The sequence below is a fragment of the Flavobacterium sp. LC2016-01 genome (assembly GCF_009711135.1).
Classification (GTDB): Bacteria; Bacteroidota; Bacteroidia; order Flavobacteriales; family Flavobacteriaceae; genus Flavobacterium.
The window spans coordinates 115,344-230,686 of record NZ_WMIC01000007.1 but is presented as its reverse complement, the minus strand read 5'-3'; the positions used below and the strand labels follow the sequence as shown (position 1 = coordinate 230,686).

105 protein-coding genes, 2 tRNA genes and 1 pseudogene (2 of these 108 cut by a window edge) are annotated in these 115,343 nt (G+C 33.7%); 66 read left to right on the top strand and 42 right to left on the bottom strand.

The features are described from left to right. Positions 1-1,188 carry the 5' portion of a patatin-like phospholipase family protein gene (locus tag GKZ88_RS15935; RefSeq protein ID WP_155103345.1) on the bottom strand. It extends 1,092 nt beyond the left edge of the window, so only the first 1,188 of its 2,280 coding nucleotides appear in the window; the start codon lies at positions 1,186-1,188; its stop codon lies off the left edge, out of view. Between the two features lie 6 nt (positions 1,189-1,194). Then, a complete protein-coding gene (gene uvrC, locus GKZ88_RS15930) occupies positions 1,195-2,991 on the bottom strand; it encodes an excinuclease ABC subunit UvrC (RefSeq protein ID WP_155103344.1) in 1,797 nt (598 codons plus the stop codon). A 137-nt stretch (positions 2,992-3,128) separates the two neighbouring features. Here uvrC and GKZ88_RS15925 point away from each other — a divergent pair, with 137 nt between their 5' ends. From GKZ88_RS15925 to GKZ88_RS15915, 3 genes and pseudogenes are all read left to right on the top strand, one after another. After that, positions 3,129-4,109 carry a succinylglutamate desuccinylase/aspartoacylase family protein gene (locus GKZ88_RS15925; RefSeq protein WP_155103343.1) on the top strand — a complete coding sequence of 327 codons (981 nt, stop codon included), beginning with the start codon at positions 3,129-3,131 and terminating at the stop codon, positions 4,107-4,109. After that, positions 4,096-4,668, top strand: a complete 573-nt coding sequence (locus GKZ88_RS15920) for a 5-formyltetrahydrofolate cyclo-ligase (protein WP_155103342.1) — start codon at positions 4,096-4,098, stop codon at positions 4,666-4,668. The genes GKZ88_RS15925 and GKZ88_RS15920 overlap by 14 nt, the downstream gene beginning before the upstream one ends. Before the next feature lie 555 nt (positions 4,669-5,223). Further along, positions 5,224-6,615 (top strand): annotated as a pseudogene (locus GKZ88_RS15915) (VWA domain-containing protein); the annotation flags it as partial. 84 nt (positions 6,616-6,699) lie between these two features. Here GKZ88_RS15915 and GKZ88_RS15910 read toward each other — a convergent pair. The 8 genes from GKZ88_RS15910 to GKZ88_RS15875 form a co-directional block, all read right to left on the bottom strand. After that, complete coding sequence (locus GKZ88_RS15910; protein ID WP_155103340.1) at positions 6,700-7,446, bottom strand: tetratricopeptide repeat protein; 747 nt, start codon at positions 7,444-7,446, stop codon at positions 6,700-6,702. Positions 7,447-7,537: 91 nt separating this feature from the next. Further along, on the bottom strand, positions 7,538-9,286 hold the full coding sequence (locus GKZ88_RS15905) for a BatD family protein (RefSeq protein ID WP_155103339.1): 1,749 nt from the start codon (positions 9,284-9,286) through the stop codon (positions 7,538-7,540). 109 nt (positions 9,287-9,395) lie between these two features. Further along, positions 9,396-10,163, bottom strand: coding sequence for a tetratricopeptide repeat protein (locus GKZ88_RS15900; RefSeq protein WP_155103338.1), 768 nt, complete (start codon positions 10,161-10,163; stop codon positions 9,396-9,398). A gap of 42 nt (positions 10,164-10,205) precedes the next feature. Beyond that, complete coding sequence (locus tag GKZ88_RS15895; RefSeq protein WP_155103337.1) at positions 10,206-11,240, bottom strand: VWA domain-containing protein; 1,035 nt, start codon at positions 11,238-11,240, stop codon at positions 10,206-10,208. A gap of 127 nt (positions 11,241-11,367) precedes the next feature. Further along, positions 11,368-12,369 carry a VWA domain-containing protein gene (locus GKZ88_RS15890; protein ID WP_155103336.1) on the bottom strand — a complete coding sequence of 334 codons (1,002 nt, stop codon included), beginning with the start codon at positions 12,367-12,369 and terminating at the stop codon, positions 11,368-11,370. Next, positions 12,369-14,000 (bottom strand): hypothetical protein, encoded by a 1,632-nt coding sequence (locus GKZ88_RS15885; protein WP_155103335.1) that lies wholly within the window; start codon positions 13,998-14,000, stop codon positions 12,369-12,371. Before GKZ88_RS15885 ends, GKZ88_RS15890 begins: the two co-directional genes overlap by 1 nt. Before the next feature lie 148 nt (positions 14,001-14,148). After that, complete coding sequence (locus GKZ88_RS15880; RefSeq protein WP_155103334.1) at positions 14,149-15,012, bottom strand: DUF58 domain-containing protein; 864 nt, start codon at positions 15,010-15,012, stop codon at positions 14,149-14,151. 143 nt (positions 15,013-15,155) lie between these two features. Further along, positions 15,156-16,160 carry a MoxR family ATPase gene (locus tag GKZ88_RS15875; RefSeq protein ID WP_017497457.1) on the bottom strand — a complete coding sequence of 335 codons (1,005 nt, stop codon included), beginning with the start codon at positions 16,158-16,160 and terminating at the stop codon, positions 15,156-15,158. Between the two features lie 224 nt (positions 16,161-16,384). On the opposite strand from GKZ88_RS15875, the gene GKZ88_RS15870 reads away from it, so the two are divergent. The 3 genes from GKZ88_RS15870 to GKZ88_RS15860 all read left to right on the top strand — a co-directional run bounded on the left by GKZ88_RS15870 (position 16,385) and on the right by GKZ88_RS15860 (position 19,399). Further along, complete coding sequence (locus GKZ88_RS15870) at positions 16,385-17,260, top strand: aldo/keto reductase (RefSeq protein WP_155103333.1); 876 nt, start codon at positions 16,385-16,387, stop codon at positions 17,258-17,260. A gap of 141 nt (positions 17,261-17,401) precedes the next feature. After that, the gene (locus tag GKZ88_RS15865) at positions 17,402-18,154 is read left to right on the top strand and encodes an SDR family NAD(P)-dependent oxidoreductase (RefSeq protein ID WP_155103332.1); all 753 of its coding nucleotides are present in this window, start codon (positions 17,402-17,404) and stop codon (positions 18,152-18,154) included. 99 nt (positions 18,155-18,253) lie between these two features. Then, positions 18,254-19,399, top strand: a complete 1,146-nt coding sequence (locus GKZ88_RS15860; RefSeq protein ID WP_155103331.1) for an ATP-binding protein — start codon at positions 18,254-18,256, stop codon at positions 19,397-19,399. 53 nt (positions 19,400-19,452) lie between these two features. On the opposite strand, the gene GKZ88_RS15855 is transcribed toward GKZ88_RS15860, so the two are convergent. Further along, positions 19,453-20,196 carry a DUF3298 and DUF4163 domain-containing protein gene (locus GKZ88_RS15855; RefSeq protein ID WP_155103330.1) on the bottom strand — a complete coding sequence of 248 codons (744 nt, stop codon included), beginning with the start codon at positions 20,194-20,196 and terminating at the stop codon, positions 19,453-19,455. Positions 20,197-20,396: 200 nt separating this feature from the next. Here GKZ88_RS15855 and GKZ88_RS15850 point away from each other — a divergent pair, with 200 nt between their 5' ends. Next, positions 20,397-21,539, top strand: a complete 1,143-nt coding sequence (locus GKZ88_RS15850; RefSeq protein WP_155103329.1) for a cystathionine gamma-synthase — start codon at positions 20,397-20,399, stop codon at positions 21,537-21,539. A gap of 86 nt (positions 21,540-21,625) precedes the next feature. On the opposite strand, the gene GKZ88_RS15845 is transcribed toward GKZ88_RS15850, so the two are convergent. Beyond that, the gene (locus GKZ88_RS15845; protein WP_155103328.1) at positions 21,626-22,417 is read right to left on the bottom strand and encodes a glutamate dehydrogenase; all 792 of its coding nucleotides are present in this window, start codon (positions 22,415-22,417) and stop codon (positions 21,626-21,628) included. Positions 22,418-22,743: 326 nt separating this feature from the next. Between GKZ88_RS15845 and gdhA the strand changes: the two genes are divergently transcribed. The 12 genes from gdhA to GKZ88_RS15785 all read left to right on the top strand — a co-directional run bounded on the left by gdhA (position 22,744) and on the right by GKZ88_RS15785 (position 42,608). Continuing rightward, positions 22,744-24,087: an NADP-specific glutamate dehydrogenase gene (gene gdhA / locus GKZ88_RS15840; RefSeq protein ID WP_155103327.1), complete on the top strand. Its 1,344-nt coding sequence runs from the start codon at positions 22,744-22,746 to the stop codon at positions 24,085-24,087. Positions 24,088-24,218: 131 nt separating this feature from the next. Next, positions 24,219-26,501 carry a T9SS type A sorting domain-containing protein gene (locus tag GKZ88_RS15835; protein ID WP_155103326.1) on the top strand — a complete coding sequence of 761 codons (2,283 nt, stop codon included), beginning with the start codon at positions 24,219-24,221 and terminating at the stop codon, positions 26,499-26,501. Between the two features lie 21 nt (positions 26,502-26,522). Further along, complete coding sequence (locus GKZ88_RS15830) at positions 26,523-27,068, top strand: hypothetical protein (RefSeq protein WP_155103325.1); 546 nt, start codon at positions 26,523-26,525, stop codon at positions 27,066-27,068. 93 nt (positions 27,069-27,161) lie between these two features. Next, complete coding sequence (gene recO / locus GKZ88_RS15825; protein WP_347343885.1) at positions 27,162-27,875, top strand: DNA repair protein RecO; 714 nt, start codon at positions 27,162-27,164, stop codon at positions 27,873-27,875. Positions 27,876-28,005: 130 nt separating this feature from the next. Beyond that, positions 28,006-31,446, top strand: a complete 3,441-nt coding sequence (ileS, locus tag GKZ88_RS15820) for an isoleucine--tRNA ligase (protein WP_155103324.1) — start codon at positions 28,006-28,008, stop codon at positions 31,444-31,446. An 11-nt stretch (positions 31,447-31,457) separates the two neighbouring features. Beyond that, complete coding sequence (locus GKZ88_RS15815; protein WP_026983623.1) at positions 31,458-31,838, top strand: TraR/DksA C4-type zinc finger protein; 381 nt, start codon at positions 31,458-31,460, stop codon at positions 31,836-31,838. A gap of 223 nt (positions 31,839-32,061) precedes the next feature. Next, the gene (locus GKZ88_RS15810; protein ID WP_155103323.1) at positions 32,062-32,661 is read left to right on the top strand and encodes a lipoprotein signal peptidase; all 600 of its coding nucleotides are present in this window, start codon (positions 32,062-32,064) and stop codon (positions 32,659-32,661) included. 141 nt (positions 32,662-32,802) lie between these two features. Then, a complete protein-coding gene (locus GKZ88_RS15805; RefSeq protein ID WP_155103322.1) occupies positions 32,803-35,961 on the top strand; it encodes a UvrD-helicase domain-containing protein in 3,159 nt (1,052 codons plus the stop codon). Between the two features lie 80 nt (positions 35,962-36,041). Next, positions 36,042-37,235: a glycine C-acetyltransferase gene (kbl, locus tag GKZ88_RS15800; protein ID WP_155103321.1), complete on the top strand. Its 1,194-nt coding sequence runs from the start codon at positions 36,042-36,044 to the stop codon at positions 37,233-37,235. A gap of 113 nt (positions 37,236-37,348) precedes the next feature. Further along, complete coding sequence (locus GKZ88_RS15795; RefSeq protein ID WP_155103320.1) at positions 37,349-38,812, top strand: OmpA family protein; 1,464 nt, start codon at positions 37,349-37,351, stop codon at positions 38,810-38,812. Between the two features lie 63 nt (positions 38,813-38,875). Further along, a complete protein-coding gene (locus GKZ88_RS15790) occupies positions 38,876-41,641 on the top strand; it encodes a PD-(D/E)XK nuclease family protein (RefSeq protein WP_155103319.1) in 2,766 nt (921 codons plus the stop codon). A gap of 292 nt (positions 41,642-41,933) precedes the next feature. After that, positions 41,934-42,608: an ATP-binding cassette domain-containing protein gene (locus GKZ88_RS15785; RefSeq protein WP_155103318.1), complete on the top strand. Its 675-nt coding sequence runs from the start codon at positions 41,934-41,936 to the stop codon at positions 42,606-42,608. A gap of 670 nt (positions 42,609-43,278) precedes the next feature. Here the strand turns inward: GKZ88_RS15785 and GKZ88_RS15780 are convergent. The 3 genes from GKZ88_RS15780 to GKZ88_RS15770 form a co-directional block, all read right to left on the bottom strand. Then, positions 43,279-44,055 carry an alpha/beta hydrolase gene (locus GKZ88_RS15780; protein WP_155103317.1) on the bottom strand — a complete coding sequence of 259 codons (777 nt, stop codon included), beginning with the start codon at positions 44,053-44,055 and terminating at the stop codon, positions 43,279-43,281. Between the two features lie 169 nt (positions 44,056-44,224). Beyond that, positions 44,225-45,139, bottom strand: coding sequence for an alpha/beta fold hydrolase (locus tag GKZ88_RS15775; RefSeq protein ID WP_155103316.1), 915 nt, complete (start codon positions 45,137-45,139; stop codon positions 44,225-44,227). After that, on the bottom strand, positions 45,132-46,424 hold the full coding sequence (locus GKZ88_RS15770) for an aminopeptidase P family protein (RefSeq protein WP_155103315.1): 1,293 nt from the start codon (positions 46,422-46,424) through the stop codon (positions 45,132-45,134). Before GKZ88_RS15770 ends, GKZ88_RS15775 begins: the two co-directional genes overlap by 8 nt. Positions 46,425-46,705: 281 nt before the next feature. On the opposite strand from GKZ88_RS15770, the gene GKZ88_RS15765 reads away from it, so the two are divergent. From GKZ88_RS15765 to GKZ88_RS15720, 10 genes are all read left to right on the top strand, one after another. Continuing rightward, on the top strand, positions 46,706-47,878 hold the full coding sequence (locus GKZ88_RS15765; protein WP_155103314.1) for a DUF5018 domain-containing protein: 1,173 nt from the start codon (positions 46,706-46,708) through the stop codon (positions 47,876-47,878). A gap of 456 nt (positions 47,879-48,334) precedes the next feature. Beyond that, positions 48,335-48,886 (top strand): hypothetical protein, encoded by a 552-nt coding sequence (locus GKZ88_RS15760; protein WP_155103313.1) that lies wholly within the window; start codon positions 48,335-48,337, stop codon positions 48,884-48,886. Positions 48,887-49,037: 151 nt separating this feature from the next. Next, positions 49,038-49,310: a hypothetical protein gene (locus tag GKZ88_RS15755; RefSeq protein WP_196216485.1), complete on the top strand. Its 273-nt coding sequence runs from the start codon at positions 49,038-49,040 to the stop codon at positions 49,308-49,310. A gap of 46 nt (positions 49,311-49,356) precedes the next feature. Beyond that, positions 49,357-49,794, top strand: coding sequence for a GNAT family N-acetyltransferase (locus GKZ88_RS15750; protein WP_155103311.1), 438 nt, complete (start codon positions 49,357-49,359; stop codon positions 49,792-49,794). 175 nt (positions 49,795-49,969) lie between these two features. Next, positions 49,970-50,419 carry a GNAT family N-acetyltransferase gene (locus GKZ88_RS15745; RefSeq protein WP_155103310.1) on the top strand — a complete coding sequence of 150 codons (450 nt, stop codon included), beginning with the start codon at positions 49,970-49,972 and terminating at the stop codon, positions 50,417-50,419. A gap of 15 nt (positions 50,420-50,434) precedes the next feature. Continuing rightward, complete coding sequence (locus GKZ88_RS15740) at positions 50,435-51,175, top strand: LytTR family DNA-binding domain-containing protein (protein WP_347343884.1); 741 nt, start codon at positions 50,435-50,437, stop codon at positions 51,173-51,175. 101 nt (positions 51,176-51,276) lie between these two features. Continuing rightward, positions 51,277-51,834, top strand: coding sequence for a hypothetical protein (locus tag GKZ88_RS15735; RefSeq protein WP_155103309.1), 558 nt, complete (start codon positions 51,277-51,279; stop codon positions 51,832-51,834). 233 nt (positions 51,835-52,067) lie between these two features. Further along, a complete protein-coding gene (locus GKZ88_RS15730; RefSeq protein WP_155103308.1) occupies positions 52,068-52,439 on the top strand; it encodes a hypothetical protein in 372 nt (123 codons plus the stop codon). A gap of 316 nt (positions 52,440-52,755) precedes the next feature. Further along, the gene (locus tag GKZ88_RS15725) at positions 52,756-53,325 is read left to right on the top strand and encodes a Crp/Fnr family transcriptional regulator (RefSeq protein ID WP_068842082.1); all 570 of its coding nucleotides are present in this window, start codon (positions 52,756-52,758) and stop codon (positions 53,323-53,325) included. 79 nt (positions 53,326-53,404) lie between these two features. Next, on the top strand, positions 53,405-54,142 hold the full coding sequence (locus GKZ88_RS15720; protein ID WP_155103307.1) for an SDR family oxidoreductase: 738 nt from the start codon (positions 53,405-53,407) through the stop codon (positions 54,140-54,142). 88 nt (positions 54,143-54,230) lie between these two features. On the opposite strand, the gene GKZ88_RS15715 is transcribed toward GKZ88_RS15720, so the two are convergent. Further along, the gene (locus GKZ88_RS15715) at positions 54,231-55,592 is read right to left on the bottom strand and encodes a hydroxymethylglutaryl-CoA synthase (RefSeq protein ID WP_155103306.1); all 1,362 of its coding nucleotides are present in this window, start codon (positions 55,590-55,592) and stop codon (positions 54,231-54,233) included. A gap of 335 nt (positions 55,593-55,927) precedes the next feature. On the opposite strand from GKZ88_RS15715, the gene GKZ88_RS15710 reads away from it, so the two are divergent. The 3 genes from GKZ88_RS15710 (at position 55,928) to GKZ88_RS15700 (ending at position 59,446) form a co-directional block, all read left to right on the top strand. Beyond that, entirely contained in the window at positions 55,928-56,593 is a 666-nt protein-coding gene (locus GKZ88_RS15710) for a succinate dehydrogenase cytochrome b subunit (protein ID WP_155103305.1), read from the top strand. Positions 56,594-56,604: 11 nt separating this feature from the next. Next, positions 56,605-58,605 carry a fumarate reductase/succinate dehydrogenase flavoprotein subunit gene (locus GKZ88_RS15705; protein ID WP_155103304.1) on the top strand — a complete coding sequence of 667 codons (2,001 nt, stop codon included), beginning with the start codon at positions 56,605-56,607 and terminating at the stop codon, positions 58,603-58,605. A gap of 94 nt (positions 58,606-58,699) precedes the next feature. Next, the gene (locus GKZ88_RS15700; protein ID WP_133526171.1) at positions 58,700-59,446 is read left to right on the top strand and encodes a succinate dehydrogenase/fumarate reductase iron-sulfur subunit; all 747 of its coding nucleotides are present in this window, start codon (positions 58,700-58,702) and stop codon (positions 59,444-59,446) included. 57 nt (positions 59,447-59,503) lie between these two features. On the opposite strand, the gene GKZ88_RS22535 is transcribed toward GKZ88_RS15700, so the two are convergent. From GKZ88_RS22535 to GKZ88_RS22520, 4 genes are all read right to left on the bottom strand, one after another. Beyond that, entirely contained in the window at positions 59,504-59,764 is a 261-nt protein-coding gene (locus GKZ88_RS22535) for a PA14 domain-containing protein (RefSeq protein ID WP_347343888.1), read from the bottom strand. Positions 59,765-59,784: 20 nt separating this feature from the next. Continuing rightward, positions 59,785-59,949 (bottom strand): hypothetical protein, encoded by a 165-nt coding sequence (locus GKZ88_RS22530; protein WP_230392532.1) that lies wholly within the window; start codon positions 59,947-59,949, stop codon positions 59,785-59,787. A gap of 152 nt (positions 59,950-60,101) precedes the next feature. Further along, complete coding sequence (locus GKZ88_RS22525) at positions 60,102-60,179, bottom strand: hypothetical protein (RefSeq protein WP_347343887.1); 78 nt, start codon at positions 60,177-60,179, stop codon at positions 60,102-60,104. Between the two features lie 54 nt (positions 60,180-60,233). After that, positions 60,234-60,533 carry a glycoside hydrolase family 20 zincin-like fold domain-containing protein gene (locus GKZ88_RS22520; protein ID WP_230392531.1) on the bottom strand — a complete coding sequence of 100 codons (300 nt, stop codon included), beginning with the start codon at positions 60,531-60,533 and terminating at the stop codon, positions 60,234-60,236. On the opposite strand from GKZ88_RS22520, the gene GKZ88_RS15690 reads away from it, so the two are divergent. Together GKZ88_RS15690 and GKZ88_RS15685 are read left to right on the top strand one after the other, a co-directional pair. Then, positions 60,511-61,377: a DeoR/GlpR family DNA-binding transcription regulator gene (locus GKZ88_RS15690; protein WP_230392530.1), complete on the top strand. Its 867-nt coding sequence runs from the start codon at positions 60,511-60,513 to the stop codon at positions 61,375-61,377. The genes GKZ88_RS22520 and GKZ88_RS15690 overlap by 23 nt on opposite strands. Positions 61,378-61,421: 44 nt before the next feature. Beyond that, complete coding sequence (locus GKZ88_RS15685; RefSeq protein ID WP_155103302.1) at positions 61,422-62,189, top strand: nitrilase family protein; 768 nt, start codon at positions 61,422-61,424, stop codon at positions 62,187-62,189. Here GKZ88_RS15685 and GKZ88_RS15680 read toward each other — a convergent pair. Further along, positions 62,186-63,874 carry an Ig-like domain-containing protein gene (locus GKZ88_RS15680; RefSeq protein WP_155103301.1) on the bottom strand — a complete coding sequence of 563 codons (1,689 nt, stop codon included), beginning with the start codon at positions 63,872-63,874 and terminating at the stop codon, positions 62,186-62,188. The two genes, GKZ88_RS15685 and GKZ88_RS15680, sit on opposite strands and share 4 nt — an antisense overlap. A 252-nt stretch (positions 63,875-64,126) precedes the next feature. Between GKZ88_RS15680 and GKZ88_RS15675 the strand changes: the two genes are divergently transcribed. The 5 genes from GKZ88_RS15675 to GKZ88_RS15655 all read left to right on the top strand — a co-directional run bounded on the left by GKZ88_RS15675 (position 64,127) and on the right by GKZ88_RS15655 (position 68,413). Next, positions 64,127-65,032 (top strand): hypothetical protein, encoded by a 906-nt coding sequence (locus tag GKZ88_RS15675; protein WP_230392529.1) that lies wholly within the window; start codon positions 64,127-64,129, stop codon positions 65,030-65,032. Continuing rightward, positions 64,992-67,349, top strand: a complete 2,358-nt coding sequence (locus tag GKZ88_RS15670; RefSeq protein ID WP_155103299.1) for a hypothetical protein — start codon at positions 64,992-64,994, stop codon at positions 67,347-67,349. The genes GKZ88_RS15675 and GKZ88_RS15670 overlap by 41 nt, the downstream gene beginning before the upstream one ends. Positions 67,350-67,359: 10 nt before the next feature. Further along, positions 67,360-67,764, top strand: coding sequence for a methylmalonyl-CoA epimerase (gene mce / locus GKZ88_RS15665; RefSeq protein ID WP_155103298.1), 405 nt, complete (start codon positions 67,360-67,362; stop codon positions 67,762-67,764). A gap of 146 nt (positions 67,765-67,910) precedes the next feature. Continuing rightward, a tRNA-Ile gene (locus tag GKZ88_RS15660) sits at positions 67,911-67,984 on the top strand. Positions 67,985-68,161: 177 nt separating this feature from the next. After that, positions 68,162-68,413 carry a hypothetical protein gene (locus GKZ88_RS15655; RefSeq protein ID WP_155103297.1) on the top strand — a complete coding sequence of 84 codons (252 nt, stop codon included), beginning with the start codon at positions 68,162-68,164 and terminating at the stop codon, positions 68,411-68,413. Positions 68,414-68,447: 34 nt separating this feature from the next. Here the strand turns inward: GKZ88_RS15655 and GKZ88_RS15650 are convergent, their stop codons facing one another. Next, positions 68,448-69,038, bottom strand: coding sequence for a riboflavin synthase (locus GKZ88_RS15650; RefSeq protein ID WP_155103296.1), 591 nt, complete (start codon positions 69,036-69,038; stop codon positions 68,448-68,450). A gap of 57 nt (positions 69,039-69,095) precedes the next feature. Here GKZ88_RS15650 and pdxA point away from each other — a divergent pair, with 57 nt between their 5' ends. The 13 genes from pdxA to GKZ88_RS15585 all read left to right on the top strand — a co-directional run bounded on the left by pdxA (position 69,096) and on the right by GKZ88_RS15585 (position 77,894). Beyond that, positions 69,096-70,145, top strand: a complete 1,050-nt coding sequence (gene pdxA, locus GKZ88_RS15645; protein WP_155103295.1) for a 4-hydroxythreonine-4-phosphate dehydrogenase PdxA — start codon at positions 69,096-69,098, stop codon at positions 70,143-70,145. 105 nt (positions 70,146-70,250) lie between these two features. Beyond that, positions 70,251-70,802 carry a DUF177 domain-containing protein gene (locus GKZ88_RS15640; RefSeq protein ID WP_155103294.1) on the top strand — a complete coding sequence of 184 codons (552 nt, stop codon included), beginning with the start codon at positions 70,251-70,253 and terminating at the stop codon, positions 70,800-70,802. 9 nt (positions 70,803-70,811) lie between these two features. Beyond that, complete coding sequence (gene rpmF, locus GKZ88_RS15635) at positions 70,812-71,006, top strand: 50S ribosomal protein L32 (protein WP_008465217.1); 195 nt, start codon at positions 70,812-70,814, stop codon at positions 71,004-71,006. 173 nt (positions 71,007-71,179) lie between these two features. Then, positions 71,180-72,178: a beta-ketoacyl-ACP synthase III gene (locus GKZ88_RS15630; RefSeq protein ID WP_155103293.1), complete on the top strand. Its 999-nt coding sequence runs from the start codon at positions 71,180-71,182 to the stop codon at positions 72,176-72,178. Positions 72,179-72,201: 23 nt separating this feature from the next. Beyond that, entirely contained in the window at positions 72,202-72,690 is a 489-nt protein-coding gene (accB, locus tag GKZ88_RS15625) for an acetyl-CoA carboxylase biotin carboxyl carrier protein (protein WP_155103292.1), read from the top strand. 99 nt (positions 72,691-72,789) lie between these two features. Further along, a complete protein-coding gene (gene accC, locus GKZ88_RS15620; protein WP_155103291.1) occupies positions 72,790-74,136 on the top strand; it encodes an acetyl-CoA carboxylase biotin carboxylase subunit in 1,347 nt (448 codons plus the stop codon). 293 nt (positions 74,137-74,429) lie between these two features. Then, positions 74,430-74,726 (top strand): hypothetical protein, encoded by a 297-nt coding sequence (locus tag GKZ88_RS15615; protein WP_155103290.1) that lies wholly within the window; start codon positions 74,430-74,432, stop codon positions 74,724-74,726. A gap of 74 nt (positions 74,727-74,800) precedes the next feature. Further along, the gene (locus tag GKZ88_RS15610; protein ID WP_155103289.1) at positions 74,801-75,103 is read left to right on the top strand and encodes a hypothetical protein; all 303 of its coding nucleotides are present in this window, start codon (positions 74,801-74,803) and stop codon (positions 75,101-75,103) included. Between the two features lie 51 nt (positions 75,104-75,154). Beyond that, on the top strand, positions 75,155-75,451 hold the full coding sequence (locus GKZ88_RS15605) for a hypothetical protein (protein ID WP_155103288.1): 297 nt from the start codon (positions 75,155-75,157) through the stop codon (positions 75,449-75,451). A gap of 24 nt (positions 75,452-75,475) precedes the next feature. Beyond that, positions 75,476-75,766: a hypothetical protein gene (locus GKZ88_RS15600; protein WP_155103287.1), complete on the top strand. Its 291-nt coding sequence runs from the start codon at positions 75,476-75,478 to the stop codon at positions 75,764-75,766. A gap of 19 nt (positions 75,767-75,785) precedes the next feature. Further along, entirely contained in the window at positions 75,786-76,082 is a 297-nt protein-coding gene (locus tag GKZ88_RS15595) for a hypothetical protein (protein WP_155103285.1), read from the top strand. A gap of 17 nt (positions 76,083-76,099) precedes the next feature. Further along, on the top strand, positions 76,100-76,396 hold the full coding sequence (locus GKZ88_RS15590; RefSeq protein WP_155103283.1) for a hypothetical protein: 297 nt from the start codon (positions 76,100-76,102) through the stop codon (positions 76,394-76,396). A 148-nt stretch (positions 76,397-76,544) separates the two neighbouring features. Continuing rightward, entirely contained in the window at positions 76,545-77,894 is a 1,350-nt protein-coding gene (locus tag GKZ88_RS15585) for a sigma-54 dependent transcriptional regulator (RefSeq protein WP_155103281.1), read from the top strand. Here the strand turns inward: GKZ88_RS15585 and GKZ88_RS15580 are convergent. Then, the gene (locus GKZ88_RS15580) at positions 77,891-80,326 is read right to left on the bottom strand and encodes an ATP-binding protein (protein WP_155103280.1); all 2,436 of its coding nucleotides are present in this window, start codon (positions 80,324-80,326) and stop codon (positions 77,891-77,893) included. The two genes, GKZ88_RS15585 and GKZ88_RS15580, sit on opposite strands and share 4 nt — an antisense overlap. A gap of 172 nt (positions 80,327-80,498) precedes the next feature. Beyond that, positions 80,499-82,400: a S9 family peptidase gene (locus GKZ88_RS15575; RefSeq protein ID WP_155103278.1), complete on the bottom strand. Its 1,902-nt coding sequence runs from the start codon at positions 82,398-82,400 to the stop codon at positions 80,499-80,501. A gap of 296 nt (positions 82,401-82,696) precedes the next feature. Between GKZ88_RS15575 and GKZ88_RS15570 the strand changes: the two genes are divergently transcribed. The 3 genes from GKZ88_RS15570 to GKZ88_RS15560 are packed head-to-tail and all read left to right on the top strand — an operon-like array spanning position 82,697 to position 85,531. Then, complete coding sequence (locus GKZ88_RS15570; protein WP_155103276.1) at positions 82,697-83,809, top strand: FAD-dependent oxidoreductase; 1,113 nt, start codon at positions 82,697-82,699, stop codon at positions 83,807-83,809. After that, positions 83,809-84,585 carry a monofunctional biosynthetic peptidoglycan transglycosylase gene (mtgA, locus tag GKZ88_RS15565; protein ID WP_155103274.1) on the top strand — a complete coding sequence of 259 codons (777 nt, stop codon included), beginning with the start codon at positions 83,809-83,811 and terminating at the stop codon, positions 84,583-84,585. The genes GKZ88_RS15570 and mtgA overlap by 1 nt, the downstream gene beginning before the upstream one ends. Further along, positions 84,572-85,531 (top strand): lipid A deacylase LpxR family protein, encoded by a 960-nt coding sequence (locus tag GKZ88_RS15560; protein WP_196216484.1) that lies wholly within the window; start codon positions 84,572-84,574, stop codon positions 85,529-85,531. Before mtgA ends, GKZ88_RS15560 begins: the two co-directional genes overlap by 14 nt. 919 nt (positions 85,532-86,450) lie before the next feature. On the opposite strand, the gene GKZ88_RS15555 is transcribed toward GKZ88_RS15560, so the two are convergent. Continuing rightward, on the bottom strand, positions 86,451-86,846 hold the full coding sequence (locus tag GKZ88_RS15555) for a hypothetical protein (protein WP_155103272.1): 396 nt from the start codon (positions 86,844-86,846) through the stop codon (positions 86,451-86,453). Between the two features lie 157 nt (positions 86,847-87,003). On the opposite strand from GKZ88_RS15555, the gene GKZ88_RS22370 reads away from it, so the two are divergent. After that, a complete protein-coding gene (locus tag GKZ88_RS22370; RefSeq protein ID WP_196216483.1) occupies positions 87,004-87,180 on the top strand; it encodes a hypothetical protein in 177 nt (58 codons plus the stop codon). A gap of 60 nt (positions 87,181-87,240) precedes the next feature. Here GKZ88_RS22370 and GKZ88_RS15550 read toward each other — a convergent pair. Continuing rightward, a tRNA-Ala gene (locus GKZ88_RS15550) sits at positions 87,241-87,314 on the bottom strand. A gap of 106 nt (positions 87,315-87,420) precedes the next feature. Between GKZ88_RS15550 and GKZ88_RS15545 the strand changes: the two genes are divergently transcribed. The 4 genes from GKZ88_RS15545 (at position 87,421) to GKZ88_RS15535 (ending at position 89,858) form a co-directional block, all read left to right on the top strand. After that, entirely contained in the window at positions 87,421-88,185 is a 765-nt protein-coding gene (locus tag GKZ88_RS15545) for an enoyl-CoA hydratase/isomerase family protein (RefSeq protein ID WP_155103270.1), read from the top strand. Between the two features lie 177 nt (positions 88,186-88,362). Beyond that, entirely contained in the window at positions 88,363-88,539 is a 177-nt protein-coding gene (locus GKZ88_RS22365) for a hypothetical protein (RefSeq protein ID WP_196216482.1), read from the top strand. Positions 88,540-88,572: 33 nt separating this feature from the next. Next, on the top strand, positions 88,573-89,025 hold the full coding sequence (locus tag GKZ88_RS15540; RefSeq protein ID WP_035653234.1) for a 6-carboxytetrahydropterin synthase: 453 nt from the start codon (positions 88,573-88,575) through the stop codon (positions 89,023-89,025). A gap of 89 nt (positions 89,026-89,114) precedes the next feature. Continuing rightward, positions 89,115-89,858, top strand: coding sequence for a UDP-2,3-diacylglucosamine diphosphatase (locus tag GKZ88_RS15535; protein ID WP_155103268.1), 744 nt, complete (start codon positions 89,115-89,117; stop codon positions 89,856-89,858). A 36-nt stretch (positions 89,859-89,894) separates the two neighbouring features. Here the strand turns inward: GKZ88_RS15535 and GKZ88_RS15530 are convergent, their stop codons facing one another. From GKZ88_RS15530 to GKZ88_RS15490, 9 genes are all read right to left on the bottom strand, one after another. Further along, on the bottom strand, positions 89,895-91,106 hold the full coding sequence (locus GKZ88_RS15530) for a cytochrome c3 family protein (RefSeq protein WP_155103266.1): 1,212 nt from the start codon (positions 91,104-91,106) through the stop codon (positions 89,895-89,897). Positions 91,107-91,189: 83 nt separating this feature from the next. Continuing rightward, positions 91,190-91,546, bottom strand: a complete 357-nt coding sequence (locus GKZ88_RS15525; RefSeq protein WP_155103265.1) for a hypothetical protein — start codon at positions 91,544-91,546, stop codon at positions 91,190-91,192. 166 nt (positions 91,547-91,712) lie between these two features. Continuing rightward, complete coding sequence (locus GKZ88_RS15520) at positions 91,713-92,627, bottom strand: alpha/beta hydrolase (protein WP_155103264.1); 915 nt, start codon at positions 92,625-92,627, stop codon at positions 91,713-91,715. Beyond that, positions 92,627-93,907 (bottom strand): MFS transporter, encoded by a 1,281-nt coding sequence (locus GKZ88_RS15515; RefSeq protein WP_155103263.1) that lies wholly within the window; start codon positions 93,905-93,907, stop codon positions 92,627-92,629. The genes GKZ88_RS15520 and GKZ88_RS15515 overlap by 1 nt, the downstream gene beginning before the upstream one ends. Next, the gene (gene recJ, locus GKZ88_RS15510) at positions 93,897-95,597 is read right to left on the bottom strand and encodes a single-stranded-DNA-specific exonuclease RecJ (RefSeq protein ID WP_155103262.1); all 1,701 of its coding nucleotides are present in this window, start codon (positions 95,595-95,597) and stop codon (positions 93,897-93,899) included. The genes GKZ88_RS15515 and recJ overlap by 11 nt, the downstream gene beginning before the upstream one ends. Before the next feature lie 172 nt (positions 95,598-95,769). Further along, on the bottom strand, positions 95,770-96,114 hold the full coding sequence (locus GKZ88_RS15505; RefSeq protein ID WP_155103261.1) for a HopJ type III effector protein: 345 nt from the start codon (positions 96,112-96,114) through the stop codon (positions 95,770-95,772). Between the two features lie 74 nt (positions 96,115-96,188). Further along, positions 96,189-96,908 (bottom strand): 16S rRNA (cytidine(1402)-2'-O)-methyltransferase, encoded by a 720-nt coding sequence (gene rsmI / locus GKZ88_RS15500; protein WP_155103260.1) that lies wholly within the window; start codon positions 96,906-96,908, stop codon positions 96,189-96,191. Between the two features lie 9 nt (positions 96,909-96,917). Beyond that, entirely contained in the window at positions 96,918-98,072 is a 1,155-nt protein-coding gene (locus GKZ88_RS15495) for a hypothetical protein (RefSeq protein WP_155103259.1), read from the bottom strand. Between the two features lie 53 nt (positions 98,073-98,125). Continuing rightward, entirely contained in the window at positions 98,126-99,145 is a 1,020-nt protein-coding gene (locus GKZ88_RS15490; RefSeq protein WP_155103258.1) for a hypothetical protein, read from the bottom strand. Between the two features lie 238 nt (positions 99,146-99,383). Here GKZ88_RS15490 and GKZ88_RS15485 point away from each other — a divergent pair, with 238 nt between their 5' ends. After that, a complete protein-coding gene (locus tag GKZ88_RS15485; RefSeq protein ID WP_155103404.1) occupies positions 99,384-99,974 on the top strand; it encodes a thymidine kinase in 591 nt (196 codons plus the stop codon). A 31-nt stretch (positions 99,975-100,005) separates the two neighbouring features. Then, positions 100,006-100,443, top strand: a complete 438-nt coding sequence (locus GKZ88_RS15480) for a hypothetical protein (RefSeq protein WP_155103257.1) — start codon at positions 100,006-100,008, stop codon at positions 100,441-100,443. Positions 100,444-100,736: 293 nt separating this feature from the next. On the opposite strand, the gene rpoN is transcribed toward GKZ88_RS15480, so the two are convergent. From rpoN to GKZ88_RS15460, 4 genes are all read right to left on the bottom strand, one after another. After that, positions 100,737-102,197 (bottom strand): RNA polymerase factor sigma-54, encoded by a 1,461-nt coding sequence (rpoN, locus tag GKZ88_RS15475; RefSeq protein WP_155103256.1) that lies wholly within the window; start codon positions 102,195-102,197, stop codon positions 100,737-100,739. A gap of 130 nt (positions 102,198-102,327) precedes the next feature. Then, a complete protein-coding gene (gene asnS, locus GKZ88_RS15470) occupies positions 102,328-103,773 on the bottom strand; it encodes an asparagine--tRNA ligase (RefSeq protein ID WP_155103255.1) in 1,446 nt (481 codons plus the stop codon). 307 nt (positions 103,774-104,080) lie between these two features. Then, positions 104,081-104,617, bottom strand: a complete 537-nt coding sequence (locus tag GKZ88_RS15465) for an STM3941 family protein (protein ID WP_155103254.1) — start codon at positions 104,615-104,617, stop codon at positions 104,081-104,083. A 33-nt stretch (positions 104,618-104,650) separates the two neighbouring features. Beyond that, positions 104,651-107,014, bottom strand: coding sequence for an MMPL family transporter (locus tag GKZ88_RS15460; protein WP_155103253.1), 2,364 nt, complete (start codon positions 107,012-107,014; stop codon positions 104,651-104,653). A gap of 182 nt (positions 107,015-107,196) precedes the next feature. Between GKZ88_RS15460 and GKZ88_RS15455 the strand changes: the two genes are divergently transcribed. From GKZ88_RS15455 to GKZ88_RS15440, 4 genes are all read left to right on the top strand, one after another. Next, complete coding sequence (locus GKZ88_RS15455; protein ID WP_133526223.1) at positions 107,197-107,526, top strand: multidrug efflux SMR transporter; 330 nt, start codon at positions 107,197-107,199, stop codon at positions 107,524-107,526. Positions 107,527-107,640: 114 nt separating this feature from the next. Next, positions 107,641-108,402: a histidine kinase gene (locus tag GKZ88_RS15450; protein WP_155103252.1), complete on the top strand. Its 762-nt coding sequence runs from the start codon at positions 107,641-107,643 to the stop codon at positions 108,400-108,402. Then, a complete protein-coding gene (locus tag GKZ88_RS15445; RefSeq protein ID WP_155103251.1) occupies positions 108,365-109,084 on the top strand; it encodes a response regulator transcription factor in 720 nt (239 codons plus the stop codon). The genes GKZ88_RS15450 and GKZ88_RS15445 overlap by 38 nt, the downstream gene beginning before the upstream one ends. A gap of 112 nt (positions 109,085-109,196) precedes the next feature. Next, complete coding sequence (locus GKZ88_RS15440; protein WP_155103250.1) at positions 109,197-111,467, top strand: cation:proton antiporter; 2,271 nt, start codon at positions 109,197-109,199, stop codon at positions 111,465-111,467. A gap of 215 nt (positions 111,468-111,682) precedes the next feature. Here the strand turns inward: GKZ88_RS15440 and GKZ88_RS15435 are convergent, their stop codons facing one another. The 3 genes from GKZ88_RS15435 to pyrH form a co-directional block, all read right to left on the bottom strand. Continuing rightward, positions 111,683-114,175 carry a DUF5686 family protein gene (locus tag GKZ88_RS15435; protein ID WP_155103249.1) on the bottom strand — a complete coding sequence of 831 codons (2,493 nt, stop codon included), beginning with the start codon at positions 114,173-114,175 and terminating at the stop codon, positions 111,683-111,685. Positions 114,176-114,294: 119 nt separating this feature from the next. Then, positions 114,295-114,858 (bottom strand): ribosome recycling factor, encoded by a 564-nt coding sequence (gene frr / locus GKZ88_RS15430; protein WP_155103248.1) that lies wholly within the window; start codon positions 114,856-114,858, stop codon positions 114,295-114,297. 172 nt (positions 114,859-115,030) lie between these two features. Continuing rightward, positions 115,031-115,343, bottom strand: partial view of a UMP kinase gene (gene pyrH / locus GKZ88_RS15425; RefSeq protein ID WP_035681787.1) — the end only. Its footprint extends 395 nt past the window's final position; the window shows 313 of its 708 coding nt (coding positions 396-708); its start codon lies off the right edge, out of view — the gene reads right to left on this strand; it ends in the stop codon at positions 115,031-115,033.

Below are 115,343 nucleotides of genomic sequence, written 5' to 3'. Positions count from 1 at the left end.
GGCATTTAAATTGTTGATTCCGGTTTTTAAATCATGATAGGTAATCGTGCTTTCTGGTTTGAAGCGAAGTTTACCGTTGATGTATTCTTTTGTGTAATTGTCTAATTGGTCGACATTTATTTTTTGTATTTCTAAAGTATCAGAGCTTAGTTTTAGTTTCGGTTTTTTATAAAAAGTTTCTTCGGTTACTAATGATTTGATTTTTTCGTAAACAGCAAAAGTAGCTTCTTCGCCTTTTCTGACTATTTCTTCGCCTTTGTCAAATGAAATTACGCCAAAATCACGAATATCTGGTTTGATGTAGATATCGGTGTCTTTTATTTTGCTTTTCATTTTTTCAATCGACTGAAGATTAGTGATCTGAACTAATATTCTTGTAGCGTTTTTCAACTTTTTACGATTCATCAAATCATCCTGAACGTCAACTCCAATAATAATATCAGCGCCAAGATTTCGAACTTCTTTTATCGGATAATTGTTTACAACGCCGCCGTCAACAATCAAATTGCCATCAATTTCAACAGGAGTAAATAACGACGGAAAAGCGGCACTTCCCATCATCGCCTGAACGAGATTGCCTTTGTTGAGTAAAACTTCTTCACCGGTTTCAATGTTTGTTCCAATACATAAAAACGGAGTTGGAAGCTGATTGAAATCACGAACATGACGCACGTTTCTGGTCAAACTGCTCAAAAGATTGTAATTGTACATTCCTTTTGAAAGCGCTTCCGGAATTCCAATTTTGAAATTACTGAAAGGTAAAGTAATGGCATACAATTCATCATTTCTTTTGCCATAGAAATTTTTAGAGGATCGAGGAATATAATCGTTTATTAATTCGTCAAAATTTGTTTTTTTGAAAATAGAATCAATTTGCGATGCATTATAACCAGATGCATAAAGTCCGCCAATTACGGCTCCCATACTGGTGCCGCCAATATAATCGATTTTGATTCCAGCTTCTTCTAAAACTTTCAAAACTCCAATATGAGCGAATCCTTTTGCTCCGCCACCGCTTAAAACCAAACCAATTTTTGGTCTCTTTACGGTGTCTTGTTTCTGTTCCTGCGAAAATGATTTTCCGGGAAAAAATAAAATTATGAAAAGTACGACTGCTGCGCCCCAAATGGAATTTGAGAAAAATCCTTTTGACTGACATTGTGTAATGAAAAGCTCGTTTGGGCGCATAAAGATTTATGGGTTTGTTTTGTAAAAGTCGACAATTTTTTTGGCTTTTGATACTCCTATAACGTCAGATATTTCTTTTTCCGATGCTAATTTTAATCTTTTAACACTTTTAAAATGCTGAATTAAAGCAAGCATTGTTTTTTCGCCAATGCCTGGAATACTTTCGACCGATGAATTGAGTGCTGCTTTGCTTCGTTTGTCACGATGAAATGTGATTCCAAATCGGTGTGCTTCATTACGCAATTGCTGAATGACTTTTAAAGTTTCCGATTTTTTGTCAAGATATAGTGGAATCGAATCACCTGGATAAAAAAGCTCTTCTAGACGTTTTGCAATTCCAATAATGGCAATTTTTCCACGAAGCCCTAATTCGTCAATACTTTTTAATGCAGCAGATAATTGTCCTTTTCCACCGTCAATAATAATTAATTGCGGCAACGGTTCATTTTCGTCTAATAATCTTTTGTAACGGCGGTATACAATTTCGGTCATCGAAGCAAAATCGTCTGGGCCTTCAACAGTTTTTACATTAAAATGGCGGTAATCTTTTTTGCTTGCTTTTCCATCTTTAAAAACTACACAAGCGGCAACCGGATTTGTTCCCTGAATATTTGAGTTATCAAAACATTCAATATGTCGAGGTTCAACAGGCAGTCGCAAATCTTTTTGCATTTGCGCCATAATTCTGTTAACATGACGATCTGGATCTACAATCTGTAATTGTTTCAATTGTTCGATTCGGTAGAATTTTGCATTTCGAATCGACAAATCCAGAATCTGTTTTTTATCGCCAAGCTGAGGAACAGTTGTTTTGATGTTTTCGCCCAAATCAATTTCAAACGGAACAATAATTTCTTTTGATAATAATTGAAAACGTTCACGAAGTTCCACAATGGCCAATTCTAGTAATTCTTCATCCGTTTCGTCCAGTTTTTTCTTCATTTCCAAAGTATGTGAACGAATAATAGAACCGTGAGAGATCTGTAAAAAGTTGACATAAGCGGCAGTTTCGTCAGATACAATCGAAAAAACATCAATATTGGTAATCTTCGGATTTACAATCGTTGAACGCGATTGATAATTTTCAAGAACTTCTATTTTTTCTTTGATTTTTTGGGCTTCTTCAAATTGTAAATCTTCGGCATATTTTATCATCAACCGCTTGAAATCTTTCATACTTTCCTTAAAATTCCCTTTCAGAATTTCGCGGATTGCATCGACTTGTCTTTGATATTCTTCCAACGGTTCCAAACCTTCGCAAGGACCTTTGCAATTGCCGATATGATATTCCAGGCAAACTTTAAATTTTCCTGAATCAATATTAGATTTACTTAAATCAAAATTACAGGTTCGGAGCGGATACAATTCCTTAATTAATTCCAAAATTGTATGAACCGTTTTGAAACTGGTGTATGGTCCAAAATATTCAGAACCGTCTTTGACCATTCTTCGCGTTGAAAATATTCTCGAAAAAGGTTCTTTTTTAATACAAATCCACGGATAACTTTTGTCATCACGAAGCAGTACATTGTAGCGAGGCTGCAACGTTTTGATTAAATTGTTTTCTAATAAAAGTGCATCAGTTTCAGTAGGAACAACGATGTGTTTTATGGTGACAATTTTCTTGACCAAAACATTCGTTTTAGCCGTATCATGAATTTTATTGAAGTAGGAGGAAACTCTTTTTTTTAAGTTTTTGGCTTTTCCAACATATAAAATCTTCCCGTCTTTATCATAATACTGATACACACCAGGATTATCTGGCAAGGTTAGAATTTGAAGGTCTAAGGACGATTTTTGCATTCTTTTTTGTTTCTGAAGAGAGTAGATGAGCATTTCCAAAAAGCATTCCGATTTCTCGAAAAAACTGCTGCATCGATTTAGTTTCAAATTTACAAAATCAAAAGAATAATTTCTATATTTAGCTTTTATAATTCTACATGAAAAATAGTAAGCCTTTGGTTATCTTCGATGAGACAATTTTGCCTGGAGAAAGCAGAACAATTAATGTCGAAATCGCAAGATTGCATACCACTACAAAATTGAATATTCCGGTAATTGTACGCCGTTCAAAGATTGAAGGTCCTGTTGTTTTATTTTCGGCAGGAATTCATGGCGATGAAATAAATGGTGTTGAAATTGTTCGGCAGCTTATCAGCAAAAAAATAAATAAACCAGCACGTGGTACTATTATTTGTATTCCAATTATTAATATGTATGGTTTTGTAAATAAGTCGCGCGAGTTTCCTGACGGCCGTGATTTAAACCGAGTTTTTCCGGGAAGCAAAAAAGGTTCTCTGGCAAGCCGATTCGCCTATCATATTGTAGAAGAAATTTTGCCGATTTTGGATTATGCAGTAGATTTTCATGCCGGCGGTGCAAGCCGATTCAACGCACCGCAAATTAGAATAACAGAAAATAATCCCGAATTGAAAGTTTTGGCCGATGTTTTTAATGCGCCTTTTACTTTGTATTCAAAAAATATTGGCGGTTCGTTTAGAAACACAGCTGAAAAAGCAAAAGTAAAAATGCTTCTTTTTGAAGGCGGAAAATCTTTGGATATCAATAATGATATTGCGAATGAAGGTGTTCTTGGTGTAAAAAGAGTGTTGAATTATCTTGGAATGCTTGACTCAAAACAACTTGTTGAAGTGGCGCCAATTCCTTCTATTTACATTAAATATTCTTTTTGGCTCAGAGCTAAATGTTCTGGCTTGCTGCATGATTTTAATTTTGTTGGAAAATTTGTGACCAAAGGAACTATCTTGGCAATTATCACTGATCCCTTTGGCAAATTTGAGCAAAAAGTAAAAGCGCCTTACGACGGATTTGTAATTAATGCGAATCATTCGCCAATTGTTTATGAAGGTGATGCAATTTATCATTTATCTAAAAATTCCCCTTTAAATGTCGACGAATAAAAAAGAACTGAGACTGCATTATAAAAGCCTGAGAAAAGCACTTTCGGCAGAAGATATTGAAGAGAAAAGTCTGGCTGTTGCCAATAATTTAATTCAGCTGCCAATTTGGGATAAAACGTATTTTCATGTTTTTCTTCCGATAGTTGAACATAAAGAAGTCGATACAGAGTTTGTACTGCATTTGCTTTCTGGAAAAGATAAAGAAATCGTGATTTCAAAAAGTGATTTTGAAACAAGAGTTATGACTCATTTTTTGCTGACGGATAATACCAAAATCAAAAAAAACGAATACAATATTCCGGAACCTGTAAACGGACTTCAAGTTCAGAGTTCAAATATTGATGTTGTTTTTGTACCGCTTTTAGCATTTGATATTCACGGAAACCGTGTTGGTTATGGAAAAGGATTTTACGATAAATTCTTATCTGAATGCCGTCCAGAAACCATAAAGATTGGACTTTCTTTTTTTGAAGCCGAAAATCAGATTGATGATGTTTTTGAATCGGATATAAAATTGGATTATTGCGTGACGCCTCAGAAAGTTTACGATTTTCAATAAATTTTTACGTAACGTTTGTCGATATGCTGGACGTAGACGCACTGCTGTGCGCCCCTACGATTTCTCTCATAAATTATAATTAATGCCACAGATTAAAGGATTTAATAGATTAATCTTTTGAAATCCTTTAATCTGTGGCAAAGAAAACATCCCCATTCTGTGCGTTGTACGTCTCTACAACAATCTTCAAGGAAAAATAAAAAATATTTTTACGCCAAATGCCTTTTAAAATCAAGGTTTCAGATTTTATTTTCACGTAAGAAAAATATTTGTAAAGTTTTTGGCATCGAATTTGAATGCTCGGAAATTGCAAATAATCGCCTCTAGTACATCCGGAATGCTAGTCCTTATTTGAAACAAAATCTATTTACTAATTTTTTAAAAATTCACTTTATGAGAAATCTTAATTTCTTGATGATGGCATTCCTTGTACTTACTATTTTTGGCTGTAAGAAAGCTGATTACGCTGCTGAAGAGAATGCAGATTCGACCGCAATCGCCGTAACAACAACTGATTTGGCTGAAGAAGAAAATTACATTCCTGACCCTAATACAGAAAGTTATGCAGGACTGGAAGAAAACCCATTTGAATCGCCGCTTAAAGAACCACTTTCTACTTTTTCTATAGATGTTGATAATGCATCATACACAAATATTCGACGATTTATAAACGAAGGACAAAAAGTTCCTAAAGATGCCGTTCGTGTTGAAGAAATGATTAATTTTTTCAAATACAAATATCCACAGCCAGACGGTCAGCATCCTTTTGCAATTAATACAGAATACAGCGATTGCCCGTGGAATAAAAACAGCCGATTATTAAAAATTGGTTTGCAGGGAAAAGACGTGCCCATGGCAAATTTGCCGGCGACTAATCTAGTTTTTTTAGTTGACGTTTCCGGTTCTATGGATGAACCGAATAAACTGCCATTATTGAAAGAATCGATGAAGATTTTGGTAAAGGAACTTCGCAGTACCGACCGAGTTTCTATTGTAGTTTATGCAGGTTCGGCTGGTGTAGTTTTAGAACCAACTTCTGGCGAAAACAAAGAGGATATCATGGATGCTTTTGATGATTTGCATGCAGGAGGAAGTACAGCAGGAGGAGAGGGAATCGAATTGGCTTATAAATTGGCACAGGAAAATTTTATCAAAGGAGGAAACAACAGAGTTGTAATAGCTACAGATGGTGATTTTAATGTTGGCGCTTCAACTGATGATGATATGCTGAAATTGATTGAAGAGAAAAGAGAATCTGGCGTTTTCTTAACTGTTTTAGGTTTTGGAATGGGCAATTATAAAGACAGCAAAATGGAAATTCTTGCCGATAAAGGAAATGGGAATTACGCTTATATCGATAACGTTCAGGAAGCGAATCGTTTTTTAGGAAAAGAATTTAAAGGTTCTATGTTTGCTATTGCAAAAGATGTGAAAATTCAAATTGAGTTTAATCCAAAACATGTTCAGGCGTATCGATTGATTGGTTATGAAAATCGAAAACTAAAAGCCGAAGATTTTAAAAATGATAAAATTGATGCTGGAGAATTAGGCAGCGGACATTCGGTTACAGCTTTATATGAAATTATTCCGGCGGGTGTAGAAAGCGATTATGTTCCGTCTGATTTGAAATATACTAAAACACAGAAAATAGATGGAAATTACAGTGATGAACTGGCAACTGTGAAATTTAGATATAAAAAACCTGATGGCGACACTAGTATTGAAATAATAAATACAATAGCAGATAGAAAAATAAATCTGGAAAACAGTTCTCCTGATTTCAAGTTTACAACTGCAGTTTCCTGGTTCGGATTAAAACTTCGTGAATCAAAATACATCGCGAACAGTTCAAGTTCTGATATTAAAAAACTAGCAAAATCTGGATTGCAAAATGATGAAGATGGCTATAGATCCGAATTTGTAAGATTGGTTGAAGCAGTAAATTAATTTCAAATTCCAAAATAAAAAAAATCCAAATTCCAATTTTTTAATATTGGGATTTGGATTTTTTTATTTGATTTTTTTTAAATTTTATTTGACTTCTTTGATAGTTGAACCATCAATCCAGCCTTCGGTTCCATCAGTTAATTCGATTTTTTTCCATTGGCCTAAAACTTCGGTTACATACACTTTTGAACCTTCGTGTAATAAGAAGATTGCAGCACCTCCTTTTTGAGGTTCGCTTCGAACTTCACTCAGTTCTGCAAAAACAATTGCGGGACGATCATTATCAAAATGATTTTTTTCGGACATTCCAGCCGAAACACTTAATGCCAGCGCCACTAACAGAACAAACATTCCTATGAAATAAATTCTTTTTGAAAGTGTAAGCTGTGAAAAATAATAGCCAATAAAACTCAGCAAGAAAAGAAATCCTATTCCAACAGCGATTTTTGCCCAAGTATTATAATCAAAAATGCCGGTAAAGTTTTGAATGAGCTTTGCAAAACCTACTTTCGGAACTTCTTTAATTTCGTCGATGGTCAGTTTTTTTGCAAATTTTAAATTGTTCAGCGTTTCCGGATCATGAGGTTTTAAAACTAAAGCTTTCTCATAATTATATATCGCTGGAGCCACTTTGTTTAGCTTATAATAACTGTTAGCCAAATTAAAATATAACTCAGCCGATTCTTGTTTGTTTTCTTTTATAACACCTTCATAAGCCAGAACAGCTTCCTGATAATTGCCTCTTTGGTACATCGCATTTCCTTTTTCAAAGCTGCTTTGAGCAAAGAAAACTTGAGTAATTAATAAAAAGAGATATACTATATTTTTCATTTTCTAGATTTGTAATACGATTTTCAACTTTGCGTACTTAAAACTGCGCAATCTAAATTAAATTTCTTAGCGCACTTTGCGGTTAAAAAAATTAAACAATCTGTTTTTCTAATTCTGAAATAATCAAAACAGCTTTATCAAAATCCTGCTGAATCGAAGCGCTTGATGCCGGAGCATATCGTGCAAATTCGCAGTTTTCAGTCAAATTAATAAAACTCTGAACTGATTCTGGATTTGCCTTTCTTGATAATAACAATTCACGAATATTGTCTTTGCTCATTTCTGAGGTTTCAATATGCAGCTTTGCTTTCAAGAAATTATGCATCGCTTTTTCCAGAGCAATATAAAATGGTTCTTTATTATTAAGCTGTTTTTTAGCTTCAGACAAATATTTCTTAGCCAGCTTATTGTTCATTTTAATTCGGTTTCCAGCAACATCACCGTCAATTGCTTCTTTTTTCTTTTTAGCAATAATGATAATTGGCAAAATAATAAAAGGAGCAAATAGCAATGCATAATATAAATCGGAACCATAGAAATCATGTTTTTCAATTGAAACTAATGTAGTTCTTGATTTAATATACTTAAACTGATCTGTTTTTGAAATTACATTTTTAGCGGCACTTGCTGTACTGTTTGCTTCAGCCTGCATTGGTCCGTCTAAAACGTCAATCGCAATTTCTTGAGAAGTAATCGTTTTGTATGAACCTGCACTTAAGTCAAAATAAGAAAACTGCATTGGTTTAATTATGTATTTTCCTTTGTACTGCGGTACAATAGTGTACTTGTCAGATATTCTTCCTGACATACCTGCCAGTGATGTTGTGATTTTTTCGTCATGAACCGGATCATACATTTCCAGTGCATTTGGTACAACTGGTTTAGGCAAAGTAAACAATTTCATGTTTCCAGTTCCAGAAGCACTCACAGTTAAATCAAGACCTTCTCCGCTTTTTACACTTGTTTTTGAAGGCGTAACTATAAAATTAAACTTACCAACTGCACCGCTGAAATCTTCTGGTTTTCCAGTTTCAGGAAGAGGTCTCACATTTATTGTTTTGGCTCCAGCCGAAACTACTTTGTTGTCATCTACAAGTATCTGCTGGCCAAACATATCACGGCGGTTTGTAGGCAATTGTACACCAATGTCTAATGAAAGCGGTTCAATTGTTAGTTTACCTGATTTCTGAGGATAAAGAATCGTCTTCTTCAAGATTACAAAATAACATCTCTGACCTTGAAAACTTCCTTCTTCAATTGCCAATTGTTTGATATCAATATTCTGATTCCAGAAATCATTGTATTTTGGTTTTGCTAATTCTTTAAAACCGGTAACGCCAATATTATTGAAATACAATTTATAAACAACTGTAATTGGTTCGTTTAGATACGGATTTGTTTTTGAAATTTCGGCAACAAGATTTAGTGTTTCACTGCCTTGGCCTTGTGGTCTGTCATTTGGATCTCTTTCTTGCGCAACTGCATTTGTAACCACAATTTTAACAGGCGAGGTTTTGTAAACCTGACCGTTAAATTCAATTGCGGCTTGGCGTATCGTTACATTTCCTTTTCGATCTGGCTGTAAAATATAAGAGTATATTTTTTGAAAAGAACTCCTACCATTAATCCACGACTGACTAATTTGCTGACTTGGTCCTGCTACAATTTTAAATCCTTCAAAATTAGGCTGTTCAAAGTTATCTCCATCAACATTCATGATGAAGTCAATTCGAAGTCTTTCATTAAGTCCAAGCGAGTTTTTACTGACTCTGGCTTCGAACTGAACCTGAGCCAAAAGTCCTTGAAAAGTGAATAGAAATAAAATTAAAAATCTTTTCATTAAATTGTTTAATCGTTTTTGCTGTTTAACGTTTATTTGTTTAACTGTTTAATCGTTTAACTGTCTATTCGATAAACAAATAAACGGTTAAACGATTAACCCAAAAATCCTACCAGTCTTTTTCTGCTTTTTTAGGACTTCCTTTTACTTTTTGGGCGTTTACTTTATCCTGAATTTTCTTTTCTTCGTTGTTTACGGCATCTAGTAAATTCTGAACTCGTTCTTTAGATATTCCTCCAGGCTGTGGTTTTGGCTGTCCGTTGTTGTCTGATTTATCATCTTTCTTCGGATCATTTTTGCCATCTTTTTTATCCTTGTCTTTATCGCCTTTGTCGTCTTTTTTATCTTTATCCTTGTCCTTGTTTTTATCTTTGTCCTTGTTTTTATCTTTATTTTTATCCTTGTCTTTGTCCTTATCCTTATTCTTGTCTTTGTTGTCGTTTTTAGGCGGATTTTCTTTTAGCTTTTGTTTGGCCAAAGCATAATTATAACGCGTTTCGTCGTCTGTTGGATCATTTCGAAGTGCTTCTTTATACGCTTCAACAGCCTGCGTGTAATTTTTCTCTTTCATGAAAACATTCCCTAAGTTATGATAGGCAGTATGTTTTTCAGGACGTGTTTTGGCATTTTTTATCGCTTTCGCGTAAGCATATTTAGCTTCCGAAATTTGGTTTTGTTTGTATATTGTATTTCCTAAGTTGTAAGAAGCAGCAGCTTTTTTTGGAAATTTTGACTGCGAAATTCTATAATTCGCTTCGGCATCAACAAATTTATTCTGTTTATATTCTTCGTTCCCGTCTGGCAATGTTTTGTCTTTTTCTTGAGCAGCAACTGCTAAAGAAAACGTTAGTAAAATATAAAGAAGTAAATTTTTCATTCTAAATTTTTATTTTTTTGTTCTGAGATTTTAGCAGAACAATTATTTCTTTTCGTTAAATAAATTCAACTCTTTTATCCAATTTGTCTTTCTTTCCAATAAGAAAATATCCAAGAATAATAACAGAAACGCAAAGCCAATGAACCATTGAAACTGCGATTGAAATTCGGCCATTTGTGTAGCTTCGAATTCGGTTTTCTGAATATTGTTCAAAGCGTTTTTTATGTAATCTAAAACTTCTTTAGTATTGCCGCCGTAAACATAACCGCCTTTTGTTGCTTTTGCAATCGTTTTTAAACCTTCTTGATTTAATTTGGTGATCACAATTGCTCCGTTTTGATCTTTTTGATGACTTCTTACAATGCCGTTTTCTTTTAACGGAATTGTGCCTCCTTTTTCAGTTCCAACACCAATTGTAATGATTTTCATTCCCAATTTATTGGCTTCTTCCGCAGCTGCAGTTGCTCCTTCAGAATGATCTTCTCCATCAGAAATCAATATCAGCAGTTTGCTTGTTTTGCTTTTTTCATCAAAATAAGTGGAGGATAATCGAATTGCTTCATCAAGCGAAGTTCCTTGAGATGAAACCATATCTGGGCTCATACTTTGCAGAAACATTTTGGCAACGCTGTAATCTGTTGTGATTGGCAAAACCGGAAAAGCGCTTCCTGCGTATGCCACAATCCCAATTCGGTCGCTTCCTAACTGATTGATAATTTGCGAAACAATCTGTTTGCTTTTCTCTAAACGGCTCGGTGCCACATCTTCAGCAAGCATACTTTTAGAAACGTCAACAGCAAAAACAATATCAATACCTTCACGTTTTACGGTTTCCATTTTAGTACCAATCTTCGGATTTACCAATCCGATAATTAAACAGGCAAGTGCTAAAAGTATAATCGATAATTTTAATACTGGTTTGAAAACAGAACTTTCAGGGCTCAGCTTTTTGACCATTTCTACATCACCAAATTCGCGCTGTTTTTTTCGTTTCCAATATACATTGAAAAGAAAAACACACACCAAAATTGGCAGTAAGAATAAAAGGTATAAATATTTTTTTTCGTCTAATTCCATAAATATTTTAAATTCCAATAAAGAAATTACAAATTCCAAATCTATTTTAAATTCTCAATTTCAAAGGTTTAAATTCCAATTTTGGTATTTGGAATTTTTAAAATTGGAATTTTTAATTTTTTCAAAATTAAATGAAGCTTCTATAAACTGTATTTCTTAAACCAACTTCCAACAGCAATAAAAGAACTGCGAGCGAAACAAAAAATCTATATTTTTCATCATAATCGTAGAACTTTAATTCTTGTATTTCAGTTGTTTCTAATTTGTTGATTGCGTTATAAATTTGTGCAAGTCTGTCGTTGCTTGTTGCTCTAAAATAAGTTCCGTCAGTTTTGCGGGCAATATTTTTCATTAACTGCTCATCGATCTCCACTTTTTGCATTTTGTATAAAAATCCGCCGTTTGGACCATAAGCATAAGGAGATTCGGCCATTCCGTTACTTCCTAAACCAATCGTGTACACTTTAATTCCGTATTGTTTTGCAATATCAGCAGCAGTTTCGGGCTCGATAAATCCGGCATTATTAACCCCATCTGTCAATAAGATAATAACGCGACTTTTTGCTTTACTGTCTTTTAAACGGTTCACTGCGGTTGCAAGTCCCATTCCAATTCCGGTTCCGTCCTGCAATGCATTGTCGTATCTGATTTCTTTAATTGCTTCTAAAATAATGGCTTTATCACTTGTAACAGGTGTTTTGGTATAAGCTTCCGAAGCATATAAAACCAATCCGATTCTGTCATTTGGTCTTTCTTCCACAAAATCTGCAGCAACTCTCTTTAAAGCTTCCATACGGTTTGGCTTTAAATCTTTTGCCAGCATACTTCCAGAAACGTCAATTGCCATGACAATATCAATTCCTTTAGTTGTTTTCGTCTGATTACTTACATCAACTGTTCTTGGTCTTGCCAGAGCGATAATCAAAGAACATAAGGCAAGAATTCTGAAAACATATAAACAAGGTTTTAGTTTTACCAGCAATGATTCGCTGTTTTTAAAACCCGTCGTCGAACTCATTTTTAAAGTAGCCGACTGCTGGTTTTTTTTCCAGAAATACCAAGCAATCACAACCGGAATCAAAAGAAACAGCCAAAAGAATTCTGGATTTAAAAAAGTGATCTTTCCCATTAGTTGCTAGCTTTTTTAAGTTCAACAGAATTTAAAATTCGGTCAGTAATTGTATTTCCGTAGCTGTCGCCTTCTTCGTGCGAAATAATAATCTGCTGCAATCCTTGTTCTTGTTTGAACAGAAGAATTTCATAATATACTTTTGTACTGCTTTTAGTAAGAGGATTTATGATCGTCATGGTACCGTATCCTTTTAAGCCTTGTACACCTTCGTTTGTCTGATAATCTTCTTGTTTTACAATAATATTTTGTCCGCCTTGAGCTTCAATAATTTTTAATGAACCTTCTAAGGTTTTTGCCAAATCTATTTCTGTTGGAGTTTTAAATTTACTCGTTGAAACCGCAATGTAAAAATTGTCCGTCATGCCTCCATAAACAAAAAGCTGCATTTCCTTAATCAAAGCCATAGCATCTTTCGGAAGAACTTTTAGCGGATCCATTCGTTTTAAAACTTGTGGAGTTTCAACTAAAACACCTGGATTTCCATACTCGCTTTTTACCCATTCGCCTTCCAGAAGACGTTTGGTTGGGTTCATTAAAACGGTATCTTTAACGTTAGTGAAACCTTTAACAGCAATTAAAACGGCAGTTGTTACGATCAATAAAGCAAAAACAGATCCTACCGCAATAGTAATTCGTTTGTTTCTTTGTTTTTTTAATTGAAGCTTTATCTGCTTTTGTCTTTGCGCTTCATTCAGTAATTCATCTTCTTCAGAAGGAATTTCGGTTGGAATTGCATTATCCAGCGTTAAAATTACTTTTTGAATTTTATTTCTATCTTCAGTAATTTCAAAATCTAAAGGCTTAGATTTTGCAAATTTTACTAAATCGGCCTGACGTAAAACGCGTTCCAAATTTTCAACCGTTTCTGGCGTCAAAGTCATTTTCTTTTTAGTCGAAGCTGTTCTGATGGCTTGAATTAATTCAGAAGTTGTGCTTTCCATTGCTGGAATATGAATGGCTTCTTCAATATAATTTCGTGCAATATCGGTCAGTTCGCTATAGTATTCTTTGATTTCTCCTTTTTGAACAAGTTCTTTCTGTTCTAGATTATTTAAAAGGCTTGTCGCTTTTTCGATTGGAGTTTTGTAAACTTCTTCTTCGATTTTCTTTTGTTGACGTTTTTTTACGTACCAATACACAAAAGCACCGATTCCAAGAATAATCAGTAATGCCAAAACATATTTCCACCATGCGCCAAGGCCTTCATCTGGAGTACTGATATCTTTAATATCATACATTTTTTGCTGTAACGTATCTACTTTTACGCTGGCAACTTCAACTTTAAGAGAATCAGAGAAAAAAGGTTTTTTGTCGATTAAAATTTTGACTGAAGGAATTGTATATTTTCCAGAATCAAATTGGGTTAAACCGTATTTTTTGATGAGCTCGTAATTGCCGTCTTTCTTTACGGTATCAACAGGATACGACTGAATTACTTCAAGTGGCCCAAATTTTTTGTCTTTAGGAAAAACAACTTTCGATTTTGAACTTACAACGGTCTTAAGAGTCAGCTTAAACTCAGCTCCAATTTTATTTTTTGTGGTATCAATGCTTGTTTCAACTTGTTTTTGCTGCGCAAAACCTGCCGAAGTAAGTAAAAATAAAAATATGTAAAATTTTAATTTCATTTGATTTTTGATTTCAGATTTTAGTCTAAAACGATTGCTTTAATGGCACGTGGATGACGCTGATTTAAGCGGATTCTATTTTTATAATTGAAAAACGATATTTTAAAATCTAATATTTTAACCATCTTATCCCGAAGTTTCGGGATAATTATCTCGACTTGAAATAGCCCAATAATTTAGTTACATAATTTTCGTCGACTCTGCTGTTCACTACGCCAGCACCCGATTTACTGAACGTTTCTTTGAAATAATTTACTCTTTCCTGATAGTGTTTTTCGTAATTCATTCGAACCGTCTTTGATCCTGTGTCAACCAGAATTGTTTTTCCTGTTTCGGCATCCAACATATTTACCATTCCTAAATTTGGAATTTTTTCTTCGCGAATGTCATACACACGAACTCCAGTAAGATCATGTTTTTTTGAAGCAATTTTTAATGTCTGCTCATAATTTTCAGACATAAAATCTGAAATCATAAAAACGATGGCTTTCTTTTTCTGAGTTCCGGATAAAAATTTCAAAGCTTCTGAAATATCCGTTTTATGGCTTTTTGGTTCAAATTCGATTAGTTCACGAATGATTCTCAAAACATGCGAGCGCCCTTTTTTTGGCGGAATATACAATTCGACATTGTCAGAAAATAAGATTAAACCAATCTTATCATTGTTTTGTGTAGCCGAAAAAGCCATCGTTGCCGCAATTTCGGTTACGATGTCTTTTTTAAATTGACTTTTAGAACCAAAACCTTCTGAACCCGAAATATCAACCATTAAAACCATGGTTAATTCGCGTTCTTCTTCAAAAACTTTTACGTGGGCTTCATTGTAGCGTGCGGTTACATTCCAATCGATGTTACGAATATCATCGCCATATTGGTATTGACGCACCTCGCTAAAAGTCATCCCGCGCCCTTTAAATGAAGAATGGTACTCTCCCGAAAAGATATGATTGCTCAGTCTTTTGGTTTTGATTTCTATTTTCCGTACTTTTTTTAAAAGCTCTTTTGTATCCATTTTTTATTAGTGTTCAGTGATCAGTTAGAAAGTGTTCAGTGAAGTTCAAAATCTAAAAGGTCTTTCTGTCTTTTGTTAGTGTTCAAGAATCAAAGTATCAGTTTGCTGACTGAATACTAAAATCTGAACACTGAGCACTTTTTTTAAGGTACTTCAATCTCGTTTACGATTTTGTTGATAATGTCTACAGAAGTAATGTTTTCGGCTTCAGCCTCATATGTGATTCCAACTCTGTGACGTAAAACATCATGTACAACAGCACGAACATCTTCTGGAATTACATATCCGCGGCGTTTGATAAAAGCGTAACATTTAGCAGCATTTGCTAAATTGATACTTCCACGCGGCGATGCACCAAAACTGATAAGAGGTTTTAAGTCGGCTAATTTGTACTTCTCTGGATAACGAGTAGCAAAGATGATATCTAAGATATATTTTTCGATTTTTTCGTCCATGTAAACTTCACGAACAGCTTCTTGCGCACGCAAAATTTGTTCTACAGAAACTACAGGGTTTACTTTTTCGTAACTTCCTTTTAAGTTTTGGCGAATTACAAAACGTTCTTCGTCAATTTTTGGATAATCAATTACGGTTTTAAGCATGAAACGGTCCACTTGCGCTTCAGGAAGCTGGTAAGTTCCTTCTTGCTCAACAGGGTTTTGAGTTGCCAATACTAAAAACGGACGATCCAATTTAAAAGTCGTGTCGCCAATAGTTACTTGTTTTTCCTGCATCGCCTCTAAAAGTGCTGACTGAACTTTTGCAGGAGCACGGTTGATCTCATCGGCAAGTACGAAGTTGGCAAAAATTGGCCCTTTTTTAATAGAAAATTCGTTTGCCTTGATGTTGTAAATCATCGTTCCGATAACATCGGCAGGTAATAAATCTGGAGTAAACTGGATACGGCTGAAAGAACCTTGAACTGCTTGAGACAAAGTATTAATTGCTAAAGTCTTTGCCAAACCAGGAACACCTTCTAATAAAATGTGCCCTTGTCCTAAAAGACCAATTAATAAACGTTCGACCATGTGTTTCTGGCCCACAATAACTTTGTTCATTTCCATTGTAAGAAGGTCTATAAAAGCACTTTCTCTTTCAATTTTTTCATTTATCGCTCTAATGTCTAAAGTCGTTGTATTTTCTTCCATATAAATATTTTTAAAAGCCTTTTTGAACCTTTGATTTTTACGCCTTGTTTTTGAGAGTGCAAATTGAATATTTTTTGAGAAGTAAGATGTTAAAGAATGGTTAAAACTTCGACCAAAGACCTAATTTTAAGGACGAATTGTGAATCTATTTTTATATTTTTAAGAACTTTGATGGATATGCTTTTAAAAAGCATATTTATTACCAAAAATAACGCAATATAACCATGAGCAAAACAACATTATCGCCTATTATTTCAGGCACTATGAATTGGGGAATCTGGGACAAAAACCTTTCAACTAAAGAAATGGAAAATTTGATACAAATTAGTATCGAAAACAAAATTACCACTTTTGATCACGCCGATATTTATGGCGACTATACTACCGAAACTGATTTTGGAAAAGCCTTCAAAGCAAGTAAAATTTCCCGAGAAAAATTACAATTAATTTCGAAGTGCGGTATTCAGATGATTGCCGAAAAGCGACCGGAAAACAAAATCAAACATTATGATTATTCTAAAGATTATATCATTTGGTCTGTAGAAGAATCGCTAAAAAAACTCAAAACAGATTACATTGATGTTTTTTTACTGCACAGGCCAAGTCCGTTGATGCAGACCGATGAAATCGCAGAAGCAGTTGAAAAATTAAAAGCGGAAGGAAAAATTATTGATTTTGGACTTTCTAATTTTACGAATTCTCAAACGGAATTAATTCGTCAAAAAACAGAAGTAAGCTACAATCAGGTGCAATTTTCGGCAACGCATTTTGAACCCATGATTGACGGAAGTTTGGATTATATGCAGACACACGGAATTCGTCCGTTGTCATGGAATCCGCTTGGAACTGTTTTTAGAGAAGATACCAAAAAAACACGCCGATTGAAAAAACTGTTTTCAGTACTGTTGGAAAAATACCATTTAGGTGCAGATACACTTTTGTTGGCCTGGATTTTAAAACATCCGGCAGGCGTTATTCCAATTGCAGGAACTGTTAACGTTGCCAGAATTCAGTCTCTAATGAAAGCAGTTGAGTTAAAAATGGATAAAGAAGACTGGTTTGCTATCTGGACAGAAAGTATGGGCGACGATGTGCCTTAATTTTTAGTGTTCAGTTTACAGTTTTTAGTGTTCAGCTAAAATGCGATTAAAAAATAGTTGCCACAGATTAAAGGATTTTCACAGATTGGAAAAAATCATTTTTAATCCTTTAATCTGTGGCAAAAAAAATAAAAAACAAGAATGAAAAAAACAGCCCTAATTACTGGAGCAACAAGCGGAATTGGAAAAGCAACCGCACAAATATTGGCAAAAAACAATTATAAAGTAATTCTTTGCGGAAGACGAAAAGATCGTTTAGAAGAATTAGAAAAAGAACTTTCGGCTTTTACAGAAGTACATTCTTTATCATTTGATGTTCGTGATAAAGATGCCGTTTTTGCAGCAGTCGGTTCATTGCCTTCGGATTTTTCTATTATTGATGTTTTGATTAATAATGCAGGAAATGCGCACGGTTTAGATCCAATTCAAAATGGAAATGTTGACGATTGGGATGCGATGATTGATATCAATGTGAAAGGACTTTTGTATGTTTCAAAAGCGATAATTCCGCAGATGATTGAGAGAAAATCAGGTCATATTATTAATATTGGATCAATTGCAGGAAAAGAAGTGTATCCAAACGGAAATGTATATTGCGCGTCGAAACATGCGGTTGATGCCATCAATAATGGTATGCGAATGGATTTAAATCCGTACGGAATTAGAGTAGGAGCTATTCATCCGGGAATGGTTGAAACAGAATTCAGTGAAGTGCGTTTTAAAGGCGATGCTGATAGAGCTTCAAATGTATATAAAGGTTTAGATGCACTTCAAGCGGAAGATATTGCAGATATAATTCATTTTGTGGTTTCAAGAAAATATCACGTCAATATTGCTGATTTAATTGTTTTCCCGACGGCGCAGGCCTCAGCAACAATTGTTAAAAAGGACTAACTTAGATTTTTAGACTAACTTAGACTTCTTAGAATGAATGTCTAAGAAGTCTAACGTCTAAGAAGTCTAATAATCTAAAATCTAAGAAGTCTAAAACAGATGATTAATAAACGCCTTTTGATAAAGAATTTACTCGCTCATAATGACGAAAGCAGTTTTTATGATAAAAAAAGGCAGTTGAATTTGCATTCTCGTGAAGGCAAAGGGAAATTTCTGAAACACATTTGCGCGCTTTCAAATTCAAATCCAACCAATAATTCTTATATCGTCGTTGGAGTAGAAGATCAAGACAACGAAATTGTCGGTGATGATTTTTTTGATGACAGCCGAATTCAGAATCTCGTAAATGCGTTTCTTGAAAATCCTCCAAAAATTCAATACGAAAATGTGCCATTTCCTAATCTTCCAAAAGATAAAGTCATAGGATTGGTTACGATTAAGCCCAAAAACAAAATCTCCTATTTCAAAAAAGGAATTCACACCATACTTGCCAATAGTATTTTTGTGAGACGAGGCAGTAATTCAATTCCTTTAGAGAATCACGAGGAAGTTGAGAAAAATTATCAAAATACAGAAACGGTAATTGGAATCGAAAACAGTTCCCGAAATAGTATTCAATATACTTTAGACGGTGTTTTTGATTTTATGAATTTCAGACATAAAGATATGTCGCCAAAGTATCATGTTTTTAAGGAATTATTCGTGATCTGCTGGGCAGGAGTTCCTAAAAAATCTCGGGACAAAACTTTTCTTTCACGTGTTGATATTGAGTTGATCAACGAACAGATCAAGCTTTTTTATTCGGCTCAGGATGTTGTTACGATAGTGTATGACGATGATAGTTTTACAATTACCGAATATGTTCCGCTGGGTTTAAATGACAAAACAAGCTATTATCCTTTAGAAGAACAGAAGATTCATTTTTTTGACAACGGCTATTATAAAATTGATCGAAAAATGCTTTTTCAGCCGCCAGAATTCAATCGAAAAATGCTATATCATATTTATAATTCAAATATTGCATTACTTCAAAAACTGCAAAAAGGATTCGTTTTGTCTGAGCGGGAATTGGTTGATCTGGAAAATCTTCCTTCTACTTTTATGATCTGTTATTTGAATGGCTTTGACGAAGCGAAACAAAAATTAATCGATTCAAAATTGTTATTAAAACCTTTTTCTCAAGTGTATTTGTCTTTTAAAGAAGCTTTAAGAATTCTTCGTAAAATGAAATACGATGTCCAATAATTTTTAGGTTAAAAAAACTTAGAACCTTAGAATATCAGCATCTTAGAACCTTCTTATTGGAATTTTAAATATTTATTGACTTCTTCATAAGGAAATAGAATCTCTTTCGGACCATCAGCATAAGATGCAGCTTCATATGAATTATAATATAAAAGAAGACCTTCTTCTGTATAAAAAATATTCTGAGGCAATTGGAATTTGTCGTCTTCAAACATTAATCCTGTTGCGTTGATATTTGCTTTGGCAGGAATTTTATACTTTGCTCTGAACTTTTTTTCGGCGAAAGCCTGAAACTCTTTTTGGTTGTTAAATAATTGATCTATAAAAATTGTTTTTCCAGTTTTAGGATCAAATAATAAAGATCGGAAACCTTGATATCCGTGAGCACCGCCCGTAAAAGTATAATGGTCGATTTTGATGTTTAAAATGGTTTCGGAATGAAATTCGATATTTCCAACAATCTTTCCTTCCCAGCCAAAAGTTTCAGTTGGAAATTTTTTGTGCATTTCTTCATAGGAAGCAATAAACGATTTTGCCAAAGTATTGTAATCGTTAACTTTTGTAGGGTCTTCTCCAAAGTATACAATTTCTTTTACGACAGAAAAGATTTTTTTATTGATGCTGTCAGCAGCAACTTTTTTGTTTTTTGCTAAAGGAATGTCAATTGTAATTTTTGGACAATCACTTTTGCAGGGAAGCGAGGATTTTTCTTCAAATGTTTCATTTTCAAATGAAAGCTCTTTGTTACAACTTGTGAATATCAAAAACAAAAAGACTAAAAAAGTATAATGTTTCATATATGTAAAAGTTATTTGTTAGCAGATATAAAAGGTAACACTTTTTTTGAAATGAAATTTTGCTTTTGCAAAAGTCTGACAGGCAGTAATTTTACATCAAAAAATGTTAATTATATACAAAGGTAAGAACTTGTATCAGGATTAGAATAAATTAAACGGTAAATTTGTACGGTATTTAAGCATTTAAAATTTGTAACTATATGAAATTCAATACTAAAGTAATACATGGAGGTCAACACCATGATCCAAGTACAGGAGCGGTAATGCCTCCGGTTTATCAAACTTCAACTTTTGTTCAGACAAGTCCGGGAAAACCTTTGGCAGATTATGAATACAGCAGAGCGTCTAACCCAACTCGTACTGCTTTGGAAAATGCATTGGCAAGTATTGAAAATGGTACACGCGGACTGGCTTTTTCATCTGGTTTAGCAGCAACAGATTGTATTTTAAGATCATTTAAAGCTGGAGATGAAATCATTGCAATGGATGATTTATACGGCGGAACTTATAGAATGTTTTCTAGAATTTATAAAGATTCAGGCATTAAATTCCATTTTGTTGATATGACAGATTTGGAGAAATTAAAATCGTTGATCAATGAAAATACAAAGTTGGTTTGGGTTGAAACACCTACAAATCCTTTAATGAAATTAGCAGATATTGAAGAAGTGGCTAAAATTACAAAAGCTAATAATATTTTATTTGCGGTTGATAATACTTTTGCAACTCCATATTTGCAAAAACCGCTTGATTTAGGAGCAGACATCGTAATGCACTCGGCAACAAAATATTTAGGAGGACATTCTGATGTAATTGCCGGCGCTTTAATTGTAAAAGATGAAGCTTTAGGTGATCAATTGCATTTTCAGCAATTTGCAACAGGTGCTACTTTGGGGCCAATGGACAGCTTTTTAGTTTTAAGAGGAATCAAAACACTTTCTTTAAGAGTTCAGAGACATTGTGAAAATGGAGAAAAAGTAGTAGAGTTTTTGAGCAATCATCCAAAAATTAATACGGTTTATTATCCAGGATTAAAAAATCATCCGTTTCATGAAATAGCAAAGAAACAAATGAAGGCTTTTGGCGGCATGGTTTCGTTTACTTTTAAATCGGGTAAAAAAGAAGATTCTATTGACTTTTTGGAGAAACTGAAAGTATTTACACTTGCAGAATCTTTAGGCGGTGTTGAATCATTAGCTAATCACCCAGCTTTAATGACGCATGCCTCAATTCCTGCAGATAAAAGAGCTGAGGTTGGTATAACTGATGACTTAGTGCGATTAAGTGTTGGTATCGAAGATGCAGAAGATTTAATAGCCGATTTAGAACAGGCATTGGCATAAAAATTAGATTCCAAATTAAAAATCCCAAATTCCAACTATTAACATTGGAGTTTGGGATTTTTTATATTTTGGAATTTAAAATATTTTTAGAATTCTAAGTAGTAGATATAACCAAAGTTAAACCATACCTGCCAGTCGTTTGCTTTGTTTTCTTTATAAATATCTTTATTCGGATTCAAACCATCGATCCAGTCACTGCTGTACATTTGAAAACGAGTTTCAAACATTAAATCGCTCATTGTTGTTAATTTATAATGCACACCAACTCCTCCTGTTGCTGATACTACAACTCCTGATTCTGTAGAAAATCCGTGAGCTCTTCCGTCAGATGGAGTTAAATATTTTCCAATAGTAACATTTGGAAGGGTCAGGTCACCTAAACGTGATCCAACTTTAGCAGAATAATAATTTACTTGAAATCCAGCACTTAAATACGGGCTAAAGCTACCAACTGTATTTTCGAAGTCATGAATTTTGATAAAAGAAAATTCTAACTGAGATCCTAATCCTAAAGTTGTTGTACTTGCATGCATGTTTTTAAGCATGGTAACAGCCAGAGAAGGCGGGTTTTTTTCGACCCATTGTCCATAATGTTTTAGCTGTGTATGGCTAAATGACAGTTCAGACCTAACTTTAAAATGTTCAGTGAAAAAACTTTCGTGGTTATTGGCGGCTGAAAAGTTGATGAAGTGCATGACTCCAATTCCAAATCCGCTGTTTCCAACATTGGTGTCAAGATTTTTTCGTTGTCCAAAATCTGACTGCAGTGTTACTGGTCCTGCGAATATTCCTATTTCTTGAGCTAAATCTGATTGTGCGTTCGCTACGGTACTGATTCCAAGAATGGCAAATAGTGTGATAATTACGGGTTTGAGCATAGTTTGGGGGCTTTCAAATCTAGGCAAATATATAAAAAAGGTTGTGCAAACAAAACATTAAATACTTCTATTAAAAAATTAGTAACAAAAGACTTAATTTTCTAACTTTAAGCGAGGTGATTTGATGTAATTCCGGACGTGTAAAATTGTATTTTTCTTTTTGTTTAGAAATTACACAATTCTTCTCTAAAAACGAAAAAAAATAACAATTCATAATTGTTTTGCCTTATCTTTGCGTGTTGTTACGAAAACGTTTTCTTATGGCGTATTTTCGTGTTATAACTAGATTTAAGCTAAAAACTATTATTTGAATAATTGATTTAAAAATGGAACAAAAAATAAATGAATTTATGGCTCTGGTTGAGTCAAAAAATCCAAATGAGCCAGAATTTCTTCAAGCCGTTAGAGAATTTGCAGAAACTGTTATTCCGTTTATTTCGGAAAGAAAAAAATATGATGGAAAAAATTTACTTTTAAGAATAGCTGAACCGGAAAGGTCTATAATTTTTAGAGTTCCGTGGGTAGATGATAAAGGTGAAATTATTGTAAACAGAGGATTTAGAATCCAGATGAATTCAGCAATTGGACCTTATAAAGGAGGAATTCGTTTTCATCATACAGTAAATTTATCAGTTTTAAAATTCTTGGCTTTCGAGCAAGTTTTTAAAAACAGCTTAACAACTCTTCCAATGGGAGGAGGAAAAGGAGGTTCTGATTTTGATCCTGAAGGAAAATCAGATGGTGAAATTATGCGTTTCTGCCAATCATTTATGACAGAATTATGTCGTCATATTGGTCCAGATCTTGACGTTCCTGCAGGAGATATTGGTGTTGGAGCAAGAGAAATTGGTTATTTGTTTGGTCAATATAAAAGAATCAGAAATGAATTTACTGGAGTTTTAACTGGAAAAGGTTTAGCTTACGGAGGTTCATTAATCAGACCAGAAGCTACTGGTTATGGAGTTGTATATTTTACTGATCAAATGCTTCGTACTATGGGGCATGATATTAAAGGTAAAAAAGTTGCGATTTCAGGATTTGGAAATGTGGCTTGGGGAGTGGCGCTGAAAATAAATGAACTTGGAGGAAAAGTAGTTACTATTTCTGGTCCTGATGGTTATATTTATGATGAAGATGGAATTTCCGGAGAAAAAATCGACCATATGGTTGAAATGAGAGCAACTGGAGATAACAGAGCTGAAAGATATTTGGAAAAATATCCAAATGCGATTTTCCATAAAGGAAAAAGCCCTTGGGAAGTAAAAGTTGATATTGCGATTCCATGTGCAACCCAAAATGAGTTGACAGGTGAAGATGCTAAAAAATTGATTGATAACGGAGTTTTATGTGTTACTGAAGCGGCTAATATGCCTTCTACTTTAGATGCAATTAAACTTTTCTTAGATAATAAAGTACTTTTTGCTCCTGGAAAAGCAGCTAATGCTGGTGGAGTTGCAGCTTCTGGATTAGAAATGACACAAAACTCTATTCGTCTAAACTGGACAAGTGAAGAGGTAGATTTAAGATTGAAAGATATCATGGTTGGAATTCACAACCAATGTAAAAAATACGGTGCCGAAGAAGATGGTTATGTAAACTACGTAAAAGGAGCAAACATTGCCGGATTTGTTAAAGTTGCCGATGCTATGCTGGCTCAAGGTGTAGTATAATTTTAGTTATAGTTTTTTTTAAATGCCTTCATTTGTCTCCGGACAATTGAAGGCATTTTTTTATTTATAAAAAGAACAAAAAACAAATACTTTCGTTTGTAGTATATTTGTCTATCTGAATGCATAAAATAATGAAGAAAAATTTTCTGTATGTTTTGTTTTTACTCCTGTTTCAATTTGCTTTTTCGCAGAATAAATTGTCATGGCAGGGTTATTTTTCATTTAATGAAATAAAAGATATCTCAGAATCTTCAACAGCAGTTTATGCCGCTTCAGAAAATGCTTTGTTTGTTAAAAACGCTGTGGCAAATACAAGCAAAACGATTACAACTGTTGACGGACTTTCAGGTCAGACAATTTCGGCAGTTTATTATAGTGAAGCTTTCAAAAAAACAATCGTAGGCTATGAAAATGGTTTGATGATTGTAATTAATGAAACTGACGGCAGTATGCTGAAAGTGGTAGATATTATCAACAAGCAATTAGCTCCAAATATTAAAAAAATCAATCATTTTATGGAACATAACGGATTGGTTTATGTTTCCTGTGATTTCGGAATTGTACAGTTTAACTTGACAACGCAGCAATTTGGTGATACCTATTTTATTGGTGATAATGGTGCCGAAATCAGTGTAAAACAAACGACATTTTTTAACGGATTTATTTACGCCGCAACGTCAAGTGGTATAAGACGCGCCGATATTACAAATCCAAACCTAAATGATTTTAAGCAGTGGTCTGTTGTAAATACTGGAGATTGGTCAAGTGTTGAAGGTGTTGATACAGAGCTTATAGCGATTAATTCTACCGGTTATATTCATCGATTTAATTCAAGTAATTTTGTTGGTTTTTCGCAGTTGCCTCAGGCTTCGGTTGATATGAAGGCAAAAAATCATAATCTATATATAACAATACGCAATACGGTGTATGTTTATAATAATCAAATGGTTTTGATTCGCCAGATTAGTAATTCACAAGTTTTAGATAATACTTTAAATTTTACTTGCGCGACGGCTGTAGGTGATGCAATTTTCATTGGAACAAAAGAAAAAGGCTTATTCTCTTCTTCACTTTCAAGCAATGGCGCTTTTACAAATAATACACCAGCTGGGCCGGCGCGAAATAATATTTTCTCAATGGATGTTACTGCAAATGTTCTTTGGGCGGTTTATGGAGACTATGACACTTATTACAATCCGTACGATCTAGATAGTTATGGAGTCAGTAAATACAATACTTCTGGCTGGCTGAATATTCCATATTCTTCTGTTTTGAATGCAAAATCAATTACGAGAGTTATTGTTAATCCGAAAAATGAGAAACAAGTTTATGCAAGTTCTTTTTTCTCTGGATTACTCCGAATCGAAAATGATGTTCCGAATCTTTTGTACAACGAAAAAAACAGCGGTTTAGAATCAATTACTACCGAAGGACCAAATTATATTGATGTTCGTGTGAATGCGACAGCTTTTGATAAAAATGGAAATCTCTGGGTTACCAATAGTCGAATTAAAAACGGTTTGAAGGTTTTGAAATCGAATAATCAATGGGGAAGTTATGCAATGACCTCGATTTTAGATGATGCCCAAGCCAGCAGTTATGCCAGTATTTTAATTGACAGAAATAGTGTAAAATGGATTGCAACAAATCGTGACGGTGTAATTGGTTTTAATGAAACAACGAATACATTCAAAAAAATGACTTTTGGTGCTGATGCCGGAAATCTGCCAATTGCCGATGTAAGAGCGCTGGTAATTGATACTAAAAATCAGCTTTGGATAGGAACAACAAAAGGATTGCGTGTTTTGTCAAACGTTGGAAATTTTCAAAATGAAAGCCAGTTAAAGGCAAATCCAATTATTATTACAGAAGATAATTTGGCTCAAGAACTGCTTTATGAACAATTTATAACTTCAATTGCGATAGACGGCGCAAATAATAAATGGATCGGTACAAGTGATTCTGGGGTTTTTATGGTTTCGCCAAACGGACAGGAAACGAAATATCATTTTACAATCAGCAATTCGCCATTGCCGAGCAATGCTATAAATGAGATTAAAATAAATAGTGCAACCGGCGAAGTTTTTATTGCAACGAATAAAGGATTGATTTCTTTTAAAGGCATTGCTACAGATGCAAATGAAGATTTAAATAGTGTCTACGTATATCCAAACCCAGTTCGCCCAACTTATAGCGGAACCGTAAAAGTGGCCGGATTATTAGATAAAGCCAATGTTAAAATTACAGATATTGAAGGAAATCTAGTTTACGAAACAACATCTGAAGGCGGAACAATTGAATGGGATACAACTGCTTTTGGAAAGTATAAAGTTTCTTCTGGAGTTTACATGATTTTTATTTCTGCACAAGATGGTGGTGAGACGAAAGTGAAAAAAGTGATGATCATTCGTTAAGTCTGAAAGTTAATTTTAAAGATGAGCAGAAGAAATAAAAACGGAAAGCAAAAACGAAAAAAGAACGAAAGTGTCATTTTAATTCTACGGTTATTAATGATCCCTATTACTTTTGTTTGTTTTATCTTTTCAGCGAGACAGTACAATAATTTTACGATTATTAATTTTAGCTATTTGCTCAGTATTTGTGTTCTTTCAGGGCTTTTGTTTGGAGGCTTAATGTTGAAGTATGAAAAACGAATGGGTGGAAAAAATTTTGAAATAGGAGGCTATTTTTTAAGATGTATCTTGGTTTATGGATTGATTTGTAGCTCAGCTTTTTTTGTTCTAAATGAATCTTTATCTAATAATAAAGAATATAAGCAAGAATCTTTAATTTTTGAAAAGCATGAAGCCTATAAGCGTTCTCCTAATTATATTGTTGTAGAGATTGAAGGTGCTGAGAGAGATATTAATATTCACGATTATAGTTACGCGGAAATCGCTATGGCAAAAGCTGCTGAAATAAAATTAAAAAAAGGTTTTTTTGGATTTATTTTAATAAAAGAAGTTAAATTAAAATATTAGAAATGAAGCTATATTTCAATGAATTTATTGAAATATAGTTTCAAAGTTAAAATCTAAGAAGTCTAACAATCTAATATCTAAGAAGTCTAAAAAGTGCTTATAAAAACAAAAGCCATAGTAATCTCCTCCTTAAAATTTCAGGAAAAAAGTTTGATTGTAAAATGCTTTACACTTTCAAACGGACTGAAATCGTATTTCGTGCGCGATGCTTTTTCGAGTCGGAAAACGAGCCAGAAGATTGCTTATTTTCAGCCTTTATCGATTTTAGAAATCGAAGCTGTGCATAAGAATAAAGGAACTTTGGAAAATTTCAAAGAATTAAAAACGGCTGTTCCTTTTCAGACCATCCATACGGATATTTTTAAAAGTACAATGGTAATGTTTTTGTCTGAAGTGCTTCATTATTCGATTCAGGAAGAAGAAAAAAACGAATCGCTTTTTTTGTTTTTAGAAACCGCTCTGACTTGGTTGGATCATCACGATGAAATTTCGAATTTTCATTTGATTTTGCTTTTAGAAATAACAAAATATTTGGGTTTTTATCCTGATATTTCAGAAATCGATTTGCCTTTTTTTGAAGTAAACGATGGCGTTTTTACTCATTTTCAAAAAGGAAATGTGCTGACGGAACATGAAACAACCTTGTTTAAAAAATTAATCGATTTAAAATTTGATAACGATCAAAAAGTTTTTCATGTTTTAGAAAGACAAATGCTGCTCAAAATCTTAATTGATTATTACAGTTTTCATTTGGACGGATTCAAAAAACCTAAATCTTTAGAGATTTTAAAAGAAGTTTTCTCTTAAATCGATTAAAACGGCAATTTTTGCTGCGGAATCTACCTAAAATTTCCCGAAAGCGGTCTTTTTTCCCTTATCTTTTATCTAAATTCCTCAAAATTCATTACTTTCGCACCTCGTTTAAGAAAAGGATAAAATGAGCACAAAATTTACTGAATACAAAGGACTTGACTTACCAACGGTAGCATCAGAAGTTCTTGATTTTTGGAAGAAAGAAAATATATTTGAAAAGAGTGTAACGACTCGCGAAGGTGCAGAACCTTACGTGTTTTTTGAAGGTCCGCCTTCAGCAAACGGATTACCAGGAATTCACCACGTGATGGCGCGTGCGATTAAAGATATTTTTTGCAGATATAAAACTCAAAAAGGTTTTCAGGTAAAAAGAAAAGCCGGCTGGGATACGCACGGATTGCCTGTGGAATTGGGTACTGAAAAAGAATTAGGCATTACAAAAGAAGATATTGGTAAGACAATTTCGATCGAAGAATATAACGAAGCGTGTAAAAAAACCGTTATGCGTTATACGGACGTATGGAATGATTTGACCGAAAAAATGGGGTATTGGGTTGATATGGAAGATCCATATGTGACGTATAAACCAAAATACATGGAATCGGTTTGGTGGCTTTTGAAACAAATCTACGATAAAGGTTTGTTGTACAAAGGATACACGATTCAGCCGTATTCTCCAAAAGCAGGAACAGGATTGTCTTCTCACGAAGTAAATCAGCCAGGAGCTTATAGAGATGTTACAGATACTACGATTGTAGCACAGTTTAAAAGTGTAGCAAAACAGGAGGAAGGCGCAAACGAAGTTGAAAGAGCTTTTAATCTAGATAAAGCTTCTTTCGGATATAATAATGAATTTTATTTCCTTGCATGGACAACAACGCCTTGGACATTGCCATCGAATACGGCTTTGACAGTTGGGCCAAAAATCGATTATGTTTTAGTTAAAACTTTCAATCAATATACTTTTGAACCTGTAAATGTAATTTTAGCTAAAAACCTAGTTGGAAAACAATTCTCAAAAGGATATTTCTTAAGTGAAGATGATGCTGATTTTGACAATGTTAAAAATGGCGATAAAAAACTTCCATATAAAATTTTAGCAGAAACAAAAGGTACTAATTTAGTTGGTATTCGATACGAACAATTATTGCCATATGTATTACCCTATCAAAATGCTGAAAATGCATTTAGAGTAATTGCTGGTGATTTTGTCACGACAGAAGACGGAACAGGAATTGTGCATACGGCGCCAACTTTTGGTGCAGATGATGCTAAAGTAGCAAAAGAAGCAATACCAGAAGTGCCGCCAATGTTGGTTTTAGACGAAAATGGTACAGCAGTGCCATTGGTTGATTTACAAGGGAAATTCACTTCTCATGTAGGTGATTTGGCTGGTAAATATGTAAAGAACGAATATTACGATGCAGGACAAGCGCCAGAGAAATCGGTAGATGTTGAAATCGCAATTCGTTTAAAAGAAGAAAATAAAGCCTTTAAGGTTGAAAAATACGTACATAGTTATCCACATAGTTGGAGAACTGATGAGCCGTTATTATATTATCCACTAGACTCTTGGTTCATTAAAGTAACCGATGTAAAAGATAGAATGTTCGACCTGAACGAAACTATCAATTGGAAGCCTAAGTCTACTGGTGAAGGACGTTTTGGAAACTGGCTGAAAAATGCCAACGACTGGAACTTATCTCGTTCTAGATATTGGGGAATTCCGTTGCCAATTTGGAGAACTGAAGACAAAAAAGAAGAAGTTCTTATTGGTTCTGTTGAAGAATTATACAATGCGATTGAAAAATCTATCGAAGCTGGTTTTCAAAAAGAGAACCCGTTTAAAGGTTTTGAAATCGGAAATATGTCTGAATCCAATTATGATATAATTGATTTGCACAAAAATGTAGTTGATCAGATTACGTTGGTTTCGGCTTCAGGCCAACCAATGAAACGCGAAAGCGATTTGATTGACGTTTGGTTCGATTCTGGAGCAATGCCGTATGCACAATGGCATTATCCTTTTGAAAACAAAGATAAAATTGACGAAAACAAAGATTTTCCTGCGAATTTTATCGCTGAAGGTGTCGATCAGACTCGTGGATGGTTTTATACTTTGCACGCCATCGGAACTTTGGTTTTTGATAAAGTAGCGTATAAAAACGTAGTTTCAAATGGTTTGGTTTTGGATAAAAACGGACAAAAAATGTCGAAACGTTTAGGAAACGCGACAGATCCTTTTGAAACAATTGCAGAATACGGTCCTGATGCCACACGTTGGTACATGATTTCGAACGCAAATCCTTGGGATAACTTAAAATTTGACATTGAAGGAATAGCTGAGGTGCGTCGTAAATTCTTCGGAACTTTATACAACACTTACTCTTTCTTTTCGTTATATGCTAACATCGATGGGTTTAAATACGCTGAAGCGGAAATTCCGTTAAACGAAAGACCGGAAATCGATCAATGGATTATCTCTGAATTGCATACGTTAGTCAAATTTGTTGATGAATGTTATGAAGATTATGAGCCTACAAAAGCAACAAGAGCTATTTCTGATTTCGTTCAGGAAAACTTAAGTAACTGGTACGTGCGTTTATGTCGTCGTCGCTTCTGGAAAGGCGAATATGCTCACGATAAAATCGCAGCTTACCAAACGCTTTATACTTGTTTATTAACGATAAGCAAATTAAGCGCTCCAGTCGCTCCTTTTTTCATGGATAAATTGTACCGAGATTTGACAGCTTCGACAGGAACTGAGAATTTTGCCAGTGTTCACTTGGCTGAATTTCCAAAATTTGTCGAAAACTTTGTTAATAAAACGTTAGAGAGCAAAATGCAGAAGGCGCAAACTATCTCATCGTTGGTTTTATCACTTCGTAAAAAGGAAATGATTAAAGTACGTCAACCTTTGCAAAAGGTAATGATTCCGGTGCTTGACGAGAATCAGAGAGCTGAAATTGAAGCGATTTCTGAGCTTGTAAAAGCCGAAGTAAATGTGAAAGAAATCGTACTTTTAGATGATGATTCAGGTATTTTGGTAAAACAAATTAAGCCTAATTTTAAAGCTCTTGGACCGCGTTTCGGAAAAGATATGGGTCTGATTTCCAAAGAAATACAAGGTTTTTCAGCGGATCAGATTAACCAGTTAGACAAGCAGGGAACGCTGGATATTGTTATTTCTGGAAATAATGTAACTTTATCACTAGAAGACGTCGAAATAACATCGCAGGATATCGAAGGATGGCTGGTTGCAAACTCTAACGGAATTACAGTTGCACTTGACATCACAATCTCGGAAGAATTGAAAAACGAAGGTATTGCGAGAGAATTGGTAAACAGAATTCAGAATATCCGTAAAGATTCAGGATTTGAAGTTACTGATAAAATTAAAGTACAAATTAAAAGAAACGGTCTTTTAGAAGAGGCGGTTTCAAAAAATGAAGACTATATAAAGTCTGAGACATTAACAGATGATTTGGTTTTTGTAGACGTTTTAGAAAACGGCACAGAAATTGAGTTTGATGATATTAAAACAATGATATTAATTTCAAAATAATTATAAATACCATGATAGATGAAATTACAAGATACTCTGATGCTGATTTAGCAGAGTTCAAAGAAATTATCCAAAATAAAATACAAAAAGCACAAGCCGATCTGGATTTAATAAAAAGTGCTTACATGAATGATTTGAATAACGGAACAGACGATACTTCTCCAACATTTAAAGCTTTTGAAGAAGGAAGCGAAACAATGTCTAAAGAAGCGAACTCTCAGTTGGCTATCAGACAAGAAAAGTTTATTCGCGATCTAAAAAACGCGCTATTCCGTGTTGAAAATAAAACATACGGTATCTGTAAAGTAACAGGTAAGTTAATCAGCAAAGAAAGGCTTAAAATCGTTCCTCATGCTACAATGAGTATCGAAGCTAAAAACTTGCAGCGATAATAACAATATCATTTAAAAAAAAAGCGCTCCATTTTGGGGCGCTTTTTTGTTTAATGCGAGTTCCAAAGTTTCAATTTCGGTAAATTACATTACGAAAAAGTATTTCCCGACACATACAAAAAGCGAATCAGTTTGATTTCGATTTATTACGAAACAATTAACGTTACTTAAAAAGTGCTTTTTTGATTTAATTAGTTATTTTTGCGCATCAAAATTTTACAAAATGTCATTACGAAAAGCGTATTTCCTTATATTTTTAGTTTTAATTGTAGATCAGCTGTCAAAAATTTATGTAAAAACAAACTTTATGCTTGGAGAGGAGTTTCCTGTTTTTAGTTGGTTTAATATTCATTTTATTGAAAATGAGGGAATGGCTTGGGGAACTAAGATTCCTGGAGAATATGGGAAATTAATTTTGACTGTTTTTAGAATCTTCGCAGTATTTGGAATAGGATATTGGCTTGCAGATGCTATTAAAAAACGTCATTCTACTTATTTGGTAGTGGCAATTGCTTTGATTTTTGCCGGTGCAGCCGGTAATATTATTGATTCTGTTTTTTACGGAGTTATTTTTGATGGCAGCGAGCATAACATTGCAACACTTTTTTCTCCTAATCCTTACGGAAGCTGGTTTCATGGTTTAGTAGTAGATATGTTTTATTTCCCTATCTGGGAAGGAAATCTGCCAACGTGGCTTCCAATTTTTGGAGGCAAACATTTTGCTTTTTTCAATGCGATTTTCAATGTTGCCGATATTGCAATTTCTACTGGTGTTGGTATTTTGTTGGTTTTTAATAAAAGAGCTTTCCCAAAACACGCATAGAGTATTTTAAAATTCAAAAAATAAATTCCAAATTCCAATATTTGAAAGCATTTATTGCACACAGATATTGGAATTTGGAATTTTTCATTATTGGGATTTAAATATTTATTGTGTTATTTTTACAATACAAAAAATCAAACTATGCAAAGTCCGTCTTTCTCCATTTATGATGCTTCTGCCGGCTCAGGAAAGACGTACACATTGGTTAAAGAATACCTGAAAATTATTCTTTCTTCACCTAAAAATGATGCATACCGAAATATTTTGGCAATAACCTTCACCAACAAAGCGGTTCATGAAATGAAAAGCCGTATTGTTGGGAGTCTTTCTGAATTTGCAAAAGAAGAACCTTCCGCGAAAGCAGTTGATTTAATGGAAGATCTGTCTCGAGATACGGGACTTTCGATTATTAAAATCAAGACTAAATCTCAAAATATTATAAAGCATTTAATTCATAATTACGCGGCTTTTGATATTTCGACAATTGATAAGTTTACTCATAAAGTAATCAGGGCTTTTGCGCACGATCTAAATCTTCCGATGACTTTTGAAGTTACCTTGGATACCGAAAATTTATTGATCGAGGCGGTCGATGCGATAATTGCACAGGCGGGCCAGGATGAGACTTTGACCAATTTGCTGATTGATTTTACGATGGAAAAAACCGACGATGATAAAAGTTGGGATGTTTCTCGTGAAATTTTAGAGACAGGAAGACTGGTTCTGAATGAAAATAATCGAAATGAGATTTTGCATTTTCATGATAAATCAATCGAAGAGTTTATTGAGATTAAGAAAAAAATGCTTGTGCTCTGCAAGGATTTGGAAACTGAAAATGAAGCGTGGGCATCTGAAATGCTTTCGTTGATCGATAAAAATGGAATCGATTTAAAATCATTTTCACGAGGCACTTTTCCAAATCATTTAGAAAGTATTCGTGATGGAAAATTCAATCCGAGAAATAAAACCTTCCATGAGTTTGATGATATTGCAATTAATAAAACAGCTAAAGACAGAGCTCTAATTGAAAATATTATTCCAGAACTGCTTCAGATTTTAGATAAGATTTATAAAAATTTTGAAAAAAGAGATTTTTATAAAGCCTTCTTGAAAAACATAACACCGCTTTCTTTATTGAATACGGTAAGTAATGAATTGGCAAAAATTCAGTCAGAACAAAACATTCTGTCTATTTCAGAATTTAATGCTATTATTCATAGAGAAATTCAAAATCAACCGGCGCCTTTTATATATGAGCGTTTAGGGGAGCGTTACCGACATTTTTTTATTGATGAATTTCAGGATACTTCTGAAATGCAATGGCAAAACCTTATTCCTTTAATCGATAATTCACTTTCAGGTTTAGATGATTTAGGGAATAAAGGAACTTTAATGATTGTGGGTGATCCAAAACAATCAATTTATCGTTGGCGCGGAGGAAAAGCGGAGCAGTTTATAGAGCTCAGCAAAGATGTGAATCCGTTTAATAATCCAGATAAGCAAATAAGGCATTTAAATACCAATTATAGAAGTTATAGCGAAGTTATTAATTTTAACAATTCTTTTTTTAAGCTAATTTCTTCGGAGTTTTCAAATGAAGATTATAAAGATTTATACGAAAATCATAGTTTTCAAAATGCAAATTCGAAAAAAGGCGGTTACGTAAATATTTCATTTCTTCCAATTGTTGAAAAAAATGATTTTGCTGATGAAGAGGATGTCGTCGAAAAATCAGATTTGTATGTTTTAGCTACTTTAAATACTATTTTGAAAGTTCTTAAAGATGGTTTTCATTATAAAGATATTGTAATTTTGACCCGAAAAAGAGGTCAGGGGATTGCAATTGCAAATTATTTAACAGAGCAAGGTATTCCGCTTTTGTCTTCAGAGACTTTGATGATACAAAATGCGACAGAAGTCAGACTGATTATTCATCTTCTGAAATATTTAAATAACAGCGCCGATTTAGAGTCCAAAGCTAATTTTCTTCATTTTTTGGCTGAAAACATAAATTCCCAAATGCCAATTCATGATTTTATTGCCGAAGGAATGTCAAGAAAAATAGAAACTGATTTTGAGAAATGGCTTTTGTCTTTTGATGTTTCATTGTCTTTTGAAGATGTTAGAAAAAAATCATTGTATGAAGCTGTAGAAATTATTATTGCCAAATTTATTCTTCCTTCTGAAGGTAATGCGTATGTACAGTTTTTCTTGGATATTGTTCTCGAAAGAGATGTAAGAAATCAAGCTGGTATAGCTGACTTTTTGAATTACTGGGATAAAAATGCAGATAAGTTCAGTATTCCGTCGCCAGAAGGAAATAATGCAGTCCGAGTAATGACGATTCATAAATCTAAAGGCTTGGAATTTCCGGTTGTAATTATGCCTTTTGCAGAAGAAGATTATAGTCGGAAACCAAAAGATAAATTGTGGTTAGACACAACGGATTCCGATTTAGATATTCCAAAAGCTTTAATTGATAACAGCAGTGCCGTTGAAGGTTTTGGCGAAAATGCTTCGGCAGTCTTTAATCTGAAAAAGCAAGAAGAACTTTTAGATAATATTAATGTTTTGTATGTGGCTTTAACCCGTGCAGAAGAACAATTGTATGTTATTTCTCAATCTTTAAAAGAGAGAAAAGACGGTGAGTTTCCGAGTAACATGGCTTCTTTTTTTATCAAATATTTGATTCATCTAGGGGTTTATGATTCAGAAAAATTAGAATATGAATTTGGAAACCGAGTTAAATTGTCTCGTTCAATTGAGGTCGTTGATTCTGTAAAAGAAATTCCGGTTGTCAAAGAAGTGCTGAATCCCAAAAGTATAAAAATAGCCCAAAAAGAAGCATTGATGTGGGGAACACATCAGCAGGAAGCAATTTCTTATGGGAATGTTGTTCATGAAATTTTGGCATTCGTCAAAGATAAATCAGATGTTGACCTGGCTGTTGTAAAAGCTATTGAAGATGGTTTGATTAAGTTTGATCAAGCTGAACAGGTTTTGAAAACACTTCGAGACATTGTGAATCATTCAGAAATCAGTATTTGTTTTGAAGGGAAAAACAGGATATTGAATGAGCAGACCATAGTTCAAAAAGAAGGAAAAATACTTAAACCAGATAGAATTGTCTTGACAGAAGATAAAAAAGCTTATTTGCTGGATTATAAAACAGGTGCTATAAATTCAAAATACAAACAGCAAATTCAAGAATATCAAGATGCGATTGAAGATTTAGGGTACAAAGTGTTAAAAAAGGCTTTGGTGTACATAGGAACCGAAATCGATGTAGTAAATTTGTGAAAAAATTAATCAGTTGTTAAAGAAAAATGGTCTTATTTTATATGTAAGCTGTTAATTTTTAACGTTTTAAACATAAGGAAATGTACGGTAAAATTAAAGAACACCTGCAAAACGAATTGCAGGCTATTGAAGAAAATGGAATTTTTAAAAAGGAGCGCATTATAACTTCAGCGCAAGGTGCTGAAATTAAAATTTCAACAGGAGAAACTGTTTTGAATTTTTGTGCAAACAACTATTTGGGGCTTTCATCGCATCCAGAAGTGGTTCAGGCGGCAAAAGATGCAATGGATACTCATGGTTTTGGAATGTCTTCTGTTCGTTTTATTTGCGGAACACAAGATATTCATAAGACTTTGGAAAAAAAGATTGCTGATTTTTATGGAACGGAAGATACCATATTATACGCTGCAGCTTTTGATGCTAATGGTGGTGTTTTTGAGCCTTTGCTAGGAGAAAACGATGCAATTATTTCAGATAGTTTAAATCATGCTTCTATTATAGATGGAGTTCGTTTGTGTAAAGCCGCTCGATACCGTTATGAAAACAGCAATATGGAAGATTTGGAACAGCAGTTAATTAAAGCAAATGAAGCTGGATCTCGTTTTAAATTAATTGTTACAGATGGTGTTTTCTCGATGGATGGTTTAGTTGCTCCACTGGATAAAATTTGTGATTTGGCTGATAAATATGACGCAATGGTGATGGTTGATGAATGTCATGCTGCAGGATTTATTGGCGCAACAGGAAAAGGAACTCTTGAAGCTAAAGGGGTAATGGGACGCGTTGATATTATAACGGGTACTTTAGGGAAAGCTTTGGGCGGCGCAATGGGAGGTTATACTACAGCAAAAAAAGAAATTATAGAAATACTGCGTCAGCGTTCACGACCTTATTTGTTCTCTAATTCATTAGCGCCTGCAATTGTTGGTGCTTCGATTAAGGTTTTTGAATTGTTAGAAAAAGATACTTCTTTAAGAGATAAATTAGAATGGAATACTAATTATTTTAAAGAAGGTATGAAAAAGGCTGGCTTTGATATTATTGATGGTGATTCTGCAATTGTGCCAGTTATGCTTTATGATGCAAAATTATCACAAATTATGGCGAATGAGTTATTAAAAGAAGGTATTTACGTAATCGGATTCTTTTTTCCTGTGGTTCCAAAAGATAAAGCAAGAATACGTGTGCAACTTTCTGCGGCTCATACTAAAGAACATTTGGATAAAGCGATCGAGGCCTTTACATTAACAGGAAAAATGTTAAAAGTTATATAATTACCACATTATGTAAATTTTTGTAGGTTTTTTTTAACATTTCATTTTGTATTTAAAAATTTTGGTGTTACTTTTGTCTGTAATTAACTAAATTGTAATTAAAAAAATTAAGTATGAAACATCTTAACAAACTTTTAGTTGCTGTGATGATGGTGATGGGTTTAAGTTCTCACGCACAAGACAGTAACAATCCATGGGCTATCTCATTTGGAGTTAATGCCGTTGATACCAGAACAAGTTCTGGTGCCGGAAGTGGTTTTTTTGATCAACACTTCTCGCAGCCATTCGCTGTTAAAGACAACTGGAACATTTTGCCTTCTTTATCTTACATTGGTGTGTCTAGATATGTAGGTAGTGGTTTCTCTGTAGGTTTACAAGGGTCTGTAAACAAAATCGATAAATTTGTAATTTTTAATAGTCCAACTGTAAAAGGTGACTCAAGAGGAAATGCTGTAGTGAATCCTGGTGATTTGATGTACTATGGAATTGATGCTACTATCAAATACAGCTTCCAAGAATTAATCAAATCTAAAGTGGTTGATCCTTCGTTATCTGTTGGTGGTGGTTATACTTTCTTCGGTGATAGTAGCTACGGAACTGTTAACCCAGGTGCTGGTGTTACTTTCTGGTTTACTGATGCTATTGGTCTTGAATTAGCTACAAAATACAAATGGGCTGTTAGTGGAGATAGAGTAGATGCTTCTGGAACTCCAGATGCTGTTTCTCACTTCCAACATACAGCTGGTCTTATTTTCAAATTCGGAGGTAAAGATACAGACGGAGACGGAATCTATGATAAAGATGATGCTTGTCCAGAAGTTGCTGGTTTAAAACAATTCAACGGATGTCCTGATACTGACGGTGACGGAATCGTTGATGCTTCTGATGCTTGTCCAGATGTATTTGGTTTAGCTGCATTAAACGGATGTCCTGATACAGACGGAGACGGAATTGCTGATAAAGATGATGCTTGTCCAGATGTTGCTGGTTTAGCTGCTTTAAAAGGTTGTCCTGATACTGACGGAGACGGAATCGCTGATAAAGATGATAAATGTCCTACAGTTGCTGGTCCAAAAGAAAACGGTGGTTGTCCTTTCTTAGACGCTGATAAAGATGGTGTTGCTGATAAAGATGACGATTGTCCTACAGTATTCGGTCCTGCTAGTAACAGAGGTTGTCCAGAAGTTACTTCTGAAGCTTTAGAAGATCTTAAAGTTCAAGCAAGAGCAGTTTACTTCAATTCAGGTAAAGCTACTTTCAAAACAGGAGACAAAGAAACTCCAGCTAGATTAGATGCAATTAAAGAAATCCTTAAAAACTATCCAAACGCGAAATTCTCTATTGAAGGACACACAGATAGTACAGGTTCTGCTAAAATCAACCAAAAACTTTCTGAAGATAGAGCAAAAGCTGTATTGGATGCTTTAGTTGAAAGAGGTGTTAATCCAGAAAACTTAGAGTCTAAAGGATTTGGATCTTCTCAACCAGTTGCAAGCAACAAAACTGCTGCAGGTAAAGCACAAAACAGAAGAACTGAAATCAGACACATTGGTTCTAAATACCAAGGTAAACTATAATTTACTTTGTAAATAATACTAAAAAGCCATTCTTAATTGAATGGCTTTTTTTATTTTTATAAAATGATAAATAATTCTTTTTTAGATAAAATTGCAGCGGTCATTATTCAGAATTATGGAACAAAGCTTGCTGATACAACCATTATCCTTCCTAATAAAAGAGCGAAAGTATTTTTAATAGAAGCGTTAAAAAGAGAAACTCAAAAAACAATTCTTTCTCCAGAGATAATTAGTATTGAAGACTTTGTGCAAGATGTTGCTTCAATTCGTTCAGCAGATTCAATTGAGCTTTTGTTTGAGTTTTACGAAGTTTATTTATCTGTCACTGAAAAACAGCATCAGCAGTCATTTGAATTATTTGCCAATTGGGGAAAAACACTTTTACAGGATTTTAATGAAATTGACAGATATCTTTTAGATCCGCTCCATGTTCTTTCTTATTTGAAAGATATTGAGGATATAAAAAGATGGGGTATTGAAGTAGAAAATAAAACGAAACTTTTAGAAAAGTATATTGATTTCTGGAAACTTCTGCCGTTATATTATGATGCATTATACAATCATTTGCTGAATAAAGGAATTGGCTACCAAGGCTTAATTTATCGCGAAGCTGTAAATAATCTAAATCATTTTTCGAATACCGTTTCAAGCCGATCTTTTATTTTTGCAGGTTTTAATGCTTTAAATGCTGCCGAAGAAAAAATAGTACAGCATTTACTGGCTTTGGATCAGGCTAAAATTTATTGGGATTCAGATCGGACTTTTTTAAACGACCCTTATCATGATGCAGGTCTGTTTGTGAGACGATTTAAAGAAAGTTGGAAGCATTATAAAACACATCCATTTGATTGGATTGTAGATGATTTTTCACAATCAAAAAACATTCAAGTTATTGGTTCGCCAAAAACAATTGGCCAGGCAAAAATAGCAGGAAGTATTATTGAAAGAATAATTGCCGAAAATCCTGTTGGATCTTTAGATAAAGTGGCTGTCGTTTTGGGTGAGGAAAACTTGCTTATCCCTGTTCTATACTCATTGCCTTCTTCTGTTGGTGCATTGAATATTACAATGGGATATTCTGGGAAAAACAATCCGTCCCAAATATTGATTGCCAAACTATTTAAAATGCATACAAATGCGCTTTCTCGAAAAGGTGAAAGTTATGTGTTTTATTATAAAGATGTGTTGGATATTTTAACACATCCGCTGGTTGCTCCTTATGCAAATGCAAGCCACTTGGTCAAAATTATCAAAGAGAATAATTATACATTTATTTCGCAAAGCAGAATTGTTGAATTAAATACGAATACTTCGCCTTTATTTGATTTGCTATTTAAGAAATGGGAAAATGATTCCTTAGCTGTTCTTGAAATTATTTCGTCACTTTTGCTTTTGATCAAAGAAAATTTTGATAAAAATAATGAGGAAGAGAAAATTGCAAAATCCTTCGTTTATGCAGTTTTTAAAGTAATAAATAAATTAATTAATTATTACACAAGTCATCATCATATTGACAATATCGATACACTTCACGCAATTTATAAACAGATTATTGATGTTGCTGAAGTTTCATTTGAAGGTGAGCCATTACGGGGACTTCAAATAATGGGGGTTTTGGAAAGCCGTGTTCTGGATTTTGACACTGTAATTATAACGTCAATGAATGAAGGGAAATTTCCGGCCGGAAAATCACAAAATTCATTTATTCCTTACGACGTAAAGCGTGAATTAGGCTTGCCGACTTTTAAAGAAAAAGACGCTATTTATACCTATCATTTTTATCATTTATTGCAGAGGGCAAAAAATATTTATCTTATTTATAATACCGAAAATGATGGACTGGACGCTGGCGAAAGAAGCAGGTTTATCACACAATTAGAAGTAGAAAAACAGCCAAAGCATAATCTAACTTTTGATATTTATAATCCAGTTTTGCCTGCTACTGCCAATAAGCCAATGGTAATTCCGAAATCGGAGGCGGTTATGGAGCGTTTAAAAGAAATTGCTCTTGCAGGCTTTTCGCCTTCGGCACTGACAAGTTATATTCGGAACCCGATTGATTTTTATTTTCAAAAAATCCTTCGAATCAGAGAAGTAGAAGAAGTCGAGGAAAATATTGCATTAAATACTTTAGGAACAATTATTCATGAAACTTTAAAAGGACTTTATGATCCTTTTATTGGCAGATTTATCTCAGAAGAAGATATTTCGAATTGTTTTAAACTTCTTGATGATGAAGTTTTAAAACAATTTAAGGTGGTTTACAAGGAAGGTGAAATTAAAAAAGGCCGAAATCTTTTGGCTTTTGAAGTTGCAAAACGAAATGTTTTTAATTTTCTTAAAATGGAATTAGAAGCAATTAAGAATGGTGACGCTATTAAAATCATCGCTTTAGAGCAAACATACCAACGCGAGTTGCTGCATGCGGATTTGCCATTTCCTGTTCTTATAAAAGGAAATGTTGACCGTATTGAACAGCGAAACGGAAAAATAAGAATTATTGATTATAAGACCGGAAAAGTTGAAAAAGCAAATGTGGTACTAAAAACTTGGAACGGATTAACCAGAGAGCTTAAAAACGATAAAATAATTCAGGTTCTGGCTTATGCGTTTATGTTTGAAAAAGAAGCAGGAAGTTTGCCTATTGAAGTTGGAATTATTTCTTTTAAGAATTTAAAATCCGGATTTCTTCCTTTTACATTTAAAGAAGAAAAAGAGTTAGATATGGTGGTTTCTAAAGAAATTTTGGAATCGTATCTGCAGGAAGTTGTTTTGCTTTTAAATGAAATTTTTGATACCGCAATTCCTTTTGAAGAAAAAATAAATTAACAATGAGGAAGTTCTTGAACATATTCGAGTTTTATAAAACCACATTGCCTTTTAATCTGCTGCTTTGTGCGATTGCTGTTTTTTTAGGCGGTTTTGATTATTTCTTTATTTTTTTTCTCAGTTTTGGTTTTTTGGCCAGTATTAGTTACAAGGAATTTTACCGTAAAAATGATTATTTGTTTTATATAAACAATGGAGTTTCTAAAATACAGCTTCTGGTTTTTAGTTATTTAATGACATTTTGCACGGCAGTTTTGTTTGGTTTCATAATCTTTTTAAAGAATAAATTATTTTGAAAAAACATACTTTAGAAATCAGCGGTATTCAAAAAAGATTTGGTGAAAAGACCATTCTTTCGGATGTTTTTTTGAAATGTGAAACATCAGAAATTATTGGATTGTTAGGGCGGAATGGCTCTGGCAAATCGACTTTGTTGAAAATCGTTGCAGGACTCGAATCAGTTTCGGATCGAAGTGTTCGGATAAATTCAGTTTCTTTAAATACTAAAAATGTATTGTTGAACGAAGTCAGTTATTTAGATCAAGATCGGTTTATCCCAAATCATTTGTCTGTAAAAAAGGCGATTTCCTTGTCAATCGATAAATCAGAAAGAGCTGGTTTTTGCGATGATGCGTTTATTAAAAATCTTATAAAGAAAAAGATCAAACATTTATCAAGCGGCGAATTGCGTTATCTTGAAATAAAAATGGTGCTCAGTAATCCTTCTTTATTTGTTTTACTTGATGAACCTTACAATGGGCTTTCTCCTCTGATGATTGAAATTATTAACGAAATGCTCAAAGCAAGCTTAAACAAAAAAGGGATTATTATTACGGACCACAACTATCATAATGTAATAAAAATCGCAAATAGACTGGTTATGATAAAAGATGGAAAGACACATCAAATAAAAGAAAAAAACGAACTTATCGAAAAGGGTTATCTTACAAGTTCGGTTTTTTTATAATGATGTTTAGCTGAATATTTTTTAACAAACCCTTTCTTTTCAGGCTATTGCACAGTAGGGTTGTTTGTTTTTCCGTTTTCAAAACGAAATCTTCTAAACTTCATCAATATTGCATTTAAGACAAAACGTACTTTTTCTACAGTCTATATTTCTGCAATTTTTTTGGAAAAGCAATGAAAAAACCTTCCTTAACGTAGTTTTCCAGCAAATGTTATATTTAGAAATGAATTTTATGGAACAAAATGTTAGGTTTTTAAATGAATCTCTTTTTTCTGTTGTTTTTTATTGCGCATTTTCTTTTTATAAAAGCCAATAAGTATACTATAAATAAAAGTGATTCAAATGGTTACAGGGTGTCTTTTTTTTAACAAGTGTTTATCGAACAATTATGTTAATTGAAATATCTTTGACGCTACTTATAGAGAGATGTAGATATTCATACGATCTAAACAAAGTTGAGAAGAAGAGAACAGAATCTCTAACGTGTCTGAGGATGTGGATGATGGAAATATTAAACAAGCAAATTTTTAAATTAAGAAGAGTGATATTGTCTGGATTTTAAAAAGACATTATTGCCAAATTATAATTTTTTGCCCCCACAAAAGGAAGAAAAGGCTGTTTTCGATGTTTATTCGAAATGGCCTTTTCTGATTTAAAAAATCTTTATTTCTTAATTGAAAAAATCGGCTAAAACTGTTTTTAGCTCTTCTTTGTTTTCAATGTGGCTCATGTGTCCATCTTCAAAAGAAACCAATTCTACGGTTGTATCTTCAATTTGATATAGACTGTCTTCATAATTTAAAACGGGGTCTTTTTTTCCAAGTATCAATAAAACCGGAAAGCGATTTTCTTGTAAAAGCCATTCTCTGTCTTTTCGTATTTTCATGCCTTCCAGCGATGCGATAATTCCCTGTAAAGGTGTTTTTAAAGCTTGTTCTTTTACCTTTTCAATTTTTTCTGCTAAACGAATTCTGTTGTTTTCACTGAATAAATTTGCAATAGCCAAACTTACAAAGCCAACATAATTTTGTTTTACGGCTTTTATGGCGCGGGTTCGGTTTAATTTTTTCTCGGCGCTGTCTTCTTTTGAAGTTGAATTCAATAAAACTAATTTTTGAATTTTCTTTGGATATAATTCGGCGAAAGCCAAAGCAACATAACCACCCATAGAATGTCCTAAAACAGTCGCTTTTTCAATTTTTAAATGTTCCAAAATTTCGTTTACAGCATTGGCATTTTCTTCCATTTCGTGAACGTATCCCAAAGAATCAGATTCACCGTGACCTAATAAATCGATTGTAATTACACGGTATTTTTCTGCGAAAAAGTCAACATACTCTTTCCACATTTTTTTGTTTTCCAAAAAGCCGTGAAGCAATACAATTGCATTTCCTTTTCCTGAATCTGTAAATGATATTTTGGTGTTTTTATATAAAATCGTTTTCAAAATGAACTTTTTTTGTCGTGAAGTACAAAGTTAAGAAAGCTACAGTAAAATACAGAGATGTCTTAATTTAATTGGGAAATCTTTAAAACAGCAATAAATTTATTTATGACAAGTTGCTGTTTGTGAATTAATAAAAAATGGCTTTCAATTTAGAAAGCCATTTTTGTATTTATGATTTTAAAAAAGAATTTATATCGCCAAAATACTTTTCCCGAGCATCCAGCCATCCATAATGTTTAGAATGATCCAGAAGAATTAATTTCGAATTTGGAAAGGTTTTTTGTGCCAATTCTCCAATTTCATTACTGATAATATCTTCTTTTCCTTGAATAATTAAAACAGGATTTTTAAAGCTTTTCAATTTGGCTTTGCAGTCAAAATTCATTTGTTGCATATCCGACCATAATAAACCGTTTATTGTCGAATTCCCCTGAGTCAGCCTTTCAGCAATAATTGGAACATATTTTTGATCGTAAACATAAGCCGGAGCCATTGCACGTCCGCGCGCTAAGCGAGCAACATGTGACGTATCGCCTTTTTCGATTTTATCATTCCAGTAATCCATCGAATCTTTTTCGACTTTGCTTAAATTACGTTCAATCAAATTCGGGCTTTTCAATAAAGTCAAATCAACACCTCCAGAAGATGATAAAACCAATTTATTGATACTGTTTGGGTAAACTGTTGCGTAGTACGAACCAAGCATGCCACCAAAAGAATGCCCAAGAATATTCCATTTTTTGATTTTAAGATGTTTTCGCAATGATTCAATATCATCGGCCATTATCTTCATCGAAATAGTCTTAGCGTCTAATTTTGAAAGTTTCGATTTTCCAGTTCCTCTTTGGTCGTAAATAATCGTTTGTTGTGTTTCGGCTAAAACTTTCGCCATGTCTTCAAAACCATTACTGTTCATTCCCGGACCGCCATTTATAATTAAAAGTGGTTCACCTTTTCCGAATGTTTTGTAATAGGTTTTGCTTCCATCAGTATTCACGGCATAACCTGTGGTTTGGGCAAAAGTAATTCCTGCAACCAATAAAAAAGCAAATAGAAAAATCTTTTTCATCATGAAATTATTCATTCATCAAAGTTTCGATTTCATCTACTTCAACAGGAATGTTGCGCATCAAGTTAAAAGGAGCTCCTTTTTCCTGAACGACAACATTATCTTCCAAACGAATTCCGAATTTCTCATTCGGAATATAAATTCCTGGTTCAACTGTAAACACCATATTTGCTTTCATTGGTTCGTGAAGCAATCCGTAATCGTGTGTGTCAAGTCCCATGTGGTGCGAAGTCCCGTGCATGAAATATTTTTTGTAAGCTGGCCATTCTGGATTTTCGTTCTGAACATCTGCTTTGTCTAATAAACCTAAACCAAGTAATTCTGAAGTCATGATTTTACCCACTTCAATATGATATTGTTTCCAAAGCGTTCCTGGAGTCAACATGGTTGTAGCTTCATTTTTAACCTTCAAAACTGCATTGTAAACTGCTTTTTGACGCTCTGAAAAACGTCCTGAAACTGGAATTGTTCTTGTCATGTCGCTAGAATAATTTGCATATTCAGCTGCAACATCTAGTAAAATCAAATCCCCTTCTTTACATTGCTGATTGTTTTCGATATAATGCAAAACATTCGCATTATTTCCAGAAGCAATAATTGGCGTATATGCAAAACCTTTAGAACGGTTACGGATGAATTCGTGAGCTAATTCTGCTTCAATTTCATATTCGGTAACATTTGGTTTTACAAATGATAATAATCTGCGGAAACCTTTCTCCGTAATATCACAAGCATGCTGAATCAAATCGATTTCTTCGCTTTCTTTTACAGAACGAATGCGCTGTAAAATTGGGTTGCTTTTTGCAACATTGTGCGCTGGGTAACGTTCTTTCCACCATTTTACAAAACGAGCTTCGCGGGTTTCAGTTTCAACTGTTGCGCGGTAATGTTCGTTAGTATTGATGTACATCGTATCAGCATACGTCATCATTTCGTTCAAAACTTTATGAAAATCCTGCAGCCAATAAACTGTTCTAATTCCCGAAACCTGAAAAGCACGTTCCTTGCTTAGTTTTTCACCTTCCCAAACTGCGATGTGATCGTTAGTTTCTTTCAAGAAAAGAATCTCTCTTTGGCTTTCATAAGGCGCATCTGGAAACAAAAGCAAAACACTTTCTTCCTGATCTACACCACTCAGATAAAAAATGTCTCTATGTTGTGCAAACGGCAAAGTACTGTCGGCACTAATTGGGTAAATGTCATTTGAGTTGAAAACGGCAACCGAATTAGGTTTCATTTCTGCCGTGAATTTTCTGCGGTTTTTTACAAAAAGAGCGCTGTTTATTTGATGATATTTCATAATAACTTAGTTTTTGAACTTCGAATTTCAAAATTACGTTTTTTCAACAAATTGCGTGAAATTGATTTCTTAAAGTTTTATTATTTGTTTTGGTTCTAGTTATTAGTCACAGATTAATGTGATTAATTTTTTTAAAACAATAGCTGACCTCGGCAATTGTCATGCAATTATTTCTATTAAAGTAAAAATTAATGGGTGAATTTTATAGAGAAATGTGGTTTCCCGTAAAAAAAGCATTTTATAAAAAGTAATATTTGCAAAATATAAGACAACCTCAAATTATGAAAACAAAAATCTACCAATTTACCGTATTATTTTTTTCTCTTTTAATGTTCTCGTGCGTTTCTGAAGAGAAACTAAGTGCAGAAAATACAATTCAATCTTTTAGTATTACCAAAGAAGGCACCAAGAAAGAATTTACTATTGCTGAAAGCTCCATTACCGGCAAAGTTGAAAGTACTTTTGAGTTAACTGATATAAGTGTCGCAATTTTAATTCCGAAAGGAGCAAAAATAAGCCCAGATCCAACAACAATTAAAATGATTAACGGGCCATTGGCTTTTGTGGTTACAGCCGAAAATGGTGATATTAAAAATTATGCTGTAGATATATCGAGAGAACCAAGTACAGATAATTTTATTTTAGAATTAAATGTTAAGACTCCTAATATATCAATAAGTGGTGATATTAATAAAGAAACAGGATTGGTAACAAAGAGAATACCTGAAAGTAACGATCTTAAAAATTTAAATGTAGAAGTAAAATTTTCAAAGCATGCTACTATAACACCTGATCCTAAAACCATAAAAGATTATTCTTCGCCAGTAAATTTTACAGTTAAATCTGAATCTGGAGTAGAGAAAGTTTATCAGGTAAAGTTGCAGTATATGGATGTTGTTAAATCAAGATCATGTTCTGAAGCAAATTCATGGAAATGGTTTGGCGGTGATAATAGAACTAACGCTCCGGATATAGTAGCTTACGACAGAAATGTAGGAACCGGACAAGTAGTAATAGTCGATAAAAATTTAGTTCTTTCTACTTTTAGTATTCATCTTCGTGAAGGATTTGCATATGACCAGGACAAACAAAAATACAATAAGCCAGTAACGGTGAAATTAATTATTAAAGATGCAAATCTTACTGTTTTAGCTACTACCACTACAGAGGTTTCAGCAAATTTCAGCGGAGGTTTTATTCCGTTTGATTTGCAAAAACTTAATCTTTATTTGGAAGCTAATAAAACCTATAGTTTTTATTGGTATTTAGTTGATGGCGAAAAGTTGGGCATTATGGCAAGTAGTTCAGCTAACGATAAGACGGGAAGCGGATTCTGTTTTAATAGCGGTTATTCAGGAGAATCCAGAATTAGCAAAAAAAATAATCTTGATGATGCAAGTGTTTGGATTAAACATGAATGGCATTTTAATATTGAATTAGAAGGTAAAGAATAATTATAAAAATCAACATAAAAAACCGGAGCATCTAATGCTTCGGTTTTTTTGTAAAGAGCAAGAGAATCTGTCATTTTTAGGTTTTGGGTTCTCTTTTTAGGTTCTATCATGAAGTGTTTAGGTTGTTTCATAAAATTTTAATGAGAGAACCTAAACACTTCATGAAAAAAACTAAACGGATTAAAAATTATTTGGGCGTGTTCGCCGTGGCGAATCGAGCTTTCGGCTATATCTTTTATTCCGCCCCGATAGCTATCGGGACAAATAAAAGGATACTGCCTCAATCCCTCACGCGAAAATCGGTTTCATAAGAACTTTATTGTTTATATAAAAAACAAGTTTTTTCAATTGTAGGAATTTGTATATTGTCCATCACATTTAAGATCTGTGTCTGAAATGATAAACACTAAGAATAATTTTAAGATATCTTCATAAATAAATCATACAAAGAATTACATGGCAACAATTTTTGAAAAATTAAAACTGAAAGAGCAATTTGATTACGTGTTCGAAATGGATAAAGATGTTTTTTTTGAATCTTTTAGGGAAATGGTAGATAAGGGTTCTTCCAGTGATCTTTTTTCGAGACAGTTTGACAAATTTATTGACGGTGATAATGATTATATTGGATCTGTTTATAAAGATAATTTCAGAATAAGAAAGCGTTATGAGTTTCTTAATAACAACAGTTCAATCGCGATTGGAAAGATTAATATCGAAGATAATGTCGTTTCAGTAAGTACAAAAGTTACCGCTTTTAACGATGGTAATGTTTTTGGACCAATAGTATTGGTGGTATTGTATGTTGGGTTTTTGATTGCGTGGCATTCTCATTTTGCAGATTCATTTTTGACTTTCTTTAGAAATGTTACAATTGTTTTTGTTCTAATGATTGCAATTGTGTTTCATTTCATGAAAAAAGCGGTGGTGAGTTTGAGAAGCGATCTCGAAGCAGATTTCGATTTTATTCAGATAAAAAATAAAAAGAAGGCTGATAAAGTTCATTGATAAATGCAAAGTTTTGTAATTTCTTCTTGCATTTAAATGTTAAATTTGATTTCATAGAATCAGGACGAAATGGAGCGCTAAACGAAATATCATGATGTTAAAGACACTTATTAAGAAAAGACATTTGGTAAATATTAGAATAATATTTCTTGTGTTTACCATTGTAGTGCTTTTGCTTTTCATCAATAATCAGTATGAAAATTCATATTCTCAATTTATATTATATAAGGCCAATCGCTATGGAGAGTTTAAACCATTGATTAATTATAAAGATTATGATAAAGTAAGATTGGAGAAACTATTTACGGAATATGGCGTCGAGTACAAAAAAGAAAAAGGTTTTTTTTTAATCAAAAATAAAGATTTAAACTTTAATGATTTAATGTATACGATATCAGATCAGTATTTTCGTGAGGAAAAATAAGTCCGATAACGCAAATTTGCAATTCATGCACGCATAGATAAGTTTTATGAACTCAAACGTCAGAATTAGAAAAGTCCAAAAACCAGACTTAGACTTCGTCTACAAATCAATCTGCGAACTCGAAAATGAAGTTTTAGATTTCGAAGTTTTCAAAGCAATTTTCAATGAAAATATTTCAAACCCAAAAAATCTTTATCTCATTGCCGAAAACGAAAAGGAAGGTGTAGGTTTTATTAGTTTTCATACCCAAAATCTATTGCATCACTGCGGATTGGTTGGTGAAATTCAGGAGTTTTTTATTCATGAAAACTACCGTGGTCAGGGCGTTGGAAGGTTATTAATAAATGAGATTTTAAGTTTTGGTCATCAGAATAATTTAAAAAGTATTGAAGTAACCACAAATAAAAAGCGAGTAGAGAATGTAGCGATTTATGAGAATCTTGGTTTTACGTTGAGTCATAATAAGTTTACGATTTATTATTAATCATCAAGTATGTCCGCATGATTTGTCATTTCGACGAAGGAGAAATCTTCGCGAGAAGCTCGACAAAGATTGGATTATTGTTGCAGAGTTACTTGCGAAGATTTCTCCTTCGTCGAAATGACAAGATTCTTAAGAAACCTTGTTGGTTTAATTTTAAATATATTTTTTCAAACCAATGATAATTCAAAAAGCCAATATAACCGACAACGAAATCCTAACAACAATAACCAAAAAGTCAAAAGCCTATTGGGGATATTCGGCAGAACAAATTCAAAAATGGGATAAAAACTTAACCATCTCGCAAGATTATATCAGAGAAAATACCGTTTTTAAATTGGTCGATAATGATTTGATTATAGGCTATTATTCGTATATTTTTGAAAATGAAAAAGAGGTAAAGCTTGATAATTTATTTATCTTGCCAGAACATATCGGCAAAGGATTTGGAAAGCATTTGCTTCTCGATTTCTTAAGCCGAATGAAAGAAGAAAAAACAGAAAGAATAATTCTCGACTCAGAACCAAATGCGGAGGAGTTTTACGCCAAAATGGGATTTGTAAAAATTGGAGAATTTGAAACTTCCATAAAAAACCGTTTCATGCCCATTATGGAAATGAAACTTTAAAATCGAACTAAAAAAGTGAAACAGCTCAATATTTCCATAAAACAAAATCTAATTATTGGTTTGCTGATTGGTTTATGGCTTTTCATTTTTGCTTTCATTATAAAACCTTTTGACGACGGAACAATAAGTTTTAGAGCGTGGTTTTTAATTAGTTCAGGCTTTAGTGTAGTGGCTTTTTTGTGTTACGTTGTTTTGACTTTCATTCAAAAAACCGTTTACTTAAGAATATCAAAATGGAATCTTGTTTTAGAAATTGGAAGTATTGTCTTTTTTTATTTTATCTATTTAATTGGGATTTACACTTATTATAAAAGTCCAATTTTGAATGGCGGATATGATTTTTCAGAATTCTTTTCGGTAATATTTATAAAGGTTGCTTTGATTTTGACTCCCGTAATTATTCTGGCAAGAAGATATTTGATAAAATTAATTCCCATAAAAGAGGATGTTTTACTCTTTAAGGGAGAAAATAAATTAGATGTTCTAAAAATCAAAAAAGCGGATTTAGTCTGTATTTCGAATGCACAAAATTATGTTGAGATTTTTTATCTTGAAAATGATAAACTTCGGTCGAAACTTATTCGATCTTCTCTCAAAAAAGTGCAGGACGATTTCGATTTTTTGGTTCAAATTCATCGTTCGCATTTAATAAATCCAATACATTTTAAATCCTGGAGAAATGCAAATACTATTATTTTGACTCAAATTGAACTTCCAGTTTCTAAAAATTATAAAGAGACTTTATTAGCATTATAATTTCGTACCTAAAACCATATATTTCGTACCTAAGCCAGTAAAATAGGCATTTAAGCTGGTTTTTCATTTTAGTTTTGCTTCATCAATTTTAAAAATAAATTATGAAAACAAAACAGCTTTGCCTTCTCGGATTATTATTTTTCCTGATCAGTTATTTATTCTTTGCTAAAGTTTTTCCCAATTTTCAAAAACCAATAGATTTCGCGCATTGGTTTAATTTAATCGGTGCTTGTTTTTTATTGTCATTTAACGACGTATTTCCAAAAAACACTTGGAGTTTTGTCGCTTCAATTGCAACAGCTTTGGGTGTTATTGCTCACATTGGCCTCTGCACAATTGACTTTGTAATGTCAAGTTTTGGAACCGATGAAATTGCAAAAGAGGCATTAAGCATTCAGATTGGTAAAACGCCAGCGATTTTTTATCCTTTTATAGTTGTTGGTCCTTCTTTGCTTTTTATTGGGTTGAGCTTGCATGCTTTGCGTTTTATTAAAACGAATTTTGTAATTGTTTTAATGATTATTCTGAGTTCAGCATCCATCGGGTTTTCGTTTTTTATTTTGAAAGATGGAATTTATATGCTTTTAAGCTGTGCTGTTTTTGTTTTTGGTTTGGGGTATTTGCTACATAAAAAAGGGATTGAAAAGCCATTGACTTGATAAAGAATCTTTTGACAAAGGTTTTTGCGCAATCTTGTCATTCTGAGGAACGAAGAATCACACAAGAAATTCCACATGCTAGATCGCCAATCTTTGTCGAGCTCCTAATGTGATTCTTCGTTCCTCAGAATGACAAACTGTGTGTGATAAAAAAACCGAAGCAATTTGCTTCGGTTTTCTATTTGGAATTTGTATTTTCGTTTAAATAATCTGACACTCAAAAATAAAATCAATTGAATAAATATCTAAAATACTTCATTTCACTCTTTCTGGTTTTTGCCATGATTGCAAATGATGGTATTTTGGATTCTCAATCAAAATCAGCAGAATATTATCAGGTTTCGCAAGTTGCTTTTGGTAGAAAATTAGATTTTAAGAACGCTCGTTTATACCTCTTCAATCAATTGAAATCGGGAATTAAAACTCCGTTTTTAATTCCGGTTACTTATATTCAGTTAAAAGCCGTTTTTAGTTTTCAAATTCATGTTGTATTAAAATGGCAAACACTTCTTCATCAACAAATTAATTCATTTGTAAACCAAGCTGTTTTTGCAAATGAAATAATTACTTCAAATAATTCATATAAAAGTTTATACACTGCTTAAGGAATTTTATTTCTAAGCTTTATGTCTTTTTTAGGCATAAGATGATACAATAATGTCTAATCATTTATCATTTTCAAAATGTATAAACAAAATAATAATCGTTTAGAAAAGTCTAATCGACCACTTCTTCATTGGATAAAAAGAAAATTTATAATCATAATTACTGCCTTTATGTTGGGAATGGCAAACGGAATGAATGCCGAAGATCGGTCAATTAATGGAAGTTTTGTGCAAACAGAACAACAGGATAAGAAGGATTGATTTTTTTTTGCCAAATGACAAATCGAGTAAAAATAACTTTAAGTAACTTGCAGTTATGAAAGAGTTTATAGATTATATCTTGCAGTATGGCGATTTGAACCAACAGCAAATTGACTTAATTGCCAAAAAAGCGGTTGTGCTGGAACTTCCAAAAGATGAATATTTTTCGGAAGCGGGAAAAATTGCGCAACAAGTTGGTTTTGTATTGGATGGTATTGTTCGAGTTTGTTATTACAACAACAAAGGCGATGAAATTACCAAATATTTTATTGATGAAAACAATATGGTAGTTGATTTGGAAAGCTTCAATAATGACATTTGTTCCCATTGTTATGTACAGGCGGTGACTGATTGTAAACTTATCGTTTTTTCTAAAAAAGACTGGAAGGAACTTTTGGATATCATTATTCCGTGGAATACTATTGTAAATAAAATTATTTCAAGAGCCTTAATACAGAAAGTCGAAAGAAGAAGTCCTTTGGTTACAGAAGATGCTGCGACACGCTATTTGATGTTTTTGAAAATTTATCCCAATGCTATTAATCGTATTCCGCTTTCTTATGTTGCTTCCTATTTGGGTATGACACAATCTTCGTTGAGCAGAATTAGAAAAAACATCCGATGAAAATTGCTTTTTGCCAAATGGCAAATGATTTCATTTCTAAACCAATCACCTTTGTATGGTTAATTTTAAATAGTAAAAAATGAAGTCAGTATTGATAACAGGAGCCAACAGAAGTATTGGTTTGGAAATAGTAAAACAGCTTTCGAAAAAAGGATTATTTGTCTATTTAGGAAGTCGCGACCTAGAAAAAGGTAAGGCTGTGGTAAAAGAATTAAAGGAAAATGGTTTTGAGAATATTCAGGCTATCGAAATTGATGTTACAAATTCCGATTCGATTTTAGCAGCAAAGAATATTGTTGAAATCGAGCAGGGGAAATTGGATATTTTAATTAACAATGCCGGGATTAGTGGAGTGTTTCCTCAAAAGACTTCAGATGCATCAATAAAAGATATTCAAAATGTTTTTGATACCAATTTCTTTGGTGTAATTAGTGTTACACAGGTGTTTTTAGAATTGCTTAAAAAGTCGGAAAGTCCAAGAATCAGCAATATTACTTCTGGCCTTGGATCTTTAACGTTGCACAGTGATCCAAGCTGGAAATATTACGATTACAAGGCGACTAGTTATGTAACTTCGAAAGCTGCCTTAAATACTTACACAATTATATTGGCTTACGAGTTGAAAGATTTACCATTTAAGGTAAATGTAATTGATCCGGGTTATACTGCAACTGATTTTAATCATCATAATGGTCCTGGAACCGTTGAAAGTGCTGCGTCTTTTATCATTAAACACACTTTAACAGATGACAATGCGCCTACAGGAAAATTTTTCAGTAATGATATTGAAGATGAAACGGAAGAAAGTCCTTGGTAAGAAGTAATTTTGGATAAAGCCGATTTTCAAATTGATTTATGGCAATAAAATGCAAAACCCGAAACAATTTAGTTTCGGGTTTTGTTATTTAATCAATCCATTTATAATATCTCGCTCCAATCAAAACTGGAATCTCTTTTTCAATTCGGTCTAAAACCCATTCGTTTTTTGGAATTCTTACGCTTTGTTTTTGTTCTTTTTTATGAAGACTTTCGTAAGTGTTGAAATCAATTTCTACGCTTGCAGCTAAATTTTCAAAAAGCTTCACATTTTCTAAAGCCGATTTCCATTCTGGCTGAATTGTTCCTTCAAAAACCTTTGATTTCGATCCGCTTCCGTAAGCTAAGAAACCAAATTTAGTTCCGGCAACTTCTTTGTTCGTATCATAAAAATGAGCTAAAGTCGATAATAATCCCATGAAAATAGAACCTGTGTATAGGTTTCCAATTAATGAAGAAGCCAATTCTGCAGGCTGTAATTTCTCAGTTACAAAACTTCTGTAATCATCAGATTTTGCTACTTCTTTAATTTTTGTCTGATAATCTGCAGGTGCAATATCATCGGCAATAATTTTCTCGGCACTGTCTAAAGCATAAATTTCAGATAACATTCTTCTTCCCTGGAAAGAATAAGGTAAATGCATTACAATGCTGTGCCAAGTATTGTATAAAGTTTCAGTTGTATTTTTTAATTTCTTGAATGAAAAGTATGCATTTCGCGTACGATCCATATAACATTGGTTGGAATACTGCCCGTCAAAAACCGGCTGGTCTTTATGGATTTCGATTTCAGCTTCTAAATTATCAAACCACGGATCGTTATTTTCATTTTTCGTAATCGCTTCTTTAGAAATAGTTCTGTAAGGTTTAAAGAAATCAAAAACGCCTTTTGTGCTTGTTGTCCAATTGTCATCAAACGCGATAATTTTTGGATCTGCAGTTACTAACATGGCAACAGCTCCGGCACCTTGTGTATATTCTCCACCCGAATTTAAATCGTATTTTGCAAAATCAGTGGCAACCACAATTGCTTTTTTAGTCGGATTCAATTTTACAAAATCAAGACAGTTTTGCAGCGCGTCAACACCGCCAATACAGGCAAAAGTAAAATCGACAACATCACATTCTGCCAAAGAATCTTCGCCAAATTTTTGCTCCATTAAATTAATTAGATAAGAAGCAATTGGTTTTGAACTGTCGATGCCGCTTTCGGTACCAACATAGATTCGGCTTATTTCGTTTAAGTTGATTTTATTGTCAATGATAAGTTTGGTTAAAGCATTTGCTCCAAAAACAACAGCATCCTGATGAACGTCTGGAAAAGTCATTTTAAGCAATCCAAGACCTTTTTCTAATTTTTCGGGTTCAATATTTCTGGCAACGGCCAAAGTTTTTATGGGTAAATGTATGTTTGCTACATCAAAAGAGATAGCATCAATTCCTGTTTTCATTCTTATTTTTTTGAGCCGCTAAAGGTAAAACTATGTAATGGAATGACAATTTTTTGCTTAGATAAAATTAAGTACAGCCGGCACTTTTGAAGAAAACAAATCAAAACTTTGAATAAAATAACAATATGATAAATTTTTAGTAATCTGAATACGTATTAAAATTAGGAGAAAGTGACTGTAAAGCAATTTTTTAGGTTTGTTATACTAAATTTATACGTAAAAATACGTATGCGTAGTCTATTTTAAAATGATTATAAATAACAACGAAATGGTTGTAGTTCTTTTGTATTTGAGTTATTTTTGTGTAATTTTTTAAAACAAACTACTTAACACTTATGGCACAATCTGCACAGTTGAATGCTTCCATCTTAAAGAAAGTGGCTATGGCTCTTTCGGGAATATTCTTAATCACGTTTTTAGCGCTGCATGTTTCCTTAAATTTTATTTCTATTTTGAGTGAAAACGTTTTCAACGAAGTTTCTCATTTTATGGGTTACAATCCGTTGATACAATATGTAATGCAACCAGTTCTGGCATTCGGAGTAATTTTGCATTTCGTAATGGGATTTGTACTTACAGCTCAAAACAGCGCTGCAAGACCAATTGCTTATGCGAAATATAATGGAGCGGCAAATGCTTCATGGAGTTCTAGAAATATGATTATTTCTGGATTAGTTATTTTGGCATTCTTAGGATTGCATTTTTATGATTTCTGGTTTCCAGAACTTAGCTATAAATATTTAGCAGGTACAGCGCCAGATGCTACAAGGTATTATGGAGAGTTAGTTCATAAATTCCACGATCCAATTCGTACAGGATTGTATTGCGTTTCTTTTGTGCTTTTAGGTTTCCACTTATGGCACGGGTTTGCATCTTCTCTTCAATCAATGGGAATGCACAACAAATACTCAAGATTTTTAAGTAAAGTAGGTCATGGTTTTGCCGTTGTGGTACCAGCTGCTTTCATAATTATCGCATTATTTCATCATTTCAATAATTAATATCAATTATAATGGCATTAGATTCAAAAATTCCAAATGGTCCTATAGCGGATAAATGGACAAATTATAAAGATCATATTAATTTAGTAAACCCTGCTAATAAACGTAATTTAGATATTATCGTTGTTGGTACAGGTTTAGCTGGAGGTTCTGCGGCAGCTACTTTGGCTGAGTTAGGATATAACGTAAAAGCATTTTGCTTTCAAGATTCACCTCGTCGTGCGCATTCAATCGCGGCACAAGGAGGTATCAACGCAGCAAAAAATTATAAAGGTGACGGTGACTCCGTTTACAGATTGTTCTACGATACTGTAAAAGGTGGTGACTACCGTGCACGTGAGGCAAACGTTCACCGTTTGGCTGAAGTTTCTGCAAATATTATTGACCAATGTGTGGCTCAAGGTGTGCCATTGGCTCGTGAATATGGCGGACTTTTAGATAACCGTTCTTTTGGAGGAACTTTGGTTTCTCGTACATTCTACGCACAAGGACAAACTGGACAACAATTATTGTTAGGAGCTTATTCTGCAATGAACCGTCAGATTGGCCGTGGAAAAATCAAAATGTACAACCGTCACGAAATGCTTGACATTGTTATCGTGAATGGAAAAGCGAGAGGTATTATCGCTCGTAACTTAATCACTGGAGAAATAGAAAGACATTCTGCTCACGCGGTAGTAATTGGTTCTGGAGGATACGGAAACGTATTTTTCCTTTCAACAAATGCTATGGGAAGTAACGCAACAGCAGCTTGGAAAATTCATAAAAAAGGAGCGTTTTTCGCAAATCCTTGCTACACACAAATTCACCCAACATGTATTCCAGTTTCAGGAGATCACCAGTCTAAATTGACTTTGATGTCTGAGTCTTTACGTAATGACGGTCGTATTTGGGTTCCTGCAAAATTAGAAGATGCTCAGGCAATTCGTGAAGGAAAGAAAAAAGCAACCGATTTATCTGAAGCTGAAAGAGATTATTTCTTAGAAAGAAGATATCCTGCTTTTGGTAACTTAGTTCCTCGTGACGTTGCGTCTCGTGCAGCTAAAGAAAGATGTGATGCTGGTTTTGGAGTTAACAAAACAGGTGAAGCAGTTTACTTGGATTTCGCAGCAGCAATTAAACGTTACGGAACTGAAGATGCTTACGTAAAAGGTTTAGATGATAAAGATGCTGCTTTGGTAACTAAATTAGGAGCTGCCATCGTGAAAAGTAAATATGGAAACTTATTCCAGATGTATTACAAAATCGTTGATGAGGATCCTTACACAACGCCAATGATGATTTACCCAGCGGTTCACTACACAATGGGTGGAACTTGGGTTGATTATAACTTGATGACTACAATTCCTGGATGTTTCTCAATTGGAGAATCGAACTTCTCTGATCACGGAGCAAACAGACTTGGAGCTTCTGCTTTAATGCAAGGTTTAGCTGATGGATATTTTGTATTGCCATATACTATTGGAGATTATTTAGCTCCGGATATTAAAATGGGAGAAATTTCTACAGATTTGCCAGAATTCGTTGAAGCTGAAAAAGCGGTTGTAGATCAAATTAATAAATTCATCAATAATAAAGGAACTCATTCTGTAGATTATTTCCACAAGAAATTAGGAAAAATCATGTGGGATAAAGTAGGTATGGCTCGTAATGCTAAAGGTTTAACTGAAGCTATCGAAGAAATTGCTGCTTTACGTGAAGAGTTTTATAAAGATGTAAAAGTTCCTGGAAGCGCTTTTGAATTTAATCAGGAGTTAGAAAAAGCAACTCGTGTTGCCGATTTCTTAGAATTAGGAGAATTGTTCGCGAAAGATGCTTTACACCGTAACGAATCTTGTGGAGGTCACTTCCGTGAGGAATACCAAACAGAAGAAGGAGAAGCACTTCGTGATGATGATAACTTTGCATACGTTGCAGCTTGGGAATACAAAGGAAAACCAAGTGATGCAGTATTACACAAAGAACCTCTTAATTACGAAAACATTAAATTAGTTCAAAGAAGTTATAAATAAGAATTTGGTCGAAAGCCAAAGTCTTAAAGTCAAAAGGCAAAATGTGCCAAGTGACTTTCGACTTTCGACTTTATGACTTTCAAACGAAAAAGGTATGAAACTTACATTAAAAATATGGCGTCAAAAAAACGCTCAAGATAAAGGAGGGATTGTAGAGTATCCTATTGATGGAATCGAACCAGATATGTCTTTCCTTGAAATGCTTGATGTTCTTAACGAACAATTGATCAACAAAGGAGAAGAGCCAGTAGCATTTGACCACGATTGTCGCGAAGGAATCTGCGGAATGTGTTCTTTATTCATCAACGGAGAAGCGCACGGACCAGACAGAGGTGTTACAACTTGTCAGTTACACATGCGTATGTTTAAAGATGGTGATACGATTTTTATCGAGCCATTTAGAGCAAAAGCTTTCCCAGTAATTAAAGATTTAGTTGTTGACAGAAGTTCTTTTGATAGAATCCAGCATGCAGGAGGATTTATCTCGGTAAATACTTCAGGAAATACAATTGATGCGAATACTATTCCAATCAATAAAGACGATGCAGATAAATCATTTGATGCTGCTGCTTGTATTGGTTGTGGAGCTTGTGTTGCAACTTGTAAAAACTCTTCAGCAATGTTATTCGTTTCTGCAAAAGTTTCTCAATATGCATTATTGCCACAAGGTAAAGTTGAAGCAGTTGACCGTGTATTAAACATGGTTCACCAAATGGATTTGGAAGGTTTTGGAAACTGTACAAATACTGGAGCTTGCGAAGTTGAATGCCCTAAAGGAATTTCTCTTGAAAATATCGCACGTATGAACCGTGAGTATTTAGCAGCAAGTTTAAAAGGATAATATATCTTTTTATATATAAAAAAAAAGCATCAGCCACGGCTGATGCTTTTTTTGTTTCTATTCATAATACAATTGCGAAGCACTTATTTCCTGTTTTTCTTTTCCTTCCTTCTGCATAAAACAATTTAAGGTTGTGCCGCCGATCTGGCCAAAATAACTGATGTTGAGCTTGTGAAAACCTTTTTCTAATTTTACGGCTCCGTAAGCTTCATTTAGCCAATGAATGCCGTTATTATTTACAATCAGTTTATTGTCTATAAAAAGCTTGGATCCGTCATCTGAAAGCTTCGAAATGGTGTAATTTGCAGTTTCTGGAATAAAGACATATCCGTCAAATTTTAAACCGATATAACGCTCCGTTTTTGTTTTCCATTTTTCACTGCTGATTGTTCCTTCAAATAATCCTGAACGTGTTGAAATGTTCCCGTATCATAATCATATTGCAATCCTTTTTTAGTTGGTTTTATGGCTAAAGCCGATTTTAAATTAGGATTTCGAACCAATGTTTTTATTGATAGAACTTCTGCGTCCGCTTGGACTTATTTTATGATTTTATAAAAAAAATCGGGGATCTTTCGAATTTATTTCCAACTAAAGTCTGTGCTCTTTTAGAATCTACTTCGGTTAATTTTGGATACTTTTTTATTTCAATTCTTCAGCTCTTATCGTCAGTTATGCGCCAATTAAAGTTGTTTAATTTATAACTGTGTATCTGTGCGATAAAATTTTTTATAACATCAACGGAGAAAAAGTGACGGCAAACATCTAGGTGTAATCCTCGGTAAGCTTATCGTGGCGCGTCTTCAACGGTTATGAAAGGTAATTTTATTTCCTTTTTATCCGATGGTTTATTTGGCAAAAGTTGCAAAAGACTTTGAACAGCATAAAATAGTCCTTCTTCTGAGCCTGTGACAATTATTTTTTTGGAAGAAATTGAAATTTTGTAGGCCTCTTTTGATTTAAAATTTACATCTGTAATAAATTCAACTTTGCTATTTGATTTCTTTGAGTCAGTTTTGAAGTTAAAAGCAGATTCTAAAATTTCAGCTGTTTTAGATTCTTTTATGCTGAAAATTTTTATTGTCAATACCATTTCTGGTTTCAATGAATTGTTTGTTGAAATGCGTATTTTTGTAAATACAAAATCAATTGGCATGAGCACTGAAAATGAAGTTTTAAATTATAGTAAAGAAGAACGTAAAAATCATATTCTAAAAGAAATCAATCTGCACACCCGTGTAAGTTTTGAAACGCTTTCAGCTAAACTTGGTGTTTCTGAAGATACTGTTCGTCGTGATATTAATGAACTCGATGCCGACTCGCTTTTGATTAAAGTAAAAGGCGGTGCGATGACAAAAGGATATCACTATTCTTCATCGAACCAGACTTATGCCGTTGAAGCCAAACTGGTTATTGCACAAAAAGCTGTAAATCTTCTTCATGACGGAATGGTTTTAATTGTTGACGGAGGAACTACGATTCGTGAATTCATCCGTTTAATTCCAAATGATCTTAATTTAACCGTTTTTACAATTACTGCTTTAACTGCTGTACAACTTTTAGATAAACCTAATATTAAAATCATCATGATTGGTGGCAGTATTTCTTCTTATAGTCAGATGTGTGTGAGCGGAGAAGCTTTTCATCAATTGGCCAACATAAAAGCGGATCTTTTGGTTTTGGGAACAAATGCTTTAGATGTAGATGGCGGTTATTCCGATTCTGATTGGGAAACAGTTCAGGTAAAAAAGGCAATGATTCAAGCTTCTAGAAAAACAGCGGTTTTAACTATTACTGAAAAATTAAATACGGTTCTTAAAATGAAAATTGCCAGTTTGTCTGAAGTTAATTATGTGATTACGGAGGAAGAACCTGATCACGAAAAATTGCAGCCTTATAAAAAGAATGTTCCAAGTTTGATTATCATCTAATCTAACGGAGTATTTTCTGTTTTTATTAAAATAAATTGTTTGAAATGAAAATTGCTTTAATCCAATCTGATCTCTTTTGGGAAAATCCGTCTAAAAACCGAGAAAATTTTGATTCAAAAATCAACGAAATTGAATCAGAAGTAAATCTTATTGTCCTTCCAGAAATGTTTTCAACTGGATTTACAATGAATCCTTCTGCTGTTGCCGAAACGATGGATGGAGAAACTGTTATATGGATGAAAGGAATAGCAAAGCAGAAAAATGCTGCCGTTACCGGAAGTTTGGTTATTACTGAAAATGAAAAATTTTATAACCGAATGTTTTTTGTTTTTCCTTCTGGAGAAATTCAGTTTTACAATAAACGCCATTTATTTACTTTGGCAGGAGAAGATCAATTTTATACTGCGGGAACAGAAAAAGTAATCGTTGAATATTTAGATTGGAAAATTTGCCTGCAGGTTTGTTACGATCTCCGATTCCCGGTTTTTGCCCGAAATACAGAGAATTACGATTTGCTTTTATATGTTGCCAATTGGCCAAAGGTACGCACCAATGCATGGGATGCTTTACTGAAAGCGCGTGCTATTGAGAACTTAAGCTACGCTGTAGGTGTAAATAGAATTGGCATTGACGCAAATAATTATGAGCATATTGGCCATTCGCAGGCGGTTGACTTTTTAGGGAATTATATTCTCGAACCACAAGAAACTGAAGGTGTTTTTGTCGTTGATTTGGATAAAAATAAAATGCTTGAAACCCGAAAAAAACTTGATTTTTTAAGTGATCAGGATGTTTTTGAAATTAAAATCTAGAAAGCTTTTCGTTTCTTTTCGGCTTCTTTTTGCTTTTTCTTGTCCGTTTTTTTCTCGACTTCCGGGCTAAAAGGAACACTCAAATCAATAGGCTGATCAACATCCCAATTGGAACGGACATCAACTTCTTTTTGGAAATAAAAAACTTCTTCAGAATAAGTTTTGCTTAAGAAGTTTCCAGTATCGTAAACTTTGTTTTTATTGTCGTCATAAATTACGCGAACTGAGAAAGCTTCGGGTTCAACTAAATTGAATTCAATCTTAGTTTGACCTTCAGAATATTCGCTTGCAAGAACTTTGTCTCCTCTTTTATTTATGATTTGAACAATAATTGGAAAACGCTTCACATTTTGCAGATTCAGCACTAAATTTCCGTAATCCTCGAATTCTTTGGTCGTTAATTTATAAGATAAAGTATCATTTGACTTGTCATAAAAATCAGTCAGAGCGCCTGGCATTATTGTAAAACGATATTTTTCTAAAGGTTCTTTTTTGAAGTCAAAATATAATTTTTGCTCAAACTCATCATATTCTGTGGTGAATTTTACAGCAACAGAATCTTTGTTGACCAATGAAATTTTTGAATTATCAAATTTCACAAGCGGTGTTTCCGATTCTAATGTGAATCGTTCTCTAAAATTAAGCACGCCATTTTGAACCGGTTTGATATTCAGCGTATCTTTTTTCAATTCTTTAATTTTAAAACCGAATTTCTTATTGTATTTATCGGCATTAACTTCCAGAGACAGCGAATCGGCTTTTATTGGTTTATACCAAATTTGCAAAGAGTCTTTTTTAGGAAATTCTGTAACAATAGTTTCCAGAACTTCGTTGTGATTTCTAAGCGTAATTTTAGGTTTAGTAACTTTGAAATTCATATTCCCTTCATACGGAAGCAATAATCTGTTTCCAGAAGCCTGAATTGGTTTGAAAGTTTTTAGCGGTAATTTTTCTTTGAATAATTCCAATTCAAAAATAGTATCGTTTGGAACTGTAATTGGGTGTTTTATAAACGCAATTTTGTCATCTTTCGGATTAAATTTATTATTGCTTGATTTGTCTTTCATGGCAACTAAAAGATATTTTCCGGGCTTTAAATTCTCTAATTGAAAAGTTCGCAAACTATCCAGTGTATTGGTAATATATCTCGGGAATTCTTTATAAACAGCCGAATCTTTGTATTTGTCATTTACTTCGTAAAGCATAACAGAGACAAAATTATCTACATATTTTTCATAAGAATCTTTGACGATTCCTTTTATAGAAAGTGAGTCAATATAAGATCCAGTCGAGAAAACATATTTAAACTGATGAATTGAATTTCCTTCGTTATTGTCTGCAATACTTTCGCCAAAATTCAGACTATAAGTTGTGTTTGGCTGTAAAGTATCTTTTAGTTTTATAGTGATAATTTTGCTTGCGGTTGTTGGCAATACAAGCGGTTCATGCTTCATTGGGGGCGAAATGATCAGCTGTTTGTTTAGGTTTTTCAGCTTTACATATTCATCAAATGTCAAAATGATTTCATTGGCTTTAAAATTAGTGCTGAAATTTTCTGGAGAACTTGATCTTAAAACAGGAGCAAGCGTATCTTTTAATCCGCCTGTAATACTGCCTCTTTTAGCACAGCTCATCATTAAAAATACCAATAAAAGTGAAATGTATTTGAGAGTGTTTTTCAACATAATCGTTTTTGAATTTGATTGCACAAAATAACGATTATATTTGCTTTAATCGAAATTTTTTATCTATTTATTAGGATTTGCAATTTTTGATTTTCTCTCTTTTTTACAGTAATATTTTCTTACTTTTGATTCAAAATGTAATAGTATTTAGTTTTGTTAAAGCGATTTTTTTGGATTTCATTCTTTCTTTTGCTGGCATCGTGCAGTAAAAACGACAAGCCCATAATTGCGTTTTATTATTGGAAAACCAATTTGAAATTTTCAGAAACAGAAAAAGAAGTTTTGAGAGACAACAGTGTCAGTAAACTTTATGTCAGATACTTTGATATTGGACTTCATCCAAAAACACAAAATCCATTTCCTATAAGTCCAATTCATTTTCAGGAAAATATTCATGGCTTCGAAATTGTTCCGGTCATTTTTATTCAGAATAAAGTAATGCTTCAGCAAAAACTTGATATTAAAGATTTGGCTGAAAAAACAATTCATTTGATTACCGAAATCAATCAGAAAAATAAAATTAATTGTACCGAAATTCAAATTGACTGCGATTGGTCCTTAAAAAGCAAAGACAATTATCTTAAATTTATTGAGCAGATTAAAAAGCTTTCGCATAAAAAACTTTCGGCCACAATCAGGCTTCATCAGGTCAAGTATTTTAAGAAAACAAAAATCCCAAATGTCGATTCGGGTGTTTTGATGTTTTATAATATGGGAAGTATTACGCCAGATTCTCTGAATTCGATTTATAACAGAGAAATTTCAGAACGGTATCTTAAAAGTTTAAAGAAATACCCTTTGCATCTTAATTATGCACTTCCTATTTATTCTTGGGCTATTCATATTCGGGATCAAAAAGTTTTGGGACTTCGGTCAAAAATGGATTTTGCAACGCTCAAAAATGATAAAAATTTCGAACAAATTAGTTCTATATTTTTCAGAGTAAAACAATCAAATTATAAAAATGGTGTTTATTATGAAGAAAAAGATCTGCTGAAAATGGAAACAATTTCTGCAGAAAATTTAAAAGAAATGGCTGAAGATTTAAGCGAAAATGCAACGCAAAAGCCCAAAGAAATTATATTTTACGATTTAGATGAATTCAATTTAAAAAATTATGAAAAGAATATTTTCAAGCAAACTGTTTCTTGTTTTTAGTATTGGACTGCTTTCAGTTTACGGAGTGATTTATGCCTGCGCCGGCGGTGACGACTGGGATTTTTTTGGATATAATTCGAATTTTACGCCCGAAACTTTTGCCGATAAATCGTATTCACCGCTGTTTTTGTCTGGTTCCATTTTTTATGGAATTGGATTTGACACTGAACATAATTCTCGATTTAATAAAAACATAAAAGAGGATTGGGCTTCGTACTTAAAAGGAAAAGCGGATACTACAGCTGTGAATTATTTTTTAATTGGAAATGAAACAAGAAGATATTATTCAGATGATAAAAATGTAATTAAGAATAAAGAAGAAATTGCAGATCTGCATGCTTTTTATAAGAATAAGAAAGACAATAAAACTTCTCTAAAATGGGGCAAAAAACTCAACTTGAAAGACGCGAAAGTAAAGAGTTTTATTGAGTTTTTGTATTTGGCCCAAAAGATAGAAACGGTTTCTATAGGTGAAGAAAATTGGAGTTACGAGCCCGTTGTGGCTAAAACTTTCAATGATTCGAAAATGATTCAGTCAATTGAGAATGTATATAATACTACAGCTGATCCATTTTTGAAAAACAGATATTGGTTTCTCACTATGAAAGCTCGTTTTTATAGCAATAACAAACAAAAAGCAATTGATTTTTTTAATAAAACAGAAAGTTCGGTTCCTAAAAACACCTTGTATTACAGAGCACTTTCCTATGTTGCCGGGATTAATTACAAGCAAAAGAAATATGCGGCTTCTAATTATTTATATGCCAAAGTTTTTGATAAATGTCCTGAGTTAAGAGTGGTAACAGCCTATAGTTTTCGTCCAAAAAATGATTCAGATTGGAACAAAGCGCTATTAATGGCAAAAAACAATGATGAAAAAGTGGCGCTTTGGGCAATTCATGGTTATTATAAAGATGAAAAACAGGCAATCGAAAAAATTTATGAATTAAACCCAAAAAGCGAACATTTGAATTATCTGGCAACCAGACTGGTTAATGGACTTGAACAATCTATAAACAATTCGTTTCAGAAAGATGGAGGAGAAAATCAGCCTCAAAAAAAATTGACTGTGGCAGAAAGCAAAACAGAAAATCAAGTCAAAGTTGATAAAAAAGCATTGGATTTAATTGCTAAAATTTCGGCAGCTGGAAACACAGACAGGCCTTATCTTTGGGATTTGTCTCTAGGATATTTGCAGACTTTAAAAGGAGATTATGCCAATGCAGATAAGAATTTTGACAAAGCTGTAAAAACACTGCCTAAAACGGAGTTGGCAGGAATGCAGCTTCGTTTGTTGCGTTTTGTGAATAATTTGAGCAAAATTGATAAACTGACAGACAAAAATGAAAAGACAATTCTATCCGATTTGAATTGGCTGTATTATGAGCTTCCAAAAACATACAAAGGACAGGAATTCCGTTATCAAAATGCTTCTTCATGGAGCAGAAGTTATTTGTCAACGCTTTATCGTGAAAAAGGAGATTTAGTAATGTCTGAAATTTTTGGCGAATCACGTTATGGTTATTGGAATGACGGAAATTCATTTTATGATAATGAAAAAGTTTTATTGGACATGAAAGCTTTTTTGGAGAAACCGAATAAAACCGAAATCGAGAAAATTGGTGCAGGGATTTACAGTTTGAAATTAAAAGACATCAATAATTTTCAGGCGGTTCAGGCAACTTTCAAAAATAAAATTCCGGAAGCTATTGAATTTATGAAGCAGACAGATTCAGTTCAGTATTATAAATTTTTAGGAAATCCGTTTAACGGAAATATAAAAGATTGCCATGACTGCGAGCATGCGGCATATCAGAAAAAGAAATATTCTCAGATGGATTTTTTGGTTACAATAAAAGAGATGCAGGATAAATTGGCCAAAAAGGAAGATGTCTATATAAATAGTTTATTGCTGGGAAACGCATTTTATAATATTTCGCATTTCGGGAATGGGAGAACTTTTTACGAAATCAGTATCGTAGGTTATGGCTCAAGTCCATATTCGTTCAGGAATTCAATGAAAAAAATGATTACGAATAATTCGGTTTCTATAATGTATTATCAAAAAGCTTTTGAAGCAGCCTCAAATAAAGAACAAAAAGCAAAATGTTTGTATTTGATTTCGAAATGTGAGCGAAATGATTATTACAATAAAAAATACAATGACATCAATAATTACTGGGAAATTCAAGATGATAAAATTAATTTTATTGCTTGGAATTCATTCAAAGCTTTAAGAAAAGATTATTCTGATACGAAATATTATCAGGATGTTATTGCTGAATGCGGTTACTTTAATACGTATGTGAACCAATAAACTTAAAACGATGGTAAATAAAATTGAACATATAGGAATTGCAGTAAAAAATATGGATGATGCTAATGTGTTGTTCGAAAAAATGCTTGGTGTTCCGTCTTATAAAATGGAAGCAGTGGAAAGCGAAGGTGTGTTAACTTCTTTTTTTCAAACCGGAAACAATAAAATTGAACTTTTGGTAGCGACAAATCCCGAAAGTCCAATTGCGAAATTTTTGGAGAAAAAAGGAGAAGGAATTCATCATATTGCTTTTGATGTTACAGATATTTATGCCGAAATCGAACGTTTAAAAAATGAAGGTTTTGTGCTGATTAACGAAGTTCCGAAGAAAGGCGCCGACAATAAACTGGTGGTTTTTCTGCATCCAAAGAACACGAATGGTGTTTTAGTAGAGCTTTGTCAGGAAATTAAATAAAAAAATGACAAATTTGTTTTTAAATAAGGTATTGAAAATCAATATCGTTTTTTAAGACTGATACTTTAAAACAGAATTAAATACAAATGATGTCTTAAAATATTTGGAGTGAACGAAAAATAGTAGTAATATTGCATCCTCAAACCGGTCCTATAGCTCAGCTGGTTAGAGCACCTGACTCATAATCAGGTGGTCCCTGGTTCGAGCCCAGGTGGGACCACAAAATATAAAAGCTTCATAATTTTTTATGAAGCTTTTTTTTGTTTTAGAGTTGTATTTTTGCAAAAATCTTCTACATTTGCCGGGTGAAGTTCTTTAATATTAAAGGATTGTACGAAATTTCATAAAAGACCCCAAGTCTAATTTAATATCGCTTGTCTTTGACAGGTTTAAACTTATGAAGATTAAAAAAACTATTTTTTTTGTGTATTTTGTCTTGATGACTATTTCAAATGTTATGGCGAAACAAACTCCGCCAAGTCCTGGAAACGGTGCGACTGCTAGAACTGCTACGACCAGTGCTTCTGGACCAATATTGCCACCTGGAGTCGCTATTGATCAAAATTTGATTATTTTAGCCGGATGCGCAGTATTGTTTGGTATATATGCAATTCGCAGATATGATTTTATAAAAAAAGATTCAATTTAAATTGAATCTTTTTTTATGTTTAAGAATATTCCTTTTATTTGTTTATAGCATATAATCGCGAGATATATTTGCCAACAACATCAAATTCCAGATTTATTTTTGTCCCCACTTTAAAATCTTTAAAATTAGTGTGTTCAAAAGTATAAGGTATTATTGAGACGCTAAATTCGTTTGTTTTTGAATTTACAACTGTAAGGCTTACTCCGTTTACAGTTATGGAGCCTTTTTCTATTGTTATATTGCTGAGTTTTTCGTCGTATTCAAAAGTGTAATTCCAGCTTCCGCTTGCTTCTTCAATTTTTATACAGGTTCCGGTTTGGTCTACGTGACCTTGAACTATATGCCCATCAAGACGATCGCCAAGTTTCATTCCTCTTTCAAGATTAATAATATCACCTTCATTCCAGTCTCCAATATTGGTTTTTAAAATCGTTTCGTCAATAGCGGTTACAGTATAAAGTGAATCTTTAATAGCGACTACGGTTAGGCAGATTCCATTGTGAGAAACACTCTGATCGATTTTTAATTCGTTACTGATCGCTGAATCAATCGTTATGTGAAGATTGTTTTGGTCTTTTTCTATTTTATGAACCCTTCCTAGGGTTTCTATAATTCCTGTGAACATTGTTGTTTTATTTTACTAAATTTGCACATCAAAATTAGTAATAAATAAGCTGAGCTCATGAATAAAAAAGCAGAAAATATAATTGTTGGAATTTCGGTAGGAGATTTAAACGGTATTGGAAGCGAGGTTATATTGAAGACATTCGAGGATTCTCGTATGCTAGAGATGTGTACGCCAGTTATTTTTGCAAATGCTAAAATACTGTCTTTTGTTAAAAAAAGTTTTACATCTTCAGTTCAGTTTCACGGAGTAGATAAAATAGAACAGGTTTTACCAGGAAAAGTAAATGTTTTCAATCTTTGGAAAGAGGGAGTTGACATTAGTTTTGGAAAAAACGATGAGAAGATTGGAGAATATGCTATTAAATCTTTTGCAGCAGCGACTAAAGCTTTGAAAGAAGGTGTAATAGATGTTCTGGTTACTGCGCCAATTAATAAATATAATATTCAGTCCGAGGATTTTAAATTTCCTGGACACACAGATTATTTAGCTAAAGAATTAGAGGGTGATGCGCTGATGATGATGGTGCAGGATAATTTAAGGGTAGGTTTGTTAACTGATCACGTGCCTATAAATGAAGTTTCTTCGCATCTAACAGAAGAATTGATTACAAGAAAAATTGAAACAATCAGAAAATCACTGATTCAGGATTTTAGTATTGTAAAACCAAAAATTGCTGTATTAGGATTAAACCCACATGCAGGTGACGGCGGTGTTATAGGAAAAGAAGATGATTTGGTTTTAAAACCGACTTTAAAGAAAATTTTTGAAGGAGGAACAATGGTTTTTGGGCCATTTCCTGCTGATGGTTTTTTTGGAAGCGGTCAATATGAGAAATATGACGCTATTGTGGCGACCTATCACGATCAAGGATTAATTCCTTTTAAAACATTGTCTTTTGGCAAGGGCGTAAATTATACAGCGGGTTTAAATAGGGTTAGAACTTCGCCAGATCACGGCACTGCGTATGACATTGCAGGAAAAGATATGGCCGATTTCAATTCGTTTAAAGAAGCAGTTTATCTTGCAATCGATATTTTTCGTTCGCGTAATCAGTATGAGGAGATTAGCCAAAAACCTCTAAAAATAAAAGAAAAACAGTTATAAACAAAAAAAGGTGAATAAGATTATTAGATTTGTAATAATTTTATATCTTTGCACCCCAATTCAGATATCTGTTTACAGATGCGAATTGTTCAAATTGATGTTGAAATGAGCAAAACAAAAGAATTTTTAATTCCTTTCGTAGGATTAAAACTAGGAAAACACCATTTTGAGTATCAGGTAAATAATAAGTTCTTTGAGGACTTTGAGTATAACGAATTTCAAAGTTCGGATATCAAAGTAAGTTTGGTTTTAGATAAAAAAAGCACCATGCTTGAGTTGGATTTTAAACACAAAGGAACTGTAAATGTACCTTGTGATCTTACAGGCGAAGAGTTTGATCTTCCTATAAAAGGGAAAATGAAATTAATTGTTCGTTTTGGAGATGAGTTTAATGATGAAAATGAGGAGCTGCTGATTTTACCGCATGGAGAGTTTGAAATAAATGTAGCACAATACATTTATGAAATGATCGCTCTTTCGGTACCTCTAAAACGAGTTCATCCAGGAGTAAAAGACGGAAGCTTAGAAAGTGAAGCTTTGAAAAAACTGAATGAACTGAAAGTAAAAACAGTCAAAGAAAAAAAGGAAGAGAGTAAACAAGAAGAAGATATTGACCCGCGTTGGGAAAAATTAAAGAAACTATTAACGGATAAATAATATAGTAAAATGGCACATCCTAAGAGAAAAACCTCGAAAACAAGAAGAGATAAGAGAAGAACACATTATAAAGCTACTGTAGCTCAAATCGCTACATGTCCAATTACTGGAGAAGCACATTTATACCACAGAGCTTACTGGCATGAAGGTAAAATGTATTACAGAGGACAAGTTGTTATCGATAAATCTGAAGCGGTTGCTTAATACGTTTTTGTAAATTATACTAGAACTCTCACATAGTGAGAGTTTTTTTTGTTGGTTATAATTTTCTTTTTTTAGGAAATTATATACAAAATAATGTCGTTTTTTTTTGTAATTTTCAAGTCTTTTAAAAATTTTTCAAATACACTGTATTTGGAAGGAAATAATAGAATATAATGAGTACAATCACAGCCGCAATTACCGCTGTTGGAGCTTATGTTCCAGATTTTGTTCTTTCGAACAAAATACTGGAAACTATGGTAGATACCAATGACGAATGGATTACCACTCGTACCGGAATTAAAGAAAGAAGAATTCTTAAAGATGCTGATAAAGGAACGTCGTTTCTTGCTATAAAAGCAGCACAGGATTTAATAGCGAAAGCAAATATCGATCCGTTAGAGATTGATATGATTATTATGGCAACAGCTACAGCAGATATGCCGGTAGCCTCTACAGGAGTTTATGTTGCAACAGAAATTGGAGCTACAAATGCTTTTGCATACGATTTGCAGGCAGCGTGTTCAAGTTTTTTATACGGAATGTCAACTGCTGCAGCTTATGTTCAGTCAGGACGTTACAAAAAAGTTTTATTAATTGGAGCTGATAAAATGTCTTCAATTGTAGATTACACAGACAGATCTACTTGTATTATTTTTGGAGATGGAGCAGGAGCTGTTTTATTCGAACCAAATTATGAAGGTTTAGGTTTGCAAGATGAATATTTAAGAAGTGATGGCGTAGGACGCGATTTCCTTAAAATTTCTGCCGGAGGTTCTCTGATCCCAACTACAGCAGAGACTGTTGCAAACAGACAGCATAATATTATTCAGGACGGAAAAACCGTTTTTAAATATGCCGTAACTAACATGGCTGACGCTAGCGAATTGATTGTAAAAAGAAACAATTTGACTAACGAAGATGTAGATTGGTTAGTGCCGCATCAGGCAAATAAACGTATTATTGATGCTACTGCAAGCAGAATGAACCTTGAAGATTCAAAAGTATTGATGAATATTGAAAAATATGGCAATACAACTTCAGCAACTTTGCCTTTAGTATTAAACGATTTTGAACGCCAATTCAAAAAAGGAGACAATATTATTTTAGCCGCTTTTGGTGGTGGATTCACTTGGGGATCTATCTACTTGAAATGGGCTTACGATACCAAATAAATTAAAACTAAAAACGAATCATTATGGATTTAAAAGAAATTCAAAACCTAATCAAATTTGTAGCAAATTCGGGAGTTGCTGAAGTAAAGTTAGAGATGGATGATGTGAAAATCACTATCAGAACAACTTTGGAAACAAATGTAACTGAGGCTACTTATGTACAGCAATTACCAGCTCAGGCTGCATTGCCTCAAGCTGCTGTTCCTCAGGTAGCTGCTCCAGTTGTTGTAAATGTAAATAGTGAAGCAGCTGCTCCAGCTGAAGATTCTAAATTCATTACTATAAAATCTCCAATTATTGGAACATTCTATAGAAAACCATCTCCAGACAAACCAGTTTTCACTGAAGTAGGAAGTACTATCGCAAAAGGAGATGTTCTTTGTGTAATTGAAGCAATGAAATTATTCAACGAAATCGAATCAGAAGTTTCAGGTAAAATTGTAAAAATTCTTGTAGACGATATGTCTCCTGTAGAATTTGACCAACCTTTATTCTTAGTTGATCCATCATAAATAAATTTAGATTTTAGATTTTAGATTTTAGAATGGTTCACTTTTAATCATCTAAAATTATCTAATTATCAAATTGTCTAATTATCTAATTAAAATAAGATGTTTAAAAAAATATTAATTGCGAATAGAGGAGAAATTGCACTTCGTGTAATTCGTACATGTAAGGAAATGGGAATTAAAACTGTTGCAGTTTACTCTACAGCCGATGCGGAAAGCTTACATGTGAAGTTTGCTGACGAAGCGGTTTGTATTGGACCACCTCCAAGTAACTTATCGTATTTAAAGATGTCAAATATTATTGCTGCTGCAGAAATTACAAATGCAGATGCAATACACCCAGGATACGGTTTCCTTTCTGAAAATGCTAAATTCTCAAAAATTTGCCAAGAGCACGGAATCAAATTTATTGGTGCGGCTCCAGAAATGATCGATAGAATGGGAGATAAAGCTTCTGCAAAAGCTACAATGAAAGCAGCAGGAGTTCCTTGTGTGCCAGGTTCAGATGGATTATTAGAATCTTACGAACATGCACAAAAAACAGCTAAAGAAATTGGCTACCCAGTGATGATGAAAGCTACTGCTGGTGGTGGTGGAAAAGGAATGCGCGCGATCTGGAAAGAAGAAGAGCTTTTAAAAGCTTGGGAAAGTGCACGTCAAGAAGCGGCTGCAGCATTTGGAAATGACGGAATGTACATGGAGAAACTTATTGAAGAACCACGTCATATCGAAATTCAAGTTGTGGGAGATTCTTACGGAAAAGCATGTCACCTTTCTGAAAGAGATTGTTCTGTACAGCGTCGTCACCAAAAATTGACTGAAGAAACACCTTCGCCTTTCATGACAGATGAATTACGTACTGCAATGGGAGAAGCTGCTGTTAAAGCTGCTGAGTTCATTAAATATGAAGGAGCTGGAACTGTAGAATTTCTTGTGGACAAACACAGAAATTTCTACTTCATGGAAATGAATACTCGTATTCAGGTGGAGCACCCAATCACAGAACAAGTTATTGATTATGATTTGATTCGTGAGCAAATTATGGTTGCTGCTGGAATTCCAATTTCAGGAAAAAACTATTTACCACAATTACACGCTATCGAATGCCGTATTAATGCTGAAGATCCTTATAACGATTTTCGTCCTTCACCAGGAAAAATTACTACGCTTCATATGCCAGGAGGACACGGAGTTCGTTTAGATACTCACGTTTATTCTGGTTACAGTATTCCGCCAAATTACGATTCAATGATTGCTAAGTTAATTACTACTGCACAATCTCGTGAAGAAGCTATCAGCAAAATGCGAAGAGCTTTGGATGAATTCGTTATCGAAGGTGTGAAAACTACAATACCTTTCCACAGACAATTAATGGATGACCCAAAATATATTGCAGGAGATTACACAACTGCATTTATGGATACTTTCAAAATGAATAGTCCAGAATAATTTTTAAGGCTGTCGGTTTCGGCAGCCTTTTTTATTTCTAATACAAACCCGATGAGTTTTAACTTATCGGGTTTTGTTGTTTTTATGCGTTAGGAAACACTAAAAGTGTATAATTTTTACACACTCATTTGTGGAATTACACACTTTTTGCAATAGTTAAAACTTGGCATGATAATCTAAATCCCTCTAAAATAAAGGGATTGCGTAGTATAGGGGCTTAATTTTGTTTTGCGGCATAATAATTTCATTATCTAAAGCGTAAACAACTATAAACAAATACTAAAATTTACATTATGAAAAAGATATTCTTATCAGCCGCTATTGTTTTGGGAAGTTTAACTTCATTCGCTGCAACTTCTTCAGTTGAAGATTCAATTATAAAAACAATTTCAATTCAGGATGAATATACTGAAATCAAATTAGAAGAATTGCCAGCTCCGATTACTGAAGCATTAAAAAAATCGTTTCCGAACGCTGTTCTTACTAAAGCATACAAAAATGCAGCTTCTCAATACAAATTAGACGTTACAGTTGGCGAAAAAGTGGGAAATCTTTTTGCTAATGCCGACGGAACTTGGATTCAAAAATAATCTAAAAGCGTGTCCCGTGTATTTTCAAATAAAAAATACTAAAATTAAATTAACGATCTTAAAATACTATTATCATGAAAAAATTATTTCTATCAGCCGCAATCGTTTTGGGAGGTTTAACATCATTTGCTTCGACTTCGACTTCTCCAATATCAAATTCAATCGTAAAAACAATTTCAATTCAAGACGAGTACACTGAAATTAAATTAGAAGAAGTTCCTGCTGCAGTTACAGGTGCACTAAAAAAAGCGTATCCAGACGCAGTGCTTTCTAAAGCATACAAAAATGCTGCATCACAATATAAACTTGAGGTTACTGTAGGTGATAAAGTAGGTTCTGTTTATGCTAATGCCGACGGAACTTGGGTTAAAAAATAAGCCCTTTTTGTTCCAAACAAATTAATTAACACTATTAAATATACACACATTATGAAAAATTTATTCTTATCAGCCGCAATCATTTTGGGAAGTTTAACATCATTTGCTTCAACTTCTCCAATATCAAATACAATCGTAAAAACAATATCAATTCAAGACGAATATACTGAGATCAAAGTAGAAGAAGTTCCTTCTGCAGTTACAAACGCGCTTAAAAAAGCATATCCAGATGCAGTACTTTCTAAAGCTTACAAAAACACGGCTTCTCAATACAAATTAGAAGTTACTGTAGGCGATAAAGTAGGTTCTCTGTATGCAAATGCCGATGGATCTTGGGTGAAAAAATAATTCGTTAACTAAAAAACTGTCATTATGAAAAAGATAATCTTATCGACAGCTATCCTTTTAGGAGGACTGTCAATACAAGCCACACCAATAGCCGCTATTAATCCAGCGACAGCATCAGTGAAGTTTCAAGATGAGTACAAAGAAGTTGATGCTGTTCCGGCGGCTATTAAAACAGCTTTAGATACTGCTTATCCTGGTGTAAAACTTGAAAAAGCTTATGTAAACGATAAAAAAGAATACAAAATCGATATTATTGTTCGAGATGTAAAATCTACTATTTATACAGACGCAAAAGGAAACATTCTTAAAAAGTAACTATAAAACTATCCCCACTATGAAAAAGTTAATCTTATCGGCAGCTGTCGTTTTTGGAAGTTTGTCAATCAATGCTGCAACTGTTGTTGCAAAAGCTGAAATGGTTCAGTCCGTAAATATTCAAGATGAATACACTGAAGTTGCTATCGATGCTGTTCCGGCAGCAGTAAAATCGACTATTGAAAAATCTTTTGCTGGTACAAAACTGGAAAAAGCGTACAAAAATGCGAAAAATGAGTATAAACTTGTCATAGCAAGCGGAGAGAAAAAGTATACTTTTTTTACAGATGCTTCTGGAAATATCATTAAAAAATAATTCTTTAAAAGAGCAATATGAAAAAGTTAGCCATCACAGGGGCCGTTATTCTGGCAAGTTTGTCTATTCAAGCAAAGGCGACGACGATTCAAAATAAAGTAAAGACGTCCGTTTTTGTTCAGACAGAATATACAGAAATTACTGCAGATGCTGTTCCGGCGGCGGTAAAAACTGCTCTGCAGACTGCTTATCCAAATGCAAAACTGGATAAAGCATATGTAAACGAGAAAAAAGAATACAAATTAGAAATATCAGTTAAGGACCAAAAGGCTACTGTTTACTCAGATGTCAATGGCAATTGGCTGAAAATATAATAAATATATTATAAATATAATTAGGTGAATTAGATTTATGTTTTTGGTGAAAAAGAGATTGCTTGTAGCAGTCTCTTTTTTTTTGCATAATTTTGTGAGAATACAACTTTAATAGTATTATTTTAGCAAAAAAAGTCCTTAAAAACAGATGTCAAAGATATTATTGATAGAAGATGATATTTCGTTTTGTAAATTATTAGAGAAATTTCTAATAAAAAAAGCATACGAAGTAACAATAGCTTTCTCTGCAGCAGAAGCAAGAGCAGCAATCAAAAACGAATCGTTCGATTTGATTTTGACAGATCTTCGTCTGCCTGATTCTGATGGCATTGGACTAATGACTGAAATTAAAAATGCTCATCCTCATATTCCTGTCGTTATGATGACAGGCTACTCTGATGTGAACACGGCTGTAAAAGCTATAAAAAATGGTGCTGCAGATTATATTTCAAAACCTTTTAATCCTGATGAGGTTTTGCTAGTAATTACAAATGCCCTGCAGCATAATGAAGCTGAAGAAATTTCACCAAAAGAAAAGAAACCAGCAAAAAAACAAGTTACTTCAGAGAACGAATTTGTAAAAGGAATTTCTGTTGCTTCACGAAAATTGTTAGATCATATTCAATTGGTAAGCCCAACGGATATGTCTGTTTTGATTATCGGCGAAAGCGGCACAGGAAAAGAAATTATAGCTAAAAGCATTCACCAGCAAAGCACTCGAAAAAACAATAATTTTATTGCCGTTGACTGTGGAGCAATTCCGAAAGAATTAGCGGCAAGTGAATTTTTCGGGCATTTAAAAGGTTCTTTTACTGGCGCAATTAGTGATAAAATGGGTTATTTTGAAGCTGCAAATGGAGGAACTCTTTTTCTTGACGAAATTGGAAATCTTTCTTATGAGAACCAAATTCAGCTGTTAAGAGCACTTCAGGAACGAAAAATAAAACCTGTTGGAAGCAATAAAGAAATAAACGTCGATATCCGAATCATAACTGCAACAAATGAAGATTTACGTGAAGCAGTAAAAAACGGCGAATTTAGAGAAGATTTATACCATAGAATCAATGAATTCTCTATTCTGTCACCTTCATTAAAAGATAGAGAAGAAGATTTGATGGTTTTTGCCGATTATTTCCTTGAAAAGGCCAATCAGCAGTTGAATAAAGATATTATTGGATTTTCTCCTGAAGTTGTTGCTATTTTTCAAAAATACAATTGGCCAGGGAATTTACGCGAACTGCAAAATTGTGTAAAACGCGCGACTCTTTTAACTCGTGGCGATTTTATTGAAAGCGAAGTTTTGCCAGCTGAATTTTTTCAGATTCAAAAACAGAATTCTTCCGAGAATTCAGTTAATTTTTCTTTATCCGAAAATGAAAAAGAAACCATTATTCATGCATTATCTAAAACGCAGAATAATAAATCTGAAGCTGCGAAACTACTTAAAATTACCAGAAAGACGCTTTATAATAAATTAAAGCAATACAACATCGATTAAACAATTTCTTTGTTTAAGATGGTGAAAAGCGAGTCAATTTTTGCTTTCAGATCTTTGTAAATGTCTTTTGCCTCAGTAATTTCAAATTCATTTTTTTCTAAAACTACAAGAATTTTGGCAATTTCATTTGCTTCAATTTGTTTGAACATTGGAGCGATGCGATGAGCGATTGCATTTATTTCAACCGTATTTTCTAATGAAATGGCATTTTCAAGATAGACTAGATTTTCATTTGTGCTTTCGATAAATGATTTTAAAACTTCGTTTAAAGCATTTTTGTCATGAGCCAAAAACTCTCTCAAAGTTACTAGGGAGTACAATTTTGTAGATATTTTTTCTCCTGCTTTTGTTGTGTCAACTTTTGGCAAAGGATCATCTTCCAAAATAATTCTGATTGTATCTAAAAGTATTCTAGGAGAATAAGGTTTTTTTACAACCGTTGTAAATCCAGCATCAGCATATACAGAAGCATCGAGATCTGCCCTTCCTGTTAAGGCAATGACCGGCTGATTGTCATAAATTGACATGCTTTTAAGTTTTTGCAAGAATACAAATCCGTCCATTTCGGGCATTTGAATATCCGTGATGACAAAATCAAAATTGGTTTTTTGAATGGCTTCCAATGCTTTTCCGGCGCTGTTAAAAGATAAAACCTGATGTTTTTCCTGTCTTAAAACACCGCTGGTTAAATTCAGAAGATTAATGTCGTCATCAATTACAATAAAAGTTTGTGATTTAGTTTGATGCGAAACTGCTTTTTTAATTTCATCAGCTGGGTTTGAACTAGTATCAAACAACAACGGAAGCTGAATCTCAAAAGTACTTCCTTGTCCAAAAATACTCTCTAGCTGCAAAGTACCGCCTAAAATCGAAATTATTTTCTGGCAGATTGATAAACCTAAGCCTGTTCCGCCATATTTTTTTTCGATGCCTTCATTTGCCTGAGCAAATTCTTCAAAAACAAATTTCTGATTTCCTTTTTCAATTCCAATTCCGGTATCTTCTATTGTAATGACAAAAAAATCATTTTTTTCTGCTAGATAAGCACTGATTTTTATATAACCTTCTTCAGTAAATTTGTAAGCATTTCCAATGATATTGCTCAAAATTTGCTTGAGTCGAAAAGGATCTCCAACAATTTTTGAGTTTAGTTTTTCATCAATAGCAATGATCAAATCAATATTCTTTTGTTTGTAAACGGTTTGAATGCTTTTGGCTACTTCATCAATAATTTGAGGAACTAAAAAAGGTACTTTTTCAATCGTAATTTTTCCTGCTTCTATTTGAGAAAAATCAAGCAAATCCTGAACTAGCTGCGTGATATATTCAGATGAGTTTTTGATGTTGTTAATGAAATAAGACTGTTTTGTATTGATATCAGAATTGCTTAAAAGTTCTGAATAGCCTACAATCGTACTTAAAGGTGTTTTTAAATCATGACTAACCGTCGAAATAAGTTGTTCACGGCTTTTAAGCAGGTTTTTTGTTTTGAAATTCGCGATTTCAAGCTGTTTTTTATAAACCTGCGATTTCGAATAATCACTGACAATTAAAACAGAAAAAAATAAAGTCAGAATTAATCCGACAATTGCTGAGGCTGTTACAATTTCGTTGACTTTTTTAAGCGATTTTTCTTTTAGTGAATTGTTTTTTATGGAATTGATGATGATTTCGCGCTCAATAATTCGAAGTACTTTTCGAAGCTGGTCTGAAATGGCAATTTCATTTTTTAGCAATTTATTTTCTTCAAAATTCAGCGATTCTTTTTTCTTTTCTGCTCTTAATTTTACGGAGCTTAAAAGTTTTTTCGAATTGGCTAATATCGAGTCTGAAGCTTTTTTGCTCAATGTATTGGTGCTGTCATCCGGAATATTTTGATTGAGATAATCTACATATTGCTGTAGTACATTTTTTTGATAAGCCCCAAGCTGATTTGGATTTTTAGTAAAATCCTGAAGTTCCAGTTTACGGAGTTTGAACTCCATTTTGGTAATTTCATCAATAGCCGAGTTTACCGAGACTTCATCATCGGCTTTATTTTTTATTGTTTTTAACTGCTGAATGTTTTTGGTTTTTTCGGCGAGTAAATAGGTTACGCTGTCTAAGAGAACTTTTTGATAATCTGTCGTTACAATTTGTTTTAAAGTGTCAATTCTTGCGCGCAGGGAATCACTTTCAATTACGTAGCTTTTAAAATCTTTGTCGGAGTTGGTCTGGATTGTTTTTCGGGCTAAACTTTCGGTTTTATAAACATTTGAGAATAATTTGCTGACTCTTAAAATCTTGTTTTTTTCAAGAGCAATTTTATCTTCTAATTTATTATAAACGACATTTTCAGAATATAAAAACCATCCCACAGTAACCACTAATGCCAATAATGCAACATAGCTGAAGAGCACTTTGATGGCGGTATAACTTTTTTTGCTCTCCATAGATTGAGTTTGGGCAGTTTTTAAATTCGATTTCACTGCAATTTATCTAAAAAAATCTGTTTTAAAAAGAGAAATTACGCCTAAAGTGTTATATAATTCAAAGGTTTGTAAAACAAAACTGCCACAGATTATATAAAGATCTGTGGCAGTTAAATGCTTATGAAAACTTATGTTATAATGTTTCGCTCAGCCATTTGAAAAATTCACCTTGCCAAACCTGTGCATTTTGCGGATGCAATACCCAGTGGTTTTCATCAGGGAAATAAACAAATCGGCTTTTTAATCCTCTTAATTGTGCTGCTTGAAAAGCTTCCTGACCTTGCCCAATTGGCACACGGAAATCTTTTCCTCCTTGGAAAATCAAAATTGGACGGTTCCAGTTTTGTACCAAAGTTGCTGGATTAAAAGTTGTATATGATTTTTGCGCTGCAGCGTTATCTTTTTCCCAATATGGTCCGCCAAAATCCCAGTTGTTGAAGAAAACTTCTTCAGTTGTGCCTAACATACTAACGGTATTGAAAACGCCATCGTGAGCAATAAAAGTTTTAAAACGGTTATTGTGAATTCCCGCTAAATAAAATACAGAATATCCTCCGTAGCTAGCGCCAACACAGCCTAAACGGCTTTTGTCAACATAGCTTTCTTTTGCAACATCATCAATTGCAGAAAGGTAATCGTCCATAACTTGTCCGCCCCAGTCTTTACTGATTTTTTCATTCCATTCAACGCCATGTCCCGGCATTCCGCGACGGTTTGGTGCCACTACTACATAACCTTTCGCAGCCATAAGAGAGAAATTCCAACGGAAAGAATACGATTGTGTCAATGCACTTTGTGGTCCGCCTTGGCAGAATAATAAAGTTGGGTATTTTTTTGAAGCATCAAAATTAGGAGGCAAAATTACCCAAACCAGCATTTTTTTGTCGTCTGTTGTTGTAACGTAGCGTTTCTCCGTTTTGCTTAATGTTAATGTTTTGTAAGTATCTGTGTTTACATTTGAAATTTGTTTCCAAGTATTTTTCTTCAAATTATAAGAAAAAATTTCAGCTGCATGATTCATGTCAGTTCTTGTAACAATGATATCATCGCCCACAAAACCTACTAAATCAGCTACATCAAAATCTCCGTTTGTGATCTGGCGAACATTAATTGCCATTTTAGTCAAACCTGGAAAATTTACCGTAAAAAGTTGTTTTGTTCCGTCAACTGGAGCAACAAAAAACACATTTTTGCCATCTTTACTCCAGATAAAATGATCTACAGTTCCGTCCCAGTTTGCCGTTAAATTAGTTTTGATTCCTTTAAATTCAACAATAATGTCGTTTTTATCAGCTTCATAACCGTCACGTTTCATTTGCAGCCAAGTTAAATTTCCTGTTGGAGAAAATTGCGGCGCTGTATCATAACCAAGATTATCTTCGGTTCTGTTGATTGTTTTTTGAGTCTCTAAATTGTACTCATAAATATTTGTGTTGGTAGAAATGGCATAGTCAGTTCCTGCTTTTTTCTTGCATACGTACAAAATGCTTTTTCCGTCTGGCGACCAAATATAATCTTCGTCACCTCCAAAAGGTTTTTGAGGAGAATCAAAATTTTCACCTTTTAAAATGTCGATTCCTTTTGCCCCGTCTTTGTTTTCTTTATAAAAAACGTGGTTGAATTTTCCCTCGTTCCAAGTGTCCCAATGACGGTAATCTAAACCGTTATAAATTTGAGCATCAGATTTAGTAAGATTTGGATAAAAATCTTTTCCTAAAACTTTGTCAAGTTTTACTTCTTCATTATAAACTAAAAATTTTCCGTCTGGCGAAACATTTTTGTCTTTTAAAATCTCTTTTGTGTCTTTGATTTCAGTTGCTGTTCCGCCATTTACAGGAATGATGTACAGTTTAGAATTCGATTTGTTTTCTTCTACAGAAGGTGTTGAAACCTTGAAAACAACATTTTTTTCATCTTTCGAAAGTCCGAGTGGAGTTACTCTTCCTAATTTCCATAACAATTCCGGTGACATCACATTCTGTCCGATAGCGTTTAAACTCATCATTATTAAGGTTGTTACTACTACTTTTTTCATAATAAATATTCTAATTTTTGTGGAGCTAAAAATACAACATTTAAAATCCAAAATTGTTAAAATTCCAATAGAGCAAAAATTCCAAATTCCAATTTAATGTTAAAGTTTCCAAGTCAAAGGAAATTCCAAATTCCAAAGCTGATCAATAAGTTTTCTATGATGAATTCATGAATTTGCGGCAAATAAAAATTTAAAGGTAAAGCTTGGAATTTGGAATTTAAAAAAATTGTAATTTAACCCAAGTTTGGAATTTGGAATTTTTAAGATTGGAATTTATTTTTTAGCATAAAAAATTTATGGAATTAAGTTATTGGGAAATAAAAAACTGGTTCACAAATGTAGATTATACCATTGTCGGCAGTGGTATAGTGGGTCTTCATGCGGCTTTGCGCCTGCGCGAAAGATTTCCTGCGGCTAAAATTTTAGTTTTGGAACGCGGAATGCTGCCACAAGGCGCGAGTACGAAAAATGCAGGTTTTGCCTGTTTTGGAAGTCTTTCTGAAATTATGGACGATTTAAAAACGCATTCAGAAGATGATGTTGTAGCGCTTATCGAAAAACGCTGGAAGGGTTTGCAATTGCTTAGAAAAAGGCTCGGAGATTCGGCAATTGATTTTAAGCCTCACGGCGGTTATGAATTATTTCTGAAAGAAGATGAACTCGGATTCAGTGAATGTATTTCGAAAATTCCATTTATAAATGAAGTTTTAAAACCGCTTTTTAAAGCCGATGTCTTTTCAAAAGAAGTAGATCGTTTTGGCTTTGAAAACATTCAGGAATATTTGATTTTTAATCCGTTTGAAGCACAAATCGATACTGGGAATATGATGCAGGAATTGTTGAAGCAAGCAATTTCGGCAGATATTTTAATTTTAAATCAGCAGACGGTAACTTCTTATTCAGATTCAGGAAATGATGTTGAAGTTGTTTTAAATGATTTTAGTTTTAAAACCAAAAAACTGCTTTTTGCGACAAATGGTTTTGCGGGATCATTGACAAATGGCGCTGTAAAACCGGCAAGAGCACAGGTTTTGATTACCGAACCCATTCACAATTTAGATATAAAAGGAACGTTTCATTTAGATAAAGGGTATTATTATTTCAGAAATATTGGTGACCGAATTTTACTTGGCGGTGGCCGAAATCTTGATTTTGAGGGAGAAACCACAACTGAATTTGGACAGACGAAAATTATTCAAAATAAATTGGAAGATTTGCTGAAAAATGTAATTTTACCAAATCAGGATTTCCAGATTGCGCATCGTTGGAGCGGCATCATGGGAGTTGGAAACAGTAAGAATCCTGTTGTGACGCAGCTTTCTGAAAATGTGTGCTGTGGCGTGCGTTTAGGCGGAATGGGCGTGGCGATAGGAAGTTTAATAGGAACAGAATTAGCAGATTTAATATAATGGGAGTAACCAGAAAACCAATACAAAAAAAAACAGCAGCAGGCAAAGCTAAGCCGACAGCAAAAAAGAAAACAAACAGAACCTTTGGCGAAAAAGTTAAATGGTTTTTTATTAAGGCAATATTGTGGTTTTTTGGATTGTCAATTGGCTCCGTTGTCTTTTTTAAATTTGTGCCCGTACCTTTTACACCTTTGATGATTATTCGTGCCATTGAAAACAAGATGGCAGGAAAAGAAGTTTATTTTGATCATGACTGGGAACCAATTGATAAAATTTCGATGAATCTTCAAAAAGCCGTAATCGCCAGCGAAGACGGAACTTTTTTATCACATAATGGCTTTGATTTTAAAGCACTTCAAAAAGCATATAAAAGCAACGAGCGCGGCCGCCGAATTCGAGGCGGAAGTACCATTTCACAGCAGACAGCTAAAAATGTTTTTTTATGGCAAGGAAAAAGTTACCTGCGTAAAGGTCTTGAAGCCTATTTTACCATTTTAATTGAAGTAATTTGGGGCAAAGAAAGAATCATGGAGGTTTATTTGAACAGTATCGAAATGGGCGACGGTGTTTATGGCGCTTACGCTGCAACCGAACATTGGTACAGACGCGATGCTTCAAGCTTGACGCCAATGCAGGCCGCAGGAATAGCTGCCATTCTTCCAAATCCTAGAAAATTTAAAGCTACAGGTTCGTCTAGTTATATCAATAGAAGAAAAGAAAGAATTGTTCGCGAGATGCGTTACATTGGGAAAAAAGTAAATTATGATGGGAAATAAAAACGCCCTTTTTGCAATTTTTCTGCTGGCATCAACTTTGATTTTCGGACAGGGAAATACAAAAGAATTTGGATTTATTTCTGATAATGATTTGTACACATCGTCTAAAAACGATATGTATTATACTAATGGTTTAGAACTTTTTTACCGTTATTTATCAAAGAACGAAAACGAAAAAATCAATAAAAAAATAACCGAATTTCGACTCGGGCAATATATTTACAATCCGAGGTTTATTAATGAAACAGCTGTCGATATTAATGACCGTCCGTTTACGGGTTATCTTTTTGCTGAGGCCGGACGCAGTTTTTTTTATCAAAGCGAATCGGTTTTAAAAACTGATTTTCAATTGGGTTATATGGGACCAAATGCTTTTGGCCGTGAAACTCAGGAAAGTTTTCATCATCTTATCGGTTACAAAAAAGTATTTGGATGGGAAAATCAGCTTCATAATGCTCTTGCTGTGCAGGCACATGTTATGTATTCTAAGAAATTGTTTCCGAGCAAACACAATGATTTTATAGATCTTCATTTTCAATCGGAAGCTAACTTGGGAACTATTTTTAGCGGAGTTTCTACAGGATTTCTAACCCGAATAGGATTCAAAAAACTGCTTCCTATTTACGATTCCAATTTGCATGACGCTTCGGTAAGTGCAGCACCGCAGTATGAAATCCGCGAATTCTATTTTTACGCGATGCCGAGTATCAATTATCAGTTTTATGATGCTACGATTGAGGGAAGCATGTTCAGTGACACAAGCCCGATAACTTTTGATTTAGAACCGCTTCGCTTCAACGCTGAATTTGGTTTGAAATACCGCCACAACAAATTCAATATTTCATACTCTTTTTTATACCGTGGCCGAGAATTGAAAGATCCTGGAATTGATACTAATTCAGGGTATTTTTATGGAAGTATCAGGATGGGGTTTTTATTGAAGTAGATTTTTTAATAAAAAAAAGCCATAACAAAAGTTATAGCTCTTTTTGGTATTTATCTATAATATGAATTTTATATCTTAATAATTTCAGGGTACTAATTCAGAAATATTTAAAAATGATACTTAATTCAAAAACAGATACTTGTTGTTTTCTTAAAGATTTGAGTGTGCTTCAGTCTTCTTTAGATTCCTATTGTACTCAAATTTTGTGCAAAAGTACAAACAACATGTTGATTAATTCTCAATTTAAGGTTAAATTTTTGGTTTTTATTTAAAATAGCACTCTGATACAGTGGTAAAATTGCTTAATAGTTAATTTAGTGCGAAAAAACTTTTGAATTAATGCGTTCAAATTGTTTTTTGCAAAAAATAAAAAGATTTTTACTTATTTTAAATAACAGGTATTTTTGTGGTTCTATTAGATGGGATTTTTGATTAAGTAAAATTGTATATTAGGAAATGAGTCGATTCATATATAAGATATTGTCCTTAATTTTTGCACTTTTTTTTATTTATTGCATGATACAGTTTATCAGTACCAATGCTTTTGAAATTAGAGCTTTCAGAGGATATGCCGATGTAAAACTTGTCGCTATTAGAATATTTATCCTTTTTGTAAGTTTACTTTGGGCATCAGTTTTTTTCTACATTGATAGGCTAAAAAATAAGTAATAATGCCGATAGCAAGGATTTGTAATACGTGTCTTTACAATAATTGTACAATTAAAAAAGGTCTAATAAAAACAAAAATGTCTAATCTAGCCCCGATGGAAACGGCATCCTTTTATGGCGGGGTTCGCCATAAAAGATATAGTGGACAGCGGGACAATACGTGTTTTGAAAATGAATAATTCTGCTTCTTAAAAAGAAAAAAGCCATATTTCAGTTAAGGAATACGGCTTTTAATGATTGATTTTTTGAATTATTGTTTTGTATAATTTCCAGATAAATACCCGTCTGATGTCATTTTATTATCAGCTGTTTTGGTGAAACTGAAAATAGTAGTACCGGCTGAAAATTTAAACTCTGCTACGTAGCTGTTGTCCGTTTTTGTTTCTTTGATACTATAAGTAATTTTGGCGTCTTTAAGGCTTTTTGCTTGATCTTTGAACGAAAGTCTGCTTCCACTCACTGTGCAAATTATATCATCATTTGTGAAGTTATAAGTTGTTGCACCTGTATCTTTCCAAGTTCCTATAATCCAAGCAGGCGGATTAAAACTGTCTCCCGTTGTATTTGCTTTTCCTGAATCATCATCGCTTGAAGAGGAGCATGCAGTTATGATTACAAGACTAAGTAATAAAATTAATTTTTTCATGGTTAGTATATTAAATGAAATGTGAAAGTGTAATTATTTTGAGAATATAATAACCACAATAAGGCAAACTTCTATCGTTATAAGATAAAGTAACACTTAACATTCTGATAATATGCAACATGTTTTAAATCGCTATATTTAGTTTAAAATTTAAATTATGGATGTTAATTGGAACATAATAGGAATTGTGGCAATCTTGGTTGTTGTTTTGGTTGTGTTGACGATCAGAAAAAATTTGAAGGAAAAGAAGAAATTGGAAAACTTGCTGAATAACGATTTTAAGAAAGCAGAAAAGAAGAGAGTTGATGCTGATGATTCGGCAGATGAGAAATAGTTAGAATTTCTAAAAAAACAAAACCCATGTAAAAAGAATTTACAAGGGTTTTTTATTTTGTGGAGAATATCGGATTCGAACCGATCACCTCTACGCTGCCAGCGTAGCGCTCTAGCCAAATGAGCTAATCCCCCAAAGCGTAAGCAAATAAAGTCAAATAATTTTCAAAAAACAAATTTCGGAGAGTTTCGGGAGTATTATTTTTCAAAAGCGTAACTTTACTTTTAAATCTGTTTTTTTATGAGTTTAGAAAATGCAAACGGAAGTTTAGAAACTTCTTTTCAAAATACTATTGCAACCGTTCAATTTGGTCATCCTGCGAGTAATTCTTTTCCGCGTCAATTGTTGGATCGTCTTACGGCCGAAATTAATTTGTTAAGCCGAAATGAAACTGTTTCGGTTATTATTTTAAAAAGTGAGGGAAACAGGGTTTTTTGTTCCGGAGCTTCATTTGATGAACTTTTACAGGTTGAAAATGAAGAGCAGGGAACGGAATTTTTCTCCGGTTTTGCTCATTTGATTAATGCCATGCGCAATTGCAATAAATTAATCATTGGGCGCGTTCAAGGAAAAGCTGTTGGTGGCGGTGTCGGAATTATTTCGGCCTGTGATTATGTTTTTGCAACGCCGGAAAGCACTGTAAAATTATCTGAATTAGCCATTGGAATTGGACCTTTTGTGATTGAACCGGCTGTTTCTCGTAAAATTGGGAAAAGAGCGATGACCGAAATGACTTTGGCGGCGCATGAATGGAAATCGGCTGAATGGGCGTTTCAAAACGGACTTTATGCATCACTTCACAATGCAGATGAACTGGATATTGAAGTAGAAAATTTTGCTCAGAAGTTAAGTTCGTATAATCCGGAAGCTTTGTTTGAAATGAAAAAAATCATTTGGGAAGGAACGGAGCAATGGGAATCGATTTTAATAGAGCGTGCTAAAATTACTGGAAAACTGGTTTTGTCTGATTTTAGCCGAAATGCTTTGCTTCAGTTTAAAAAATAAGAAATACTAATAATTTTAAACACATAGAAACATAGCTTTTGGAACCGCAAAAAAAGGCGTTTCACTTGCATTAACAAACATAGCAACTATCTGTTGTGTTAGAAACCTGTTTCTTTCAATTACCTTTTCAGAAGAAAAAAACCTATGTATCTATGTATTTAAATCAAATTTTCGAATATGTATATTATTTCATTACTGCAAAAAGTTGACGTTGCAGAGAAAATTAAGAATGCTCCAGACAGCGGTTATCAGATTGGTGTTGTGATTGGATCTTTTATTCCGTTCCTAATTTTAGGAGGAATTGCTTTGTGGATGTATAAGCGTGCTAAAAAAAGAGACGAAAACGGTTATTAATTTGTAAATTTGCAAGCTTAAAATTAAACATCGATGAGTAATATCAGAATTACAAAACAATTTAGTTTCGAAACCGGCCACGCTTTGTACGGTTACGACGGAAAATGCAAGAACGTTCACGGACACAGTTATAAATTGTCGGTAACCGTTATTGGTTCGCCAATTACGGATCGATCGAATGTGAAATTCGGAATGGTAATTGACTTTTCGGACCTAAAGAAAATTGTAAAAGAAGAAATCGTCGATCAGTTTGATCATGCAACTGTTTTTAATCAGACGACGCCGCATATCGAATTGGCAAACGAATTGAAAAACCGTGGACATCACGTAATTTTAGTCGATTATCAGCCAACAAGTGAAAATATGGTGGTTGATTTTGCTGAAAGAATTGTAGCAAGACTTCCAAAAGGAATTTCTCTTTTCTCCTTAAAACTTCAAGAAACTGAATCTTCTTTCGCGGAATGGTACGCAAGTGATAATTTGTAAAATTCCAATTTTTTAAGTTCCAAATTCCAAACTCTTCTGCTTCACTCGAAGAGACAAAAGTTTAAAAATCTAACAATCTAGAAACCTAAATGAAAAAAATATATTTTGCTTCAGATCAGCATTTTGGTGCGCCAACTCCTGAATTGAGTTTACCGCGCGAAAAGAAATTTGTGGCGTGGTTAGATGAGGTTAAAGAAGATGCTGAAGCTATTTTTTTGCTGGGTGATTTGTTTGATTTTTGGTTTGAATATAAAACGGTTGTTCCAAAAGGTTTTGTGCGCATTTTAGGCAAACTGGCGGAAATTCGTGACAGCGGGATTCCAATTTATTTTTTTGTTGGAAATCATGATCTTTGGATGAATGATTATTTTGAAACCGAATTGAATATTCCGGTTTATCACGATAATAAAGAATTTACTTTTAACGGAAAAACCTTTTTAATTGGCCACGGTGACGGAAAAGGTCCTGGGGACAAAGGTTATAAACGAATGAAAAAAGTATTTACAAATCCGTTTTCAAAATGGCTTTTCCGCTGGCTTCATCCAGATGTTGGTGTAAGTCTTGCACAATATTTATCGGTTAAGAACAAACTAATTTCTGGCGACGAAGATGTAAAATTTCTTGGTGAAGAAAACGAATGGCTGGTTTTATACGCCAAACGAAAACTCGAAACAAAACACTATAATTATTTCATTTTCGGACATCGTCATTTGCCAATGATTATTCCGGTTGGAGAAAATTCTAATTATGTGAATCTTGGTGACTGGATTGGTTATTTTACCTACGGCGTTTTTGACGGTGAAAATTTCGAACTTAAAAAATTCGAAAAGTAATTTAGAAAGTCGAAAGTCCAAAGGTGAAAGAATGGATTATTTTGAACTCGCTGGATAAATTCCAATTTTATGAGTTCTCAGGATATATTCTGAAAGCTGTTTACTGCTTGAAAGCTGAAATTTAATTGATCCTGATGCTTTTTTCGGCATATGACATTCCACACAATTAGAAGCTAATAATTTTTCAGGCATTAATTGCAGCGTTTTTTCATTGTGTTTTAAACCTTGATGACAGCTCATGCATATTTTTGAGTACGATGCCATGTTTTTAGACGCATTTTCATGCGGATTATGACACGTAATACAGTCCATTTTTTCGCTGTTGATAAAGCATTTACTTTGTGCTAGCAAACGAAACTGATTTCCATGAACATCAAATTTTGCTGTATCTGTAACGCTTCTGGTTGCTCTGTAATAATCAGTTAAATTATCTCCAGGTTTAAAATCAAAACGCGATTTCATTTTCATTCCGTCATTTCCAGCGTGACAAAGCGCGCAGGCATCCAGTCTTTGCTGTCTGCTTAAATTTTTAAAACTCGTAATGCTGTTGGCGACTTTTATATTTGGATTTTTTAAATGAAATTCAACATGTTTTTTTGCCGGACCGTGACATTTTTCGCAGTCAATTCCGTAAACAATTGTTTCCTTTTTGATGATATCTTCAACATCCATAGACATCATGTTTTTTTCTGCAGAATTTTGATTCACGCTTCGGCTGCTGGCATTTGAGGCGTGGCACGAATAACAGTCTTTTACTACCATTCGGTCAAAATAAGGTTTGTCAGCCGGGAAACCTGGACTTGTTGCCCAGTTATTTATGGCATTATAGTATGAAAGCGGGAGTTCGTAAGTATTGTTGTTTCGCCAGTAAACTGAAGTCTGGGCATGTTTAATTCCAAAAACAATATCAAAACTATGCGCCTCGACTTTTTTCCCGTTTTTATATAAAACCTGAAAAAGACTGTCACCGTGTTTTTCCATTACTAATTTGGTGTCTTTGTCATAAATAAAAGTGTGATCACCTTTATCAAATTCTCCCAAAACATTTCCTGAAATAGCCGGAGCAGTAGCTTTAAAATGAGAACTTTTTAAAGCCATATCATATTGTGTCTGATGGCATTGTATGCAGCTTTCAGAGCCCGCATAATCAGTGCCTCGCGGGTCAATATAATCGTCAGATGAATTTTTGCAGCTGGTAAAACAAACAGCCAAAAAGATTAGGGCAAAAAGAATGCGATATTTTTTCATTGCCGTAAATATACTTTTTTTTGAAGAAAATCAAAATATATTTCAATAATGAAAAAATGCTGTTAAAATATTTAGAATGTTTCTTAATTTAAGCCTGAGCCATAAACATATTCATCTAATTCAATTCGGAAAAGAGAACCTTCAACTAAATCCTTGATTGATTTTAATTCAGTCATAGAAACGGCTAAATCAATTGAAGAATATGGTGTTTTCAATAAAAATTTATGGCAGGAATATTTTAATTCGCAGGCTTCACAACAGGCGTTTTCAATAAGGCTGTCTTCAATCAAATCACAAAAGTGATTCATTTCTGCAATTGTAAAATAAAAGCCAGTTTCCTTAAAAACCAATTGTATTTTGTCAAGAATGGTTTGGTTATTTTGTTTCCAATAAAAAGCTATCCCAAAATTATTATGATATATCTGTTCTATTTCTCTCATCGTAAATCCTTTTATTCAGACAAATATAAATATTATTTATATTAATTCTAAATAAAAAAATCATAAAAAATGAAAAAACTTAAACCTTATTAGTGATATAATGTAATTTAATACAAGGGTAAGAGTGATTCAAAATATTTTTATATCACTGAGGTGATTTTTTAAATTATTTTAGCCATTTTTTTAAATGAATAAGAAACTCATTTTGTTGATCTACAAATAGATAATGCGAACAATTGTCAAGAAATGCAAAGTGATTTTCGCCGACTAAATTTTTAATTGAATTAATTTGTTCCGATGAAAAAATGCCGTCTTCTTTTCCGTAAATAGCAAAAATGGGAACCCCTGAAGCTTTAATTTCCTTTAAAAAAGGTCTGCTGTCGATGTTATTTTGCTTTTCATTTTGATAGAAAAGCAATGGTGCATTTTTGTTCCGAATATTGGTTTTGAAAAATTCGCTGGCTTCATAATCGGCATATAATTTTTTAGAAGCTGAAGTTGGATTCGGCATTTTAAAAAAGTCGTTTTCGCTTGCGAGATCAAAGCATCCTTTTCTGTATTCGGCAGCATTTTTATCCAGATTTTCTACTGTACTTATTTTCTTTAATTGCTCAGAATCGTTGCTGTATTTTTTCTTCAGCCTATTTAAAATATGATCATAAGTTTCTTGCTGAGAAAATAAAGCACCCGCCAAAACTAAAGCGCTGACATGCTGCGGATATTTATTTGTATAAAGTGTTGCGACCAATCCTCCAAAACTATGACTAAGCAAAACGGCTTTTTTTAAGTGGTATTTTGCATAGATAGCATTTAGATCCTGAAAAGCTTCTTCATAAGTAAACTTCGCATTAGGATCAGCAGATCTTCCTTCGCCTCTTCGATCATAAGCAATTACATAAAAACCTTGATCAGCGAGATTTTGAGCTGTTGTTGCTTCAAATAAAGTTGCGTTGCCGCTTGGACCGCCATGAATGAAAATTACTGGTTTGTTCTTTTCGTTTCCGTAGGTTTTGATATAAAGATTTTGTCCATTTACGAAAGTGGATGTAATCAAAAAAGCAATAAATAGTAGTTGTTTCATTACTCCTGATTATGATGCTCATCCATATCTTTTTTCAGATCTAAATTTCTAAAAGTAGGAGATATAAAACCAAAGCCTAAAACGGTCAAAAGGGTAATACTTCCTCCAAAAACAACAGATGTTACCGTTCCCATCAATTTTGCAGTTGCACCGCTTTCAAAAGCACCTAATTCATTAGATGATCCAACAAAAATCGAATTTACGGCACCAACGCGTCCACGCATATGATCGGGAGTTTTAAGCTGTAAAATCGTTTGGCGGATAACTACAGAAATTCCGTCCGCAAGTCCGCTCAAAAATAAAGCAAAAACAGAAAGCCAGAACGACGTAGAAAGACCAAATAAGATGATCGATAATCCAAAAACAAATATGGCCACTAACAGTTTCTTTCCAGCATTTTTATATAAAGGGACATAAGCAGAAACAAGCATTGTAATAAAAGATCCAACTGCAGGAGCAGCTCTTAATATTCCAAATCCTTCAGAACCGACTTTTAAGATGTCTTGAGCAAAAACGGGCAATAATGCTACTGCGCCTCCAAAAAGTACAGCAATCATGTCAAGCGATAAGGCGCCTAAAACAATTTGGTTTTTAAATACAAAAGTTAATCCTTCAGTAAGACTGTCTTTTATTGATTCTCCAATCTTCGGATTTATAATTGGTTTTGTACTGATTTGTGATAGAGCAATTAAAGAAAGAAGAGAAAATCCAAAAACCAAACACATTGACCAGTGAACCCCAATCCAGTTAATTGAGAATCCTGCCACCGCCGGTCCCATAACGGCTCCAATTTGCCAAACTGAACTACTCCAGGTAGAAGCATTTGGATATACTTTTTTAGGAATAATTAGTGATTGAAGAGAGAATGTTGTTGGACCTAAAAATGCTCTAACTAATCCGCCTAAAAAGACTAAAGCATAAATGGAATATAAAATAACAGTTTGAGATAAATCGCCAACAATTTTTGGCCAAGTCAATAAAAACAATCCAAAACTAATTACAGAAAATCCCAGAATACATTTTAGCAGTAATCCTTTCTTTTCGCTTTGATCGACAATATGTCCTGCAAATAATGCCATTCCCACGGCCGGAATAACTTCCATTAAACCTATAATTCCAAGTGAAAGCGGATTTTTAGTTAAACTGTAAACTTCCCATTCTATCACGATAAACTGCATTGCCCAGGCAAAAACCATGCAGAAGCGCAATACTAAATATACATTGAATTCTCTATAACGAAGTGCCTGATACGGATCTGGCTTGTTTGATTTATCTTTCATTTGTTCTGATGTCTTTCAGCATAAGCTGTGTTGAAATGTTTCCGTTCCATTCATTTTCAGCTATACAATAAGCGAGCTGAAATGTATTTTGATTTTTTGTAAGATCTATTTTTTTTCCGAGTCCAAAGCCAATTGCAGCTATTCCGTCTGAATTAATTTGTTTAGCAAATAGTCTCAAGTGTTCCTCTTCTGAACCTAAAGTTTTAGCATAACCAGTATCTTTTACATTCGAAGTCATGAAAACGGGCGTCATATTTTGCGGACCAAATGGTTCAAATTGTTTTAAAATCCGAATCAGTTTTGGGGTAATATCCGAAAAATTGATTTCTGCATCAATTTCGATTTCTGGAGTTCGCATTTCTGGTTGAATCGTTGCTGAAACCTGTTTTTCGAAAGCGTCTTTAAAAGTCTGATAATTTTCGGCTTTCAGCGTCATTCCGGCAGCGTACATATGTCCTCCAAATTGTTCCAAATGTGCTGCGCAGGCATCGAGTGCGTTATACACATCAAAGCCTTTTACAGATCGGGCAGAAGCAGCATATTTGTCACCGCTTTTAGTAAAAACCAAAGTTGGGCGATAATAGGTTTCAATTAATCTTGAAGCCACAATTCCAATAACGCCTTTGTGCCAGTCTTCCTGAAAAACAACGGTTGAAAAGCGTTCAACTTCGTTATTATCTAAAATTTGCTGAAAGGCTTCTTTTGTAATTTTTTTATCTAAATCTTTTCTGTCGGCATTATATTGTTCGATTTCTGAAGCAAATTGCTGCGCTTGCTCAAAATCAAATTCGGTCAGCAATTCAACAGCGTGATTTCCGTGTTTGATTCTTCCTGCAGCATTAATTCGGGGCGAAATGATAAAAACAACATCGGTAATGTCTAAAACTTTCTTTTTTACTTGATGAACAAGTGCTTTGATTCCAGGTCTTGGTTCGCTATTGATTACCTGTAATCCGAAATAGGCCAAAACTCGATTTTCTCCTGTTATCGGAACAATATCAGCGGCAATTGCTGTTGCAACTAAATCCAAATACGGAATTAAATCTTCTATGGTTTCATCTCGATTTTGACCTAAAGCCTGAATCAATTTAAAACCAACACCGCAGCCGCATAATTCATCGTAAGGATAAGAGCAGTCATCTCTTTTTGGATCAAGAATCGCAACCGCATCTGGAAGAAATTCTCCTGGACGGTGGTGATCGCAAATGATGAAATCGATATTTTTTGCTTTCGCGTAAGCAATATGATCAATTGATTTTATGCCGCAATCGAGCGCAATAATTAATGAAAATCCGTTATCGTCGGCAAAGTCAATTCCTTTGAAAGAAATTCCGTAACCTTCATCATAGCGATCTGGAATGTAAGTTGCGATATTGGGATAATGTGATTTTAAATAGGAAGAAACCAAAGAAACTGCTGTTGTTCCGTCAACATCGTAATCGCCAAAAACCAGAATATTTTCCTGATTTTCGATTGCTGATTCGATTCGGGAAACCGCTTTATCCATATCTTTCATTAAATATGGATCATGAAGATGTTCTAAAGAAGGACGAAAGAAATTCTTAGCGTCTTCAAAAGTTTCAATGCCACGCTGAATTAAAAGGGTTGCTACAAAATCTTCTACATTTAAGGCTTGCGCCAAATGTTTGATTTTATCTTCAGAAGGTTTTGTTTTTATTGTCCAACGCATGGGTTGATTTTGGATTTTAGATTTTGGATTTTAGATTGTTGATTTCTAAAATCGTTTAATCAGTAACGTAAATAATTATTTGTTGTTTGTCAAATCGAGCGGAGTCGAGATTCTTAGTATTGTGAAAGGGCTTCGACTACGCTCAGCCTGACAAACGAATAATTTTATTGTTTTATTTTAATTCGAGAGCATTTCCTTCAAACTTAATTCCGCCCCAGCCTAAGTTGATGAAATTTCTAATATTCTGGTGATTTGTTCCGTTTGGATCTCCTAAAACTTCTTCAAAATAAAAAGCGCCAAAACAAGCTAAAGTTTCTTCTTTACTTAGGTTTTGCAATTTTGCGAAAGAAAATAATTTACAAGAACCAGAATTTTCTCCGGCAGCGTTATGCTGTGTTCCGTTTTGAAAAGCAGTTGGTGTAAAATTGTAGTTTTCCTCGATTACGGCAATAGTTTCAGGAAATGTGATTTGAGTTGGAGTTTGTTTTACTTTTTGTAAAAAGGCTTGAATGCTCATGATTATGGTTTGATTTTTTTTGCCACAGATTTCACAGATTTAAAAGGATTTTAATCTGTGGCCGAAATAATTATTTATTCTTCTTCGCCCTTAGAATACTTACTTTTCTTAGCTTCTTTTTCTATGGTTTTTCCGGCAACGACAACGACAATTTCGCCACGAGGTGCTGTTTTTTCAAAATGTACTAGAACTTCTTTTGCGGTTCCGCGTACATTTTCTTCGTGTAATTTTGATAATTCTCTTGAAACGCAAACTTGTCGATCTTCTCCAAAATACTGAATAAACTCAGATAATGTTTTAACGAGTTTATGTGGAGAAACGTATAAAATCATCGTTCTGGTTTCTTCGGCTAAAGCCAAAAAACGTGTTTGGCGTCCTTTTTTATCAGGCAGAAAACCTTCAAAAATAAATTTATCATTTGGCAAGCCACTGTTGACTAAAGCGGGAACAAAAGCTGTTGCGCCTGGCAGGCATTCCACTTCGATTTTATTTTCGACACAGGCACGTGTCAATAAAAATCCCGGATCTGAAATCGCCGGAGTTCCAGCGTCTGAAATTAAAGCGATAGTTTCGCCAGCTTTCAAACGTGCAATTAAATTTTCGGTGGTTTTATGCTCGTTGTGCATGTGATGGCTGTGCATGTGCGTGCCAATTTCAAAATGCTTCAAGAGTTTTCCGCTTGTTCTAGTATCTTCAGCCAAAATCAAATCGACTTCTTTTAGAATCCGAATAGCACGAAAAGTCATGTCTTCAAGATTGCCGATCGGCGTTGGAACGATATATAATTTTGACATATTTTGTAATTAAAAACAGTTTGTGGTAATAGTACAATTATAACCCAATGTATTGATTTCAGTTTGAATTCTTGAAACTTCAGCAGGACTACAACAAATTGAGCTCAAATTAGGATTAAAGTTAAGCGAGTATCTTGCGTATGGATCATTACTTCTAACAACTAACGATTGCAAATTATTTGAATAGCAATCTAAGTAAGACAATAAAGGGCTGTCGCGTGCATCAAGCGTCTTTAGCTGATTGAATGAACAATTGATGTTATACAATTTTTTAAATCCTTTTAGACTTAAAGATGTTAATTTATTTCCGCTACAATCAATAAAATCCAAGTTAGTACAATTGTCGATTAATAGTTCTGTCATTAGGTTATGATCAGAATGCAACTGACTTAAATTTGTGCAATTTGAAGCGTTTATTTTAGTTATTTTATTTGAGTCACATTGTAATGTGTTTAATTTAGTCAAACCGCTAACGTCTAAAGAAGTCAGTTCATTATCTATGATGTCTAAATATTCTAAATCAGATAAATGTTTTACAGATATCGAAGAAATTAAATTATAATTTGCTCTCATATATCTAATTTTATTAGAATTTTCAATATTTAAGTCTGTAATTTTATTCGATACAAATTCAACAATTTCCAAACTTGGCAATGATTTTAAATTCAGTGATGTTAGTTGATTGTCAGAACATAAAAATCTTTTTAGTTTGCTTAATCCCTGAACGTTTAATTGTGTGATATTGTTAAATTGACAAAATACTTCTTCAAGCTTTTTAAAAATTGAAATATCAAACGTTGTGATTTTATTGTTGTTGACATATAGCCCTTTCAAGTTTCTAAATGCCTGTAATCCTTCTAAATTTGTAATGTTGGCATAATCCAGTTTAAGAATGCTCACATTTTCGGCTTCACAAACTTGTATTATTCCATCATTATTTGCATCTATTTTAAATTGATAACCTTCTAAATTTGTAGCTATTGAATTAATGTCATCTGTAGCCGTTAGCAATTTTGCTTTAAAATTTGCATCGGGTATAATAACAATCTTACTACAATCTTTATCTGTGAGTATGTTTTTTGAATCATCGTCTGAATTCGAACAACTGGTAACAATTAAACTTAGAAAAAATAAGGTGTTGAAAATTATAGATTTAAGGCTCATTTGTTTATTGAAAGAAATTTTAAATTTTAGTTTTTATTTTCTGTTTAAGGTTTTTATGAGAACTTCTTCTCAATAATTCCAAGAAAACGTTCTGCATAATCGTCTTTTCCTTCCCAATTATTATAATCTGGTTTTACCATGTTTTCGATAAATTCCTTTGCTTCACTATAAGTATCAAAAGTCAGTAATTGATTTAAAACACGACTGTAATCTTCAGTGCTGTTTCCAAAAAGATTTTTAGTGAAAGCGATTCTGTCGTTCAAATCAACGTGGAAACCTTTTGCTAGTTTTTCGTTTAAAGTAACTGCTTTTGGTTCAGATGGAGTTTCTAAAACGGCAGTCTCCACTTTTTTCTCAAATTCAAATGTTGGAGTTGGAGAAACGGCTTCAAAACTGTCTACTTTTACAAATTGTGCATCGGCGTAATTGATTCCGAAATCTTCAAATGCAATTGGAACAGGATTTGATTTTGATGAGCTTTCAATTTTTGATTCTTCTTTTTCTGCTGGCTTTTCCAATTCAAAAGCGGGTTTAAAATCCGGAATTGGTTTTGATTCGTTTATTGTTGTAAACGAAAGATCCTTAGTTGCTTCGATTGTTTTTTTAGCTTCAGAAACAGCTTCTTTGATTTTTTCAATAATTGGATCTTTAACAATTTCAGCAGGTTCAGTTTCTTTGACCGCTTCAGGTTCTTCCACTTTTTCAATAATAGGTTCCTCAACGGATTCCTGAACTTCTTCTTCAATTGGTTCCGGTGTTGTCTCTTCTGGAATTTCAGCGATTATTTCTTCAACAATTGCTGGTTCTGGAGTTTCTTCAATTGGAGTTTCAGCTTTAACTTCAGTCGGAATTACTTCTTCTTTTTCAAAAATAGTTTCGATTTCAGAAGTGATTTCGCTGTGGCTGATGGTTGGTTTTGCATCGGAGAAATTTTCTTCTACAAATTTTAAAACCGCCAGTTTCTCATATAATTTCTGCGTTTCAAGATACAATTGATTGATATCGGATTTATTTTTAAGTTTTAAAATTCGATGTGCAATGCTGATTAAATCGGCTTCCAATTTTTTTTTCATAGCTGTTGAAATTATAGTGAATAGGGGTATTTTAATATATTTTGTAATTGAATGTCTTTTGTACGGGAGGAAATCAACGCGATATCTTTATTATTTCTGTTAATAAGCATTTACCAATCTCCGATTTGATAAAAATTTTCTACTTTTGAAAAAACGTAAAACAGCGATTTTTTGCGTCAATTTATTACCAGTACAAAGTAATAAAAACTATTCATTTTTAAAGGTAGAAAAATACAAAATGTTTCTCGAAAATACAGTAAATCACAAAGAACAATTTGGTTGGATTGAAGTTATTTGTGGATCAATGTTTTCGGGTAAAACCGAGGAGTTAATCCGCAGATTAAAACGCGCCCAATTTGCCAAACAAAGAGTCGAAATCTTCAAACCCGCTATTGATACCCGCTATCATGACGAAATGGTGGTATCTCACGATGCCAACGAAATTCGTTCAACGCCAGTTCCAGCCGCTGCGAATATTGCTATTCTGGCACAAGGCTGTGATGTAATTGGAATCGATGAAGCTCAGTTTTTTGATGATGAAATTATTACGGTTTGTAATGATCTTGCTAATCAAGGAATTCGTGTAATTGTTGCCGGATTGGATATGGATTTTAAAGGAAATCCTTTCGGGCCAATGCCAGGACTTATGGCAACGGCGGAATATGTTACGAAAGTTCATGCTGTTTGCACAAGAACCGGAAATTTGGCCAATTACAGTTTCCGTAAAACGGATAACGACAAATTGGTAATGTTGGGTGAAACCGAGGAATATGAACCGCTTAGCCGTGCGGCGTATTACAATGCAATGAAGAAAATTCAAGAAAAATAAAATTCAAATTTTATTTAAAGATTTATATAGTATGAAAGAAACACAAAGCCGTAAAAAACAAAATATATTATTATTAACTGTTATTGGAATTGCGGTTGTTTTGGCTGTTTTTTTTCAATTTTATCTTTCCGAAAATAAACATGAAGTAAAAACTGAAATTGTTGAATTAGTTGGGAAATACAATAAAAATTGTCCGCTGGCGATTCAGGATGGCATTCGTTTAGACAGTGTAACTCTGCAAAAAGAACAAGTTGTTCAATATAATTTGACTTTGCTCAATGTTGAAAAAACAACGGCAGATGTAAACTTAATTAAGGATGAAATCGAAAAAAGCCTTTTAAGCACAGCTAAAGCAAATCCGGGTCTTCAAGTTTTTAGAGATAATGATTATACTTTGATTTATAGTTATAGCGACAAAAAGAAGGTGTTTTTGTTTACCGTGAAAATATTGCCGGATCAATATAAATAATTGAAACGTTTACGTTGCTAAACCCGACAGGTTTTTAAAACCTGTCGGGTTTGTTTTTTTGTATTAAATCAAAATACCAACATTAAACCGGATTAAAATCGGGCCCTACAAAATAATTCGTTCCTTCGGAACTAAAAAAGAGCCGGAGGCTCGATCCATATTGTAGAGCTGGACTTCAGTCCAGTTTAATCGCAAGAATAAGAGAGAAAAAAGTAAACCCGACAAATTTTTAAAATTTGCCGGGTTTGTTATTTTTAAATGAACTTATATTTCTTATATGGTTAAAAGAAAACCTAAATTTTCTTCCTCATCCTTGCTACTGGAATATCCAATTGTTCACGGTATTTTGCAATCGTTCTTCTTGCAATAGGATAACCTTTTTCTTTTAAAATATCAGCCAACTGATCATCTGGAAGCGGTTTCTTTTTATCTTCTTCTTCAATGGTATTCTTCAGAATCTTTTTGATTTCTAAAGTCGAAACATCTTCACCCTGATCATTTTTCATCGCTTCAGAGAAAAATTCTTTGATCAGTTTTGTTCCGTATGGCGTTTCAACGTATTTGCTGTTCGCCACACGCGAAATTGTCGAAATATCCAAACCAACCATATCCGCAATGTCTTTTAAGATCATCGGTTTTAGTTTGGTTTCGTCGCCGTCTAGGAAAAATTCTTCCTGATAATGCATAATTGCATTCATCGTTACAAAAAGCGTTTCCTGACGCTGTCTGATCGCATCAATAAACCATTTGGCCGAATCCAGTTTCTGTTTTATAAACTGAACCGCATCTTTCTGTGCAGTCGATTTATCACGAGAATCTTTATACGTCTGCATCATTTCCTGATAATCTTTAGAAACGTGCAGGGAAGGAGCATTTCTTCCGTTTAAAGTCAGTTCTAATTCGCCGTCCACAATTCTGATGGCAAAATCAGGAACCACGTTTTCTGTTACTTTATTATTTCCGGTAAAAGATCCGCCCGGTTTTGGGTTTAATCTTTCAATTTCGTGAATTGCTTTTTTTAGCTGTTCATTCGAAACGCTGTATTTCTGTAAAAGTTTATCGTAATGTTTCTTCGTAAAAGCATCAAACTGATTTTCGATAATGTCGATCGCTAAATCAACATATTCGGTTGGTGTTTTGTGCTTTAATTGTAATAATAAACATTCCTGCAAATCACGCGCGCCAACTCCCGAAGGCTCTAGTTCGTGAATGACATGAAGCATTTTTTCGACCATTGCTTCATCAGTATAAATTCCCTGAGTAAAAGCCATATCGTCTACAATATCCGGAACGCTTCTGCGGATGTAACCCATATCATCAATACTTCCCACTAAAAACTCAGCAATTTCACGTTCCTGGTCATTTAGTATAAAAGTATTCAGCTGATTGATTAAATCCTGATGAAAACTGATTGGCGAAGCAAAAGGCGTTTCGCGTTCTTCGTCTTCACTATAATTGTTAACCTGAGTTTTGTAATCAGGCGTATCGTCGTCGCTTAGATATTCGTCAATATTAATGTCGTCTGCTTCGATTCTGTCCGATTCTGCATCATCATAATCGTCGTAGTCTTCATTGGCGAATTCATCAGCTTCGTATTCTTCTTCTTTTCCCGCTTCCAAAGCCGGATTTTCGTTCATTTCTTCTAATAAACGCTGTTCAAAAGCTTGCGTAGGCAATTGAATTAACTTCATCAGCTGTATTTGCTGTGGAGATAATTTTTGTGATAATTTTAAATTTAAAAATTGCTTTAGCATAAAAAAGGTTGCTAAGATGCTAAGGTACTAAGGTACTGAGCATCTTATTTTGACGAATTATATTCGCGATTGAATTATTTATATTTTAAAAACTTAGAACCTTAGTATCTCAGTACCTTAGAACCTCAGATTAAAACTCTGCACTTCCAGGAGTTCTTGGGAAAGGAATTACGTCTCTAATGTTTGTCATTCCAGTTACAAACAATACCAAACGTTCAAATCCTAAACCGAAACCTGCGTGAGTTGCTGAACCAAATCTTCTGGTGTCTAAATACCAGTATAATTCTTCTTCATCAATTTCTAAGGCTTTCATTTTTTCAACCAAAACATCGTAACGCTCTTCTCTTTCAGAACCACCAACGATTTCTCCAATTCCAGGGAAAAGGATATCCATTGCACGAACTGTTTCTCTTCCTGGTTCTGTGTTGTCGTTCAAACGCATGTAAAACGCTTTAATGTTTGCCGGGTAATCAAATAAAATTACCGGACATTTAAAGTGTTTTTCAACCAAATAACGTTCGTGTTCTGATTGTAAATCAGCTCCCCATTCGTTGATGATATATTGGAATTTCTTCTTTTTATTTGGAGTTGAATCTCTTAAAATGTCAATTGCCTCAGTATAAGAAACACGTTTGAAGTTGTTCTCCAAAACGAAATTCAGTTTCTCCAACAAAGCCATTTCGCTTCTGTCTGCCTGTGGTTTTGATTTTTCTTCTTCTAAAAGTCTTCCTTCTAAAAATTTCAAATCATCCTGACAATTGTCTAAAGCATATTTAATTACATACTGAATAAAATCTTCAGCCAAGTCCATGTTGTCATCAAGGTCGTTGAAAGCAACTTCCGGCTCAATCATCCAAAACTCAGCCAAGTGACGAGAAGTATTTGAATTCTCCGCTCTAAACGTTGGCCCAAAAGTATAAATCTGACCCAAAGCCATTGCGAAAGTTTCCCCTTCTAATTGTCCAGAAACCGTTAAGTTCGTATGTTTTCCGAAGAAATCTTTTTTGAAATCAATGTTTCCTTCTTCATTTTTTGGAAGATTATCCAATGGCAAAGAAGTTACCTGAAACATTTCTCCAGCACCTTCAGCATCAGCTCCAGTGATAATTGGCGTATTTACATACACAAATCCTTTTTCCTGAAAATATTTGTGAACTGCAAATGACAATACCGAACGCACACGCATAATCGCACCAAAAGCATTTGTACGTACACGCAAGTGAGCGTTTTCACGTAAAAACTCCAAAGAGTGTTTTTTAGGCTGCATTGGGAATTTCTCTGCATCAGAATCTCCAAGGATTTCAAGTTTGTTCACCTGAATTTCATATTTCTGACCTGCACCTTTGCTTTCAACTAAAGTTCCAATTACAGAAACCGCAGCTCCAGTTGTGATTCTTTTTAAAGTCTCTTCCGGCGTATTTTCAAAATCAACAACACATTGTATATTATTAATTGTAGAACCGTCATTAAGCGCGATGAACTGATTATTTCTAAAAGTTCTCACCCATCCTTTTGCATTCACTTCCTGTAGCGTCGTCGTACTGTTTAATAAGTCTTTAACCTTTGTGTGTTTCATTTTATATAATATTGATATTAAATTATTTGTTTTTCAACAACTGCAAATATAATCGATAATAATTAATTTTTGAAGCTGTTTCCTGCTCTACGCTGTATCTTTCTATTTTTAAAGAAAAAATAGAAAGGATGCCGCTTCGATCAGGGCTAGGGCACTCGTTTTCAGGAGAACCAATTGTTTTTTCTTTTTTGTCATTCCGAGGAACGAGGAATCTCCGCGAGTAGCTCTACAAAGATTGGCAATCCTTGGAGCAGAGTTTCTTGCGGAGATTCCTCGTTCCTCGGAATGACAAACTATGTGTTAATCCCTATGCGAATTTTTTATATTTCTCAAGATTCTCATTTAATATCTTCAAAAGTTCAATGTAATTTATTTGCATTGAAACCGAAGAAACAACAAATGGAGAACCATAATTAGAGAAATTATATTCTATTGCCTTTTTTCTTAAGTAATTTTTTTCTTTGTTAATCCAAAAATCTGGATTGTTCACTTCAATAATTACCATTTTTTGGCTCTGTATTTTTAGCTCAGAAAATCCTTCAATATTCTTCCATTCAATATTTTGAGTAGACATTTTTTTAGGATTGAGGTTAATTCCATTCTCATCAATAAGAAGAAGTAATTGATTTTTTACTAGTTGTTTTATTGATATGTAAATGGCTATTCCGGAAAATAGAATTGAAATAATTCCAATTGTTTTTATTAAAATTGGGCTTCTATATTTGAAATTTGCTAAATTTTCAGCATCAAACAAAAACCAGATTCCTCCAACAAGAAAAAGAAGTGAGCCAATTAACAACAAAAAAGATTTTTTCTTACTTGAAAATAGTTCTATTTTTTCCATTTATTAATTCGTGAATTCGTGGCTAACTTTTTATTATTGTAAATTCTCCAATTCCTCTTTCTTAGTTTTCTTCTTCTCAAAAGTCAAAACCAGCGAAGGCAAAACAACCAAATTCGCAAACATCGCAAAAGCCAAAGTACAAGAAATTAATCCTCCAAGTGCAATAGTTCCGCTAAAGCTTGATAATGTAAAAGTCGCAAAACCTAAAATCAAAACTACTGATGTATAAAAAGTACTGATTCCAGTTTCTCTTAAAGCACTGAAAACCGATTTTTTTACTTTTCCGTTGCTCTGAATCAAATCATGTTTATACTTCGCCATAAACTGAATCGCATTATCGACCGAGATTCCAAACGCAATACTAAACACCAAAATAGTTGAAGGTTTTAACGGAATTCCGAAATAACCCATCAATCCAGAAGTAATGCAAAGCGGTAAAACATTCGTAATTACAGATGCCATTACCATTTTGAAAGAACGGAATAAGTACAACATCAAAATCGCGATGACAGCGATTGCAAAAATCAAAGATTCAATTAAGTTGTCAACCAAATACGATGTTCCTTTCTGGAAAACCAGTGCTTTTCCGGTAACGGTCACTTCATAACGGTCTTTCGGGAAAATTTCATCGATTTTAGCATGTAATTTTTTCTCGACTTTCGCCATTTCATCTGTTCCAATATCTTTCATGAAAGTCGTAATTCGGGCGTATTGTCCAGTCGAATCAACGTAAGCTTTCATTAAATTCTCTTTGCTGTTTTTGGTTGCATTTTTAGCATAACCCAAAATAAAAGTCTGTTCCTGCGAAGTCGGTAATTGATAATACTCCGGATTTCCATTGTAAAAAGCCTGCTTAGAATATTTAACCAAATTCACAATCGAAACCGGTTTTGCCAATTCTGGAAGTTCCGAAATTGTATTTTGCAGTTCATCCATTTTACGAATGGTTGACGCTTTCATAACACCTTTTTTGTGTTTGGTGTCAATCATAATTTCGAGTGGCATAACGCCGTTGAATTCTTTTTCGTAAAATAAAATATCTTTAAAGAAAGAAGCGCTTTTTGGCATTTCACCAATCAAACTTCCTGAAACTTTCATTTGCGAAACTCCAATTACACTGAAAACTAGAAACAATCCGTAAACAGTATAAACGTAGCGACGTTTTGTTTTAACCAAATCTTCCACAACATTCAATAAAGTCGAAATGTACGTTTTAGTCAAATGATATAAATGTTTTTCTTTTGGCAATGGCATAAAACTGTATACAATTGGCACAATTAAAAGTGTCAATAAATAAACAGAAATTACATTGATAGAAGTTACCAAACCAAATTCAAAAAGCAAATCATTTCCCGTAATCATAAAGGTTGCAAAACCTATCGCAGTTGTCAAATTCGTCATTAAAGTCGAAACTCCAATTTTAGAAATAACACGCTGTAACGCTTTGGCCTGATTGTTATGAAGTTTAATTTCCTGCTGGTATTTATTGATCAGGAAAATACAGTTTGTGATTCCGATTACAATAATTAACGGCGGAATAATAGCAGTTAAAATCGTGATTTTATAATGAAATAATCCCAATGTTCCGAATGACCAGACAACACCCACAATCAAAATACAGATCGAAATAAATGTGGCACGGAATGAACGGAAAAAGAAAAAGAAAATCAACGAAACCGTCAATAAAGCAGCACCAATAAACAATCCAATTTCGCCTTTCATATCGGCAGCATTAATCGTTCTGATGTATGGCATTCCGGAAACTTTCAAATCAATTCCGGTTGTTTTTTCGAATTTATCGATTTTCGGAACTAAGTTTTCTAAGATAAAAGTCTTTCTTTCCGGTGTATTTACAAGCGCTTTGTTAATATAAATTGCTGAACGGATACTGCCGCTTTCTTTATTAAACAGCAAACCTTCGTAAAAAGGCAAATTGTGAAATAAATCGTATTGAATCTTTTTTAGATACTCAGGATCTTGAGCTTTGCTTTGATCGATAAATGGCGTAAGAACGAATTTTTCGTTTACGGTATCTTTTTCTAATTTTTTTAAATCATTTAAAGAAACTACTAAATCAACTTCTTTCGATTTTTTTAAACCTGTCATCAATTCATTCCAGGCTGCGTAGTTTTTTGGCGTAAAAAATTTTGGATCTTGAAAACCAATTACAACCAGATTTCCTTCTTCGCCAAATTTGTCCAGGAATTTTTGATAGTCCTTATTAGCGATGTGATTTTTAGGAAGCAAGTTAGCTTCGGTGTACGTCATAGACAGATTTTTCCATTGGTAACCAAGGAAAATTGTTAAGGCAGCAACCAAAACTAAAATTGTAATTCTGTTTTTAAGTATGATTCGGGCTAGTTTTTCCCAAAAGCCAACTTGAATAGCGTTTTTCATAAAATCTTTAAAAATGGTTGCAAATGTAGTGAAAATGCCTCAAAATCATAAATAATCGATTGTATTTTACGCAATGTTAACACAATTTTGCAATTATATGGGTTGTGATAATTTTCTTATTTTTCAAGGTTTAATCGCGAGCTTTTCTCATATTTGCAGTTAATTTAAAATAGGAAAAGAAAATGAACTGGATTTTATTGATTATTGCAGGACTTTTTGAAGTAGGATTTGCATCATGTCTTGGAAAAGCAAAAGAAACAACTGGAATTGTATCAACCTATTGGATGATTGGTTTTTTTGTATGTCTTTCAATCAGTATGATTTTATTGTATAAAGCAACACAAACATTGCCAATTGGAACGGCTTATGCAGTTTGGACCGGAATTGGTGCGGTTGGAACTGTTTTAGTTGGAATTTTTATTTTTAAAGAACCCGCAGCTTTCTGGAGAATATTTTTCCTGACCACTTTGATTGCTTCAATTATTGGGTTGAAGTTTGTTTCTAGTCATTAAAAAATATAAGCCACAGATTAAAGAGATTTTCACAGATTTCTTTTCTCCAAGCAAAGAAAAAAATCCTTTTTAATCTTTATAATCTGTGGCAAAAAAATAAACATTCATAAACAAATGCAGCAAAACAATACCACAACTTTTATTTTTTTAGCGATTCTTTTATTGCTTGTCATTATCATCGGTATTATGGTCTACCAATTAATGCAGGCAAAAAAAGCAAAAGATGAAGCTGAAAAGAGTTTTTATGCGCTAGAAGTAAAAGTAAATGATTTGCAACTGGAAACGTTAGAGTCGAAACTGAATCCGCATTTGTTTAAGAATATTTTAAATTCAATTCAGTCACACGCGTATCAGACTTATTTCGCTTTAGATAAATTGGCCAATGTTTTAGATTATATTTTATACGAAAGCAAAAAGAAATTTGTCACGGCAAAAGAAGAAATTGATTTTGCGCTGAATTTAATCGAAATCAATAAAATTAAAATCAGTCCGCTTTTTGAATTGAAAATAAAAACTAATATCAATAAAGAAGATAAATTATACGATCAGCCTTTATTGGCGCCTTTAATTTCAATTGATTTAATCGAAAACGCCTTCAAACATGCTGATTTGCAAAGTGCCGATGCTTTTATTTCGGTTGTTTTTGAGTTTAAAGACAATGCTTTTTTTATGACGGTTTCGAATAAAATTTCGGATAAAAAAGTATTGAAAAAGGAACGAAGCGGTTTTGGACATGCAACTTTAGAGCATCGTCTGAGAATCATCTACAAGAATAATTTCAAACTTGATAAGTTTGTAGAAAACGATGTTTATATTGCTCATCTAAAAATAGATTTACTTGGATACAAAACTGAAATGCTTGCTTCTGGACGATGAGCTTCCCGGATTAACGTACCTAAAAATGCTTTGCGAACAAATTCCTGAAGTTGAAATTGTAAAAACGTATAACAATCCAGAGAAACTTTTGGTCGATGCTCCCGATCTTGATTTTGATTTGCTGATTTCTGATATCGAAATGCCAGGAATTGACGGACTTCATCTGGCAGAAATGCTCCAAAATAAACTTGTTATTTTTTGTACCGCATACAAAGAATATGCTGCCGAAGCTTTTAATATTGATGCTGTAGATTATATTACAAAACCAGTAAAATTAGAACGCTTACAAAAAGCGATTTCTAAAGCCGTTGAACGCTTTGCGAAGCCGGAAACAGGGAAAAAATTTATTCAGCTGAATACGGACAAAGGAAAAATGCTTCTTTACTTTAATCATATTCAGTATATAAAATCGGCAATTAGCGACAGCCGTGACAAAACGGTTTTATTGACTGACGGCAGTTTTCTGAATTTGAAAAACATAAAATTCGATACACTTTTAAAAGATTTGCCAGAAGCCGATTTCTGCCGAATTAATAAAAAGGAAATTGTTGCTGTAAAAGCAATAAAATTCTTTAATCACAATGAAATCGTACTGCATCATCTCGAAGAAAACAATAAAAATGCAAGCTTGATCTTAAGCGAAACTTATCGCGCTGACTTTTTGAAAAAGGTGAAATTATAACTTATTACAAAGTTTTGCAGACTTATTACATAGATTTAAAATTAGCTGCAAAATTGCTTTTTCACGTAAAATTGACTTCTGATATTTGTTCCATAATTTTAAAAAATGGGTTATGAATAACTTTAAAAACTCCTTATTTTACATTACAGTTATTGGCGGTTTTACTACTTTGATATATTGGATAATTTCTCAGGGTTCATCTCTTGAAGCGGGCCGAAATGTAGTAGAGAAAAAAATCGAAAGCAATCATTGGAATGATTTTCTGAATTCAATGGTTGAAAATCTACAGCATCCGTTGGCTATTTTATTAGCACAAATTGTAACCATTATTTTGGTTGCGCGTTTATTCGGTTGGTTTTTTAGAAAAATCGGACAGCCGTCTGTAATTGGAGAAATGATTGCTGGGATTGTCCTTGGGCCATCTTTGGTAGGAATGTATTTTCCGGAGTTTTCAGCTGCTTTGTTTCCAAAAGAATCGTTAGGAAATCTTCAGTTTTTAAGTCAAATTGGTCTAATTCTTTTCATGTTTGTAATCGGAATGGAATTGGATTTAAAAGTGCTGAAGAATAAAGCGCACGATGCCGTTGTGATCAGTCACGCAAGTATTGTTATTCCGTTTGCTTTAGGATTGACTCTTGCTTATTTTATTTACGGAACTTTTGCTCCTCAAGGTGTTGCTTTTTCTTCCTTCGGATTATTTATGGGAATCGCCATGAGTATTACGGCATTTCCGGTTTTGGCGAGAATAGTGCAGGAGCGAGGTCTTCAAAAAACGAAACTCGGAACGATTGCTATTACGTGTGCTGCGGCAGATGATATTACTGCTTGGTGTATTTTGGCAGTTGTAATTGCTATTGTAAAAGCGGGTTCGTTAGCAAGTTCGCTTTATGTAATCGGTTTGGCAATTTTATATGTGATTATCATGTTGAAAATTGTTCGTCCTTTCTTAAAACGTGTTGGTGATTTAAATTCAACTCGCGAAAGTTTAAATAAACCGGTTGTTGCGATTTTCTTCTTGACTCTTTTATTCTCTGCATATGCAGCCGAATTAATTGGAATTCATGCTTTATTTGGTGCTTTTTTAGCCGGAGCGATTATGCCAGAAAACAATAAATTCAGAAATATTTTTATTGAAAAAGTAGAAGACGTTTCGATAATTGTTCTTCTTCCGTTATTCTTCGTGTTTACTGGTTTACGTACACAAATTGGATTATTGAATGATCCTGCTTTATGGAAAATTACAGGTCTTATTATCTTAGTGGCAGTTGTTGGTAAATTCTTCGGAAGTGCTTTGGCAGCAAAATTTGTCGGGCAAAATTGGAAAGATAGTCTCGCAATTGGAGCTTTGATGAATACCCGCGGTTTAATGGAGCTGGTTGTTTTGAATATAGGTTACGATTTAGGCGTATTGTCTACAGAGATTTTTACAATGATGGTGATCATGGCTTTGATCACAACTTTTATGACGGGACCGGCGTTAGATTTTATAAATTTTGTTTTTAAAGATAAAGTGACAGCGGTTCCAGAAGAAATTGGAACCAAAAGCAAATACAAGATTCTGCTTTCGTTTGCAACTCCTGAAAGAGGGAAAAAATTATTGAAAATCGCAAACAGTTTGGTTAAAAAACAAGGTGATAATTCGATTGTAACAGCAATGCATTTGTCTTTAAGCACAGAAATACATTCATTTGATGTAAAAGATCACGAACGCAAAATGCTAGTTCCTGTTATTGAAGAATCAAAACAGCTGAATCAAAATATGCTGAGTGTTTTTAAAGTAACAAATGATATTGATTCTGATATTATTGATACTGCAAATCAAGGCGAGTACGATTTATTGCTTGTTGGTTTAGGCCAGTCTATTTTTGAAGGAACTTTATTGGGGAAAATTCTTGGTTTCACAACCCGAATTGTAAATCCAGATCGTTTGATTGATAAATTTACCGGAAAAGAAGGTTTGTTTGAAAACTCTCCTTTTGATGAAAGAACACGTCATATTATTGCAAAAAGTAAAATGCCAGTCGGGATTTTTATTGATAAAGATTTAGAAGAAGTAGATCAGGTTTTTATGCCGGTCTTCAGTAAAGAAGATGCTTTTTTAATCGAATATGCTAAAAAGCTGATCAATAATAATGGTTCTCAGATTACAGTTCTGGACGCCAGCGGTGAAGTGAAAAATACCCGTGATATTCAAGAAACTATTCGTTCTATTGAACAGATTGCTCCAAATCATATTATGATTATGCATGACAGAACGATCAAGAAAGAGTTTTTAGAAACTCAAAATTTAATGATTATAAGTTTAGACAGCTGGAAAAAACTGATTGAGTCTCAAAGTACTTGGTTAAATAATACGCCGTCTGTTTTGATTTTGAAACCATAAGTTTTTAAAAATTCCAATACTGAAATTCCAAATTCCAATTTTACGATTGGGGTTTGGGATTTTTTATTTGAGTTTTGTTAGCATTTTTGTCATTCCGAGGAACGAGGAATCTCCGTAAGAAGCTCGACAAAGCTTAGATTTTCGTCGCGGAGTTACTTGCGGAGATTCCTCGTTCCTCGGAATGACAAACGCTACGTAAAATTGGAATTTAAATCTTATAATCCCAAATCAAGAACATAAGAAATCTTAACCGCAATATTATCTTCAAATTTCAGCAATTGATTAGGTCCGTAACGATAAAAGCCGCCTAGACCAAAACCTTTGAAAATTCGGTTTAATTCAATTCCAGATTCAAAAAAGCCTTTGTCTAAAGTTTTATAAGAAGGTCCCACATGCTGTTCAGGTTTTTCCATATTCCCCCAAGCCATTCTTGTCACTAAAACTAAAGAAGGACGAACTTTTTTCATGATTTTAATTCGGTCAAAACCATGTTTTACTTGAAAGAAAACATATTGACTGGAGAAAAACTCGTTAAAATACATGGTTTCAAAACTGTTTCTTCCAGCAAAAGTAATACGCTGAATCACGGTTTCTTTTGTTAAGTTATTTGGCATAGTGTTGTACAAATGCGTAATTGGCACGTCGCCCATTGCAACACCGCCCTGCAAAAGCAAACTTGTTTTTTGACCGTTTAAATATTTTTTTTCGTATTCTGTTTTGAAATCTATTTTACTGAATGTGAAATCATTTTCCAAAACATTTGGCAGCGATTGTGTGAACTGAAAAGTAAATCGTGGAAATCTTTTATCTGATTCTGTTCTTCCTGTTGGTGTCTGCATAAAATCGCTGAATGGCGCCCAAACAATCGATGCCATTGCAGTTGTCATTACATAACTGGAATATAACTGTCCGTTTAAATTATATAGATAATCAAATTTTGGCTCGACATATGTTCTTGCTAATTCAAAAACCGCTTCTGTTTTTGGAACAATTTTAGTTTGAATATTCGCTTTCCAGGCAATGTATTTATAAAAAGTACTAATATTAATTGGCCTCGGATCATAAATTTTAAAAACGCGTTTGTCTACAGCAAAAACGGTACTTGCAATCTCTCGAACATCGTTCGTATAAGATCCGTTTAGCCAAGTATTGGTGTTTTTATCTAATAAAACTCCAGAGCCAATGCTGTATTTAAAAGCTCCGTCTTTTGTTCCATATGCGCCATAACCTTCAATTCTAAAAAGCTTAGAAAATCGATCGTTTGTTACGCCGCCAAGTCCTAAGCGGAAACCTTCATAATTATTATAACTGATAACCTTTTTTAAATCCAAATCAATTGGTCCGATAGGAAGGTAGCCGTTTATGATTTTTCGGCCCAGACCCAAGCGTTTTTCAATTCTTTTGCTCAGTGACAAGCTGTCTATTAATTGATAGGTTTTTTGACCTTTTAAGTCTAAACTTTCTTTTCTGTATTGATTCCAGAATTCTTCGGGTTTTTTATTGGCATCGTCTTTAATTTCAATATAAAGCGAAGGATTTTTTATAGCAGAATTTGTGTTGTAATGAATGTCAAAATTATTGCTTTCAGAAATCAAATACGTAAAATCAGAAGCGACTTTTTTTCTTCGCTCAAAATTGTCTTCAACATCACCGTCAAATTGAATGGTTCCTCCTAAAATTTTAATGTCATCATCATTCTTTCCTTTTACAATTTTGAAAGTAGTGTTGCTCTGGAACCAGATTTTTTCCTCCGGAACATATTCAAATTCATGTATACCGCTAATGTCTAAAACGGCTTTTATGCGCATTACAGCTTTTGCGACAGCAAAATTTTCCTCATCAATATATAAAACGCCTTCTAGAGCATTTGTTTTTCTTTTCTTGTTTTTAAAGTAAATCATAAAGGTATTTCGACCTTTAATTGGCACTGTATCTAGAAGTTTATAATTGTAATCAGAAAATGCGTTGTTGGCAATCGGACTTTCATGTTTGGTTTCGAATAATTCGTATTTTGAATCGTAAATCGAAATAGACTGCAGGTTAAAAGCAATAATTTCATAAACAGGCTGTTTAAAGCCCGCCATTTTTGTTCCGAGAATCGTTTCTTTTAATTTGTTGTTGCCAAATTGATACTGCGAAACTTTCTCCGTTTGAAATAAATGCTGTTTGCTGATGATTTCTTTAAACTTATAATCTGAAGAATCAACGTTGATTACTTTTTTATTGAGGTCTTTATAGGCTGCCGAAGAATCGATTCGGCCGTCAATTGAATCTGGATTTGCCGTGACAATCAGTTTATTATACGTTTTGTATTCAAAACTGCTGAGTTTTTTCTGCGGATTGTTTTTGTTTTTGTTCGCAATTACTTTTTTAATGATGGTCAAAGCCGGATTTTCATTAGAAACCACAACTTCTTTTAAATCATCTGTTTTTTGTGAAAGCGAAACCGCGTAGAATTTTTTATTGTTTAGTACTGCAATTATTTTGGTTTGAAACCCAATGTACGAAACTGCAAAAGTGGTCGTTTTTGAGTTGATTTTAAACTCAAATTTCCCGTCAACATCTGTAATTGTATTGTTGTTGTCGGCCGTGGTTATGGTGGCAAAAGGGAGAGGCTTGTTGTGCGAATCTGTAACAATTCCGTTTATTTGAAATTGCGCCTGAATACTAAGCGTAAAAAACAAAGTCAATAAACAAAATAGCTTCATACAGAATGTTATAGTTTCAAAAACGAAAAGAATCTTAATTTGGTATGCAAAAATAAGAATAAAAAAATCCGTTTGGCAAAATTACACCAAACGGATTTTTTATTTTCTGCTATATCAAATTATACTTTCATGATTTCAGCTTCTTTCGCAGCCAATAATTCATCGATTTTTTTGATATAAGTATTTGTTAAGGTTTGAACTTCTTCTTCTGCAGATTTACAGATATCTTCTGATGTTCCTTCTTTTTCTAACTTTTTAATGTCAGTGTTGGCGTCTTTACGAACGTTTCGGATACCAATTTTAGCATCTTCAGCTTCAGCTTTTGCCTGTTTAGCCAATTCTCTACGGCGATCTTCCGTTAAAGGCGGAACACTGATGATAATCATGTCTCCGTTATTCATCGGATTAAAACCAATATTAGCAATCATAATTGCTTTTTCGATTGGATGAAGCATACTCTTTTCGAAAGGCTGCAACGTAATTGTTCTGGCATCAGGAACACTGATTTTTGATACTTGAGAAAGTGGAGAAGCAGATCCATAATAATCTACAAAAACGCTTCCCAACATTGCTGGTGAAGCTTTTCCTGCACGAATATTTAGGAATTCTTTTTCTAAATGTGCAATAGAACCATTCATTGATTCTTCAGTACTTTCTAATATAAAATCTATTTCTTCAGTCATTTTTTTTAGATTTTTAGATTTTTAGACGAATGGATTCTTAGGTTTCCTAAAAATTCACGCATCTAATTTACTAACTAATATAATGTTTTTATTTTTTTGAATATTGTTTTTTAAAAATTGCCAAAATTTACAGAAATCTAAATAATCCAAAAATTCTAGCAATCTAAGTAATCTAGATGTTTACTACCGTTCCGATGTTTTCTCCTTCGCAGATTTTTAATAAATTTCCAATTTTGTTCATATCAAAAACAACGATTGGCAATTTATTTTCCTGGCTTAAAGTAAACGCAGTCGTGTCCATTACGTTTAATCCTTTTTTAAGAACATCATCAAACGAAATGAAATCAAATTTTACTGCCGAAGCATTTTTCTCTGGATCCGAATCATAAACTCCGTCAACGCGAGTTCCTTTCAGGATAACATCAGCATTGATTTCGATTCCTCTTAAAACTGCTGCAGTATCTGTTGTAAAATATGGATTTCCG

What these genes read in the sequence shown, in the direction of transcription:
- uvrC (WP_155103344.1), bottom strand. Translation starts at nt 2,991, where the DNA reads ATGCAAAAATCGTCCTTAGACCTTCAAATTCTAACCTTGCCAGATAAT.
- GKZ88_RS15925 (WP_155103343.1), top strand. Translation starts at nt 3,129, where the DNA reads ATGAAAAATAGTAAGCCTTTGGTTATCTTCGATGAGACAATTTTGCCT.
- GKZ88_RS15920 (WP_155103342.1), top strand. Translation starts at nt 4,096, where the DNA reads ATGTCGACGAATAAAAAAGAACTGAGACTGCATTATAAAAGCCTGAGA.
- GKZ88_RS15910 (WP_155103340.1), bottom strand. Translation starts at nt 7,446, where the DNA reads ATGAAAAATATAGTATATCTCTTTTTATTAATTACTCAAGTTTTCTTT.
- GKZ88_RS15905 (WP_155103339.1), bottom strand. Translation starts at nt 9,286, where the DNA reads ATGAAAAGATTTTTAATTTTATTTCTATTCACTTTTCAAGGACTTTTG.
- GKZ88_RS15900 (WP_155103338.1), bottom strand. Translation starts at nt 10,163, where the DNA reads ATGAAAAATTTACTTCTTTATATTTTACTAACGTTTTCTTTAGCAGTT.
- GKZ88_RS15895 (WP_155103337.1), bottom strand. Translation starts at nt 11,240, where the DNA reads ATGGAATTAGACGAAAAAAAATATTTATACCTTTTATTCTTACTGCCA.
- GKZ88_RS15890 (WP_155103336.1), bottom strand. Translation starts at nt 12,369, where the DNA reads ATGGGAAAGATCACTTTTTTAAATCCAGAATTCTTTTGGCTGTTTCTT.
- GKZ88_RS15885 (WP_155103335.1), bottom strand. Translation starts at nt 14,000, where the DNA reads ATGAAATTAAAATTTTACATATTTTTATTTTTACTTACTTCGGCAGGT.
- GKZ88_RS15880 (WP_155103334.1), bottom strand. Translation starts at nt 15,012, where the DNA reads ATGGATACAAAAGAGCTTTTAAAAAAAGTACGGAAAATAGAAATCAAA.
- GKZ88_RS15875 (WP_017497457.1), bottom strand. Translation starts at nt 16,160, where the DNA reads ATGGAAGAAAATACAACGACTTTAGACATTAGAGCGATAAATGAAAAA.
- GKZ88_RS15870 (WP_155103333.1), top strand. Translation starts at nt 16,385, where the DNA reads ATGAGCAAAACAACATTATCGCCTATTATTTCAGGCACTATGAATTGG.
- GKZ88_RS15865 (WP_155103332.1), top strand. Translation starts at nt 17,402, where the DNA reads ATGAAAAAAACAGCCCTAATTACTGGAGCAACAAGCGGAATTGGAAAA.
- GKZ88_RS15860 (WP_155103331.1), top strand. Translation starts at nt 18,254, where the DNA reads ATGATTAATAAACGCCTTTTGATAAAGAATTTACTCGCTCATAATGAC.
- GKZ88_RS15855 (WP_155103330.1), bottom strand. Translation starts at nt 20,196, where the DNA reads ATGAAACATTATACTTTTTTAGTCTTTTTGTTTTTGATATTCACAAGT.
- GKZ88_RS15850 (WP_155103329.1), top strand. Translation starts at nt 20,397, where the DNA reads ATGAAATTCAATACTAAAGTAATACATGGAGGTCAACACCATGATCCA.
- GKZ88_RS15845 (WP_155103328.1), bottom strand. Translation starts at nt 22,417, where the DNA reads ATGCTCAAACCCGTAATTATCACACTATTTGCCATTCTTGGAATCAGT.
- gdhA (WP_155103327.1), top strand. Translation starts at nt 22,744, where the DNA reads ATGGAACAAAAAATAAATGAATTTATGGCTCTGGTTGAGTCAAAAAAT.
- GKZ88_RS15835 (WP_155103326.1), top strand. Translation starts at nt 24,219, where the DNA reads ATGAAGAAAAATTTTCTGTATGTTTTGTTTTTACTCCTGTTTCAATTT.
- GKZ88_RS15830 (WP_155103325.1), top strand. Translation starts at nt 26,523, where the DNA reads ATGAGCAGAAGAAATAAAAACGGAAAGCAAAAACGAAAAAAGAACGAA.
- ileS (WP_155103324.1), top strand. Translation starts at nt 28,006, where the DNA reads ATGAGCACAAAATTTACTGAATACAAAGGACTTGACTTACCAACGGTA.
- GKZ88_RS15815 (WP_026983623.1), top strand. Translation starts at nt 31,458, where the DNA reads ATGATAGATGAAATTACAAGATACTCTGATGCTGATTTAGCAGAGTTC.
- GKZ88_RS15810 (WP_155103323.1), top strand. Translation starts at nt 32,062, where the DNA reads ATGTCATTACGAAAAGCGTATTTCCTTATATTTTTAGTTTTAATTGTA.
- GKZ88_RS15805 (WP_155103322.1), top strand. Translation starts at nt 32,803, where the DNA reads ATGCAAAGTCCGTCTTTCTCCATTTATGATGCTTCTGCCGGCTCAGGA.
- kbl (WP_155103321.1), top strand. Translation starts at nt 36,042, where the DNA reads ATGTACGGTAAAATTAAAGAACACCTGCAAAACGAATTGCAGGCTATT.
- GKZ88_RS15795 (WP_155103320.1), top strand. Translation starts at nt 37,349, where the DNA reads ATGAAACATCTTAACAAACTTTTAGTTGCTGTGATGATGGTGATGGGT.
- GKZ88_RS15790 (WP_155103319.1), top strand. Translation starts at nt 38,876, where the DNA reads ATGATAAATAATTCTTTTTTAGATAAAATTGCAGCGGTCATTATTCAG.
- GKZ88_RS15775 (WP_155103316.1), bottom strand. Translation starts at nt 45,139, where the DNA reads ATGAATAATTTCATGATGAAAAAGATTTTTCTATTTGCTTTTTTATTG.
- GKZ88_RS15770 (WP_155103315.1), bottom strand. Translation starts at nt 46,424, where the DNA reads ATGAAATATCATCAAATAAACAGCGCTCTTTTTGTAAAAAACCGCAGA.
- GKZ88_RS15765 (WP_155103314.1), top strand. Translation starts at nt 46,706, where the DNA reads ATGAAAACAAAAATCTACCAATTTACCGTATTATTTTTTTCTCTTTTA.
- GKZ88_RS15760 (WP_155103313.1), top strand. Translation starts at nt 48,335, where the DNA reads ATGGCAACAATTTTTGAAAAATTAAAACTGAAAGAGCAATTTGATTAC.
- GKZ88_RS15750 (WP_155103311.1), top strand. Translation starts at nt 49,357, where the DNA reads ATGAACTCAAACGTCAGAATTAGAAAAGTCCAAAAACCAGACTTAGAC.
- GKZ88_RS15745 (WP_155103310.1), top strand. Translation starts at nt 49,970, where the DNA reads ATGATAATTCAAAAAGCCAATATAACCGACAACGAAATCCTAACAACA.
- GKZ88_RS15735 (WP_155103309.1), top strand. Translation starts at nt 51,277, where the DNA reads ATGAAAACAAAACAGCTTTGCCTTCTCGGATTATTATTTTTCCTGATC.
- GKZ88_RS15725 (WP_068842082.1), top strand. Translation starts at nt 52,756, where the DNA reads ATGAAAGAGTTTATAGATTATATCTTGCAGTATGGCGATTTGAACCAA.
- GKZ88_RS15720 (WP_155103307.1), top strand. Translation starts at nt 53,405, where the DNA reads ATGAAGTCAGTATTGATAACAGGAGCCAACAGAAGTATTGGTTTGGAA.
- GKZ88_RS15715 (WP_155103306.1), bottom strand. Translation starts at nt 55,592, where the DNA reads ATGAAAACAGGAATTGATGCTATCTCTTTTGATGTAGCAAACATACAT.
- GKZ88_RS15710 (WP_155103305.1), top strand. Translation starts at nt 55,928, where the DNA reads ATGGCACAATCTGCACAGTTGAATGCTTCCATCTTAAAGAAAGTGGCT.
- GKZ88_RS15705 (WP_155103304.1), top strand. Translation starts at nt 56,605, where the DNA reads ATGGCATTAGATTCAAAAATTCCAAATGGTCCTATAGCGGATAAATGG.
- GKZ88_RS15700 (WP_133526171.1), top strand. Translation starts at nt 58,700, where the DNA reads ATGAAACTTACATTAAAAATATGGCGTCAAAAAAACGCTCAAGATAAA.
- GKZ88_RS15690 (WP_230392530.1), top strand. Translation starts at nt 60,511, where the DNA reads ATGCTGAAAATTTTTATTGTCAATACCATTTCTGGTTTCAATGAATTG.
- GKZ88_RS15685 (WP_155103302.1), top strand. Translation starts at nt 61,422, where the DNA reads ATGAAAATTGCTTTAATCCAATCTGATCTCTTTTGGGAAAATCCGTCT.
- GKZ88_RS15680 (WP_155103301.1), bottom strand. Translation starts at nt 63,874, where the DNA reads ATGTTGAAAAACACTCTCAAATACATTTCACTTTTATTGGTATTTTTA.
- GKZ88_RS15670 (WP_155103299.1), top strand. Translation starts at nt 64,992, where the DNA reads ATGAAAAGAATATTTTCAAGCAAACTGTTTCTTGTTTTTAGTATTGGA.
- mce (WP_155103298.1), top strand. Translation starts at nt 67,360, where the DNA reads ATGGTAAATAAAATTGAACATATAGGAATTGCAGTAAAAAATATGGAT.
- GKZ88_RS15655 (WP_155103297.1), top strand. Translation starts at nt 68,162, where the DNA reads ATGAAGATTAAAAAAACTATTTTTTTTGTGTATTTTGTCTTGATGACT.
- GKZ88_RS15650 (WP_155103296.1), bottom strand. Translation starts at nt 69,038, where the DNA reads ATGTTCACAGGAATTATAGAAACCCTAGGAAGGGTTCATAAAATAGAA.
- pdxA (WP_155103295.1), top strand. Translation starts at nt 69,096, where the DNA reads ATGAATAAAAAAGCAGAAAATATAATTGTTGGAATTTCGGTAGGAGAT.
- GKZ88_RS15640 (WP_155103294.1), top strand. Translation starts at nt 70,251, where the DNA reads ATGAGCAAAACAAAAGAATTTTTAATTCCTTTCGTAGGATTAAAACTA.
- rpmF (WP_008465217.1), top strand. Translation starts at nt 70,812, where the DNA reads ATGGCACATCCTAAGAGAAAAACCTCGAAAACAAGAAGAGATAAGAGA.
- GKZ88_RS15630 (WP_155103293.1), top strand. Translation starts at nt 71,180, where the DNA reads ATGAGTACAATCACAGCCGCAATTACCGCTGTTGGAGCTTATGTTCCA.
- accB (WP_155103292.1), top strand. Translation starts at nt 72,202, where the DNA reads ATGGATTTAAAAGAAATTCAAAACCTAATCAAATTTGTAGCAAATTCG.
- accC (WP_155103291.1), top strand. Translation starts at nt 72,790, where the DNA reads ATGTTTAAAAAAATATTAATTGCGAATAGAGGAGAAATTGCACTTCGT.
- GKZ88_RS15615 (WP_155103290.1), top strand. Translation starts at nt 74,430, where the DNA reads ATGAAAAAGATATTCTTATCAGCCGCTATTGTTTTGGGAAGTTTAACT.
- GKZ88_RS15610 (WP_155103289.1), top strand. Translation starts at nt 74,801, where the DNA reads ATGAAAAAATTATTTCTATCAGCCGCAATCGTTTTGGGAGGTTTAACA.
- GKZ88_RS15605 (WP_155103288.1), top strand. Translation starts at nt 75,155, where the DNA reads ATGAAAAATTTATTCTTATCAGCCGCAATCATTTTGGGAAGTTTAACA.
- GKZ88_RS15600 (WP_155103287.1), top strand. Translation starts at nt 75,476, where the DNA reads ATGAAAAAGATAATCTTATCGACAGCTATCCTTTTAGGAGGACTGTCA.
- GKZ88_RS15595 (WP_155103285.1), top strand. Translation starts at nt 75,786, where the DNA reads ATGAAAAAGTTAATCTTATCGGCAGCTGTCGTTTTTGGAAGTTTGTCA.
- GKZ88_RS15590 (WP_155103283.1), top strand. Translation starts at nt 76,100, where the DNA reads ATGAAAAAGTTAGCCATCACAGGGGCCGTTATTCTGGCAAGTTTGTCT.
- GKZ88_RS15585 (WP_155103281.1), top strand. Translation starts at nt 76,545, where the DNA reads ATGTCAAAGATATTATTGATAGAAGATGATATTTCGTTTTGTAAATTA.
- GKZ88_RS15580 (WP_155103280.1), bottom strand. Translation starts at nt 80,326, where the DNA reads ATGGAGAGCAAAAAAAGTTATACCGCCATCAAAGTGCTCTTCAGCTAT.
- GKZ88_RS15575 (WP_155103278.1), bottom strand. Translation starts at nt 82,400, where the DNA reads ATGAAAAAAGTAGTAGTAACAACCTTAATAATGATGAGTTTAAACGCT.
- GKZ88_RS15570 (WP_155103276.1), top strand. Translation starts at nt 82,697, where the DNA reads ATGGAATTAAGTTATTGGGAAATAAAAAACTGGTTCACAAATGTAGAT.
- mtgA (WP_155103274.1), top strand. Translation starts at nt 83,809, where the DNA reads ATGGGAGTAACCAGAAAACCAATACAAAAAAAAACAGCAGCAGGCAAA.
- GKZ88_RS15560 (WP_196216484.1), top strand. Translation starts at nt 84,572, where the DNA reads ATGATGGGAAATAAAAACGCCCTTTTTGCAATTTTTCTGCTGGCATCA.
- GKZ88_RS15555 (WP_155103272.1), bottom strand. Translation starts at nt 86,846, where the DNA reads ATGAAAAAATTAATTTTATTACTTAGTCTTGTAATCATAACTGCATGC.
- GKZ88_RS22370 (WP_196216483.1), top strand. Translation starts at nt 87,004, where the DNA reads ATGGATGTTAATTGGAACATAATAGGAATTGTGGCAATCTTGGTTGTT.
- GKZ88_RS15545 (WP_155103270.1), top strand. Translation starts at nt 87,421, where the DNA reads ATGAGTTTAGAAAATGCAAACGGAAGTTTAGAAACTTCTTTTCAAAAT.
- GKZ88_RS22365 (WP_196216482.1), top strand. Translation starts at nt 88,363, where the DNA reads ATGTATATTATTTCATTACTGCAAAAAGTTGACGTTGCAGAGAAAATT.
- GKZ88_RS15540 (WP_035653234.1), top strand. Translation starts at nt 88,573, where the DNA reads ATGAGTAATATCAGAATTACAAAACAATTTAGTTTCGAAACCGGCCAC.
- GKZ88_RS15535 (WP_155103268.1), top strand. Translation starts at nt 89,115, where the DNA reads ATGAAAAAAATATATTTTGCTTCAGATCAGCATTTTGGTGCGCCAACT.
- GKZ88_RS15530 (WP_155103266.1), bottom strand. Translation starts at nt 91,106, where the DNA reads ATGAAAAAATATCGCATTCTTTTTGCCCTAATCTTTTTGGCTGTTTGT.
- GKZ88_RS15525 (WP_155103265.1), bottom strand. Translation starts at nt 91,546, where the DNA reads ATGAGAGAAATAGAACAGATATATCATAATAATTTTGGGATAGCTTTT.
- GKZ88_RS15520 (WP_155103264.1), bottom strand. Translation starts at nt 92,627, where the DNA reads ATGAAACAACTACTATTTATTGCTTTTTTGATTACATCCACTTTCGTA.
- GKZ88_RS15515 (WP_155103263.1), bottom strand. Translation starts at nt 93,907, where the DNA reads ATGAAAGATAAATCAAACAAGCCAGATCCGTATCAGGCACTTCGTTAT.
- recJ (WP_155103262.1), bottom strand. Translation starts at nt 95,597, where the DNA reads ATGCGTTGGACAATAAAAACAAAACCTTCTGAAGATAAAATCAAACAT.
- GKZ88_RS15505 (WP_155103261.1), bottom strand. Translation starts at nt 96,114, where the DNA reads ATGAGCATTCAAGCCTTTTTACAAAAAGTAAAACAAACTCCAACTCAA.
- rsmI (WP_155103260.1), bottom strand. Translation starts at nt 96,908, where the DNA reads ATGTCAAAATTATATATCGTTCCAACGCCGATCGGCAATCTTGAAGAC.
- GKZ88_RS15495 (WP_155103259.1), bottom strand. Translation starts at nt 98,072, where the DNA reads ATGAGCCTTAAATCTATAATTTTCAACACCTTATTTTTTCTAAGTTTA.
- GKZ88_RS15490 (WP_155103258.1), bottom strand. Translation starts at nt 99,145, where the DNA reads ATGAAAAAAAAATTGGAAGCCGATTTAATCAGCATTGCACATCGAATT.
- GKZ88_RS15485 (WP_155103404.1), top strand. Translation starts at nt 99,384, where the DNA reads ATGTTTCTCGAAAATACAGTAAATCACAAAGAACAATTTGGTTGGATT.
- GKZ88_RS15480 (WP_155103257.1), top strand. Translation starts at nt 100,006, where the DNA reads ATGAAAGAAACACAAAGCCGTAAAAAACAAAATATATTATTATTAACT.
- rpoN (WP_155103256.1), bottom strand. Translation starts at nt 102,197, where the DNA reads ATGCTAAAGCAATTTTTAAATTTAAAATTATCACAAAAATTATCTCCA.
- asnS (WP_155103255.1), bottom strand. Translation starts at nt 103,773, where the DNA reads ATGAAACACACAAAGGTTAAAGACTTATTAAACAGTACGACGACGCTA.
- GKZ88_RS15465 (WP_155103254.1), bottom strand. Translation starts at nt 104,617, where the DNA reads ATGGAAAAAATAGAACTATTTTCAAGTAAGAAAAAATCTTTTTTGTTG.
- GKZ88_RS15460 (WP_155103253.1), bottom strand. Translation starts at nt 107,014, where the DNA reads ATGAAAAACGCTATTCAAGTTGGCTTTTGGGAAAAACTAGCCCGAATC.
- GKZ88_RS15455 (WP_133526223.1), top strand. Translation starts at nt 107,197, where the DNA reads ATGAACTGGATTTTATTGATTATTGCAGGACTTTTTGAAGTAGGATTT.
- GKZ88_RS15450 (WP_155103252.1), top strand. Translation starts at nt 107,641, where the DNA reads ATGCAGCAAAACAATACCACAACTTTTATTTTTTTAGCGATTCTTTTA.
- GKZ88_RS15440 (WP_155103250.1), top strand. Translation starts at nt 109,197, where the DNA reads ATGAATAACTTTAAAAACTCCTTATTTTACATTACAGTTATTGGCGGT.
- GKZ88_RS15435 (WP_155103249.1), bottom strand. Translation starts at nt 114,175, where the DNA reads ATGAAGCTATTTTGTTTATTGACTTTGTTTTTTACGCTTAGTATTCAG.
- frr (WP_155103248.1), bottom strand. Translation starts at nt 114,858, where the DNA reads ATGACTGAAGAAATAGATTTTATATTAGAAAGTACTGAAGAATCAATG.